Below are 115343 nucleotides of genomic sequence, written 5' to 3' on the forward strand. Positions count from 1 at the left end.
CCGGTAACGAACCGGACAGACTGGGCGTAATCCCGATGGGTCAGCGGTATGCCGGCATAGGCGGCGCAGCCAGAGGCCGCGGTAATACCCGGCACTACCTGGAAGCGCACCCCTGCCTCCGCCAGGGTTTCAATCTCTTCCCCACCCCGGCCGAAAATGAACGGATCACCGCCCTTCAGGCGAACCACTCTGCGGCCCTGCCTGGCCAGATCCACCAAGCGCTGGTTAATCTGATCCTGGGGCAAGGTGTGATTGGCCCGTTGCTTCCCGACGTGGATCATCTCCGCCGATTCGGGAATCAAAGCCAGTATTTCCGGTGAGACCAGGCGGTCGTAGAGTACGACCTCCGCCGAGGTGATCAGCCGCCAGGCCTTGAGAGTCAGCAGTTCAGGGTCACCAGGGCCGGCCCCGACAAGGGCCACCTCACCTGCGGATGTGTTCGGATTCGAGGTAACCGGATTAACCCTGTACCGGGCCGGTGCAGGGCGTGCACCAACGCCCTTTCCTGGTGCGCTTTCTGGCTGATCACTCATTGGATTCGGCCAATGCCTCCCATGTACGGTTTCAGAACTTCCGGAACCAGGATGCTGCCATCGACCTGCTGATAGTTCTCCATAACCGCAATAAGGGCACGGCCAACAGCAAGACCGGAACCGTTCAGGGTATGAACAGGTTCAGGCTTCCCGGTTTCCGGATTTCGCCAACGTGCACGCATGCGTCGTGCCTGAAAATCGCGGGTATTGGAACAGGAGGAGATCTCACGGAACTTGTCCTGCCCCGGCAGCCAGACTTCCAGGTCGTAGGTCCTGGCGGCGGAAAAGCCCATATCGCCGCCACAGAGAGCGACGACGCGATAAGGCAGCTCCAGCAACTGAAGCACCTTCTCGGCGTGGCCGGTCAGCGTTTCCAGAGCGGCCTCGGAATCCTGCGGGCGCACCACCTGCACCAGCTCGACCTTGTCGAACTGGTGCTGGCGGATCATGCCGCGGGTGTCACGGCCGTAGGAACCGGCTTCACTGCGGAAACACGGGGTATGGCAGACCATCTTCAGTGGCAGCTCTCTGGCGTCCAGAATGCTGTCAGACACCAGGTTTGTGGCCGGCACTTCGGCGGTCGGGATCAGGTAAAGTGGTTTTTCCCCTTCTGTCTTGAAGAGGTCTTCCTCGAATTTCGGCAGCTGGCCAGTGCCATAGAGCGTATCGGCATTCACCAGATAGGGAACATAGGTCTCCAGGTAACCGTGCTCGCCGGTGTGCAGATCCAGCATGAACTGGGCCAGGGCGCGATGAAGACGGGCCACAGGGCCGCGCATCACCGCAAACCGGGAATGGGCAAGACGGGTTGCGGTCTCGAAGTCGAGGCCGTTCAGGCCCTCACCCAGGGCGACGTGGTCTTTGGGCTCGAACTCGAAGTGCTTCGGGGTGCCCCAGGTCCGAACCTCAACATTATCCGCTTCGCTCTCGCCGGCGGGAACGTCTTCATCCGGAAGATTGGGAATGCCGGCCAGGAAGGCGTTCAGCTCTTCCTGAAGTGCGCGCAGCTCATCTTCCGCCCCGGATTTCTGCGTCTTCAGGTTTTCCACTTCGTCCAGCAACGGCTGGATATCCTCACCGGCGGCCTTGGCCTTACCGATCAATCTGGACCGTTTGTTCTGCTCGCCCTGCAGAGTTTCCGTACGTACCTGCATGGCACGACGGCGCTCTTCAAGCTGATCGAAGGTGGCAGTATCGAATTCGAAATTCCTGATGGCCAGCCGACGGGCGATCTCTTCTGTCTGGGCACGGACATGTTTGGGATCGAGCATGATTATCCTGAGTCTTCCGGTTAGCGATGTAATGATTGACTGGCCATTATACCCGCACTGGCGCTGCTGGCTACCGCAGTGAAAGGCTCAGCGGTAGCGTTTACGGGGACTTTCAGTGTTGCGGGAATCAAGCCGCTGGCGTTTCTCAGCCAGCTTGATTTCCAGGCCGCGATTGACAGGCTCGTAATACCGGCGCTGATGGATGGCTTCGGGAAGGTAGCACTCCCCGGCTGCAAACCCCTCGGGTTCATCGTGGGCATACCGGTAGGAATCACCGTGGCCCATGCTTTTCAGAAGCTTGGTGGGTGCGTTCCGAAGGTGAACCGGCACCTCATAGTCCGGGTCCTGCCTTATGTCTGCCATGCACTGGTTAAAGGCCGTGTATACGGCATTACTCTTGGGCGCCAGCGCCAGGTAGGTAACGGCCTGGGCAAGAGCCAGTTCACCCTCCGGTGAGCCGAGCCTCTCCTGGGTATCCCAGGCGTCCAGGCTCAATTGCAAGGCGCGGGGGTCGGCATTGCCGATGTCTTCGCTGGCAATACGAACCAGTCGCCGGGCCAGGTACAGCGGGTCACAGCCACCATCCAGCATCCGGCACAGCCAGTAAAGCGAACCGTCCGGGTCGGAACCGCGAACCGACTTATGCAGTGCCGAAATCTGATCGTAGAACACATCACCGCCCTTATCGAACCGGCGCAGGCTGGTCTGCATGACCTGCCCAAGCTGATCCGCCGTTATCCGGTCGTTTCCTGCCTCGTCCGGCTCGGCAAGATCGGCAGCCACCTCCAGAATATTCAGCGCGCGACGTGCATCTCCTCCGGAGGCTGAAGCCATCAGGGTTAACACATCGTCTTCGACCATCAGGCGGCCGCCAAACCCCTCCCCGGCTACCAGCGCACGTCGCAACAGCCGGAGAATATCCTCTTCCCCGAGATTCTTGAGTACGTAGACACGTGTGCGCGACAGCAGTGCGCTGTTCAGTTCAAAGGACGGGTTTTCGGTGGTGGCACCGACAAAAATGAAAGTGCCGTCTTCGATGTGCGGCAGGAAGGCATCCTGCTGGCTCTTGTTGAACCGGTGGACCTCGTCCACGAACAACAGAGTGTCCCGCCCCTGGGACTGCTTTCGGTTGCGGGCCCGCTCGACAACAGCGCGAATCTCCTTCACGCCGCTCAGAACGGCCGAAACTGTCTCGAAACTCAGGTCACCGACGTTGGCTAGCAGTTGGGCAAAGGTGGTTTTACCAACACCGGGAGGCCCCCAGAGGATCATCGAGTGGAGTTGCCCCTGCTCCACCGCACGCCTGAGGGGCCTGCCGGGACCGACCAGGTGGGCCTGGCCGACATAGTCGTCCAGGGTTGCCGGCCGCATTCTCGCGGCGAGAGGCCGGAAACCTCCGGCTTCCATGAACAGGTTGTCCTGCATCAGGCCCCGTCCCGGATAATATCGACGCCCTCCGGGTATTCGAGGGTAAAGGCGCTGGCTTCAACCGGCTCATTCAGCCTGACCCGGTCAAAGCTCAGGATGCTGATCTGGGACAGGGAATCCTGCATTCGCATTTCCTGCAACTCCCCCTTGAAAAAGGTCAGCCTCAGGGAGGTGAACAGGGAATCCGGGCTTCGTGGCGCCAGGGTAAACTCGCGGGTATGGTCACCAATCTGGCGACCGGACACCCGGTAGGTTTCTTTCAGGTTGGCCACTTCACCGCTGAGCAAAAGGGCCGGCGTGGATTGCACCCGGTCATCCAGTTTATGGATGGTTACCTGCTCCAGGTCCGGATCGTAGACTTCAACAGTTTCGCCGTTGCTCACGATGTATTGGGAAAGTGGGGCACTGGTTTCCCAGTAGAACAGGCCCGGACGCTTGGCTTTCAGGGACCCGCGGGTTTCCTGCACCTTGTTGCCGTTTCCGCTGACCACGATCTGGATAAAATCCGCCTGGTAGGATTCGTAGCTTTCCAGCAGGGAGGCCAGTTCATCGGCCCCGGCGCTGGAATTGGTTTCGTCAGCCACGGCAGCACTGGCGAAGAAGCCGATAAACGCCAGCGTTAGCAGGCGGTTCAGGAATGACTGTCGCATTACAACTTACTCCTGATCTCTTGGTGGAGGCGGAGCCAGAACTTCACGGGCGCCATTATGGCCCGCCGCGCTCACTACGCCCGATGCTTCCATGGCATCAACCAGGTTTGCGGCCCGGTTGTAACCGATCTTGAATTTCCGCTGCACGGATGAAATCGAGACACGGCGACCTTCGGTAACGAAGGCAACGGCCTCGTCAAACAGGGCATCTCCCTCATTGTCGCCACCTTCGGACAGGTTCGGCACCCCCGGCAGGCTCTCGCCCTCGGCACCGCTCAGCACATCGTCCACATACACAGGTTCACCCCGGGCCTTCCAGGCGCTGACCACACGGTGAACCTCGTCATCATCCACAAACGCCCCGTGCACCCGTACCGGCAACCCGGAGCCCGGAGGCAGGTAAAGCATGTCACCGTGGCCCAGCAGTTGTTCAGCGCCGCCCTGATCCAGCACGGTCCGGGAATCGATCTTGGAGGAGACCTGGAAGGACATCCGGGTTGGAATGTTGGCCTTGATCAGGCCGGTGATCACGTCAACGGACGGGCGCTGTGTCGCCAGGATAAGGTGAATACCGGCCGCCCGTGCCTTTTGCGCAATCCGGGCAATCAGCTCCTCAACCTTTTTACCAACAATCATCATCATGTCGGCAAATTCGTCGATCACCACCACAATGAACGGCAGCGTTTCGAGTTCCGGCCGTTCCTGCTCGTCATTGGCAAGGTATTCGTCCGGCTTCCAGAACGGATCCGGAAGCGGCTCACCCGCCGCCACCGCATCCTTTACCTTGCGGTTGTAACCGGCGAGGTTACGAACCCCGAGGCTGGCCATCAGCTTGTACCGCCGCTCCATTTCGGCAACGCACCAGCGCAGGGCATTGGCCGCTTCCTTCATGTCGGTGACCACCGGCGCCAGCAAGTGGGGAATGCCATCGTAGATGCTGAGCTCAAGCATCTTCGGGTCAACCATGATGAAGCGGACATCTTCGGGGCCGGCCTTGAGCAGCATGCTCAGCAGCATGGCGTTAACGCCAACGGATTTACCGGAACCGGTGGTGCCGGCTACCAGCAGGTGCGGCATCTTTGCCAGGTTGGCCACCATGGGATTGCCGCCGATGTCGTTACCCAGCGCCAGGGTCAGCGGTGAGCTGGACTCCTGGAATACCCGCGCGCCCAACACTTCACTGAGACGGACCATTTCCCGCTCTTCATTGGGAATCTCGATACCAACCACGGATTTGCCGGGAATAACCTCAACAACCCGAACACTCAGCACCGCCAGTGACCGGGCCAGATCCTTGGCAAGGTTAGAGATTTTGCTGACCTTTACCCCGGCCGCAGGCTTGATTTCAAATCGGGTGATAACGGGGCCGGGGTTAACCTCGACCACTTCCACGGAAACCCCGAAGTCCGCCAGTTTCTCTTCCAGCAATCGGGACATATGCTCGAGGGATTCTTCCGAATAGCCCTTCTCCTGATGCTCCTCGGGGGGATCAAGCAGGGAAATGGGCGGGATCGGGCTTTCAATATCTTCCAGCAACGATGGCTGCTTGTTGCTCTTGCCGTTTAACCGGGACGGCTGTTCGTCTTTCTTGAACGGTGAAATCTTCAGTGAGCGGCCTGCCGGCTGAAGGGGCGCTGCGTTTTGCGACTTTTCAGGCTTGATGGCACTGGCAGGCGCCTCGTCCCGCGAACTGAAGCTCTCGAGCCGCGCCGGCTCCGGTTCAACAGCCGCAGACAGTCCGTCCAGACCCGGTTCAAGGCGGTCCCCGGAGGAGTTCGCAGTTGCCCTGGGCTTTTTCGGTTTTTTCGGACCGAAACCAGGGATGTGCTGCCACCATCGCCGGCCCGTTGCCTTGTCTTTAGTCCCGGTTTTTTCGGTCGGGGGTATTCGATCCCTGATAACCGGTGGTTCCGCCTTCGGTGAAGGTCCTGGTGCAGGCCCTTCTTGGGAATCCGGCCTGGCCGGTGTGTGGCCACCGCTGAACAAACCCTTGATCGCCAATCCGGTTTTCAGGGTCAGGCTACCTACCTGATCCATCAGCCAGAACCAGGACAACCCCGTAGTGACGGTCAGGGCAAACAGGAAAATAGCAATCAGAAGCAGAGTGGTTGCCGGAAGGTTGAAGAAGCGCACCATGGCATCCGCCACCGTCGTTCCAAGCACTCCGCCGGACGATACGCCAAGACCGAACACCGAGTACAGCGACAAAAGGCTGGTTGCCGAGAGCAGAATCAGAAGAAACCCGCCGAAACGCATCAGAAACAGCGGCCAGTGCAGATCCAGGGAATCATTGCGACGGCGGATAAGCATCAGGGCGTAACCAGCAATCATCAGGGGGAACAGGTAAGCCACCTGGCCGAAAAAATCCATGAACAGACTGGCCAGCCAGGCGCCGGTGCGACCGGCGTAGTTCTGGACGCTGGTGTCGTGGCCGATGCTGGCCCAGCCCGGGTCTGAAGGGCTGAAGGTCACCAGTGCCATGGACAGGTAGATGCACAGAGAGATTAACGCAATCACAGCGCCTTCACGGGCGCCCTGTGCAGCCAGTCTGCGAAAGCGCAGCTGCTTCTCTGTCAGTTCCTGTTCCTGTGATGCTCTCTTCGCTTTCGCAGATTCGGCCATGAATGCTCAGACGTTGCTGGTGCTTGCGTTCCGAAGCGCCTGAAAGCCCCTTGCAAGGTCGGTTTTCAGGTCTTCAACTGCTTCAATCCCAACGGAAATACGAATCAGGTTTTCCGTGATGCCGGCACGCTCCTTGTCCTCCGGCGACAATCGCCCGTGAGTCGTGGTAGCCGGGTGAGTAATAGTGGTTTTGACATCACCCAGGTTCGCGGTGATGGAAATCATCCGGGTGGCGTCAATGAATTCCCACGCCTCTTCTCGGGCGCCTTTGAGCCGGAAAGACAACACCCCTCCGAAACCCTTCTGCTGTTTTTTTGCCAGGTCGTGCTGGGGGTGGCTCTCAAGACCGGCATAGAACACACATTCCACCGCCGGTTGTTGCTCCAGCCACAGGGCCAACTCTAACGCATTGTCGCAATGGGCGCGCATACGAATCGGTAAGGTTTCCAGGCCCTTCTGGAAAACCCAGGCGTTGAAAGGGCTCATGGTAGGGCCCGCGGACCGCAGGAAGCCATAGACCTCTTCCATCATTTTTTCAGAGCCCACCACGACGCCACCGACGCACCGGCCCTGGCCGTCCAGATATTTGGTGGCGGAATGGATCACGATATCCGCCCCCTGCTCCAATGGCCTCTGGAGGACCGGAGTGCAGAAGCAGTTATCCACCACGAACAGCGCATCGCTGTCGCAGGCCAGTTGAGCCAGCCTGGCCATATCCGCCACTTCGCACAACGGATTGGACGGAGTCTCTATGAACAGCATACGGGTTTCCGGACGAACCGATGCTCGCCATTCTTCCATGTCCGTCAGGCTGACAAACGAGGTTTCCACCCCAAACCTTGCCATGTACTTCTGGAACAGCACATTGGTGGTGCCGAATACGCCCCGAGAGCAGACAACATGATCGCCGCTGTGCAGCAGCGCCATGCAGGTGCTCAGGATTGCGGCCATGCCGGAGGCGGTTGCCACCGCCCGCTCGCCCCCTTCCATGGCCGCAATCCGGGCCTCGAAGGCCTGAACCGTCGGATTGGTGAAGCGGGAGTAGATGTTGCCCGGCTCATCTCCGCCAAAGCGGGCGGCCGCCTGGGCGGCGCTGCCGTAGACAAAACTGGACGTGGGGAAAATAGCGTCGCTGTGCTCGAGCTGGCCGGTGCGGATCTGCCCCGCCCTCACCGCCAGGGTATCAACGGACATACCCTCAAGATCCGATTCCGGAATCCAGACAGTTTCTTCGCGGCGTAAGGTCATCAACGTCTCCTGCCAGGTACGGCTGTTTCAGTCTTCGTCGTTGTACAGGTCAATAATACCGTTATCACTGGATGTGGCTCCGGTATTCTCGAAACGTTTGCCATCGTTGCGCAGTTCTTCCAGCCGGTTAAGGTAGGCCGCATCAACATCTCCGGTCACATATTTACCGGTGAAGACCGAGCACTCCCAGCCCTCAATATCGTCATTCACATCACTGACGCAGGTTACCAGATCATCCAGGTCCTGATAGAGCAGCCAGTCTGCACCAATCAGCTCCCGGATTTCTTCAACGGTGCAGTCGTGGGCTATCAGCTCGCTGGCAGAGGGCATGTCGATCCCGTACACATTCGGGTAGCGAACAGGGGGGGCCGCCGACGCAAAATAGACTTTGCGGGCACCCGCATCCCGCGCCATCTGGACAATCTCCTTACAGGTGGTCCCGCGCACGATCGAGTCGTCCACCAGCATCACATTCTTGCCCCGGAACTCCAGATCGATCGGGTTCAGCTTCTGGCGAACGGACTTCTTCCGCATTTTCTGACCAGGCATGATGAACGTCCGGCCGATGTAGCGGTTCTTGATAAAGCCTTCCCGGAATTTGACCCCAAGGCGGTGGGCCATCTGCATGGCGGAGGTCCGGCTGGTGTCCGGAATCGGTATCACCACATCGATATCATGGTCGGGACATTCCCGCAGGACTTTCTCGGCCAGGGTCTCCCCCATCCGCAGGCGCGCCTTGTAGACCGACACCTTGTCAAGGATGGAGTCCGGGCGGGCAAAATACACATGCTCGAAAATACACGGGAAAAGATGGGGGTCTTCGGCGCACTGACGGGTGTACAGGGTACCGTCGGTTTCGATATAGACGGCCTCGCCCGGCGCAATATCACGAACCAGGGTATAACCCGCGGCACTCAGAGCCACGCTTTCCGAAGCGATCATGTATTCCTTCCGGCCATCCTCAGTGGTACGCTCGCCGTAGCAGGCCGGCCGGATTCCGTTCGGGTCCCGGAAGCCGACAATGCCGTAACCGGTGATCATGGCAATCACGGCATAGGCACCCCGGCAGCGCTTGTGCACGGCGCTTACCGCTGAAAAAATTTCGTCCTTGGTGGGATCGAGCTTACCCAGCTTCTGCAGTTCATGGGCGAACACGTTCAACAGCACTTCCGAATCCGAATTGGTGTTGATGTGGCGAAGATCGGTCCGGAACAGGTCCTTGCTGAGATCATCGGCATTGGTCAGGTTGCCGTTATGGGCCAGGGTAATGCCGTAGGGACTGTTTACATAGAACGGCTGGGCTTCGGCGGAACTGGAACTGCCGGCTGTCGGGTAACGCACATGCCCGATACCCACGTTACCCACCAGGCGGCGCATATGCCGGGTGTGGAACACGTCCCGCACCAGTCCGTTATCCTTGCGAAGGTAAAAACGATCATCCTGAAAAGTAACAATGCCCGCCGCGTCCTGGCCCCGGTGCTGAAGTACAGTCAACGCATCATAGAGCGACTGGTTGACGTTGGAAGTACTGACGATGCCGACAATGCCACACATGGATAAGGGGTTCTCCGAGTGTTAAAACTGAATGTTAGCGGGACGCAGAGGCTGGTTCCACGCCTTCCTGCAGTGTAACGGGTTCCGGGGCTCGCGCACCCTCGGGCGCAGGCCCCAGAAAACGCGCAAATTCATCGCCCAGGGTCCGCCGGGACCAGTCTTCAACCACCGCAAGGCGGTCAATGATAATGGACGTTCGCCACCAGGTATCCTGTGCCAGCGGGGTGTATCGGGTAAAGGCAATGGCGACAATCACGACGACAACACCTCGCAAGAGCCCAAACCCCATGCCAAGCACCCGGTCCGTGGCTGAAAGCCCTGTGACCCTGACCAGGTGACCAATCATGTTGTTAATGATGGCTCCGACAATGAGCGTTCCAAAGAAGAGTATGGCGAAGGCGGCAATGAGCCTGACCAGGGGTGTTTCTACCGTGCTTTCCAGCAGGCCTTGCATTTGAGGATGGAAGGTTCTGGCAAGGATGAACGCACCAACCCAGGTCACCAGAGACAGGGCTTCTTTTACGAAACCCCGCTTCAGACTGATGAGCGTGGAAACTGTAATCAGGGCGATAATGACCCAGTCAATCCAGATCAGCGCTTCCATGGAAAACCCGGTGGAGAAAAGGAAGCGCGAATTCTATCAGGAAACCCCGGTTCGCCAAACCGCCTGACCCACATAAAACCGGCTGAGCGTGGCTATTTTCCGCCGGACGTAACCAGGCTGTTCACGCCAAACGCCTCATCCACGGCTCGCTTTGCTGCTTCGGCTTCCGACCTGGTGGCAAACGGACCGCTGAAAACCCGGGTAAGCGTGGTATCACCACGGACAACGGCCTGGAGATGAGAGCCATAGCCCTTCTCCCGAACCTTGTCCCGCAACCGGCGGGCATTGTCTTCATTGCCAAAACTTCCCAACTGGACCACCCAGGCACCCTCAAGGGAGCGCTCATACTCGGCCGTTTCCGGCTCAGCGGGCGCGGCATCGGAGCCTTGTTCAAGAATTCGGTACGCGGGCGAGTCCTCGCCCTCCCCTGCGCCGGATTCAGGCACATCAGGTGCCTTCTCCCTGAGCTCATAGGAAGGCGCCGGTGGCACCTCGGTTTCAGGCGCCTCAACCTCAGGGAAAGGGGGTTCTTCCGGGATTTTGATGGTTGTGGAACTACGCTCCGGGTGAGGCTCGTCAAAAAGCATGGGAACAAAGATAACCGCCAGGGAAACGAGCACCAACGCCCCGATTATTCTCTGTTTCAATCCATCCACTTTGCCAGGCTCCCATCTGTTGTGACCGCGCTGTTGTGACCGCGCTGTTGTGACTGCGCCGCAAGAGACGCCTACCCGCAGATACTAACCGCCCGGCAGCCGGAACTCAAAGGCAGCCCCGCTGCCATGGACAAAGTTTAAGGCACTCAGGTCGGCCCCGGGGCCCGCTTTTGTAAACCACAGCGAAGCAGAATTTCCCGAGCCTGCGCGGCGGTATGGAACGAACCGAAAACAACCACCAGATCATCCGCTGAGGCATTCGACAATGCGGTATTCAGTGCCTGCAGGACGGTTTCGGAGGCGCTCACAGCCGTCAGCCCGACGGCCCACAGCCTGTCTTTCAGGACTGCCCCGGAAAGCCCCCTGGGAGCATCAAGCCCCGCCAGGTACCAGTGATCCACTACTCCGGCCATGGCTCTGCCAACGCCTTCAACATCCTTGTCGGCCAGCGCCGCATAAACGGCGTGAACCTCTTTACCCGGCGTTTTCAGGCTCTCCAACTGGCCAGACAGCCAGCGCGCAGCATGGGGATTGTGGCCCACATCAACCAAGATATCCGGATGTTTCCCAAGCAACTCGAATCGACCAGGGACACTCAGGACCGAAAGGGTCTGTTCGATCACTGAAATATCCAGCTCCGGCTCAAGATTGCGGATGGCCACGACTGCCGCAGCGACACTTTTCAGCGGCAGCGGCCCGGCCGGCAAGCGAATCAACTGCCCCCCGTATTCCAGGGCCGGACCGGGGTTCGACCCCCTGTGCCCTTGCCGCGGTGACAGGTGATAATCGCGCTCCAGCAGTGCCAGATCCACTTTCTGTGCCGCAACCTGCTGAAGCACGGAACGGGGCGGATCATTGTCGGCATAAACGGCCGGGATACCCGGCCTCAGCACGCCGGCCTTTTCAAATCCGATAACCTCCCGGTTATCGCCAAGAAAGGCGACGTGATCGATGTCCACCGATGTCAGTATGGCGAAATCGGCATCCAGGACATTCACTGCATCCAGCCGCCCGCCCAGGCCAACCTCCAGAATCCAGTGATCCACGCCCGCATTGGCGAAGGCCACGAACGCCGCCAGTGTACCAAATTCGAAATAGGTCAAAGAGACCTTTCCCCGGGCGGCCTCGACCACCTCAAACGCCTTCACCAGTTCTTCATCCGGGATATCGGTGCCGTCCAGGCGAACACGCTCGTTATAGCTCTGGAGGTGAGGCGAAGTGTAGGCGCCGGTGCGGCGCCCCGCGGCCCGCAACAGGGCCTCCACTGCCGCAACCGCACTGCCCTTGCCGTTGGTGCCGGCCACAGTGATGATGCGAGCTCCCGGTTTGCGACGGAAGATTCGGCGAAGCACGATCAGGACCCGGTCCAGCCCAAGGTCAATTTCGGTTGGGTGCATCGCTTCGAGGTAGGCAAGCCACTGGTCGACCGTGGCACCAGCCCCCGGAGAAACCGGAGGCCGGACAGAGCGGTTACTCGGTGGGGGCATCGATTTCTGGCTTCTCGGACACATCAAACTCGATAGGTTCTTCAGTGCCCGGACGTTCCTGACCCGTGAACTTGGCCAGTACGTGGGCAATCCGCTCCCGCATCTGGTGGCGGTGAAGGATCATATCAATCGCCCCGTGCTCCAGCAGGAACTCACTGCGCTGGAACCCTTCGGGGAGCTTCTCACGAACCGTCTGCTCGATGACCCGTGGCCCGGCAAAACCGATCAGCGCATTTGGCTCGGCGATGTTCAGGTCGCCCAGCATCGCCAGACTGGCGGAAACGCCGCCAAAGACCGGGTCTGTCATGACCGAAATATAGGGAATTCCTTCCTGTTTCATGCGCTCCAGAACAGCTGCGGTTTTCGACATCTGCATCAATGACAGAATCGCTTCCTGCATTCGCGCGCCGCCGCTGGCCGAGAAACAGACGAGGGGAATACGGTGCTCCAGAGCAATGTTGGCGGCCTGAACGAATTTCTCGCCGACCACCTGACCCATGGAACCGCCGAGGAATTTGAACTCGAAGGAGCAGGCAACGAGTGGAACGCCCAGAGTTGTCCCCCTCATCGCTATCAGGGCGTCCTTCTCCCCTGTCGCCTTCTGGGCCTGGGACAGACGGTCCTTGTAGCGCTTGGTGTCCTTGAACTTCAGGCGATCCCATGGCTCAAGCTCAGCCGAAATCTCTTCCCGGCCGTCCTCGTCAAGGAATATATCCAGGCGCCGACGGGCACTAACCCTGAGGTGGTGGTTACATTTCGGGCAAACATCGAGATTCTTCTCAAGCTCCGGCTTGTAGAGAAAGGCGCCGCACTTGGGGCATTTCTTCCACAGCCCCTCCGGCACACCGGTTCTCTGCTTGGATTCCGAGCGGATCTTGCTCGGCATGATCTTGTCCAGCCAGTTACTCATGGTTTCATCCTGTCCTTTGATGCCTGTTTGCCCTCACCCCTGATTCAATCAGGAGGCCAGGCTGTCCAGCGCTTCACGCATCGGGTGGAGCAGATCCGTCAATGCTCGTTTGAGCTGGCCGGTATCTGCCTGATTCCTGGCTATTGTATCGACCAGGACACTGCCAACAATTACACCATCGGATACCCGGCCGACTGCAGCAGCCGTTTCCGCATCCCGGATACCGAAGCCGACGCCCACGGGAAGCGCTGTCAGTTCGTGAATGTGGTTCACTTTTGCGGCAACCTCTTCCACGTTGATTGTGGCAGAGCCTGTCACACCCTTGATTGAAACATAGTACACATAACCGGAAGAGTGCTCGCTGATTGCACGAATCCGGTCATCGGTCGTGGTCGGTGCCAGCAAAAAGATGGCGTCCAGATTGTGCTCGGTAAACAAAGGAGCCACCTCGCCGGCCTCTTCCGGCGGCAGATCGACCGTCAGGATGCCATCCACACCCGCGTCTTTGGCCGCATCCGCGAATGTTTCATAGCCCATCGCCTCCATGGGGTTCAGATACCCCATCAGCACCACCGGTGTGCTGTCGTTGGTCTTTCGGAACTCCTTGACCATGCCGATAACCTGCCGGAGGGAGGTTCCATGGACCAGCGCCCGCTCGCAGGCCAGCTGGATGACCGGACCGTCTGCCATCGGATCCGAGAATGGCACCCCCAGTTCAATAATATCAGCGCCGGCCGCCACCAGGGTGTGCATCAGATCCACCGTCACATCGGGGTGCGGGTCTCCGGCGGTAATGTAGGGGATAAGTGCCTTGCGACCTTGTCCTTTAAGGGTATTGAGAACCCCTTCGATTCGGCTCATGCCTGCTCCTGTTGATTCTTCAGATCTCGATGCCTTCAAGCCTGGCAACTGTGTTTATGTCCTTGTCGCCGCGACCGGAGACATTGATGACCACGGTCTGGTCTTTGTCCATGGTTGCCGCCATTTTGATAGCGTAAGCCACCGCGTGCGCGGTCTCCAGGGCAGGCATGATGCCTTCAACGCGGGTCAATTTGCGGAAACCTTCCATAGCTTCATCGTCGGTGACCGATACATAGTGGGCCCGGCCAATGTCCTTCAGCCAGCTGTGCTCCGGCCCGACACCCGGGTAGTCCAGGCCGGCACTGACAGAATGAGTGTCGGCAATCTGGCCATTCTCATCTTCCATCAGGTAGGTCCGGTTACCGTGCAGCACGCCCGGCCGACCGGCGCAGAGAGGTGCCGCGTGTTTTCCGGTTTCAATGCCCAGGCCACCGGCTTCAACCCCGTACAGCTCCACGGATTCATCCGCGAGGAACGGATAGAACAGACCTATGGCATTTGATCCTCCGCCGACACAGGCCACCAGTGCATCTGGCAATTTGCCGGTCTTCTCAAGGCACTGACGACGGGCTTCACGACCGATTACCGACTGGAAATCCCGAACCAGCATCGGATACGGGTGTGGCCCCGCCACAGTGCCAATGATGTAAAAGGTGTCATCAACGTGCGCCACCCAGTCCCGCATGGCATCGTTCATGGCATCCTTCAGCGTTTTAGAGCCACTCTGCACGGCATGGACCCGAGCGCCCAGCAGCTTCATACGGAAGACGTTCAGAGACTGGCGCTGAACGTCCTCGGCACCCATGAACACATGACACTCAAGCCCCAGACGGGCGCAGACCGTTGCCGTCGCAACACCGTGCTGGCCGGCACCGGTCTCTGCAATAATCCGTTTCTTCCCCAGGAAACTGGCGAGCAGTGCCTGGCCAATCGTGTTGTTCACCTTGTGGGCGCCGGTGTGGCAAAGATCTTCACGCTTGAGCCAGATCTGCGCACCGCCGGTCTCCCGGGTCAGGCGCTCGGCAAAGTAAAGAGGCGTGGGCCGGCCCACGTAATCCGCCAGTTCCTTGTCGAACCGCGCCTGAAATTCCGGGTCTTTCCTGAGGCGGTTATATTCTTTCTCGAGTGTCATCAGGGAATCCATCAGAGTCTCGGAAACAAACCGCCCACCGAAGGCCCCGAAGTGACCCCGCGCGTCCGGCAGTGCGCTCAGCATTTCTTCAGTCAGTTTTACAGACACGGTGAACCTCTTTGATAAAATGAGAAATTTTCTGGATATCCTTGATGCCTTTGCCTTGTTCAACACCGCCGCTGACATCCACCGCCCACGGTTTCACCTGGTTTACCGCGGCAAATACGTTAGCAGATGACAACCCGCCGGCCAATATGAGCGGCAGTGGCCGGTCCTCCGGTATCAGCGCCCAGTTGAAGCCCTTCCCGGTACCGCCGTATTTTTCCGGATCCCAGGCATCGACCAGCAAACCGGCAGAGTCCCGGAACTCTTCAAACGCACGCTCGATCTGACCGGCTTTCCGAACCCGGACGGCCTTGATCCAGCGGCGCCCGAAGCCTGAGCAGAAAACGGCAGTTTCGTCGCCATGAAACTGCAGAAGATCCAGCGGAACCTTGTCGAGCACCGTCTCGACGTCCTGCCGGGAGGGATTCACAAACAGGCCGACAGCGGACACGAACGCAGGGATGCGGCGAACCAGAGCTGCGGCCTGATCCGCATTGACTGACCGGGGGCTTGGCCCATAGAAGACAAACCCCAGAGCGTCTGCACCGCATTCAACCGCCGCATCCACGTCCTCAGGACGAGTCAGGCCGCATATTTTTACGCGTGCGTTCATTGGCTCGGTACCCGTTGCTTGGGATGGATATGTGTGGGCATAAGAGGGCGGTTTTCCGCCCGACTGAACCACGGCCTCAGAAAACCGGGACCACACTCGGCAGCAGGCAAACCGAACTCACCAGGATAACCCACATCAACCAGATACAGACCGTGGGGAGGCGCGGTAACACCGGCCACTGTCCGGTCTCTGGCGGCCAGTATCTCATGAATCCACTCTACTGGCTGCTTCCCTGAACCCACCGCCATCAATGCCCCGGCAATATTCCGCACCATGTGGTGCAAAAATGCGTTGGCCTGCACATCAATTACGACAAAATCACGCTTTCGGGTTACCGAGATCCTTTCCAGGAAACGGATCGGCGTTCGGGACTGGCAGCCGGCTGCACGGAAGGAGGAGAAATCGTGCTCACCTGCCAGCGCCTGCGCTGCCTCATGCATTCGCCCGGCATCGAGAGGACGGAATGTCCAGCTCACCTGCCCCCGCTGGATACCGGGCCGCACCGGATGGTTGTAGATGATGTAGCGGTAACGGCGGTACGTGGCTGAGAAACGGGCATGGAAATCGCCCTCGCCATTTCCGGCCCAGTGTACGGAAATATCCTCGGGCAATGCGGTGTTGATGCCCATCACCCAGGACCGGAGGTTCCGCACCGAAGGGGTATCGAAATGGGCAATCTGGTAACTCGCGTGGACACCGGCATCAGTGCGCCCCGCACAAACCAGATCCACGGGGTGATCGGCGACCCTTGCCACCGCTTTGGCAAGTTCGGCTTCGACCGACCGGACACCGGATTTCTGGAGCTGCCAGCCGTGGAACCTGCGGCCATCATACTCAAACGCAAGCACGACTCGCCCTGCCCCGATGGCGTTATCTGTGGTGAGTTGCCGGGTTTCAAGAAACAAGTGCGAATCCGGAAAGTATGTTTCTGTAAAAACAAAGCGCCGGCATGATGCCGGGAATCAACCCGGCGACCGGCGCTTGCTGCCTGTCAGGCCCGATTATAACGGATCAGGACAGGTTTTTAAGGAGATCCTGTGCCTCCGCTTTCTGGTCTTCACTGCCTTCCAGGGCGACTTCTTCAAGGATGTCCCTGGCGCCATCAGCGTCACCCATCTCGATGTAGGCCCGCGCAAGATCAAGCTTGGTGGCAGCCTCATCGGTACCGGCAAGGAAATCGAAGTCATCGTCATCCCCGAGGTCGTTCTCATCGATATCGGCAACGGACGAACGGAAGGACTCCCCGGCCACCTCATCGGATGCAACGGGTACATCCAGATCTTCATCTGAAATTTCATCGACATCAGCGGGGAGGATCCGGTCATCAAGGTCATTAAGGTCATCAAGGCCATCTGCAACGCCCTGCCGCTCAAGCTCCTCGGCCCCCTCAACGGCCTTTTCAGGACCGGCTTCTTCGGCATCGCCCAGAACATCGCCCTCTGCAAGGGTGTCCTCAAGGCCCAGTTCCTCATCCAGGGAAGCAGGCTCTTCCTCGTCGTGATTCGCCGAATCCGCGGAATCAGAGAACTCCTCCATCAGCGCCAGGTCTTCATCGGACACATCCAGTTCAAGGTCATCCAGCGAGGCTTCTTCCATTCCGCTTCCGTCCAGCTCGTCTTCTTCACCGGCGACCTTGTCGAGCTCGGCATCAAGTTCATCAAGAAAGGACTCGTCCAGAGAATCGATAGCAACGTCGGAGTCTTCCCCGGACAGACTGACTTCATCGGCCGCTTCACCAGACTCCCTCGCTGGCGTTTCTTCCCCCAGATCACTCTCGTCGAGCTCCAGACCCAGTTCTTCTTCGATCTCATCGGGCTTTGTTTCTGTGTCAGAGAGTTCATCAAGATCCATCTCGAACTCCGAGGACATATCCCACTCACCGGACTCCCCGGGCTCAGGAGTTTCTTCGGTAGCCGTCTTTTCTTCTGCGGACTCAAGTTCAATACCCGACAGGTCGTATTCGATCAGATCATCCTTGCCTTCTTCTTTCGGGCCGTCCGACCCAGAAGTTTCCGGTTCTTCAAACTCATTCAGATCAAAGTCTGATAGATCGGAATCGAAGTCACCGAATTCGTTCTCGGCAGGCTCTTCCTGCTCCGAATCGAACCGATCCGCCAGGAGCTCTTCAGATACAGGTTTGTCTTCACCATCAACCGAATCGTCATCCGCCGCCTTTCCGGAATGGTAAGAGGCCGCGAAGGAATCTGAGCGAAGCTGTGATTCAAGGTCATCGATGCTTGGCATGGATTCCGCTTCCTCCAGTCTCGCCCGCAACTCATTTGCTGTCGTCAGGGCTTCTTCGTCATCCAGCGCCGCGATTTCACCAAACTGCTTTTCAAAGGATTCACGATCCTGGGTGTCGGCATATACGCCCAACAGCTTCAGACGCAAATCAGTGCGGCTTGGCTCGCGGGAGATTGCGGTTTCCAGCGTTTGTGCTGCCTGGTCGTGACGACCATAGGCAATGTAGGTGTCTGCTTCCTCGAGGGTGTTACTGGCAACGGATTCCTGATCGTCCTCATCCAGATTCAGATCAAAGGAATCTGTACCTTCCTCCGTTTCGCTATTCAGCTGTTCGTAAAACGCCTTTTCCCGGTTCGCATTGCGACGGGCAAGGAGCAGGAGCAGCAACAGGAGAACGATCAGGCCACCGCCAAGGGCAATCTGGTACATTGGGTTGTTGGTGATCGCATCAATCACATTAGCCGGAAAGCCCCTCTCTGCGACAGGAGCCTGGGGTGCCGGCTTTGGTTCGGGCTCTGCCACCTGCGAAGGCTGAGAGGCCGAAGGAGCTGGCCCGGCAACGTCTTCGCCCATGTCTTCGGAAGTCGCGTCGACGCCAGCCTCCGCCATGACCTGCTCATCAGATGGTAAGGCAACATCGGCAGCCGCATCTTCCGGTGCATCTTCAGCCCCCGCCAGCTCAGCGGTTTCAGGTGCGGGTTCGGCCTGTTCACCGGGCACGGCAGGTTCACCCTCTCCGGTGACCTTCTCATCCACAACAGCGGTCTCTTCCGGAGGTGTCACGCCCCCAGTCACCGCCGCAGTAGCGGCAGCCTCGCTCTCACCAGAGACAGTCTGCTCCTGAGAGGCTGCCCCGGTTGCCTGTTGAATCTCGGCAAGCTGGGTATTTTTCAGTTCAAGCAGACGCTGGAGTGTCTGAACCTGATCCTGAAGATCCTTTACCCGGCTGTTCAGTTCTGTATTTTCGCGTCGTGCGCTTTCCAGCTCTTCCATCGCAACAGCGGTGCCGGCATCAACGCCACCAGGCAGTTGGCCATCCCCGCCGGCGGAGCCACCTTCGGAAGCATCACCACCGGATTCCCCGGCGACAACCAGCTTCAGCTCATCACCACCTGCCGCCGGCTCCGGAGATACAGGTTGTTGCTGCCGGCTCGCAGTTGCATCAATGGTACGCCGGGGCGACTGAAATTCCTGATTCTGCTGGCTGACAATGCGAATTGCCTGAGCACGCGTCCGGCTCTGTATCTGGTCAATGGAGGGGACACGGAGCACTTCGCCGCGCTTCAGGCGATTGATGTTATTGTTGATGAATGCACCCGGATTCAGGTCCTGTATTGCAAGCATGACCTGCTGCATGGAAACGCTGTCATTGGGGCGTACGCGGGAAGCAATGGTCCACAAGGTATCGGATGGCCCGGTTGGCCCGAAGGTATCCGCCTGATAACCCGCGTCCAGTGACCGCTCGGCCTGCGACTGACGGCGCAAGGACTCCTGGCTGCGGGTTGCTGAGGGTTGCCGGGCCGTTTCAGTGGAAGCCGCCGGGGGTACATTAACCTGCTCCTGTACCCCCGAGTCCTCTGCGTACACCGGCGGATCAACAAGAACGGCGTATTCACGCATCAACCGGCCGCTCGGCCAGGTCATTTCCAGCAGGAAATTGAGGTACGGTTCCCTCAGGGGCTCGCGCGAGGAAACGTTAACGGCAAGACTGCCATCGTTACGGGTAACCACCTGGAACCGGAGCTTGCTCAGAAACTGGTTGCGATCCAGCCCCACCCGTTCGTATGCCTGTTCCGAAGCAATGTTGACGAATACGTCCCCTGGATTAACGCCTCGGCTCTGGGGCAGAACAATCTCCGCATCCAGTGGCTCGTTCAGATAGGACTGAAGTTCAATTTCACCCAGCCCAAGGGCCTGTGCGACGCCGGATCCGAGCCCTCCCACCAGAGCCAGGGCAACCGCAAGCTTGCGTACCTTCATGCTTTTTCCTTTCCAGTCTCCGTTATTCGTTACTGCTTGTTTCAAACAGAATCGGACGAGGTTGGATGACTTCCATCTGGATAGTTCTCGTTATTATGTGTTCTTTTTAATAGTCAGCCCGGCAAGTATTGTTGATAAAACCTCTTTTATCAATCAATCAGCCGCAATCCTTGCACCATTTTTTATCAATCGCGCGGAACTGCCTAGCGCTCCTGAAAATAACAGGGGCGGAGGCTGAAATCAGCCTCCGCCCCCTTACCGGTTTACTGAAACCGGACACAGTTGGCATTTATTGCCTCTGCGTAACAATTCTTAACGCTCCTGAAGGATCCGGAGCATACGACGCAGCGGTTCGGCAGCACCCCAGAGCAGCTGATCACCTACGGTGAACGCGGAAATATACTCCGGCCCCATGGCCAGCTTGCGGATGCGGCCAATCGGCACGCTCAGGGTACCGGTAACCTTCGCCGGAGTCAGTTCCTCAATAGTTGCATCGCGGTCATTGGGGATAACCTTTACCCAGTCATTGGCCTTCGCCAGGATCGACTCAATTTCTGAAACCGGCAGGTCCTTCTTCAGCTTGATGGTCAGTGCCTGACTGTGGGAGCGCATGGCGCCAATCCGCACGCAGATACCATCAATTGGAATCGGGTTGTCCGAACGACCAAGAATCTTGTTAGTCTCTACACCGGCTTTCCACTCTTCCTTGCTCATACCGTTATCGAGCTGCCTGTCGATAAACGGAATCAGGCTACCGGCCAGCGGTACCTGGAAGTGCTCGGTGGGAAACCCATCGGAGCGCATGGTTTCGGTCACCTTCCGGTCAATCTCGAGAATCGCGGAAGACGGGTTATCCAGCTCGGCTTTCACACTGCTGTTGAGCACACCCATCTGGTTCAGCAATTCACGCATGTTCTGCGCACCGGAGCCAGAGGCCGCCTGATAGGTCATGGGCGTTACCCACTCGATCAGGTCCCGCTCAAGCAGACCGCCAAGGGCCAGCATCATCAGGCTGACGGTGCAGTTACCCCCAATGTAATCCCTGACCCCCTTGGCCAGCGCGGCATCAATAACATCGCGGTTGACCGGATCCAGGACAATAACCGAGTGGTCAGCCATCCGGAGCGTGGATGCGGCATCAATCCAGTAGCCTTCCCAGCCCGCGTCGCGGAGCTTCTGGTAAACCGCACCGGTGTAATCGCCACCCTGGCAGGTCACGATCACATCCAGGGTTTTCAGAATCTCAACGTCGAACGCATCCTGGAGTGCAGGAACGCCCCCCTTGCCTACATCCGGTGCGGGCTTGCCCGCCTGGGATGTGGTGAAAAACACCGGTTCGATATCGGCGAAATCGTTTTCTTCACGCATGCGCTGCATGAGGACCGAGCCCACCATGCCACGCCAACCTACAAGTCCAACTCGCTTCATGTGCGATCTTCAGACCTCGTTTTATGCCCGCCCGAAGCCTTTATCGCTGGCAGGGACAGGATGGATGATCCCGCGGCAACTGCATCCCGCTACCGTCGGGTCTCAAAAAACTGGACAGAAACCGCTCTTTAAAGCGCAGCCAGAACAGCCTCACCCATTTCCCGGGTGGAGACCCTGGCCGCGCCTTCAGACATGATGTCTGCCGTTCGCAGCCCCTGATCCAGAACCTTGCTGACCGCCGCCTCAATGGCTTCAGCCGCTTTTTCCTCATTAAGACTGTACCGCAACATCATGGCAGCACTAAGGATAGTGGCCAGCGGATTGGCAATACCCTTGCCGGCAATATCCGGCGCAGAGCCATGACAGGGTTCGTACATACCCTGCTTTTCCGAATTCAGCGACGCCGATGGCAACATGCCAATGGAGCCGGTAAGCATAGCCGCTTCGTCCGAAAGAATATCACCAAACATGTTGCCAGTCACAATCACATCGAACTGCTTGGGTGCGCGCACCAGCTGCATGGCGGCGTTATCCACGTACATGTGGGACAACTCCACGTCCGGGTATTCCCGGCGCAGATCGTTCATGATTTCCCGCCACAAAACAGTCACTTCCAGCACATTCGCCTTGTCAACGGAACACAGCTTCCTGCCACGCTGCTGAGCCGCCTCAAAAGCAACCCGGCCTATACGACGAATTTCCGATTCTGTATAGGCGTAGGTGTTGTAGCCCTGACGCTCTCCGCTTTCCAGTTCGCGAACGCCGCGCGGCTGGCCAAAATAGATGCCTCCAGTCAGCTCCCGGACGATCAGGATGTCCAGGCCGGATACCACTTCCGGCTTCAGCGACGACGCCGAGGCCAGTTGCGGATACAGGATGGCCGGGCGCAGGTTGGCAAACAGCTCAAGATTTGATCGCAACCCCAGCAATCCCTTCTCGGGGCGCCTGGCCATCGGGAGGCTGTCCCACTGGGGACCGCCAACGGCACCCAGCAGGATGGCATCGGCTTTGGTCGCTTTTTCCAGCGTTTCATCCGGAAGCGGGCTATCCGTTGCATCGATTGCCGCGCCGCCGACCAGGCCGGACTCGAAGCCCAGGCCAAGATCGAACTGGTCATTGACTTTATGAAGCACCTTTTCGGCCTCAGCCACGATTTCCGGCCCGATACCGTCGCCGGGAAGCATCAACACTGTTCTGGACATGGTTTTTCCTTGCAAGAGTCTTCTATTGGATTCCGCCACCGGCGCCAAACAGCCAGGGCGCGGTTTTACGACGACTGTCTTCATACGATTTGATGGCATCCGCATCTTCCAGCGTGACACCGATATCGTCCAGGCCGTTAAGCAGACAATGACGGCGGAAGTCATCCACCTCGAAACCGAACGTCTCACCCGAAGGCGTGCTCACTGTCCTGGCCTCAAGATCCACAGACAGTTGATAGCCTTCGCCCTGCTCCACTTCCTGAAAGAGGCGATCAACTATTTCCTCAGGAAGGACAATCGGTAACAGACCATTCTTAAAGCAGTTATTATAGAAAATATCGGCAAAACTCGGGGCAATAATCACCCGGAAACCGAAATCTTCCAGCGCCCAGGGCGCGTGTTCGCGGCTGGAACCGCAGCCAAAGTTGCGGCGCGCCAAGAGGACACTCGCGTTCTTGTACCTGTCCTGGTTCAGAACAAAATCCGGATTGATCGGGCGTTTGGCACAATCCTGATCCGGCTTGCCTTCATCCAGGTACCGCAGCTCATCAAACAGATTCGGCCCGAAGCCGGTGCGCTTGATGGACTTCAGAAACTGCTTGGGAATAATCATGTCCGTATCCACATTGGAACGGTCCATGGGGGCGACAACGCCCTGGTGTTGGGTAAATGCGCGCATGGTTCTCTCCTGCGGATCAGTTCATCAACTCACGGACATCAACAAAATGGCCAGTCACCGCAGCGGCTGCCGCCATGGCCGGGCTCACCAGGTGAGTTCGTCCGCCAAAGCCCTGACGACCTTCAAAGTTCCGGTTTGAGGTGGAGGCACAGTGCTCGCCCTGGCCCAGCTTGTCAGCGTTCATTGCCAGGCACATGGAGCAACCCGGGTCACGCCATTCCAGCCCGGCTTCAATGAAAATCCTGTCCAGACCTTCCTGCTCCGCCTGGACTTTCACCAGCCCGGAACCCGGTACCACCATCGCCTGCTTCAACGTCGGCGACACTTTCCGCCCTTTCACCACAGCCGCTGCCTCACGCAGATCCTCGATCCGGCTGTTGGTGCAGGAGCCAATAAACACACGGTCCAGCTGGATATCCGTGATCGGCATATTCGGCTTCAAACCCATGTATTTAAGGGCCCGCACGATGCCTTCGCGCTTGATCGGGTCTTCTTCTTTTTCGGGATCCGGCACTCTGCCTTCAACGCCGACAACCATCTCCGGAGAGGTACCCCAGCTCACCTGGGGCTGGATTTCCGAGCCTTCCAGCTCAACGACCTTATCGAACACCGCGTCATCATCGCTGTGCAGGGTGCGCCAGTAGTCAACCGCCGCGTCCCATTGCTCGTCCTTCGGCGCAAACGGACGGCCACGCACGTAATCAATGGTGGTGTCGTCAACAGCCACCATGCCAACCCGGGCACCCGCCTCAATCGACATGTTGCAAATGGTCATCCGGCCTTCCATGCTCAAACCACGGATAACCTCGCCACCAAACTCGATGGCATGGCCGGTACCACCAGCGGTGCCGATCTTGCCGATGATGGCCAGAACAACATCCTTGCCGGTCACGCCCGGCCCAAGCTTGCCATTTACCTTCACCAGCATATTCTTCATTTTCTGCTGAACCAGGCACTGGGTAGCCAGCACATGTTCAACTTCACTGGTGCCGATACCATGGGCCAGACAGCCAAAGGCACCATGGGTGGAGGTGTGGGAATCGCCACAGACAATACTCATGCCCGGTAAAGTCGCACCCTGCTCTGGTCCAATCACGTGGACAATGCCCTGGCGCTGGTCCTTGATCTTGAACTCAAGGATTCCAAACTCATCGCAGTTCTTGTCAAGGGTTTCCACCTGTATCCGGGATACGGGATCCACAATGCCCTCCACGCCCCGGGCACGGTCGGTGGTGGGCACGTTGTGGTCCGGAGTCGCAATATTGGCATCAATCCGCCACGGCTTCCGCCCGGCCAGACGCAGCCCTTCAAAGGCTTGAGGCGAGGTAACTTCGTGCAGTAACTGACGATCAATATAAATCAGCGCGGAGCCGTCGTCCCGCTGCTTGACGAGATGATCGTCCCACAATTTGTCGTATAAGGTCTTGCCCGCCATGGTTCTCTCTCACTCTCTGGGGGTTTCTGGTTATCACGTTCGATTGCTCTATGTTACCGTTTACTCATAGATAACCTCAATTCATGTTTTTCATCCATCGCATTCCAATTGGTTATTCTTTAGAATTTGGGTGAAGGTCCCGGGTTGGGCCAGCACTTTCAAAACACGCCTACAAGCACATCCCTGTGGGCTCGTTTCGGGCCATCCCTACAGGGGGGCGTGTTTTGGGAGACTCTCCCCTCCATATGCCTTCCACCAATAGCCGAAAATCTGGATTAAGAGGCATGGACTCAAACGCACTGAAGGCTTTCCTGACAATCGTAGATCAGGGCTCATTCTCAGAGGCAGCCGAAACCCTGCACCTGACACAGCCGGCGATCTCCAAACGCCTCGCGGCCCTGGAAAACCAGCTCGGCACCACTCTCATTGACCGCAGCCACCGCCAGATCCGCCTGACCGATGCCGGCAGCCGTCTACTCCCCCATGCCCGCCGGATCCTGGACGAAATCCACAATGCCCGGATTGCCCTTTCCCCGGATTCGGGACAGGTGGAAGGCGAGCTTCAGATCATTGCCAGCCACCACATCGGTCTTCACCACCTGCCTAACTGGCTGCGGCGGTTCAAACGGGAATACCCTCAGGTATCCATTAACCTGCAATTCATGGAATCCGATGCGGCTTATGAACAGATGAGCAAACGAAATGCGGAACTGGCATTTGTCACCCTGAGCGACAGCATGGCGCCCAGCTTTACGGTATTCGCGCAGTGGCCGGACCCGATGGTATTTGTGACAGGAGCTGAGCATCCGCTCGCTTCACTGAGTCAACCGGCGCTTTCAGACCTCGCAGATCACCCTGCGCTGCTGCCGGACACAACAACGGCGACTTATCGGGTGGTCAGCCGCTTGTTCCTCGAAGCCAACCTCCACCTGAACCCGCAGATGCCAACCAATTACCTGGAAACGCTGAAAATGATGACCAGTGTCGGCCTTGGCTGGAGTGTTCTGCCCTCGCGGATGGTCGATGACAGTCTCCGCGTGCTGGAGGTAGGCCGCCCGGTCTCCCGGGTCCTGGGTGGAATCGGCCTCACCGGCCGGCAGCTGGGCAATGCTTCGAAGGCCCTTCTGGCGATTATTCAGAAAGAGGAAGATGCCTGACTTTCAGACTTCGCCTTGAACCGGCGGCGGCCGAAGGCCACGCCAGCTAATCACGACTGCAATGGCCATGGCCGCCGCACCGCCCCAGAACGCCGCTGAGGTACTGAAACCATCCGCCAGGAATCCGGACAACCAGGCGCCCAGCGCGCCCCCGGCACCAAACGTCAGCCCACTGTATAGCGCCTGCCCCTGGCCGTGATGGTGCTGCCCGAAGAAACCCTGGATGTACTGAACCGAAATGGCGTGAAGCGCCCCGTAAGACGCCGCATGCAGCAACTGCGCAAACAGAAGAATCGCCAGGACATCCGTCATCTCGGCTATCAGGATCCAGCGAATCATTGTCAGTGTGAGTGCGCCGATAGCAATCTGCCGAAAGGCAAAGTTCCGGGTCAGCCGGTGCATAACCAGAAACAGAGCAATTTCCGCAAAAACGCCCAGGGACCACAGCAGCCCGATCGAGAGCTTGCTGTAACCATATTGCGCCAGGTGAATGCTGAAGAAGGTGTAATAGGCACCATGGGACACCTGGAGCAGAAAATTCATCAGGAAAAACGTCACCACCGCCGGGTGGCTGACAATCGCTTTCAGACTGCCCTTCGGTGCCGGCGGTTTCCGCTCCCCCTGCTCGGACGGCACCAGAAACGCAGACACCGCAATCCCGGCGAACACCGGCAACAACAACCCGGGCAGGTTCCGGATCGGAACCAGCTCCAGCAAACCACCCACCAGCGCCACCGCCCCGATAAACCCGACCGAGCCCCAGAGGCGGACCTTGCCGTACTTCTCCCGGTTCTTGCCCAGGGTGCGAAGCGTGATCACCTCATACAGGGGCAGAATCGCGTTCCAGAAAAAGGTGAACGCCAGCATCACCAGGAGCAGCCCGTAGAACCCTGGCTCCAGGAACACCCCGGCAAAAAACAACGAACCGGTAATCGCCCCGAACCGAACCAGCCGCACCCGCTGGCCAGTCCTGTCCCCGAGCCAGCCCCAGACACTGGGTGCAACAATCTTGGTCAGCTGAATCGTCGCCATCAAGGTGGCAATCTGAAGGTAGGAAAACCCCTGGCCCTCCAGGTAGAGGGACCAATAAGGCAGGAGTCCGCCTAAAAGGGCAAAAAACCAGAAATATAGATTGGAAAGTCGAAAGTAAATGGCAAAACCTCTTCCAGACTATCGAAAAGCCAGGCCGGAGCCGAGGGTGTGGGCCGTTCAAAAATGTGGAGCGCCATGGATGGCGCGACCAAGCCCTACAGGGACGTATTTACGGGCGTGTTTTGAACGGCCCACACCCCCGGATTCGCTACACCATCAGTTAGATCCTAGAGCTGGCCAATAACGGGCGTAGCGACCGAAACATCCCCATTCTGCCCCCGATGCCGCAAATAATGATCCATCAGAACAATGGCCATCATCGCCTCGGCAATCGGCGTCGCCCGAATCCCGACACAGGGATCGTGCCGCCCGGTCGTAATCACCTCAACCGGATTGCCGTGCACATCAATGCTCCGGCCTGGCAAACGCAGACTCGATGTGGGCTTCAGGGCAATACTCGCCACAATCGGCTGACCGGAAGAAATACCACCCAGCACACCACCGGCGTTGTTGGAAAGGAACCCCTCAGGGGTCATCTCATCCCGATGCGAGGTGCCCTTCTGCGCGACGCAATCAAAGCCGGCACCAATCTCCACACCCTTCACCGCATTGATACTCATCAGGGCATGGGCCAGATCCGCATCCAGGCGATCAAAGACCGGCTCACCCAGGCCGGGAGGCACGCCCTCGGCGACCACGTTAATCCGGGCGCCGATGGAATCGCCTTCCTTGCGGAGGGCGTCCATGTAGGCCTCCATCTCGGCGACCTTGTCCGGATCCGGGCAGAAAAACGGGTTCTGGTGCACCTGATCCCAGTCCAGTTTCTCGGCCCTGATCGGCCCCAGCTGAGACAGGTAACCGCGAATACGGATACCCAGTCGCTGCTCGAGATACTTGCGCGCCACCGCACCGGCGGCCACCCGCATCGCGGTTTCCCGGGCTGAGGAGCGGCCACCGCCCCGGTAGTCCCGCACACCGTACTTGTGCATATAGGTGTAATCGGCATGGGCGGGACGGAACTGCCCGGATATCTTCGAGTAATCCTTCGAACGTTGATCGGTATTTTCAATTAACAGCCCGATTGGCGTGCCGGTGGTTTTGCCCTCGAAAACCCCGGAGAGAATTTTTACCTCGTCCGCTTCCCGGCGCTGGGTCGTGTGGCGGGATGTGCCCGGCTTGCGGCGATCCAGATCGCGCTGCATGTCGGCTTCGGAGAGCTCAAGCCCCGGAGGACAGCCGTCAATAATGCAACCCAGAGCGACACCATGGCTCTCGCCGAATGACGTGACGGTAAACAGTTTTCCGAAAGAATTTCCTGACATAAATCAATATCTTATTAAGGCTTCATAAGAAGCAGGGTTAACGTAAAGCCTGCCATTGGCGCAGGTCCTGCTCGTTAATTACAAACACCCCATCACCGCCGTTCTCGAAATCCAGCCAGGTAAACGGCAGATCCGGGCAGGCATCGTCCAGGGCCACCCAACTGTTGCCAACCTCGACAACCAGAAGGCCGCCCGGCGTAAGATGATCCGCGGCGCCGGCGATAATCCGGTGGGCAATATCCAGCCCGTCCTGCCCGGCGGCCAGACCCAGCTCCGGCTCATGGCGGTATTCCTCCGGCATGCTGGCGAGGTCTCCGGCGTCCACATAGGGCGGATTGCTCACAATGACATCATAACGCCCGCCGATGTTTGCAAAGACATCCGATTGTACGGTGCGAACCCTGTCCCGGACTCCGTGAAGCTCGATGTTCGATTCAGCCACCTTCAGGGCATCGGCACAAATATCGGAAAGATCCACCTCCGCCTCGGTGAAAACGGACGCCGCAGCAATACCAATACAACCGCTGCCGGTGCAAAGATCAAGAATGCGCTCAACCGGCTTGCCACCCAGCCAGGGCTGAAAGCCGCTCTCAATCAGCTCAGCAATCGGTGAACGGGGCACCAGCACCCGCTTATCAACGTGAAACGGCATGCCCATGAACCAGGCTTCGCCCAAAAGGTAAGCCAGGGGGACGCGCTCATCCACACGCCGCCGAATCCGCTCCAGAATCAACTCCCGCTCTTGCCGGGTAAGCCGGGCATCCAGGAACAGGGTGTTGTTTTCCAACGGCAGATGCAGGCTGCGCATAACCAGATGAACCGCCTCATCCCAGACATTGTCGGTGCCATGGCCGAAATACAGGGGCGAGGCAGCAAACTGTGAGGAGGCGTAGCGAAGGTAATCGCGAACGCTGTGGAGATCATCGATAGGGCTGGTCACAAACGTAAATCCTGTGCGAGAGCGTGTCAGCGCCGGATTATACGCTGTTTATCCACCTGACTGCAGCCTTGCGAATACAGCCCCGGAGAATCCCCTCAGATGGCCAGCAGGCCGGAACTGCTGCGACTGCTCTCAAACCGATCCAGAGCCGCTGCCATACGCTCCCTGCCAAGCTGAATCAGTTCCGGAGCCTTGTGGTAATCGTAGCTCCGGCAGGCATTTTTCGGGACGTTTACCAGCAGGTCCGGCGGATAGCCGGCAATCTTGTACTGCACCAACGCACTCTGCATGGTCTCTATGGTGAGGTTCATCACGTCGAACTTGCCAATTCCCAGCTTGTCCCAGTCAATGGTTTCATGGTCTTCATGGGCTTTCCTGTCAGCCGCCTTTTTTTCGACCTGTTTCTGGTGCTCTTTTTTCTGCACGTCCCTGGAAATCCTGTCTTCCGGGCTATCCCCGTTGTCCGGTTTGCGCGCAGCCAGGGATTTCAGGGCATCCCAGTCGAACCAGCGGGAGGCTTTCTCGCGAATGGTGTCCATCCACTCGTCCGTGTCGGTACTCTCGCCCGCCGCTGCGAAAGCGGCATCGGGGATACGCCGCCTGCGGTCATCTTCGCCGCTCAGGTTGACCGCGACAATCATATCGGCCTGGGAGGAAATTGTCGGGATAATCGGCAACGGATTGAGCAGGGCTCCGTCCACCAGAACCCTGCCGTTAAGCACAAGCGGGGTCACCACGCTGGGAATGGCGACCGACGCGCGAATCGCCTGATCCAACGGGCCCTCCTGGAACCAGATTTCCTTATGGGCGAGCAAATCCGTTGCCACGGCGGTATAGGCGACGGGCAGATTCTCGATTCGGGTTTCCCCCAACATTTCCCGCACAACCGAAAAGATTTTTTCGCCCCGGATGGCTCCGACAGAATTAAAGGTCACATCAAGCAGTTTAAGTACATCGAACTGACCGAGCCCGGTTACCCAGTCCTTGTAGTCCTGCATCTTTCCCGCTGCATACATACCGCCAATCAATGCCCCCATGGAGCAACCGGAGATGGCAACAATCTCGTAACCACGCTCTGCCAGTATTTCGATGGCGCCGATGTGAGCGTAGCCTCTCGCCCCGCCGCTACCCAGAGTGAGGGCAACCGTTGTCCGGGGCTTGTGCCTGCGCCCCACCGCCTCCGGATTTGCCCGCACATCGGTAGCCGGCACATCTGAACTGTGTAAAACCCTGGAGACATTGTCCCGGGGCACGTCCTCCGAGGGCGGGCCTTTCCGGCGCCGATCATCGTCCTTTGAGTTGCCCATTGTGCTTACCTCGAGATCATTACCACTTCTACCCGGTTACCCTGTCGGTCCGGCTCGCTGAATACCACGGCAGGACCCGCCACGATGATTTCCTGTTGGTCACGGGGAACACCGGTCTTTGAGAGAACCTCCGAAAGCGATTCCGCAGCCTTGCGTGCGCGCTCCATCGCATCATTGAAAGATTCATCGGCCTCCAATGCAGAATAGCCCACCAGCGCAATGATCGTACCCTCAACCCGGGCCAGATCGGTTACACGCTGCCGATCTCCTGCCTGCCAGTTAAAACGGTAGGTTACTCCCCCTTGCCACGGGACGATAACCGGCCCTTCAACCCGCCTGGCCAGATTCCCGAACCCGGGAATGGAAGCGCCGGGCGCCACGCGCAGATGCTCAACCCAGGCGTATTCCCGCAAATTGCCCCGGGTAACGGTGTAAACCAGTGTCAGCCACCGGGTTCCATCCTCAGAGACAGTGCCCGCTACCAGGTAGTCCTGGGTAGCATCCCCTCCGTACAGAACCGCCTGATTGAATATCTGGTTTGCCCAGACATTGCTCCTGCCGCAACGTACGCCGGAGCACTCAAACAGAATCTGGGCATTTCTCTTGCCCAGTAGCCGCAAATAATGGGCCCTGGCCTGTTCCCGGTTTGAGTCGCGGGCAATCTGGTACAGACGCCCCTCCCCGCTTACGGGAAGCCTTGCCAGGCTGTCAGAGCGGATCTCATTATTCACTTCCCGCACCGCACTGAAAAGAACCAGGTGGCCGGAGGATTCGATGTTAACCGTGGTCTCCAGGGTTGACTGCGGGAAGGCTTCCGGACTATCTCCGGTCGCAGCCATAACAAGACCTGGCAGGGCCAGCGCACCAAAAGTGGCTGCAAGAAAACGGGTGAACAGTAGTTTCAGCAAGCGATTACTCATTTTCCAGAAATTGTCTGACGGCATCTGCCACGTAACCGGTTTCCCCATCAAGATGGCAGTGGTGTCCACCCGGCACGTTCGATACCTGAAGATTCGGAATGACGCTGGTGCGTTCATCCAGATCCTTTCTGTACGACAGCAGCCCCTGATCGGCTCTGACAAAGAGCACCCGGCTTTCCAGGGCACTCAGGGACGCCATCACCTGCTCTTCCGTCATCATCAGCGGTGACGGGTGCCGAAGACGCGGGTCGGTCCGCCACACGAGCCCGTTTTCCTCCGGCTTCATGTTCCTGGGAATGAGCGTCAATGCGGCTTCCGGACTCAGCGGGCTCAACCCACCCTCCCTCGCTTTCGCTGCGGTTTCGATATCCGGGTACACCACTTGCCGGCCAGATCCCGCAATACGCTTCTTGATGGCCTTTCTCATCTGGGGAACGGTTTCGCTGACCGGCCGACTGATCGCACCAAGGCTGTCAATCATCACCAGGTTGCGTACCCGTTCAGGAAAGGCTGCGGCGTAGAGGGCGCCGACAATGCCCCCCAGGGAATGGCCAACCAGATTGATTCGCCCGTCGGAGGTTTCCTGAAAATAACGCTCCACAAGTTCAGCGAGGTCCGCCACGTAATCCATCAAAAGGTAGTCCTGCCCCTCCGGCCGGTGACCGGAATGACCGTGGCCGGCCATATCCAGTGCGTAGACAGGACCAAGGCCTGTCAGTTCCGGAGCCAGCTTTACAAAGGTAAGACTGTTATCGAGCCAACCATGCAGCATCAGTACCGGGGTGTTTTCGTGAACACCCTCACCCGCTTGCCAGCTAAGCCCGGCAAGCGCTATATGCCGGAGTTTCCACTCGGATTCACGGAAGTCCCGCGCACCCTTTTTACCCAACTTGTCTTTGTCCAGTTTGTCCTGGCTTCCGGTCACGTCGTCTCCCGACAGTGTGTCGAGAGCCCCCGGAGGTATCACAATATCGTTCATGCAGGCTTCGCCTTCACAGGGTGTGTGTTGGCCGATCAGAACTCAGCGAGCCTGCCAGATAGGATTCGATCTTGGTGCGTGCGGTTTCATCATCACCGTTGAACTGAACCCCGATTCCCGCAGCGCGGTTGCCCTGGGCACCCTTCGGCGTAATCCAGACAACCTTGCCGGCCACGGGAATTTTCTCAGGCTCGTCCATCAGGTTCAGGAGCAGGAACACCTCATCCCCCAACTGGTACTGTTTCTGGGTCGGGATAAACAGACCGCCCTGGCGAATGTATGGCATGTAGGCCGCATACAATACAGCCTTGTCCTTTATCGTCAGGGTGAGAATACCACTGCGCGCACCGAATCCGGGCCCCATAACTGACACCTTTTCTGCAAGATCGTTTGTAACATTTGGCGGGATACAAAAACCCCTTTCATTCCGGAATCATAGCAGTTGTTGGGCCGGAAGGCGCAACCCTAGTGCTGCCGGGCCGGACGCCTGACCGGCATCAGCTTTTGCCAGGCTATCAGCAGCCGGCTGGCTTCGAGTTCCGGGCTGGCATTGTAAACACCGGCCGCTCTCGATTCCTTTACCATATCCAGCAATTCGTGGGCTCGCCAGGGCGAATTCGTTTTTGCCAGGAATCGGAGCATATCGGCCGCATCGGGGTCCTGTGGTGTGCCCCCGGCGATAAGCCGGGCCAGATCCGCCGCCCAGGTTTCAAACAACCAGAGCGTATTTTCCAGGCCCAGGGCCTTGAACGCCCTGGCGGCCTCCCCTACCGGAATTCGTGACTTCATGAATTCCCTGAACCGCTCCAGGGCCGAATCCCGCAGGCCAATGAAATCCCCGGTTGCATAGTCAAAAGCCAGTCTGGGCGCGTTGCCAGACAGCATAAGGGCCCTGGCCAGCAAATCGGCAGATGGTCTCGCGTCTTCGGAAAGTTCCCGGACCCGGTTGGTCAGCCAATGGTTCGCATCCTCGTTACCGGGCACCGGGAGGGGCAGTGTCTGGCAGCGGGAGCGAATGGTGGGAATGACCGGGCGGCCGCTCTCCTGCAAAAGGATCAGGGTGACATCGGGTAACGGCTCTTCCAGCGTTTTGAGTAACGCATTCGCCGCGTTGATGTTCAGTTGATCCGCGCGATCAATGATGGCCACCTTGTGATGCCCCACCTGGGGCGACGCGACTGCAAAGGACGAGAGCGCCCTGATCTGATCCACCTTGACCATACGGGATTTCTCCGGACCATAGACACGGACATCCGGGTGACTGGAAGCCGCGAAAAGCTCGCACTGCTTGCAGTGACCACAGGCAATCGGCTGGCCAGAATCCCTGTTCAGCGGCGTGTCACAAAGCAGCAACCCGGCCACGGCCTCCGCCCAGGCGCGCTTGCCGACACCCCGCTCCCCGGCGAGAATCAGGGCGTGGGGGAGCCTGTCCCCGGCCACCTGGCTCTGTACCGTTCGCCAGGCACGCTTGAGCCAGGGCATGTCTTGGGCAATATCAGTCACGGCGCCTTCCTGTCCGGGAGTTGGATCTGCGTAATTGTCGCTTCATGGTGGCGAGTAGCCGGTGCATTCGTGCCAACTGCCCGTCCCCCTCATCCTCTGTGCCTGCGCTATAGTAATGGCTGTTGACCATCCGGGCAAAAAGCCTGGCGGAATCCGCCGCCGCAGGTTCCGCCTCTGCCAGTCTCTTGGCCAGCACAGACGGCGTCTCGCCATGGCGGACCGGCACGCCGGCGCCCGCGCACAACCGGTGCCAGGTATCCACAACCCGCCGGAAGGCGCTCCGCTTTTCCCCGCGGCGCATCTGCAACGCCGATATCAGCCCCGCGACCAGTAATCCGGCCCCGACAATGCCTGCCGTCAGGTACCCCAGCTCGCGCATACCAAAGCCGCCCGGCAACCGGGACATCAAGTCCATCTGGCTCTGGCCCTGATAACCAACAACCCAACGTTGCCACTGATAGTTGATGCGGTCCAGTTGCAGGCTCGCCCACTGAACCAAGGCAACGTTTGCATACCGCTGGGGCGAGGCCCAATCGTTTTCGAGGAACGACCCTTCTTGGGCAACCGCTTCTCTGAGGCCGGATTCGATCCGCTCAGGTGCAATTGCCGCGGTGGGGTCGACCCTTACCCAGCCCCGGCCACCCAGATAGGCTTCAACCCAGGCATGGGCATCGTATTGGCGTACGATCAGGTAATCCCCCCCGGCACCGGGCTCACCGCCCTGATAGCCAATCACCACGCGGGCCGGTATGCCCGCGGCCCGCAACACGAAGGTCGTCGCGCCCGCGTAATGGGCACAGAAGCCCCGCTTTTCATCGAACAGCAGGGTATCAATGCCGTTGTCCGGCATGGCAGGCGGCCTTAAAGTGTAAAAATAGGCCTGCTCCCGAAACCGTGCCATCAGTGAACGGATGATCTGCTCGTCGCTCATGTTTCGGCGGAGCTCCCCGGCCAGCTCACGGGCCCTTGGGTTGCCTTCCCCGGGCAGTTGAAGATACCGACGAAGCTCAGCCCTTTCGATCTGCTCACCTGGGCCGGCGGTATCTTCCAGGGCCAACCGGTAACGGACCGGGCTGTCAGCCGGCCGACGGAAGCGGAACAGGTCGGCCGATTCCTCAACCACGTTGTCGGACACTGCCCGGGAATTTTCAAGGGCAAAGGCCCAGCGCTGGTCGGTGGGTTCCAGCAATACGTCGTATTCTTCAGGTTTGAGCGGGCCAACGCCGCCATCGACGGCAACCCGGCCAAGCGCACGGAAGTCTTCGGTTTGCCCCTGCCTCCAGGTTTCGCCGTCCAGGTAATCCAGGGTAAGACCACGCCAGTAGCGATCACGATACGGCGGAATCTCACCGCCGAAGGTCACCCGGAATGCCCGCTCACCGCTTTGTGCCAGACTGGAAATATCGCCTGGCCGCATGGTGTCGCTGATGCCGGTCCGGGCTTCACCCGAAACCAGGGGGACGCTCCACAACGGTGACATCCGGGGGAAGAACACGAACAGCAGAACCACAACAGGCAAAGTCTTCAGGAACAAGGCGCCCAGCCTCCGCCATCCGGATGTCATTCCTCCTGGCAGCTCCGGTGCATTGAGAACCTGCAATCCCACGAAAAGCAACGCAATACCGGTGAAGTTCGCCAGAGTCCAGAGAATCTCCTGATGAAACAGGAAGTTGACCGTGGCAAGGTAAACGAGAATAAAAAACAGCACATAGAAATCCCGCACTGACCGGCTTTCCAGCCATTTCAGGCCTACGGCAAGCACAAAGAAGGATGCAGCCGTGTCTACCGTAAAGCGCCCTTGTACGGTAGCCACATAGACGCCAGTCAGCACCAGCATGATTCCGGTTCTGAGCCAGCGGCCCGGTAATCTGACCCGGCCATACTGGGCCAGCCATCGCCAACTGGCCAGTACCGCGCAGGCCGCGATGAGCCACAGGGGAAGTCGGTCCCACTGGGGTGTCAACAACAGCGCAAAACTGCCAATCAGCCACAGCAGGGCTCTCGATGGCAGGCTGGTTGCCAGTGCACTGTGCGCTTCGCCCGCGCCGTTTCCCCTCAGACGATCCAGAAGGCTCAAACCCGCCCCTCCGTGATAACCCGCGACAATGTCCGTGAAGAGCGTTTCCGGGTGCCATGAGGTTCGGACATTGCGTCCCTGGGCCGTTCTTCACCCCAGGTTGCAAGCACCCTGAGGCACCGGGCCACATGCGCGGGCCCGGAATCCGGCTCAATAACCTGGCCCGGAAGATTCAGGCCAAACCGGGCCCCGCTTTTGCCACGCTCATTGACCAGAAAGGCCAGATAGCTTAGCCGCAACTCATGATCTGCCCCCGGATAGGCATTGAAATCCAGCCAGTGCGGACTTCCCTGCTCGCCCTCCCAGTCTACCACAACCAGCTGCCCGGTTCGTGCAAACCGCTTCCACAAAACCCGCTGGCTCAGATCCCCCTCCCGCCAGGGCCGGATATCAGCATGATCGTTACCATCAACGGATCGCAACTGCGCCGACGCCTCGCCACCCTCAACCGTACTGAACGCCTCCGGCGCGGGCACCGGCCTGGGGAAGACAACACCGGCGGACACCGGCCGGATCCAGGACCAGGCCTTCAGCAAGCCAAACGGAAACCGGGTTTCTATACGGATCCTGTCCGGGCGAAGGTATCCCCGGTGCGCGGAATGCACCAGCAGGCTGACGTCCAGCACCTGCCCGGAGTGGACATGCACCGGGGCATGGCCCGATTCCGCACAGGAAAGCAGGATGGCAATGGCATCGTCCCGGCCCGCCCTGAGCCGGAACCGGAAGGGAATGTCATCGCCGGCAAAGCCTTCCCCTGGCTGCACCAGAGTCACTTCAAGACCAGAGAGGTTCCGATGGGTCTGGTGCATGGCACCAACAAACACAGCACCCAGAAGGAACGTGCTCAGATAAACCAGGCTGTTCTGATAATTGATGCCGGTTAACAGCATGATGACCAACAAGAGGCCAAACACGACGCCAGCGCCGGTGGGCAGGATAAAGATGTTTTTATGACTGAAGAACTGAAGATCAGACCGCGGAATCCTTCGGTTGACCCAGCGGTGCCAGCGGTTTCTGAACAGGTTTTTCATAGTGTCACCGCGGCCACTCATTGCCGGAAACATTCATGGTATCTGACCATGATTTTGCCGTTATTGATAACAGTACCGAAAAATCACCGATTCTGATCACAATCCCGGATTTTGCAGCTTGAATTCTTGTCCGACAAACCGAATAATCCCTTCAGGGAGAGTGTTTTTTACACAACAAGAGGCAACATCATGAAACGCCGACAATTGCTCGCCACCGCCATAAGCGGGCTGATCGTGTCTTCACCCTCCTTTGGTGGGGTTCAGGCCATGACATCCGATGAGATGGTGGAAACCTACGTCAAGGATTCCGCGGTTATTGTGGTGCCGAAGGCGCGTCAGAAATCCGAGGCGGACCGCCAGCGCATCATCCGCTCCCTCACGATCTCCCCCGGCGAGCCGGTTCTCAGCGAATCCGAGGAAGAGGCCTATCGGCAAGCCTTGCAGCGTTACATGGATGAAGACAAAACCGATGCACTGGAAAGTGCCGAGGAAGAATTCCTGCGCCGCGCCCTGCTGCTTCCACAGGAAGAACTGGCAAGGGCCCAGCCACCGGCCGAGTTTACCCCGACTCTGCCGCCTCTGATTTTCGGGCAACAGGCCCAGATCCCGGAGGAACCCTTTACCCAGACCTTTCTAAATGATCAACTGGGGATCGGGTTTGATGGCCAGAATCTGAATTTCAGCATCGGCAATCCGCCGGGCATTGACCAGATCCGGGTCCCCCAGGCAATCAACGAAGGGCCCATTACGCTGACGCCAAGGCCGGGTGGCGGGTTTGATCTTTCCATTGCGGTACCGGATCAGTAACGCCCGGTTCCGCTGGTCCTGAAACAAAACAGCAGCCATCATTGACTGGCTGCTTTTTTGTTGACCTGACGTTTTTAGAAAACCAATAAAAACGCCCCGCGGAGCGGGGCGTCATTTCACCAACGTTGGTCTCAGGTCAGATTAGTGACCGTAGATGGCCATCCTGGTGTTCTGAACATTCAGGTTGTCGATAGTGAAAGAACCAATGCTGGTTCCACCGACAAGAACGCTCGCGACGTTCACGTCCATGATTACGTCGTTGACATCAATCCGCAGCACGTCGGTCTTACCCGATGCGCCCAGACCGTTTCCTTTGTATACGTCCATGTTGACGTTTGCAAAGCCCATGTTGAGTTTCTCTTCTTTGGTGTCTCCGGCAACGCCACTGCCATCAAGATCCACATCCGAGAGATCAACCACACCGTCGCCATTGTAATCGAAGTTGGCGCCAGCACCGGTCACGGACAGGCCACGCACACCCACCGCCAGGAAAGGAACGTCAAATTCCATGTTGTTCACGGTAAAGGCGGTGTCGATGTTCAGGGAACCGTCACCGGTTCCGCCGAGAGTCGTTGCGGCATCTTCAGTATCAACCCGGATATCCAATTTGCCCACCATACCCCAGGCGCTCATTCCGGAGATCAGGGTAGTGCTCTCACCGGCAGTGCCCTCGAGGTTCATCGAGGAGGCAGTGAAGCCCCAGTCAATCGGCAGACCACTGATTGTCTTAACCGAAATAACGGCATCACCGTCGGAAGCCAGGTCGATGTTGATGGCCAAATCATCCAGAAGCTGGCTCGCTGCGAGGTCAGGAGTTCCATCACCGTTGGTATCAAAGATAGGGTTCGCACCGGTGACCAGCCCAGCACCGCCGAGCTCGATGTCGTTAACGGTGAAGGAACCGCCACCGATCTCGCCGGCAGCACCGCTGTCAGTATCGGTGTACCTGAACTGGCCAATGCTTACCTGGGTTTCCAGCTCGATGGTCACACCGGCCTGGCCGGTGACGTTACCCATCATGGTGTCATTCAGTGCCGTCAGTTCCGCCTGTGCGGCGAACGGAGCGGCGGCTACGGCTGTAGCAAGTGCAATTTTCTTCAGGCCTTTCATCTTTATCTCCTTATAAACTCATCGTTATTCTTGTGTGAGTCTGTATTTTTTGAAGCAGGATCTTCGATCCCACAAATCCATTTAAGATTGTTTTACAGTCCGAATCCGTGATTGCACTCACATTTCTCAAGCACACTGAAACAAACCGTTACAAAACGGATTTGCGTCACGTTTTGCCCGGGCCCTGATCTTCATTCCCGGCGTCTCGGCCATCATAGAAAAGCTCGTAGGGCTTTTTCTGGGTGCTGGGCTGGCCAAAACTCAGATCGCCCTGATCAAAACGATACGGCACAACCTGCAGACCCGAGAGCCCCAGACGATGCTCATGCTCGATAGCCAGAACCCGGGTATCCTCACCCTCTTCCACGGTGCCCGCATAGACGATTACGGTTGCGAGAATCTTTCCGTGCCGGGCCAGGGACTTTAAAGCCGCCCTGAACATAAGCACCTTCATCGTTGCGGCAGCTTTCTCCCCACTCTCACCCAGCCGGACCCGTTTAACCTCGCCATCGTTCATCATCATCCATGCGGCGGGGATGACCACGCCACTCTGCTTAAGCTCGCCCCCCACCTCTTCACGGGCAACGGCCGTCAAAGCCTGGATATGCTTGGCAGCCAGTTCGGCGTATTTGCTGATTTCATCCTGGGTTAGGCGGCCGTCGGCAAGAGCGTTGCGGTCCGGTATGCCTTTATCAACGTCACCTTGCGCCAGAACAGCGGGTGAAACGGCTGCCAGGATCAGCAGAGTGGATAGAAAAAGCGATGTCACATGCCCCATGATCATTGTTGTCCTTATCGTCCATTGTTTGCCAGGTAAGAGCAGGCGTTAGTGCGGTAAGATACCGAAAAGTCAGCCACCACCCTTCTATTCCATTTTCATTAGATCAGTGGCCCGGCGATTTCGACAACGCCCGTTTTGTGTCCTGTTTATCATTTTTCAAAATTCTTCGGAGGTACTTTGAGCCCGGCCACGACCCGCCAGCTTTCCCGGGATGAATACATCATCCTGCTTCAACAGGCTTCGGGGAAGAGTGATTTTGTCCATGTCGGCACCGTGGGTGAAGGCCCGGGGCGTGGGACCTGGAGTGGATTTTCGTACGGCGCTGTCCAAAACCGGGTTCTGTATCCGGGCGACACAGACAGTGACGGGATTGCACGGTTGGCCGAAGAAATGGAAACGGAAGCGGGCAACTATGCGGGCTATTCGGTTGACCTTGACTGCCTCGCCGGTGGGTGGATTGGCTTTCTGAGTTACGAACTGGGTTATGTCCGGGAGCCGCGACTTGCGCCCATCTGCCCCACGCCACCCGTGCCGTTGCTCGCCGCAGGGCTTTACCTGTGGCTGGCCAGCCATAACCGGCAAACCGGGGACTATTGCCTCTGGATACATCCGGAGTGTCCCGATAGCCTGGTCACTCAGATCAACGCATGGCTTTCGCTTTCGTTTCATACTGAAAGCCAGCCGTGCTCCTGGAAAGTCACGGAACCCTTCAAATCCAGGCAGGCGCCCGAAGTTTTCAAGGCAAGCGTCCAGGCCATCCGGGATTACATCCATGCCGGCGACTGCTATCAGGCCAACCTGTCGCAGGAGTTTGTCGGAAAGTTCACTGGTGACCCCTGGTGCGCCTTTCAGGCACTGGCAAAAGCCAACCCCACGCCCTATAGCGCTTTCGTCCGTGCCGGAGCGCACTCCGTGCTGTCCATCTCACCGGAACGGTTCCTTGAAATCAAGGGTCGCACGGTAACGACAAGCCCCATCAAAGGCACCCGCCCCCGCGGGAAGACAACCCATGAGGATGCCTCTCTTGCCGCCGAACTTCAGACCTCGGAAAAGGATATGGCTGAAAACCTGATGATCGTCGATCTGCTGCGCAATGATCTCAGCCTGAACGCCAGAACCGGCAGCGTGAAAGTCGGCAAGCTGTTTGCCCTGGAGTCCTACCGGAACGTCCACCATCTGGTCAGCCACATCCGGGCAGAACTGGCCGAAGGCGTAACCCCCATGAAGGCCCTGTTCGATGCCTTCCCGGGGGGGTCCATCACCGGCGCACCCAAAATCCGGGCCATGGAAATCATCCGGGAGCTGGAACCCCACTGGCGCGGCCCCTACTGTGGCTCGATCTTCTACCGGGGACTGGATGGCACCCTGGACAGCAACATCGCCATACGCACCATGCTGTGCGACGGCCAGGGCACCATCCGTTGCTGGGGCGGTGGCGGTATCGTGGCGGATTCCGATCCGGAGGCCGAGTATCAGGAAACCCTGGCAAAAGTCGGGCCTTTGATGCGGTTCCTAGAAGAGTTGGTGATCAAGTAGTGAACATGGGGTCAGATGAAAATGGGGTCAGATGAAAATTTCATCTGACCCCATTTTCATCTGACCCCATGTTCATCTGACCCCGAATTCTGATCATGCGTTGCGAATAGTGCTGGCCTTGAGGAATTCCTGCTTCAGGTCGTCAAAGTTGTGCACCGCCGGGAACTGCGGAAACTCATCAATGACGTTCCGGGGCGCGTGGAACAGGATGCCGGCCTCGGCCTGGCCCAGCATGGTGGTGTCGTTGTAGGAGTCGCCGGCGGCGATGACGCGGTAATTCAGCAGTTGGAAGGCCCTGACAGACTGGCGCTTGGGATCGCGCTGGCGTAACAGGTAGTTTGTAATCTGCCCGTTACCCGCCACTTCGAGTTTGTGGCAAAGCAATGCCGGGTAGCCCAGCTTCTTCATCAGCGGCATGGCGAATTCGTAGAAGGTGTCCGACAGAATCACCACCTGAAAACGCTCACGCAGCCAGTCCAGAAATTCCCGGGCACCGGGCAGCGGGTCCAGCTCACCGATCACTTCCTGGATCTGCGGCAAGCCATAGCCGTGCTGGTCCAGCAGTTTCAGGCGCTGCTTCATCAGGACATCGTAATCCGGAATGTCGCGGGTGGTGGCCTTGAGCTCATCAATGCCGGTTTTTTCGGCGAACGCGATCCAGATTTCCGGGATCAATACTCCTTCAAGGTCAAGGCATGCGAGTTCCACAACGGTCTCCTGATTGATTGGTCGAGGCAGCAGCGGTAAATCCACCGGCCGGGATACGGAGCGTATGATAAGAAAAACCGGGCGGGAATGCATCGTACAAGTGCAAGCCAAGCCCTGATGAACGGCGGAATAACCATATAGATGGTCATTCCTTCAGGCTATGAGGCGTTTAATGGTAGCCTTTTCACACATGTAGATTAGGTGATTCCGGCATATGACCGATATTCAAACTTTGCGGGAGGAGCTCGAAGGCCAGAGCCCCCGTTCGATTCTCAAGGCCGCCCTGAAACAATACGACAACATCGCGATTTCCTTCAGCGGTGCGGAAGATGTGGTACTGATTGAGATGGCGCACAAGCTTACCGGCAATCTGCGGGTATTCACCCTGGATACCGGGCGCCTGCATCCGGAAACCTACGAGTTTGTGGAGCGCGTTCGTAAACACTATGGCATAGAGATCGAGGTTCTGTTTCCGGACGCGGAGGAAGTTCAGGACATGGTCAACAAGAAGGGCCTGTTCAGCTTTTACCAGGATGGCCACGGGGAATGTTGTGGTATCCGCAAGGTAAATCCGCTGCGTCGCAAGCTGGCCACGGTCGATGCCTGGATAACCGGCCAGCGCAAGGACCAGAGCCCGGGTACCCGCAACGACGTGCCGGTTGTTCAGGAAGATACCGCGTTCTCAACCGATGAGAAAACCCTGGTGAAGTTCAATCCGCTGGCGAACTGGACGTCAAAAGAGGTCTGGGACTACATCCGGATGTCCGAGGCGCCCTATAACGAGCTGCATGAAAAAGGGTTCATCAGCATTGGCTGCCAGCCGTGCACCCGCCCTGTCCTGCCCGGGCAGCATGAGCGCGAAGGTCGCTGGTGGTGGGAAGAGGCCACCCGGAAAGAGTGCGGCCTTCATGCCGACAACCTGATCGCCCGGGACTGACCGGGCGGCGAGCCACCCGCGCTTCACCGGCTAATAAGTGGGTAGTTCGATCTCCCTGAACAACGCCTCAATTTCTGACCGGCTTCCCTGATGAGCGACCGCTTCGTCTACCTTCTCCTTGGCGAGATGGGGTGCAAAGCGCTGGATGAAGTCGTACATGTAGCCCCGCAGGAAAGTGCCCTTGCGGAACCCGATTCTCGTTACGCTGGGGCGGAAGAGTTTCCGGGCGTCCAGGGCGACCAGATCGGTATCGGTTTTCGGGTCGAATGCCATACTGGCGATGATCCCAACACCGAGCCCGAGCCGCACATACGTCTTGATAACGTCCGCATCCGCCGCGGTGAACACCACCCTGGGCGTCAGCCCCTGGGACTGGAACGCTTCGTCAAGTTTTGAACGGCCGGTAAAGCCGAATACGTAGGTAACCAACGGGTATTCCGCCAGCTCGGCCAGCGTCAGTTCCGGCAAGGTCGCAAGCGGGTGATCCCTGGGCACGATGACACTGCGATTCCACCGGTAGCAGGGCATCATGATCAGGTCGTTAAACAACTCCATGCCCTCTGTCGCAATCGCAAAGTCAACGGCGCCGTTCGCGGCCATTTCCGAGATCTGCATGGGCGTTCCCTGATGCATGTGCAGGGAAACCTCCGGATACTCCGCAATGAAACCACTGATCACCGGCGGAAGCGCGTAACGGGCCTGCGTGTGAGTGGTGGCAATACTCAGGTCACCCTTGCGCTGGTTACTGAATTCCTGGGCAATTTTCTTGATGCCCTCCACCCGCCGGAGGATCTCTCCCGCCTCCCGGATGATAATCTCGCCACCCGGGGTAATCCGGGTCAGGTGTTTACCGCTGCGGGCGAAAACTTCCAGGCCCAGCTCATCCTCCAGCAGACGGATCTGCTTGGAGATGCCCGGCTGGGAGGTGAAGAGGCTTTGAGCGGTTGCGGACACATTCAGGTCATGATGCGCAACTTCCCAGATATAACGCAACTGTTGAAGTTTCATTGAGTCTGTTGCTCCCTGGTGATCGAAGGACCCTAAAGAAGAATACGCATAAAAACACCGTTTTTCATTCTTTTTTAATATAGAGAACTCTTTTCACACAGTTTAGACCAAAATTGCATTTCCGCAGCCCCTGATAAAACCCCGGCAGTGAACAAGAGTAATTCAGAGAGGTTAAGAGTGACTAACCGTGATCGAGTGTTTCCATGGCCCTTGACTTGGTCGTGACAAAGGACACAATCCCTAACCGATAGGCGCCACCTTTCAGGGAAATCATGCTGCTGACCACTAAATTCCTCAGGCCCACCTCAGAGCCCCGCGCGGTAAAACGCGAGCGGTTGAGTGCGCTCCTTGAGCCTGATGGCCCGAAGCGTCTGAATCTGGTGATTGCACCGGCAGGGTTCGGGAAAACCACCCTGGTGGCTCAATGGTGCTCGCGCTCTTCATCGCCGGCCGCATGGCTTTCCCTGGACGAGCACGATGATGAGCCGAGGCGCTTCTGGCAGTATGTTACCGGCGCCTTCGAGTATGCCGGCCTGACCGGTGCCGGTGAGCTGCGCAAGCAACTGGCCCACGGCACCGACGAGGCCTTCACCGAAGCGATTACCGGGCTAATCAACACCCTGGCACGGGATGCCAGCCCCTGGACCCTGGTACTGGACGATTTTCATTTTATCCGAGAACCTGCCATACACCGCCAATTCGCTTATTTTGTCGATTACCTGCCACCGGGCGTCGCCGTAACCCTTGCTTCCCGGACCGAACCGCCGCTGCCTCTGGCACGGTGGCGGGTAAGCCGCTGGGCTCAGGACATACATCCCGGACTCCTGGCGTTTTCAGAAGAGGAATGCCGGCAATTTTTTCAGGGCACCATGGGCCTGGACATTTCCGAGGAAGACGTCCAGGCCATTTGCCGAAAGACTGAAGGCTGGGTTGCCGCCATGCAGCTGTCGGCGTTGTCCGGCAAAGGAAGCTCAGCAGGAACCCGTCAGATTGATCTGGACGAGCGTCATATCAGTGACTATGTATTGAGCGAGGTACTGGACCAGCAGCCTGCGGAACTGGCGGATTTTCTGCTGGAAACCGCCTGCTGCCCGCGTCTGTGCGCCTCATTATGTGATTCCATCCGCGGCTCCGGGGACAGCCAGGAAATCCTGGAGAAGTTGCTCAGCCAGAACCTGTTCCTGATCCCCCTCGACACCCGGAACGAGTGGTTTCGTTATCACGATCTGTTCCGGGATGCCCTGCTCTTTCGTTTTCGTCATAGCCAACCCGAGAAGGCAGAGCAATTGTGGCAGAGAGCCGTAGACTGGTTGCTGGCCCACGGCCATGTTCAGGAAGGCATTGCCCAGATCGTTCGTCACGCAGACTGGCACAGGCTGGCCCGGGTACTGGCTGAGCATGGCAACAACCTGATTCATGGCGGATATCATTTACCGGTTCTGAACTGGCTCGACGCCCTCCCCCAGGATCTGGTCACCGACAATCCACAACTTCAGATGCTGCGGATCTGGGGGCTGTTCTTCGCCAACCGTGTGGACACACTGGCGCCCTTGCTGAGCTCCCTGGAAGATCTCCTGGACCGGCATGTGGCAGACTCCCACCCTGATGCCGAAGGCGCGCTCGGGCTCCAGAGCGAGATCTCACTGATGCGCTCATACCTGGCCCGCAGCCGCAGCGATGACAAAAGCGCCACCGATCTCACACGGCAGGTCCTGAAAGACATCGACCATACCCGCATCCCCCTGAAATCGGTGACCTATTACGGTCTGGGCCTGGACTACTATGGCAAGGGCGAGCTCACCGACGCCGAAGACGCCCTGCAGTCCGCCGTCCGCTACGGCCAGGTGGAACAAAAGCCGAGCACAGTTCTCTCCAGCGGCGGACTACTGGCATGGATTCAGTACAACCGTGGCGATATCGACCTGGCGCTGGATACCTGCACCGATATCCGTCAGTGGGTGGACCGGCACTATGCGGACCCCAGCCAGCCCAGGCTGATTTCCTGCTGGCAGAACAGCACCTTGTGCGAAATTCACCGGGAGCGGGGCCATCCCCAGCTTGCGGCCAGCCACCTTCAACCCTTGCTTGAACACGTGGAACGGGGCACTGAAGCCGGGCAGCACGTGGTCATACAGTACGTCCGCGGCCACCTTGCCTTCAGCGAGGGCAAACTCCAGGAGGCCATCGAGGCGCTGGAGGACGCCGCCCAGACCGCCCGGAAACGCCGCGAACAGATTCTTTTCGAGCCCCCGGCCAGTTCCGCCCTGCTGGCACGGTGCTACCTGGCCGCCGGTCTCCCGGACAAAGCCCGGGGCTGTCTCGATTCAAGGGCGGATGCCGAGTTCACCAACCCCCTGAACCTTGAACAGAACAGGATCAGTGAGGCGCGGGTAATGCTGGCCCTGGATCAGCCTGAACGGGCCCAGGAAATTCTCAGCGCCCTCCTTCAGCCAGCCGAGCGTAACGCCCACAACCGTCATCTGGTAGAGATCCTGCTGGTTTATGGCGAGGCCCTGGCACTTCAGCGCCGCACCGAAGAGTCCCGACAAATGCTCACCCGGGCAATCGGCCGGGCCGCCGAAGCCGGGTTTATGCGGTTGCTGGCAGAAGAAAGCCCGCACCTCCGTTCACTCCTGCTGTCTTTGCCCGCGCTGAACGCACCGGGTAGCTGGAACAGCGGCGTGCGGACCATGCTCCTGAAGCAGGAAGAGATGGCGGGCGCGGCCACAGCAACCCGGGCGACTGAAACCGTCACGTCGCCGGAACGCTCAGCCAAAACACCGGAAACCCTTCCAGAGCCCCTCAGCCAGCGTGAGCTGGAAGTGCTTGCACTGATTCACCAGGGCCATGCTAACAAGGAGATTGCTTCCCGGATGAGTGTGGCTCCGGCCACCGTCAAGGCCCATATCCGCAACCTTTACGGCAAACTGGGCGTGGGCCGGCGAACCGAAGCGCTGGCCCGGGCGCGGGAACTCGGGCTCCTGGATAACTGACAGCAGCGCTCAGGAAATGGGAGCAGTGTCACATTTTTCGGCAACTTTCCAAGCCCGTTACGCCCTTTGGACGATCCGTTTACGCCCCCTGCTCACCTATCATTTGCTCAACGGTGAGGGAAACCCCGCCAGGAATTCTGAAACTTCAGGCCTTCAGATTTCTTGCTCCGCGTTATTTCGACGCCTGGGTTCGAAAGGACCCCTTTGATAAGAGCCAACCCGATTGGGCTGGCTCTTTTTTTTTGGTGGGCTATGCACCTGACCGCATCGTACGCGAAAGAACGGTGCCGGGAAGGATCAGCGCTCGATGATCCGCCGGAACGGCGGCAAGGCATCCAGCAGCAGCTGGCCGTAGCGCCTGGCGATGATCCGGCGATCCAGAATGGTGACCCGACCGGTATCCTGCTCGGTCCTGAGCAAGCGCCCGACCGCCTGAACCAGCTTGATCGAGGCATCGGGCACCGTGATCTCCATAAACGGATTGCCACCGCGCCGGGTCACCCATTCCGCAAGGCCTGCCTCTATCGGATCATCCGGCACAGAGAACGGCAGCCTGGTGATGACCACGTGGTGGAGGTATTTACCCGGCAGGTCGATACCCTCGGCAAAACTGGCAACCCCGAAGAGCACACTGGGCCGCCCCGCATCTACACGGCTGCAATGCTGCCGGAGTACCTCACCCTTGGCCATGTCGTCCTGGGTGATAATCAGCTCCGGATAGTCAGGCGCCAGTGCATCACGCACCTGGATCATCTGGCGTCGGGAAGTGAACAGCACCAGCGTCGCCTTTTCGCCCGCCCACAGATCGGGCAGGCGCTTGACCAGCTCATCGGTAAACCCGTCATCCGTCGGCAGGGCAGACATTGCCGGCACTTCTACCGTGGCCATTTCGGCATAACGGAAAGAACTGGGAACCACCAGGAAGCGGCTGCCCTGGGGCAGTCCCGCCCGGGCGTTGAGGCGGTCAAACCGGCCAAGCGCGGTCAGCGTTGCGCTGGTCAACACGGCCCCATAGGCCCGGGACCAGAGCCGGGAATACAGGAGGTTGTCTGCGAGCACCGGAGAGCTGTAAAGAGTGATATCTTCAGCATGATCCCATCGCTGCCGAACCGCCCAGCGCGCAGGAGGCGGGCTACCTCCTTCCTCACACCAGGCCGCCCAAAGCCTCAACTGATCTTCAGCACGGCTATGGAAAGAGCCGATCACCGGATACCATGACTCGGCAGTCTCACGGTCCAGTTCGTGTTCCTTGCGCTCATCAAAGGCGCCCTGCAACTCATCTGCCAGCACCCCAAGCTGACGCACCAGGTTCGCGGTGGCAATCCGGGTCTCAGCCGACAGAGCCACCAGGGCTTCGGGGAGCTCACCCTCCGGGTAACGCCACTGGGCCGTTCGGCGCTCTTCATTGAATTCCCAGCCGGTATTCTGCTCCGCTTCCTCATAAACCCTGGCCAGAACAAGATCGACATCCCGGGACGCAGAGCCAATGCGGTCGAGACTTCTGGCAGCCTGGCTGCCGCCAGGCAGGTAAGGCTGCATTTTGACCAGCGCCTGGGAGAGCTGCTTCAGCCACTGGCGTGTGGCGCTCAGGGGAACCGAGGCGGCAAAATGATTCAGCGCCTTGTCCGGAAGGTGATGGGCCTCGTCAAAAATGTACAATGCGTTTTCAGGCTCAGGCAAAATGGCACCGCCACCGAGCGCCAGGTCCGCCAGCACCAGATCATGGTTCGCCACCAGGATATCGGCATCATCCAGATCTTTCCGGGCGTCGAAAAACGCGCAGCTGTCGAAGTAGCTGCAGTGGCGGTTGGTGCACTGCCGGTGATCGGTTGTAACCTGGCGCCAGACATCGTCCGGAATCTGCTCCGGCCAGTGGTCCCGGTCGCCATCCCAGTTTCTTGAACCATAACTGGCGAGCATCTCCTCGAAGAAAGCCCGTGTACCCGGCGCTTCGGACTTGGGGCCATCCAGCAGGAACAGCGGCATGGTGTCGCTGTCGCCATTGCCCTCGTCATGCAGGCGCGCCTCCAGCCTGGACATGCAAAGATACCGGCCCCGCCCCTTGGCGAGGGCCCAGTTGAAATCCATCCTGCTGTGCTTTTTGAGGTCCGGGAGGTCCTTCAGAACAATCTGGTCCTGCAATGCAACGGTGGCCGTGGAGATAACCAGGGTTTTGCCCAGGGCTTTGGCCACGGGAATCGCCGCTATAAGATAAGCCAGGGTCTTGCCGGTACCGGTCCCCGCCTCGACAACGCACGCCGAAGCCGGCGAGGTTCTCTGGCCATCATTCTCGGTGATCTCGCCCATGTATTTTGCAATTTCGGCGATCATCAACCGCTGGCCGTAGCGGGCACGGATATCCTTCCCTGTCAGTACGTCGCGGTAGCCCTGCTGAATCTCTTGCTTGGTGTCGTCGGTCAGCGCCATTATCGGGGGCTCACCCAGTCCCGGACCACACCAACCCGGAAGCGTTGACCGTTAAGGCTAAGTACAACGCCCTCCCCGGTGATGTCTTCCACCCGCAGACCGGCAAACGAATCACCGATTCGCAGATAGGCATTATTAATCATGACGCGGCGGGACGCCGGGGACGATGAGTAGATATGGCTGTTAAAGGTCAAATCCGGGACACTCTTCTGAAACGACAGGGGCAACTCTACCAGATGGGGCACCCTGCCCGCCTGCTCAGGCGCCGGCAAGGGCGGAAAAGTCTGTGATGGATTGGATGAGGGTACAATAATGGTTGGCCGCTCCCGGGGCACAGGAGCCGCGGCGGCCTCGGCCTTCGGCAGGTTCACAGGTGGTGCCGGTTCCGGTGCCACCGGTGGCGCTTTAACCTGTTCGACCGGCTGATCTGTTCGCTGGAAGCCGGGCCAGAAAACAAACGCCAGCACGCCGGCGTTGAGCGTCAGGGCGACCGCGACCCAGACCACCGGCGATGCCCGTTTCTTCTTTGGCCGGTGTATCAGTTGCACCTGCTGGCCCAGGTCAGGCACCCGCCCCTGGCGGCGCTCCGTTTCGGATTTTCTCAATGCGTCAAGAATATAGGACATAGTTACTCCCGGTTTCCCGACAGGTTACCCGACACTGAGGGCTGAAGCCGGGGAACAGGCGCCTCAAGGTCGTTATTCATCTGGATGATGGTCATGGCGCCGGCAATTCCGTCAACAGTAAGGCCCCGGAGGGACTGGTACCAGCGAACCTGTTCTTCGGCACTCATCCGCTTGATCTGATCGCTTTCCGGACGGCCGGCACTGAGCGCCTCCGCCAGCTCCATCATCCGGGCGCCAATCCATAACTGCTGGCCGTTCCCGGTACTGTAGAAGCCGTCGCCGGTGAGATATTCCGGAAGGCGCCACAATACCCGGTATTCCCCAAACCAGTAAGGCTCGATACTGGCGAACGATAACTCCAGGTTACCGGACGGCAACGCAACTTCGACCGTATCGCCATCAAGGTGTCGAACCACCACGTAACCGTCGTTGCCGGCCTGATCCTGAAGCCGCAACATCGCCGGGCGATCCAGAAACTCAAGGCTCTGGCGACTGCCCTGGCGCTCCAGACACGCCAACCCGTTTTCTCTGGCAAAATCACAGGCCACTGGCGCATCGGCGGGCTGATAACTACGGCCCCAGATCCCGAACAACACCCGGAAGGCGTCGACTGAATCCAGCAACTGACCAGGAACGTCCAGTTCCGCAAGGGCCTGGGCCTCAATAACTTCGGTGTTGTTCGCGGAACCCGCCGCTTCCGGCATTTCTGCCTCAGCCATTTTGCCTTGCTCATCCGCAACCCGTTCAATTGCACCTTGCAATGGCGCCCGCGGGGGCTGCTCAGTGAGAACCGGCTCGCCCGGGGCCCAGCGCTCAAACAACCAGGCGGTTCCGATAATGGCAACAAGCACGGATGCCGCAACGATCAGGTACCGGGATCTGTCTGGTGAGCCACCTTGCCGCGATGGCCCGGGACCAACGGAATGGCCACGAACCTCTTTTGCTGCGTGCCGAATGTGAACAACGGAAATTTCATGCTCGCCTTCCGCGTAGGCCCCAAGCAACGCCCTGTCACTGATCAGATTGATCAGCCGGGGAATACCCTGACTTTCCCGGTACAGTCTCCGAACGGACCGGGGCGAGAAAATATCCCCACGCATGCCGGCCACGCTGAGTCGATAGCGAAGGTAAGCCGGCAGCTCGTCCTTGCCAATGGCATCCAGGTGATAACGCGCGGTTACCCGCTGGTTCAGTTGCCGCAGTTCCGGAAGGGCAAGTATCTCCTGCAGCTCCGGCTGGCCAAGCAGGACAATCTGCAGCAGTTTTTTCTCGGCGGTTTCCAGATTGGTCAGAAGCCTGAGCTGTTCAAGTACCTCCGCGGACAGATTCTGGGCTTCGTCGATCATCAACACCTTGTGACGGCCCGCCGCGTGCGCCTTCAGCAGGTCCTGGTTGATAAGGTCCACCAGTTCCTTGATCGTGGCACCGATGGGTTGGGCAATCTCAAGCTCGTCGCAGATGGAGGACAGCAACTCCCGCGCAGAGAGCCGGGGGTTGAGAATCAGCGCTATATCGACATTGTCCGGAGCGTTTTCAATAAAGCAGCGGGATACCGTGGTCTTCCCGGTTCCTACTTCACCGGTAATCACAATGAAGCCGCCCTGGCCCTGAACACCGTACATCAGGTGCGCCAAAGCTTCCTTGTGGCGAGCACTGAGATAGAGGTAACGGGGGTCTGGGGCGATAGAAAACGGCGGTTCGCGAAAGCCGAAAAAGTCGTAATACATATCAGGACGTACCGGAATCCGCGATATCAACCAACCTGAGCCCGGCAGTGCGCCGGTTCTGCTGTTTCAGTCGACGCACGCACCGCTCAAGGGTTTTGGAGATCCGGGCGTGGGAGCGAATCATGGAAATCCTGGGCCAGGTGGCCCGCTCGCCGGCAAGAATCATTTCCCTTACGTAGGCGGGATCCGGATTAGCCAGCATGCGGCGATAGTCCCTGAACGAATAGGTTGGCGCGATGGTAACGTCTCCCGAGTACCGCTGAGCCATAATCGTGTACAACTGACCGGACACCTGCCGCAGGAGTTCCGGCCTTACCCGTTTGCGCAGGTAATCGAATGCCCCCTGGCCGTGGAACTGGATTTCCGATTTCAGCAGATGCATCGGGAGACTGCCCAAAGAGAGTTTTTCGTCTCTGCTTCTCTGTGCGAGGAACGGCACAACATGGGGGTTGGCCTGGCTCACAATTGTGTAGTTAACGTCGTAGAGATGCATCAGGCGGTCAATCGGAAGATCGCTGACCACCGAGCCGTCCACGAACTTGAGGCGCGGCATGTAAGGCAGGGTATTGCCGTAGATGTCTTTTTTCATCAGGGTGACCGGCGGAAAAATACCCGGAACCGCCGCGCTGGCCAGAGCCGCACTCCACACCATCAGGTAGGGCGATGTATAGCCACACAACAATCGCGCCTTTTGATGCGCCTGCACCGGTGACACACTTACATTAATGGAGCGACCAGTGCGCTGGTAGGCTTCTTCGAAGGTGTATTCACCAATATTCGCCCGCAGGCAGCCGCGCAACTGTTCCTGATCCATGAGGCCGTCGCCTCGAGCGGCACTGAGCAGGCCCCGCCACTTCCAGGCCTTGAGATTGTGGTTTTCCGGCACCAGCATTTCCGGTATTTCCGCGTCGGTATGCACGCCGAGAATACAGGCAATGATGGCGCCGATACTGGAACCGGCGATCACCTGGGGCAAAAGGCCTTTCTCCCAGAGCGCCTTGATCACCCCGAAATGGAACATGCCAAGGGTGGCGCCGCCACTGAGCAGCAATGCCGGCCGGCCGTAGCTTGTCAGGGTGTCCCGGAAAAACTGGAGCTTGTCCGCCACGGGAAAACCAGGCACCGAGTGGTCGCAGAGGAAATCCAGCGCTTCGCACACCTGGGCAATGTATTCCTCGATCAGATGCTTGGTGCCAACCCGGGACCGGGTATAGAGCGCAGGGTTCCCCATGTTACCAAGGTCGTGGTGCAACCCCTCCCGAAGCGCCCGCTTCAGACGCTCAACGTCATTCTGCTGGCGGTACTGCTTAAGGTTGCTCAGGCGATCATAAATGAGCTCGTAGTGGTACAAACCAGAGGCAAAATCCTCTTTCCATTCGGCATTACCCTCCAGGAAATCCAGTTCCAGCGCCGCCGCCTTCCAGACTTCATAGTTTGGCGCCTCCGCCAGCATCTTCCGGAACTTGGCTATTCTCGGACCCTCTAGCACCGCTGACCTCCTTTCAACCCCGTTGACACTCAGAAATCATCCAGCATCAGATTTTCATCATTGCCGCTGGCAAAGGGGTCATTGACCACTTTTCCATCGTTTATCAGGAATTCACGTCGTTGTAAAAACGCGTTCCGGAAAAAAATATAGCGGTCGCCGGAAATGAAACTCTCCGCCGGAATCAGATCAGCCCGCTTATCGACGATCTGGAGAGCCCGGGCATAATTAGCCTCACGGCTTCCCACGGCATCCCAGGCCGATGGCAGCACAAAACCGTCGGATACAAACCCGGTGAAGTGCCGGGGTGTGGAAGGCCCCAGAACCGGCAGCATGAGATAGGGCCCCGGTCCGACACCCCAGTAGCCCAGGGTCTGGCCGAAATCCTCCGGCCTTTCCGGGAGGTCGAAAGCCGTGGCCACGTCAATCAGACCCAGCAGGCCGAAGGTTGTGTTAAACGTGAAACGCCCGACCGCCACCACCGCGGACTCCCCTTTCAACTGGAGCAGGCTGTTGGTGAAGTTCCGGAGTTCGGTGAGGTTATTGAAGAAATTGGTGATACCCCGGTCAATCAGACTCGGGGTCAAGGTGCGGTAGGCCTGTGCCACCGGCTTCAGAAACCACCGGTCAGCAGTTTCGTTGAAGGCAAACACCTTGCGGTTCCAGTTCTCCCACGGGTCCTTGGGGTCAACCGGCGCTGAGCCTTCCGCCGCCGGCTCCTGCATTGCCTGGGCTGCGGCCTGACTGACGGGAAAAAGCACCGCCATAGCAAGCCCTGTTACGATGGCGATCAACCAACGTCGGATAAAAAGATGTTTCATTTTCGGCTCATGGGTTGTCTAATTCGTCTCGGCTCGCCGAAAATACCGGCGCTTTATTTATCGTTATTAACCCGCTGTTACGGAGGAACCCGATGCCAGTCCCGGGAAATCTTGTAAGCACGATTACCATGCCGCTCCGCTGGGGAGATATGGATGCATACGGTCACGCCAACAATACAGTCTACTTCCGTTTTTTCGAGGAAGCGCGGATCGTATGGCTGGCGTCACTGAAACTCGGTGGTCCTGACGAGCCAACCGGCCCGATTATTATAAAGACCAGTGCAACCTTTCTAAAGGAATTGAGTCACCCGGCAACGATAGAGGTGAAAACATACGCTGACAAAGCAGGCAACACCAGCCTCGACACCTATCACGTGCTGACAGATGTCGATACCGGCGCCATTTATGGGGAAGGTTATGCCAAGATTGTCTGGTTCGACCGGGCAACACGTTCATCGGCCCCGCTGCCAGAGACCCTGCGAGCGCTGGCGACCGGTTAACCCGGCAAAAAACTATCGGCGGCGCACCAGCACGCTGCCGATCGAATACCCTGCCCCAAACGAACAGATCACGCCCAGATCACCACTGGCCAGGTCTCCCTTATGCTTGTGGAAGGCGATGATGGAACCTGCGGAGCTGGTATTGGCGTACTCGTCCAGAATCACCGGCGCCTCATCTTCGGTGGCATCACGACCCAGCACCTTGCGGGCAATCAACTGATTCATATTGAGGTTCGCCTGGTGCAGCCACATTCGCCGCAGATCGTCCGGAGCAATCGAGAGGCTCCGAAGCTGGTTCAGGATGGTCTCAGCCACCAGTGGTGAAACCTCCTTGAACACCTTTCGACCCTGCTGCACAAACAGCTTGTCAGGCTTGCCAATACCGGATTCGTCTGCCCGGTTCAGGAAGCCAAAATTGTTCCGGATGTTGTTGGAGAATTTCGTCTTCAGGCGGGTGCCGAGAATCTCGAACCCCTGTCCGGCGCGGGCATGCTCCTCCCGCTCCACAAAAATCGCCGTGCAGGCGTCACCGAAAATGAAGTGGCTGTCCCGGTCCCGGAAGTTCAGGTGGCCGGAGCAGATCTCCGGGCTCACCACGAGCACGGACCGGGCGCTGCCGTTTTCCACGGAATTCACGGCAGCCTGCAGGCCAAAGGTTGCCGAACTGCAGGCAACGTTCATGTCATAGGCAAAACCGTCAATCCCCAAGGCTTCCTGAACTTCGATGGAAACCGCCGGGTAAGCGCGCTGCATATTCGAGCAGGCGACAATGACGGCATCCACGTCCTGTACGGATTTGCCCGCCTGTTCCAGCGCCTCGCCGCAAGCGGCGACGGCCATATCGCACTGAACCGAGGGCTCTTCGTTACTGCGCTCCGGGATGTAAGGCGCCATGCGCTCCGGATCAAGGATGCCGTCCTTGTCGATGACATGGCGGCGCTTGATACCGGAGGCTTTTTCTATGAAGGCGGAAGAGGATGGCTGCAATGGGACAACCTCGCCCCGGGCAATGGCGCCTGCATTCTCTGCATTAAACAGTTCGACATACTGGTTAAAGGCTTCCACCAGTTCGTCGTTATCAATGGTTGCTGGCGGTGTGTACAGACCGGTTCCGCTAATAACGGCTTTAATCACGCTAACCCCACGTCATGATTGTGAAAACAGGATGTCAGGAAAATCCTCTGTTGGAAATACTAACACAGTCTCCCGGTTTTGCCCGCCGGCAATCAGTCAACGTCACCGGATTGGTACGTGGCCTGCCTGCCCTTAAATCCGGGTCTTCTCCCACTGCCGGTCCATCCGTTTTACCGATACCGTCATCACCGTGCCCAATTGCTGGGCAAAGAACGACACCCGGAACTCCTCGAGCATCCACCGGTAAAGCATCAGTTCCGGATCCCGCACACCCTGGCGCTGCTGTTGGTCACGCTTTACCGCATAGCGGGACCAGAGTGGCTCGATGGTATGCAGGAATTCGCGCTCCCGGCCCGTTTCCCGGGGCATTTTTTCAAGCCGGATCAGGGCTGCCTCGAAGTAACGACCGAATTCCGCCAGCCACTCCGATGGCGTTTCCACCAGAAACCCCGGATAAACAAGGTGCTGAAGCTGAAACTTCAGGTCCGCCATACTGTTGGCGAGTGCCAGGTTAATTTTGCCTTTCAACTGCCTTGCCACTTCCTGATAACCGGACATGGCCTGATATAGCCGCTCGCCGGCCTGCTCCAGGGCCGGAATAAAATCACCCCGGTGGGCGTCAAAAATCCGGTCAAAATCTTCCGCCGTCCTCGGAATGCCCTCCGACAGGAAGTGCTGCATGGCTGTCGCCAACAGGAGATCGTCCAGCAAGACTCTGGATTGGCCCACCGGTGCAAACATCAGGGCAGACTGCCTGAAATGCGGCAGTTTGCGTTCCAGATCATCGAGCGTCTTGCCGAACCGGTTGAGGATCAGCCGGGTGATCGCTTTTCGGGTCGAATCTTCCGCCGTCAGCCGGTCCAGACAACGTAACTGGCGCACCTTCTTGCCCAGATCTTCCAGCGCAGGGTAAACGGTTACCTGCATCCCGCCTTTTTCAGCCTGAACCTGTTCTGGCAGTGCTCCGAACTGCCAGTCGATGTACTCGGCCGCCGTTTGCTTTGACGAGTCATCACTGGTGGCCGAGGCCAGCGCCTGCTCGGCCCGGCCTTCCAAATGGTGTTGCAGATCAGAGATTGCACGACTTTCCGCGATGGTGCGGCCGCCATCCCCCATAACCTGAAGGTTCATCCGCAAATACTTCGGCAATTCTGATTCGGACCAGGCCTCCGGGGCAATCCGCACCCCGGTCATGCGGCTTAGTTGCTCGCCCAGTTGGAGCGTTAATGGCTCGTTGGAGGGCTGAAGGTTTTCGAGGGCGGCATCCACGAAATCGGGCACCGGCACAAAGTTCCGCCGCAAAGCCTTGGGCAGGGACTTCACCAGGGCGATGCACTTTTCCCGCAGCAGCCCCGGCACCAGCCATTCCAGCCGGCGGGACGGGATCTGTTTAAGTGCCATCAGGGGTACTTGCAGGGTCACACCATCCTTTTCACTGGTTGGTTCGAACTCGTAACTCAACGGATAACGGACACCCTCCCACTCCAGATAATCCGGGTACAGATCCGCTGCCTGGGCATCCACGGGGCGCTGGAGAATGTCCGCTTCGGTCAGCTCCATGTCTTTGCACTGTTCCGCTTGCAGGCCCTTCCACCAGCTCTCGAAATGCCGGCCGCTGATGATGTCCTCAGGCAAACGTTCGTTGTAGAACGCCACCAGCACCTCGTCATCCACCAGCAGGTCCCGCCGCCGGGTTTTCTTCTCAAGATTCTCAACCGTGTCGAGCATTTCCCGGTTACGGGCGATGAACGGCGCTTTTGACCGGTAATCCCCTTCCACCAGGGCGCGACGGATAAACAGATTCCGGCATTGCGCCGGATCCACTTTGGCATACGGGACCCGCCGTTTGGCGATAATATCCAGGCCATAAAGTGTGACCTTCTCATAGCCCATCACCTGGGCCCGCCTCTGTTCCCAGTGGGGTTCGAAATAGTGGTGTTTGACAATATGCCCGGCGAGGGGCTCAATCCACTCTGACTCAATGGAGGCCACCACACGGGCAAACACTCGACTGGTTTCAACGATTTCCGCGGCGACAATCCATTTGGGACCGGTCTTCGACACCTTGGAACCTGGAAAAATCAGGACTTTCCGATTACGCGTTGCCAGGTATTCCTTCTTTTCCACCTTCACCGCCACCTGGCCAAGCAATCCCGCCAATATGGCCTTGTGCACGGCCTCGTAACTGGCGGCATCCTTGTTGATCATCAACTTCTGTTGACGGCAGATCACCGTCAGCTGGCGATGAATATCCCGCCATTCCCGCATTCGCATCCAGCTCAGGAAGCTCTTCTGGCAGACTTTCTTGAGCTGGTTCTGCGACAACTCCTGGCGCTGATCCTCATAGAAGTTCCAGACATTCAACAACGTCAGAAAATCCGATTCCTTGTCATTAAACGGCGCATGGGCCTGATCCGCTGCCTGCTGTTTGTCCTGGGGGCGTTCCCGTGGGTCCTGAATGCTCAGCCCGGCAATGATCACCAGGGTTTCCGCCAGGCTGCCAAGCTCAGCGGCGGTAACCAGCATCCTGGCCAGGCGCGGGTCCAGGGGCAGCCGGGCCATCGTCCGACCAAGCCGGGTGACGCGGCGCTTGTCGTCCACCGCCCCAAGCTCTTCCAGTAGCTTGTAGCCATCGTTGACCTGGCGCTTGTCGGGCGCTTCCAGAAACGGGAACGTTCGAATTTCCCCGAGACCGGAGGTGACCATCTGAAGGATGACGGACGCCAGGTTGGTGCGCAGGATTTCCGGATCGGTGTATTCCGGCCGGTTTATGAAATCGGTTTCATCGTAAAGCCGGAAACAGATTCCGGGTGCCACGCGACCGCAGCGGCCGGCTCTCTGGTTGGCACTGGCCTGGGAAACGGGTTCTACCGGCAGCCGCTGGATCTTGGAGCGAACGCTGTAACGGCTGATCCGGGCCACCCCGGTGTCGATAACGTAACGAATGCCCGGCACCGTCAGCGAGGTTTCCGCCACGTTGGTCGAAAGCACAATACGCCGGCCTCTGTGAGGCTGGAACACCCGGTTCTGCTCGGCATTGCTCAGGCGGGAATACAGCGGCAGCACTTCGGTATGCTTCAGATCGACATGGCGCAGAACCTTGCTCAGATTCCTGATTTCCCGCTCGCCGGGCAGGAACACCAGCACATCACCCGGCGGTTGCTTCTTACTGCGCTCGTGCTGCTCGATTTCCTCCAGGGCATTCAGAACCCCGTCGGTCCAGCCCTGATCCCGGTCATCTTCATCGCCCGTCAGCGGCCGGTAACGGATATCCACCGGATAGGTCCGACCGCTTACCTCGATCACCGGGGCCTTGTCGAAGAACTCGCTGAACCGGTCCACCTCAATGGTTGCCGAGGTAATGATGACTTTCAGGTCCGGACGCCTGGGCAGGAGCTGGCGCAGATAGCCAAGCAGGAAGTCGATGTTCAGGCTGCGTTCGTGGGCCTCGTCGATAATGAGGGTATCGTAGCGATCCAGAAACCGGTCGTGCTGGACCTCCGCCAGCAGGATGCCATCAGTCATCACCTTGACCCTGGATTGCTCCGAGGTGTTATCGGTGAATCGAACCTGATAGCCGATCTGCTGGCCGGTCTGTTCACCGATTTCCTCGGCAATCCGGGCGGCCACACTGCGGGCGGCAATACGGCGGGGCTGGGTGTGGCCAATCAGCCCCCGGATGCCCCGACCGATGTTCAGGCAGATTTTCGGGATCTGGGTGGTTTTACCGGAACCGGTTTCACCGGCAATAATCACCACCTGGTGGTTTTCGATGGCCTCCCGGATATCATCCACCCGCTCGGACACCGGCAACCCATCGGGGAAACTCAGGGTATTGTACTGGGCCTGGCGCAGCCTCACTTTTTCAGTATCAGAGACAGCCACTTAGGTGTTGTTGGCCTCGTCCCGCAGTTCGCGCCGCAGAATCTTGCCCACATTGGTTTTGGGCAGTTCATCGCGGAATTCAACGTACTTGGGTACCTTGTAGGCCGTCAGACGCTCGCGACAGAACTCCCTGAGCTCGTTCTCGGTCACGCCCTCGGCAGTCGGCACCAGATAAACCTTGACCGCCTCACCACTCCTGGCATCGGGAATACCGACGGCGGCACACTCAACCACCTTCGGATGACTGCTCACCACATCTTCGATCTCGTTCGGGAAGACGTTGAAGCCCGAGACGATGATCATGTCTTTCTTGCGGTCAACGATGCGGATGTAACCGTCTTCCTGGATCAGGGCAATATCGCCGGTGCGCAGGTAACCGTCCTCGGTAAAGGATTTCCGGGTGTCTTCCGGGCGCTGCCAGTAACCACGCATTACCTGCGGACCTTTCACGCACAGCTCTCCAGGCTCTCCCAGGGGCGTTTCATTACCTTCTTCGTCGAGCGTTTTAACAACAGTCGACGGGATCGGCAGGCCGATGGTACCAATCTGAATGGCACTGTGGGGGTTGAAGGTGACCACCGGGGAAGTTTCGGTCATGCCGAAACCCTCGCAAATCTCACAACCCGTGACTCTTTCCCACATCTTGGCCGTGTCGCTGGTCAGGGCCATGCCGCCGGAAGAGGTCAGCTTCAGGCTGCTGAAGTCCAGGCCCTGGAATTCCTCGTTGTTACACAACGCAACGAACAGCGTGTTCAAACCGAGGAACGCCGTGAATTTGTGGTTCTTCAGTTCCTTCACGAAGCCCGGGATGTCTCTCGGGTTCGGGATCAACACGTTATGGGCACCCGCCTCAAGCATGATGCCGCAGTTCAGGGTGAAGGAATAAATGTGGTACAGCGGCAGCGGCGCAATGACCACTTCCTGCCCCTCGACCACCATGTCTTCCATCATCGGGCGGGTCTGCAGCAGGTTAGCCACCAGGTTGCCGTGGGTCAGCATGGCACCCTTGGCCACACCAGTCGTGCCACCGGTATACTGCAGCACAGCAATGTCGTCCTGCTTGCATTCAACCGGCGTGAATTTCTCACGGGCGCCGGCACCGAGTACTGCCGGCAGCTTGTGCGCCTGGGGCAGATTGAACGCCGGTACCATCTTTTTGACATGCTTGACGACCGCGTTTAGCAGGGTGCGCCGGATCGGCGAGTGCATGTCGGCAATTTCGGTAACGATGACGTGCTCAATGCCGGTATTGGGCAGCACCTTCTCGGCATTTCCGGCCATATTGGCCAACACCACCAGGGCCTTGGCACCAGAATCGTTGAACTGGTGCTCCATTTCCCGCGTGGTATACAGGGGGTTGGTATTCACCACAATCAGGCCGGCCCGCATGGCGCCAAAAACAACAACCGGGTACTGGTTGACATTGGGCATCTGCACGGCCATACGGTCACCGGGCTTCAGATCTGTCTTGTTTTGCAGCCAGGCGGCGAAATTGCGGCTCTGAGTGTCGAGGTCACGGTAAGTGAGAGTTGCGCCAAGAGCACTGAATGCGGGACGGTCGGCAAACTTTTTGACCGCCTGCTCAAACACCTCCACCATGCTTCTGTACTTGTTCAGGTCCACCTCGCGGGGCACGCCGGCTGGGTATTTATCCCGATAGAACTGCTCAAAATCCATCACCATCTCCTGTCTGGCGCTTTTGTTTGCAACGATTCACGAATGTCAGCCTGAACAGAAAATCAACCCGACAAAAGTATCAGCCTCAAAAAAGTGGAGAGAGAATAGCAGTTTTGTAACCGATGAGGTAGTTTTCGAGGCTCTTACCCGAACAGCTGTACTTATATGACATCCGTGCGGAGCGCACCATGAGCGATACCCTTAATACTCTTGAAAATATTACTTATGACGAGCTGAACGAGGGCGATACCGCCACCTTCACACGCACCCTTTCGGAAGACGAGCTGGTGCTGTTTGCGGCGGTGTCCGGTGATGTCAATCCGGTACACCTGGACTCCGAATTTGCAGCCTGCTCCATGTTCAGGGAACGGATTGCCCATGGCATGTGGAGTGGCTCGCTGATTTCAGCGGCACTGGCAACCGTTATGCCTGGCCCCGGCACCATTTACCTGGAGCAGAGCCTGTCCTTCAAACGCCCGGTTAAACTGGACGACACCCTCACCGTCAAACTGAAAGTCCTTCGCAAGGAACCGAAAAACCGGGTGGTGGTTGAGTGCGATGTGCGCAACCAGAACAATAAGCAAGTGGTCTTCGGAGAGGCGAAAGTGATCGCGCCAACGGAAAAAGTGTCACTGCACAAACCCCGGCTGCCCAAAATCACCATCGAAAGCTGAGTGGCCCGAAACGGGCAGCCAGGGGCTGCCCCTGAACCCCCTTTTCAGCCCGGCAGGAAATCAATCGGGAAACGAACCGTGCGGGTCCCGACCTTGTCGGCGCCAAAATTGAACAACCTGACCCTCATGGCAATGCGCTGCTCCAGGGACGGATGCCCCAATTCAGAACTGACCACTTCGCAGGCGGAAACGGAACCGTCCGGCTCAATGACCAACTCCAGCAACACCTGGCCTTCAAGCGTTGGGTCCTGCCGCAACTCCCGCCGGTACAGGGAATAGAGCGCGGATTTCTGGGCGTCAAATACCCTGCGAATATTGCTCATGGCCCGTTCACCGACAGGGGGGCCGGGATCAACCGGCTGCGCCGCCACGGCACGGGTTTTTTCTACGGGCGCTTCAACTTTCCTGACTTCATGCCCGGCCACATTCACCGAAGTTTCCGGGGCCACAGCGTCTGTAACCCCGCCACTGCCACTGAACACATTCCCAGGATCCCCGGGGGAAACGGTGCGAGCCATGCTGTCGGAATCTGTATTCACCACAAATTGCCTGGCCGGCGCCGGTTCAGGCTCCCTGAGGGAGGCCAGCCGGTCCTTCATCGCCAGCAACCCGGACCGGGACGCCTTCTCCCTCGCCTGCTCGGTGGTTTGCCGGATTTTGGCCTGGCGGGCAAGGGCAGGCTCCGGCCGGGGCTCGGGTTTCGGTTCAGCCTTCACCGGCTCAGGGGGCGCCTTTTCCGGTTCTTTTTTCCGAGCCTCGGGCTCCGGCTCTGGTTTGACAGGCTCTGGTTTGACGGGCTCGGGTGTCACCACGGGTTTTGGCCGTTCCACAAGGCGCGCCAGCCTGGGTGGAATCCGTTCAGCCTCGCTGCGTTGAATCTCCGGGAGGTCCAGTGTCGGAATCAACAGTGCCGGAGGCAGAAGCAGCGCCAGCATCACCCCGACAATGGCACCAAACCGGAGATTCTCACCAGTATCCCGGGCCCATGGCAGCCCAGCGGAATGCCCCGCTGGAGACAAGGTATCAGCCATTGCGAACCTCCCCTTCCACCGCAAGCCGCACCTGCCGGTATTGCTCATCAATACATGTCTGCATCACTTTCCGGAGCAGCCGATAATTGGTATTGCGACCGGCCATGATGGTCACTTCCAGTCCCTCGGTGGGGATCTCGGCCCAGCGGTTACGTCGCCAGGTGAGCTCCTCCGACAAACCGGAAATACGGGCATCGCCCGTTTCGATTCCCTCCAACCGGGCCACTTCCTTTCCCTGTACCAGAATGGCGTTGCCGGTTACCTGCACCGTGAGATTCTCTGCGGCTTCCTGCTGTGCGGTCGATTTTGGCAACGGCACGTCGGCGGTGTTCTGCATGACTTTCACGTCGGAGGAATTCACCATCAGAAAGAAGACCAGAATGGTGAAGATATCCATCAGCGACACCAGGTTCAGGCCACCGGGCCTGTGCATGCGGCCATAGTGCCGCTGAATCCTGCGGGCCTTTTGGGAGCTTCTCACGCGCCCTCCCCGGATTCTTCCTGGCCAGTGGCCGCCAACTGGCGATTATCCGGTGCATCCATCAGGGAAACATCCGGGAACAGCTCGGCCTCCACCACACTGGCCGCCACCACGGCCGGGTATGAGCGAACCGTATCCATGACGGTGACCAGCGTCTGGTAATCAATATCGGGACCGACTTCCAGCACCACATCGGTCTTCTCCGGCACCCGGGCTTTCACCTGGCGAAGGACATCACCAAGCGCTTCAAAATCCTGGGCACCCTGCTTTTTCGGAAGCACACGAATCAGCCCCCGGTCGCTGTCCGAGATTTCGATGCCCGCCGGAATCAGTGTGACCACCAGGCGAAGCTCATCGGCTTCCGGAGCTTCGCCGGCCTCCATTCCGGGAAAGTTCAGTTCAATCATGCGGACCTGGCTGAACACCATGCCCAGCAGCAAAACCGGCACCAGAACGATCATGAGGTTCAGAAAGGCGGTTATGTCCAGATCCGGCGATGTACTCAGCCTGCGGTGTCGGCGTCTCATGGCATCAACTCAGGCTGCGGATGGTTGGGCACTTGGGTTCGAAACAGGACCAGAAACAATGTTCAGCAGTTTCACACCCGCCATTTCAAAACTGTCCACGATTTCGTTGGTGCGGGTCTGCAGCACGGCATGGAACATCAGCAGCGGTATCGCCGACATCAATCCGAATGCGGTGGTATTCATGGCAACCGAAATGCTGCCGGACAGCAGGCTGGCCTTCTGGGAAGGGTCTGCGGCTGCCACTGCGGTAAACGCCGCAATCAGACCGATGATCGTACCCAAAAGCCCCAGAAGGGTGGCGATGTTGGCCAGAGTCGCCAGGTACTGGGTGCGCTTTTCCAGCCGGGGAAGGACTTCCAACAGGCCCTCCTCCATGGCGTATTCGATATCTTCCCGCCGGCTGTTGCTCAGCAGCCGGCCGATGCCTGCGCCCATGATGGAGGCAATGGCGCTGTCCGAGTTGCTGGCCGCTTTCATGGCCCGCGGGTAGTCACGCTTCTGCAGCAATGGCAGGATGCTCTGTTCGAAGGCCGCCCGGTTACGCCGCCTCACCCCGGAGAGGTAGAAAAATCGTTCCAGGGTAATGGCCAGGCCCAGCGCCAACACAACGGCAATGGGGTACATGAAGGGACCGCCTTCCTGAAAAAAACGTACGATGGTATCCAGCATGGTTGTTCTCCCGTTATTACTGCACAGTCCCGGCTGAGTCCCCGAGGGGGCTCAGGATCAGAGGGTTAAGGTTTTCACGAAACAGGCGATGCCTTTCCAAAGTCACCGGGGCTACCGGCCGCATCAGTTCCGGCGCGGTATCATCCAGCTTAGCCCTGGGGTGTTTTGGCAGGCTCGGCACCTGCCAGGGCAATATGTAAAGTACCCGTGGCTCATCCTCGCCAAGGCTGGCCGATATGCCGTCAACGCTCAGACGAACCGGGCCTTCCGCACTTGCCGGTGCACTGGCCGAAGCCAGCACGATCAGCCCGGCAACAACGACTGACTGCACACCTGTTGCGGTTATCTGCCAGTAATGGCGCATCTATTGCAGCCTCCGTTCCAGATCGGCAATCCATCCGGTGACGAGCGTGTCGTCTTCTTCCGTCAGTACCCGATAGCGGTTGTAGTGAGTCAGCGCCCGGTCGAGTTCCAACAGATACAGTTCAGCAATCACCGCCAGGTTGTAATGCAGCTCGGCAACCTCCGGCGAGTTCGAAATACCGGCCTCCAGCAGCTTTGCCGCTTCGGCAAAGCGGTGTTGATCCTTCATCACCAATGCCAGGTTATTGACGACCACCGCATTGCCCGGGTCCAGCTCAACGGCTTTCTGCCACGCCTCGGCAGCGGCATTCCTGCGGCCCTGCTCCAGAGCCAACTGCCCCTCCCTTGCGAAGCGTTTTGCCAACTCCGGGTTCGTCTGTGCGGGTTCCGGCTCCTGAACGGTCTGCCCGGCGCAGCCGACCAGCAGAACCAGCAGAAGACTCCAGGCCAACGTGTTCTTCAACCAGTTATTACACACCGTCACCCGCCTCCATATTCCAGCTCAACCATTTCACCTTGCGTTCGTAACGCCCCGGATGCAGATCGGCCAGAACGCCCAGGCTGCGACCAATCCATGCGTCGTATCCCCGGGAGGTGATCCGCCGGTGGTTCTCGGTGTGCAGCCGAATGGCCTTCTCTTCAAACGGATAGGCTTCCTCTTCCAGCAGCATCTGGTATTGCATGGTCTCCAGCTCGTTCAGATCAGCCGGCACTGACGACGCCATAAGGTCCCGGGCCAGCCCCCGGTACAGTTCCGCACGACGGTAAAGCGACTCGGACAGCACCGCCTCAGCGCCGAGCGCCTCGGCATCCAGGAATCGTTGACGCGCGGCTTCCAGTGCGCTCCGTTTGCGTTCCAGTGATTCTTCCAGGGGATGGGTCAGTTCAATACGGATGAAAGCGGCTGCGGCACGGGCCCCGAGAACCATTGAGGCACGAGAAGCCCACTCAAGGGTCTCCGGGCTGTGCCAGGGGCTTTCCAGCTCCGCGCTAACCAGTGCTTCCCGCCAGTCATCCCCCTCAACGCCGGATTCCATCAGGCGGTGACGCATGGTCTGAAGTTGCAGGTGGCCCGGACCATCCTCAGCAACGACACCCGTGGCCAGATAGGCTCGGTAAAGCGCGTTGCGTTCAACAACATTGCCAGCCTCGTGGAGCAATGCCGCGGCTCTGAGTCGCAGCGGCCAGGGGTCGGGTTGGCCTGCCGCCATCTGAAGGAGCTCTGAGGCAGCCAGCGCTGGCTGCCCGGACGCAATCCAGGCGTGCACCAGCTTTTCAGCGACGCCCGACACCAGCTCATGCCCAGGGAAATCCGACCGGAAACGCTCAAGATCTTCAATTGCCCCGGACCAGTCCGAGGCTTTGAGAAGGGTGTTGGCGGCATCGTAGCGGCCCTTGATGGCCAGGTCTGATCCCGGCAGAACAGAACCGACGCGGCGGAAGTGCCGGACCGCATCTTCGGTCTTGCCATTGGCTGCGGCCCGCTCGCCCTGACGGTATACAACCGTGGCGAGCTGCTTTCGGACACTCTCTGCCTGATCACCGGGAAGATCCCCGAGGTCGCCGTGTTCAGCGAGGTCCAGAGCCTGCTTCCACGCCCTTTCCGCAAGACCGTATTCGTCCTGCTGCTGCCGGGCTTTTGCGGTTACCTGCCATGCTGCATAACGTTCCCGGGAGGTCGCTTCCGCATCGGTGATCACGCTTGCGCTGTAATCCAGGGCGCGCTGGTGCTTGCCCGCGGCGAGCCAGCGGGCTGCCAGATCCGCCATCAGGCCGGCTTTTCTGGCATCAGCGGAAAACCGTCCTGCAAATTGATCCGCCTCGGCAGAAACTTCCTCAAGCCCGGGGTTGAATCCCGGGCTGGTGCGCCGGCCATTGAGGCCATCACGTAGCAACGTAATGGCCGCCCACCCGGCATCAGCCGCCTCGCTGTAATTCGCCACCTCATAAGCAGCGCGCCTGAAGTTCGCCAGTGCCTGGAGGAACTCTCCTGCCTGGAGCCGGGCGTCGCCCGCCAGCCGAAGGATTTCACCGATCCGGACTGACCGCCGGGCAAGCCCCTCGTAATAATCCGCAGCCGAAACAAACGCCGCCCCGGCGGCGGTTACATCGCCAGCGTCAGCCGAATTTGTTCCCCGGTTATACTGAAAGTCCGCCAGCAGCCGGCTGAAGCTTTGCCATTTTTCCTGCTCGGCCCGGTTGAGGCGATCATAGCCGGCGTCGGACCCGAAACGTGCAACGAACCCTGCCCTCGCCTCACGGATCCGCTCGGGCTGAGCCGCGCGCTGCCAGACATCAACGACCTGCAACATGAAGGCGGGAACCTTGGCGTGATCCGGCGCGTAGCGAATAAATGCCTGGCTGACAGCAACGCTGGCCTCTGTCTGCCCTTGGACAGCGTAATAATCCGCGAGCCGGTCAAACAGAAGGTGCGTCCAGGGACGCATCCGGGTGTCGCCCAGCCAGGAAATCAGCGTGTCGAGGCCGCGCTTTCTCGCGGCCATCAAGGCAAGCACGCGGAAGGTGTCATCAATCGTGTCGACACTGGATTCGCTGACGCCTTCCAGGCTTTGGGCGTCTGGCAGAAACTCGTCCAGAACCGTGACGAAGGTGTGGGCTGCCCGGTCCCAGGCCCCGGCACCCTGCTTGAATTGACTCCACCCCAGCATATACCTGGCCTTGGTGCTGAATTCTCCGTTTTCGCCGGATTCAACCAGATGTCGATAGCCAGTTTCTGCCTCTGCATAGCGACCGGAAGCAAAGGCGGATTCCGCAATCCGGAATCTGGCCTCTGGCGCCAGCGCTGAATCAGGATAAAGCCCGACCAGTTGTTTCAGGCGCTGGATGGATTCCTCATCGTGGCCTGTCAACGCATGGGCCTTGGCCATCTGATACAGCAGCTCATCAAGCCGCCCGCCAAAAGAGCCACGTTCCAGAATTGATTCGTAGCTACGAATGGCCTCACGGTAGACCTCCTGTTCCTCAGACACAGAGAAGTCGATGTCCTCACCGGATTTGTCGCGAATGTTACTCAGACGGTTCAGGGCATCGATCCTTACCTCAGGCTCACCGGAGCTCAGGAACAGGCGATGGTAGCGACGCACCACTTCCGATGGCGAAATAGCGGGCATGGGGCGGGATTCGAATTTCAGGAAAACGGGACGCATGTCACCAATGGTTTCGCCATCGCGCCCGAGCTCGACCCGGAAGGACTCCTGGGCTGTCGCGGGTGAGCCGAGACAAAGTGCAGTGAAAAAGAAGGTTGCAACCAGTCGTATCACGGGCGACCCTCCCCGGCCCTGTCTGCGGGCAGATCAGCGTTGGCAAGGTTCTGTAGGGCAAGGTATTCGTACAAGTGGGCGATCTGTTGTTCGGTTTTATCGAGGGCGAACACCATCTGCTGATCCCGGCTGGCAACGTAATCGAGGGCCAGTTTGTCCAAGGCCTTCTCGGCTTCCAGTCTCAGACGTTTAACGGAGGAGGCCAGCGCGTCATTCCTGCTCTTCAGCGCGAGAGCCTGAGCGCGCAGTTCCCGCAGCACCGCCGGTTGCCCGGATGCCTGGCGGTCAAGGCCGGCCAGCCGGTCCCGGGTATCCTCCAGGGTTTGCGCCAGGCTGGAGAGCCGGTTTTTCTGAGCGGAATCCACCGCTTCAGCCGACAAACGCTCGATCCGGGCCCTGAGACCAGCCCCCTGCCTGGATAGCCCCTCGGTGTCTTCACTGGCAGTTCGTGGCTGAATGTTGCCGATCTGCTCGGCCAGCACGCTGTCGAAAACCTCCAGATCCCTCTGGTAACCCACAAGCCTCGCGGCCAGAGCGGCCAGAGTGGCGACCCTTCCCCCGGCATGCTGGGCGGCCGGCTGCTCCATAAAACCCAGCAAATAGGCCACGCGTGGCTGGGCCAGTGTGCGGCTGTCGGCCAGGAACCAGTTAACTCCGGTTTCCCTGGCATCTTCTACCAATGTCTTGTAAGCCCCCTGGTCCCGGATTTTTTCAGCCAGTTTGCGCAGGGTCACCCGCTCACTTTCAAAGGCTGCGTTGGCCGCCAGGTAGGCTTCTCCGGCCTGGCCGAGGTAGCCAGAGAGATCATACCCCCGGCCCATGGCAATCCAGGCATCCGCAACACCCGGGTAAGCCAATGGGTATTTCTTGGCCCGGTGCCAGCTCTGCATGGCGGCCCGGTGGTTACCCCGCTGCGAGAGTGCAAGGCCGTGAAGGTAGAGCGCCCTCGGTGTGCTGAAGCTGTCCAACGCTACTTTTTCCAGAAAACTGATCGCTTTCTCGTATTCCCCATGCTGGTATGCAAGGTAGCCGGCCCGAGCGAGCAGGCGGTTGCGAAGCTGTTCACGGCGGGCGGAGTTCCCATCGCCCTCAAGCATGGCCAGAGCGACCCTCAGAGCGACCAGCGCGCGGGCAGGATTCAGGTCCTCCCTGGCATAACCGGTAGCCAGGTTAAGGTAACCTACAGCCGCCCAGTAGCCTTCTTTCATTCCGGCGAGGACGCGCCCTGCATCGTCTGTCCGGCCGTTCAAACGGGCCTCCTCGGCATCCTGATAAAGCGCTTGCTGGCGCTTGTCGCCCAAGTCCACGCCCACCCCACTGGCCTGCCTGAATGCATCCAGGCCGTCTCGAAGGTCAGCCGGCAATACCGGTGCGGCCGAAACCGTCAGCGGGCTGATGACCAGAAGTGACAAGGACATGAACAGGAGCCGGAAGGTCATGGCAGGCTACTTCCACTCAACAAACGAAACCCGGGGTTCATAGTCCGGTGCACGCGCCTCCAGACTCATCTGTAACCGGAGGGTACCGGGGCGTTTCCGAAAACGGTGTATTGATTCACGGCGAACAAAATCATCATTGGCGGAGCGGGCCGTTATAACCGTTTTCAGCTCGTGGTCGCCGTTCCTGAGATTGCCGGTAAACAGCTGCTGAACGCCACCGCGCTCCAGTGAGGCGCGTTCTCTTTCGGTATAAAGATGGGAAGCGACCGGCTGGCCGTTTACGAACAGCTCCACCGAATCAAGATCAAGCGCATTTCGGCTTTGAAGTGTCAGAAAAACTGCCAGCCGGGTATTGGCGGGATGCAGCAGTTTCTGCTCAAGGGCAAAGACGCTGGCAGAGTGCCCCGAAACCTCTACGCTCAACTCCTCTATTTCCTCATCCAGCGACGCCGCCGCCATTGTCGGAGCAGGCAACAGCAATAACAGAAATAGCCAGCCGGTAAGCGTTCTGTGTTCATGAATCCGGCGCTTTTGTGCTTGTTGTATGCCGAACATAAGCCTCCCGCCTTTGTAACCTACGCAAACTTCTGTAACAGATCGGCAGAAAGCGTAACACCTGGTAACCGCCAAGAACGGTATCCAGATCACCAAATGGAAAACGCGGAACCAACAAAGGGAAGATCGGGTGTCGAGTTATTTGACGGAAGCAGAGATGGTCAGGACAGGCGAGGCCAAAAACCGGAATCCGAATAACGCCAACTAAATGATTTCATGACGCATAATTTAACTGGCCCCATAATTGCTGAGTGGGAGGCGACGGAAAAGCCTGACCGGCAACTCCGTTTGAAATGCCGAGCTTTGCCGATGCCCTCAACCGCATCGGCTTTTTTAATTTGGGGTCAGATGAAAATGGGGTCAGATGAAAATTTCATCTGACCCCATTTTCATCTGACCCTATTTTTATTTGCTCAGTTGTTTCATGGCCGATTCGAGGCCCTCAACAGTGAGCGGGTACATGTGGTCGTTAACCAGCTGCCGGGTCATGCCCAGTGAGCCGCCGGTGCCCCAGTAGCTCTCGGGCAATGGGTTGAGCCAGACCACCTTGCGGAAGTGATCGGAAATGCGCTGGAACCAGGTCGCACCCGCTTCCTCATTCCAGTGCTCGATCGAGCCGCCCGGGTGGGAAATCTCATAGGGCGCCATGGTGGCGTCACCCACAAAGATGACTTTGTAGTCCGGCGTGTATTTGTGAAGGATGTCCCAGGTACTCATGGTCTCGTTCATCCGGCGGATGTTGTTCTTCCACACGCTCTCGTAGATAAAGTTGTGGAAGTAAAAATATTCCATGTGCTTGAATTCGAGACGCGCGGCAGAGAACAACTCCTCACAGACGCGGATGTGCGGGTCCATGGAGCCGCCCACGTCGAAGAAGATCAGCACCTTCACCGCGTTGTGCCGCTCCGGCACCATTTTCAGGTCCAGGTAACCGGCATTGCGGGCGGTGGAGCGGATGGTGTCGTCCATATCCAGCTGGTCCGCCGCACCCTGGCGGGCAAACTTCCTCAACCGCCGCAACGCCACCTTGATGTTGCGGATGCCCAGGGTAATGCTGTCGTCCAGATCCTTGTATTCACGCTTTTCCCAGACTTTTACTGCGCGGCCATGGCGGCCGTTCTTCTGGCCGATCCGGAAACCTTCGGGGTTGTAGCCATTGGCACCGAAGGGCGAGGTTCCGCCAGTGCCGATCCACTTGTTACCACCGGCATGGCGTCCCTGTTGCTCTTCCATGCGCTTCTTGAACGTCTCGATCAGTTCCTCAAGACCGCCGAGGGAATCGATTTTGGCCTTCTCTTCCTCAGACAGGTGCTTTTCGAACTCGGCCCGCAGCCAGTCATCCGGAATCAGCGCTTCGAGCAGGTCATCCAGGTTCTGGATGCCCTCGAAATACGCCTGGAAAGCCCTATCAAATTTGTCGAAGTGACGCTCATCCTTGACCAGGCAAAGACGCGCCAGATAATAGAACTCTTCCATGTCGGCAAAGGCGAGCCGGTGCTGCAGGGCTTCCAGCAAATCCAGAAATTCCCGCAGGCTGGCAGGTACCTTTGCGCGCCGGACTTCAAGAAAAAAATCAATCAACATAAAACGTGACTCTTGCTGAGTATCAGCTGCGGCGACGGGCCATAAAGGCGAGCTTCTGCAACAGGTGCACATCCTGCTCGTTTTTCACCAGAGCACCGTACAGAGGCGGCAACGCCGAGCTGGCATCTTTCTCCCGCAATATTTTTGCCGAAAGCTCATCCGCCATCAGCAGCTTCAGCCAGTCAATCAGCTCCGAGGTGGAGGGTTTTTTCTTGAGCCCCGGCACCTTGCGTACATCGAAAAACACTTCCAGGGCATCACGAACGATGTCCTGCTGCAAGCCCGGGAAATGGACATCCACGATAGCCTGCATGGTGTCATGGTCCGGGAAACTGATGTAGTGAAAGAAACACCGGCGCAGAAATGCATCGGGCAGTTCTTTTTCATTGTTGCTGGTGATGACAATGATCGGCCGGTGCTTTGCTTTTACCAATTCCCGGGTCTCATAGACAAAGAACTCCATCCGGTCGAGTTCCAGCAGGAGGTCGTTGGGAAATTCGATGTCCGCCTTGTCGATTTCGTCGATCAGCAGAACCACCTGCTCGTTGGCTTCAAAGGCCTCCCAGAGCTTGCCCTTGACGATGTAATTGCCGATCTCCTTGACCTTCTCATCGCCCAACTGGGAGTCCCGCAGGCGTGAAACCGCATCGTATTCGTAAAGCCCCTGCTGGGCCTTGGTGGTGGATTTGATGTGCCACGGGATCAGCTTCACGCCAAGGCCTGCGGCCATTTCTTCCGCCAGCAGGGTTTTTCCGGTGCCGGGCTCGCCCTTGATCAACAGCGGACGCTGAAGTGTGATAGCGGCGTTGACGGCCATCTGCAGGTCATCGGTGGCTACATAGTTCTCGGTACCGGTAAACTTCATGGTCTGGTTCCTGTTGGTTACTTTTTCTGGTCTTTCTGATCAGGTTTCTTCTTCGAATCGTCATCGGGCAATCCGGATTCGTCCTGATTATAATCCGGTAAATCGTCAAATTCGGACAGATCGAAATCCTCTAGCCCGAACTCTTCCTCATCATCTTCTGGTGCATCGGCGTCAGACGGATCGGCGACATCCTCCAGTTCCGGAATATTCTCGTCCGTATCTGCAGCCTCTTGCTCAACTGGCGTATCCGCGACCGGGATATCTTCTTCCAGGTCTTCCGGGGATTCCACACCTGCTTCTGCCAGGGATGCGTCTTTCGCCTTCATGACCGCTTCGTGCTCATCGATCACCGCGTCCAGTTCGGACATATCGTCCTCTGCCGCTTCCTCGGTAACTTCAGGAATCTCCTCCTCGGCCTCAAGACTGCCCTCGGGTTCCGGCGGGGCTGTTTCCACTGGCTCAGGCACAGGCTGTGGTTTCGGTTCGTCCTCGATATCCTCCAGAGTTTCACGCTCTGAGGCCGCTTTCGCCTGGACCTGTTGGTACTTCTTACGCTGGCGGAGTGCAAACCAGACCAGGCCCGCAATCACGATCAGACCACCGCCGGCTGCTCCGTACATCCACAAAGGTAAGAAAAAAGTGGTGTCAGCGTCTTCTGGCCCGGCGGCCTCCGGCGCGGGCACTTCGGCAACCGGTTCCGCCGGCCCTTCTACCTGGCGTACGTCAATCGGTGAGGCAATCTGCGGTTCTGGCTCAGCTTCCACCGGCGCTGGTTCCGGGCCAGGCTGTTCCGTGACCGGTTCGGGCCCTGTTGCCTCAGGTTTCAACGACTCTGACGGCTGATCAGCCAGCTCCGCAGGTGCAACTCCCTCAGGCACCGTATATCCGACCGTGGCGCTGAACTTGCGGCTGAAGGTCTGGCCGTCGGCAACCACATCGAAAGTGTAGGCGCCTGCGGCTGGCAAACGAGTCACCGTATCCCGATAGGTGCCATCCTCCGGTGGCTGCTCACCGGACAGGACCTTGATTCCGCTCCGGCCATCTTCCGAGGTGATGCTCAGGCTGACCTCGATCACACCCAGAAAATCCGGATTGGTGATTTTTTCCTGCTCCTCGAAAAAGCCAACGCGAATGCTGAGCGGCTTTTCCGGAAAAAAGGTGGGCGGCAAGGGGTTGACCACCATCCTGAGATCGCTGACCACCGTCACCCGGCTGCCCTCACCCAGCTCTCCGTTGAGTCGCCACTCCCCGGCGAGCGGGTTATTCACCGTAACCAGATCGTACCCGGATTCTCTTGCCCAACGGACGTTGTCCGGAGAATCCGCCAGGCTGACTGTGCCACCATCCGGGCCAATCAGTTCAAGCTCACGGGTGGCCGTAGTTTCTTTTTCACCCCAGAAGATCAGAGCGGTAAATTCACGAACACCGTCGTCAACGGTAAAGCCGTCGCCCTCAATCGGAATCTGTTCCTGGGGAACCGCCGCGTTCAGGGCCTCCAGAAAAGCAAGGTTCAGGGCGTCCGCGCTTTCAGCAATCTGATAGCGACCGCCGGATTTCGTGGCCAGCGCTCGCAGAAAATCCGTATCAGCGGCTTCAGAAAGCGCGACCGGGTGAAACGTAGCGCCCCTGGCAACCAGATAGGGAACAATCTTTTCCAGGATGCGCTGCTCCTCGGCAGAATTTGCAGCAGAATCGGCGGAAATATCCACCTTGCCATCGGTCAGCAGGATAAAGTGGGTTCTGCTCAGATCACCGTCGGTGTAGTAACCATCGCTGGCGACCTCAATGGCCTTGCCCAGATTGGTTCTCAGGGCAACGGAATTAATCTGTTCCGAGCGCTCGATGGCCATATCCCGCCACTGATCATTCACCTCACGGTGCGGAACCAGCATGTTCACATACTGTCCGAAGGTCCAGACACCGGCCGTCGCACCCTCTGGCAAGAGCCGGGCAAGCAGTCGTACGGCAGGCTGGCGCAGGTTTGTCGGATCAGTGTCCTTCATGGAGCCGGAGATATCGACAACAATCCGCACATCCGATTGTCCGGGCAACTGAACATCATCAGCCTCCTGCGCCGTTGCCGGCAGGGGCAGGCTGAATGCGAGAACCAGTGCAAACAGGTTAAGCAATCTCGGTTTAATCGCTCTCAAGGCATCCATCCGTTCTTGTTATTGGTTGATGTTACCGGCGAACCAGACGATAACGAACCAGGTCCAGCACCCAGACCAGCAGCATCACCAAACCTGCCAAACCCAGGTTGAACAGCGCCCGGCCGGAGGCGTCGGCGTCTCCCAGAATCATTTCATAGCCGCCAAACAACCAGGCCGGAATCCACCAGCCGGCAAGATCCGGGGATTCCACCGGGGTGAGCAGCAGGGCAACCAGCGCTGCGAGTATCAGGGTTCTCAGTCCGTACAGGGGAAGGAAGCGAATCAGACTCTTCATCATGTAAAAGAACACGACGAAGGCAATGGCGTAGGCGGCCCAGAAAATCCCGTAGGCCATTTGTGCATCGGTATCGATCATTACAGAATCCAGTGAATGATGTGTTCTTGCCAGTCCTCTTCCGGCACCCCGGCCTCTGAAACAGCCCGGTGACGGATGGAAACGCCCGCTTCGTGCACCGAATCCGGATCCCCGCTTCGCAGCGGATGCCAGTCCGCCAGTGGCCGGCTTTCGGCCAGGGTTCGGTAGGCACAGGTATAGGGTAACCAATGGTAGTCCGTGACGGTGCCCGGTGTCAGCATTGTGCAACCCGGAACCTTTTTCAGCCGCTCGCCATAAACGGTGCAGCGGCAGGTCTCTTCATCCATGTAACGGCACACCAGGTCCGTGTGATAAACCTCGCCGGTGTCTTCGTCTTCCAGCTTGTTCAGACAGCATTTTCCGCAGCCGTCACACAGGGATTCCCATTCCCCGGGTGTCATTTCGTCCAGGCGCTTGCGCTGCCAGAACGCCACCTGGGCAATCATGGGTTGCGCTGCTCCGGCTTCTTCCGGAAGTCCACCACGTAACCTTCCCTCTCCTCGGGCATCTGCAGGAAAAAATCTTTCTCCCCTATGGCCTCAAGAACCTGCTTGCCGGTTGTCCTTGCCAGCTTGCGGTCTGGCGTCATTACCAGATCCATGGAATGGACAGGCTGCCCGAAAATACCCCTCAGGCTCTCCGGAAGCGCCTCCCATTCCTGGCCACGGCGGACAAAAATGTAGGTGTCGCTCTTTTTGCTACTACGGAATACAGAGACAAATTGCCGTTCTTTCATGACCTCAGTAATTCCTCGATATCAGCGCGAACCGGAGCCAGAATCCGCGCCCGCCAGCCCTGAAAAAATTCATGTTGCGCCAGTTCGCGCTGCTGCACCACTTTCTCTAACCGCTTTCTTGGCGCGAGTAATTCCATCGGAATATCAGCATCTTCTGCCGCTTTTCTGAATAACCGCTTTAACTGCTTGAAAAACCCCTGCTGATCCCTCGACAACGGCGGAGCGATGCGCTCAAGACCGGAATTATCCGCCGTTGCTCCCTTGCCAACAAGTTCGATCAGGGTGTCGCCGTAACGCCGCACCGCGCCGGAAGGCACGCCCTGGATATTTGCAAGCTCGCTCTGGGAGCCCGGCATGTTCTCGGCGATGGCGATCAAAAGAGCATCCGACAGCACCCGGTTGCGCGGCCGGTCCTGTTTCTGGCATTCCAGTTCCCGCCAGCGAACCAGTTCCCGGAGCACGCCCTGCTGCTGCGGAGTGAGTGTCCAGCCGCCCCGGAGCTTCAGGTAATGTCTGTCCGGGTCTTCCTGCCCTGCCAATTCGTTGGCAAAACGGGTGGATTCCTCCGCCAGCGCAGCCTCAAGGCCCCGCTCCCGCAACAAGCCGGTTACCCATTCATACATGGGTTCCAGAAACCGGATGTCATCAATGGCATAACGCTGCTGAGCGTCGCTCAAAGGCCGGGCAAGCCAGTCGGATCGGGTGGCGGATTTGTCGAGGGGTTCGCCGAACAGGGTTTCCACCAGCCTGGCGTAGCCCAGGGAGAACCCGGCACCGGCCATGGCGGCGCCAATCTGCAGGTCTACCACACCGGCGGGCTCAAGGTTCAGCCACTGGCGGAACAGCTCCAGATCTTCACTCATGGCATACAGAAGTTTGGGCGTTTCCGGGTTGGTCAGCACCTCGCGGAAACGGCGGGATTGTTCGGCAACGGCCGGGTCCACAAGACAAAACCCGCTCTCCAGCCCGAGCTGAACCAGGCCCGGAATCGGATAAAAGGTGTTTACCCGTTCAAATTCGGTATCCAGTGCCAGTGGCTTGCCGGGCGCCCGATCAAGCCACTGATCCAGCGCCTCCGGCTCCCGTATCCAGTGAATGCTGGCGGGGGCTGGAGGAACATCAACAGCGGCAGCGGCCTGGGCAGAAATATCCATAGAAATGCCTGGTCAGATTTATTCGGAGAGAGGTTTACGGCCTCGGAAAGCGTGGGTCAGGGTAAAGCCGTCCACGTAACCCAGCTCACCGCCCACCGGAATGCCGTGGGCGAGCCGGGTAATCAGAATTCCCTGGCCATCGAGCCGGTCCGCAATGTAATGGGCTGTAGCTTCGCCTTCCGCCGTCGGGTTGGTCGCCAGAATCAGTTCGGTAACGCCTTCATCCCGGGTCCGCTTCAACAGCCGTTCGATGCCTATGTCCCCGGGCCCCACGCCATCAATGGGCGACAGGTGTCCCATCAGCACGAAATAGCCCCCCCGGTAGTCACCGGCCTGCTCAATGGCCAGAAGGTCTGACGGACTTTCGACCACACACAGCGTTTCAGTGCGTCGCCGGGGGTTGTCGCAGATGCCGCAGATTTCGGCATCAGCGAAATTCTGACAACTTTCACATCGCCGCACACCATTCATGGCCTGGTTCAGCGCCTCCGAGAGGCGGGTGCCGCCGGAACGACCCCGCTCCAGCAGGTGGAAGGCCATGCGCTGGGCGGTTTTTTGCCCGACACCGGGCAGGCAACGAAGGGATTCGACGAGTTCGTCAACCAGGGGGCTGAACGCCATGAAATGTCCTCAGACTGCGGCAGGATAAAATTCAGAATGGCATCTTGAAACCGGGGGGCAGGCCCATGCCCGACATCATACCAGACATCTTATCCTTCTGATTGGCCTCAACCCGGCGCACGGCGTCATTTACAGCGGCAGCCAGGAGATCCTCCAGAATGTCTTTTTCCTCAGACATCAGCGACGGATCAATGTCCACCTTGCGAACATCGTGGCGACCGTTCATGGTTACTTTCACAAGCCCTGCACCGGCTTCACCTATGACTTCCGCCCTGGCGATTTCCTCCTGAGCCTTCTGCATCTCTTCCTGCATTTTCTGGGCTTTTTTCATCAGGTCGCCCATATTATTCATCATGCCTCATCTCCTGCTTGCCTCTTTGTCTCTGCGTCTCTGCCGGCCGGATACTTTCTTCGACTACCCGGGCCTCGAATCGTTCAACAATAGACTGCACGACCGGATCCTTGCGAATGGACGCTTCCGCCGCTTCCTGGCGGGCCTTTCGCTGTCGTTCCTCATAGGCCGCCGGTGTATGCGGCCCCGGATGGCCCTGCTCTATACGTAACTGAATGGCGTCGCCAAAGCGGTTTCTCAAGGCGGCCAGGATCTTTTCCCCGTGCCGGCTGTTCAGCAGCCGGGCGTGACCTTCGTCGATGGTCAGTGTGATGGCGTCACCATCCCGGGCCATAGCCCCGTGGCTGGCCAGGTTGCCGGCCATACCGACAATGCCAAGTTCAGAGAAATCCCGGTGCCAGACAAATTCACCTGCAGGTTCGCGAGCAACGCCTTCCGGCTCTGGCTCAGGTGCTGGCTCTGGTTCTGGTTCTGGTTCCGGTTCTGGCTCTGGTTCCGGCTCGGGCTCATCCCGTGGCTTGGGCGTTGCAGTTTGGCCACCGGAACTTGTCGCAGGCGGTTCCCGGCGATCAGCGCCCGGGCGGAACGCCAGCATCCTGAGCAGGGTCATCTCGAACCCCATACGGGCATCCGGCGTAATGGCCAGATCCTTGCGGCCAATCAGGGCAGACTGGTAGAACAGTTGGGCATCCTCGGCACTGAGCCTGCGGGCCAGGGACTGCACCTGCTCCGCATCGCCCAGGGCGTTATCCGCGCTGCCGGGCACCACCTGCTCCATGGTAACCCGATGGAACAGCGACAGCAGATCAGCCAGGATCACACTGTAATCCGGTGCAAAATCGGAAATCCGGCTGATTTCCGCCAGCAAGGCCGGGCCATCCCCCTCAACCAGCGTACTCACGATACGTTCAATATCACGCTGATCAATGGTGCCCAGCATATTGCTGACATCACTGGCCGCCAGCTTCTGGTTACCAAAAGCGATGGCCTGGTCGGTCAGGCTCAGGGCGTCCCTCATACTGCCATCCGCGGCACGGGCCAGAAGCCAGAGCGCCGGTTCCTCGAACGGAATCTCCTCCACGCCCAGCACGTGCCTCAGGTGGCCGGCAATGTGTTCCGGTGTCATCCGCTTGAGGTTGAACTGCAGGCACCGGGAAAGCACGGTTACCGGCAGCTTCTGGGGATCTGTCGTGGCCAGCAGGAACTTGACGTGTTCCGGCGGTTCCTCAAGGGTTTTCAGGAAGGCATTGAACGACTGGTTGGTCAGCATGTGCACCTCGTCTATGAGGTACACCTTGTAGCGGCCGCGGCTTGGCGAGTACTGGACATTGTCCGTCAGTTCCCGCATATCGTCCACGCCGGTACGGGAGGCGGCGTCAATTTCGATCAGGTCGACAAACCGGCCTTCCTGAATTTCCCGGCAACTGGAGCATTTCCCACAGGGAGTCGGGGTAACGCCAGTTTCACAGTTGAGGCATCGGGCCAAAAGACGGCCGATGGTGGTCTTGCCCACGCCTCGGGTACCGGTGAACAGGTAAGCGTGGTGCAGACGCTGGCTTTCCAGGGCGTGAATCAACGCCTGGAGCACGTGTTCCTGGCCCACCATGTCCTCAAAGGTGCGTGGGCGCCATTTACGGGCAAGTACCTGGTAGCTCATGTTCCGTCAACTGCAGTGAAAAACGGGCTTAACCTTAGCATGGACCGGTTGTGAGAAGAAGCAAACTTCATCCCGGAAACAGGCAGCAAAGGTTAGGAGTAGCGAGGAAAAATCAGAGTAATAACAACGTTAACAACAACAGGAAGGGAAAACTGGGGGTGACTCCATCAGCGACACCCCGGCACACAATTCCACCGCTTCGGCTGCTCCCTTCCGGGCCTGACCGGGTTCACGGTTTCATGTTGCGGAGGCACCAATGGAGCCACCATAACGGCGCTTCAGGACAATTCCCTGAACGCGGCGCGCATATTAGCAAAAGGGTTTGCCGACCACAATGAGAAATCCGCACCCGCGCCACATACCCGATTTCACAAGGGCAATGGCACCTCATCCTGGCGAAACCAGCAGGCCAGGCTGTATCGGGTGCGATTCGCGGGAAGCACCTCGTGGGGAATCTCTTCACTCATGAACAGCGCCATGCGACCGGCCTCGGGCAACACAGTGCCGCATGCCTGGTATTCAATATCCCCGCTGAACACCTGAAGCGCGCCACCGTCGGCCTCCTGCCAGTCTTCGTTAAGATAGAGCACCAGGCTGACCACCCGGGACGCCCGGCCCCGGAAACTGTCCAGGTGCTTTTTATAGAAGTCACCGGGGTGATAGGTGGCGTAGTGGGTTTCAAACCGCTTCAGGCCGAGGAACAGGCGTTGATTCAAGCCCTGGCGGATAGCATCAAAGAAGCCAAACAGGGCGGCCTGGGGCACAGTGATCCCCTGCAACCAGGCAATCCTGTCACGGCGAACAGACCGGTCGCGCACCAGATCGTTGCCCCGGCCGATACCCGCCTTTTTCATGGCATCCGTGCGGTCCAGAATTTCCACTTCCTGCTGTAACGCCGCCAACAGGTCGCTGCCCAGCCGGGCCCGCACATCCAGTGCCATCCAGCCCTGATCGCTCAGCCCCAGCGCCAGCTCATCCAGCCAGATTTCAGAAACCGCGCCTGGCCGATCATGCAACGGACCCACTGGCTGAATACCGCCACCGCCAACAGCGACTTGCACAGCGCTGGCAGGAGCGATCAGCGGGTCATGAATGGGGGTGACAACGGGTGCTCCCATCGGCGGGCCTCATGCAGAATTTGCTCGTATTTTAGGCGCAATTCTCGCCGGAGCGGCAGTTTTAATTTACTCTCTGTGTAGGCAAATACACTTAATCAGGTTTGATCAGTACCTAACCATGTCAGAAAGCAGTAACAGGCCACCGATATCACTCTCTCCGGGCCAGTGGTCCTTCACGCGCTGGAAAACCATCGGGCAACTGGAAGCCCTTGAGGTACACCACCCCCTGTTTCAGGCCACCATTGTCCTGCAGGGCGCGCACCTGGCCGGTTTTGCGCCCCAGGGTGAAGCGGACTGGCTTTGGATGAGTCCCAACACCCGATTTGAACCGGGCCGGGCCATCCGGGGCGGCATCCCGGTTTGCTGGCCATGGTTTGGCAATCCTGGCAAGAACGCGCCGGAGGTCCGCAAACGGATTCATACCGAAAGCGCCCATGGTTTTGCCCGCACAGCCCTATGGAAGCTGGAGGATGTTCGCGAGAGCGCCCATGAGGTGGAAATCAGCCTGTCCCTGGATGCCAATGAAGATTTCAATGCTGTCTGGACCGGTCACGCCCTGGCCCTGATCACGTTCAGTTTCTCGGTCCGCGGCTGCCAGCTGGCACTGACCACCACAAACCTCGGGAACGATCCCCTCGCCTTCAGCCAGGCGCTGCACAGCTACTTCCCCACCAGCGACATTACCCGCACCCGGGTGCTGGGGCTTGGCGGCAGCCAGTACATCGACACCCTGAATAACTGGGAATACCGGAACCAGGAAGGCCCGGTCTATTTCGAAGGCGAAACCGACCGGATCTATGAGAGCGGTGAACCGGTGACTATCGTGACACCCAGAGCCGGCCGCAAGCTTTCCGCTGTTGGCAGCGACTCAACGGTGGTCTGGAACCCCGGCCCCGCCAAGGCCGCCAGGCTGTCGGACTTTCCGGCCACGGCCTGGCAATCGATGCTGTGCGTCGAAACCGCCAATGCCGGCGGGGATTACCGGGTGCTTAATAGAGGACAAAGCCACACATTGGGCGTTTTTATCGGAAGAAAAGCATGAGCCTGGCATCGTTTCTGAAGTCCAGACTGGTTCCAGCGGAACTGGACGACCACATCAACCGAATCCGCAAACCCATCGGAACCCTCGGGTACGACCCCTGGGGCTACAATAACGAAACCATGAAGTATGGCCTGTCGATCACCAAACGGGTTTATGAGAAGTACTTCCGGGTAGAAGCTCATGGGGTGGAAAATATACCCGCGGAAGGCCCCGTACTCATCATTGCCAATCACGGCGGCCAGCTACCGATTGACGGACTGCTGGTTGGTTACGCCCTCGCGACCCGAAAGGAAAATCCCCGCATCCCCCGGGCCATGATCGAACGCTTCTTCCCCACCGTGCCCTGGCTGGGCAATCTGCTCAACGAAGTGGGCGCGGTACTCGGAGACCCGGTCAACTGCGCCAAGATGCTCGCCAACGACGAAGCCGTCATCGTTTTCCCCGAAGGCGTGCGCGGTTCCGGCAAGCTCTACCAGGATCGCTACCAGCTCAAACGCTTCGGCAACGGCTTCATGCACCTGGCCATGAAGTACAAGGCGCCCATCGTGCCGGTAGGTGTGGTGGGCTGCGAGGAAACCATCCCGGCCATCGCCAACATCAAGCCCCTGGCCAAAGCCCTCGGCATCCCCTACGCCCCCGTTGCCCTGCCCGTGGTATTTCCGGCCAAGGTGCACCTGAATTTTGGAGCACCCATGGTTTTTGGCGACCTGGAAATTCCGGAAGAACAGGTCACTGAACGGGTGGAACAGGTCAAGGCCGAGATCAGCCGGCTGATCGACAAGGGACTGAGCGAACGGAAAAGGCTTTTCTGATGACCGAACAACGCAGACCCCACATCCTGATAACCGGTGCCGCCGGCGCCCTCGCCCAGCAGGTGATCAAACAGCTAAGGCACACCTGCGACCTGGTGGCGGTGGATTTCCGGGAACAGGTCTACCTGGGCGACGACATCCCCAGTTACTGCATCGATCTTAACAAACGCGTTTTCGAAGACCTGTTCCGGCGCTACCGGTTTGACGGCGTAATCCACATGGGCCGCATCATGTCCAGCCAGCTCACCCGTATGCGACGCTACAATGCGAATGTGCTCGGCACCCAGAAACTGCTGGACCTGAGCCACAAATACGGCATCAAGCGCGTGGTGGTGCTGTCTACGTTTCATGTCTACGGAGCGGTGGCCTACAACCCTGCGCTTATTGATGAGTCCGCACCGCTGAAAAGTGCCGGCCTGAGTGCCGATCTGGTGGATTCCGTGGAGCTGGAAAATCTGGCCAACATTTACCTTTGGCGTTACCCGGAACTGAACATCACCATTCTGCGGCCCTGCAACATCGTTGGCCCCGGTGTGCGCAATACCATCAGCACGCTGCTGGCGAGTGAGCGGGCACCGGTGCTGGCCGGCTTCTCCCCGATGATGCAGTTCATCCATATTGACGATATGGCAGACGCCATCGTCCTGGCCTATAAAAAACCGACACGGGGCGTGTACAACGTTGCCCCACAGGACTGGGTAGCTTACCAGCACGCACTCAAACTGTGTGGCTGCAAGCGCGTCCCGGTGCCTTCAATTCCACCTGCTTTGCCGAAATTCATCCTCGGTACCCTGAAGCTGAAAAGCTTTCCGTCCTATCTGCTGGCTTTCTTCAAATACCCGGTGGTGATTGACGGGCGGGCGTTTGCCAGGGAATTCAGCTTCAAACCCAAACGGCCACTGAAGGAGATTTTCCGGTTCTACCGGGACAACAAGAGGCCCGTTTAGTGCGCTCTGCGGTTTGTTGAGGTTACCCTGGGCGCGAAACGCGGCTATGCTCTTACAGGGGTTCATCTTTTGGGACTGGGGTTCATCTTTCTCAGCACCTTTTTCGGCAACCTTTCGGGGCAATAGGGCATGTTCAGTAACATGGACGTACTCAGCTACTCGCTGGCGGCAATTACCTTCGGGCTACTGGGAATATTGGTAGCCGCGCACCACTTGCGTCGTGGCGTGGACAGGGCACTTGCTTTCGCAGCGGCCACCTCGGCCCTATGGGCGCTTGCCATCGTTAGCCAGAGTCTCTGGGGGCACCCGGGCTTCAACGTCCGCTACCTGACCGAACTGGTCCGGGACGCCGCCTGGGTTTACCTGCTGTTTGCCCTGCTTAAAGACGGGCTCCGGGAAAACAGACTCACCGGCAAGGTGAAACAAATCCTCCGCGCCAGCGCTGTCATTCTGCTTGTTCTGTTAATCGGCACCGGTGTGATCGAGCATTTCGGAAGCGTCGACATCTCCACCGGCAAAGTCAAACTGCTTGGCCAGATTGGCCTTTCCCTGCTGGGCCTTTCGCTTGTGGAGCAGATCTGGAGAAACTCCCCCAACTTTGGCCGCTCCAGCATCAAATATGTCTGCATTGGCGTTGCCAGCATTCTCGGTTTTGATTTCTTCATGTATACCGATGCCCTGCTGTTTGGGCAGGTAGCGGATTCCTTCTGGAACGCCCGCGGGTTCGTTAATGCCCTGCTTACCCCCCTGCTCGCGGTCAACCTCATCAACACACGCAAACAACCTGTCAATTTCCAGCTGTCCCGTTCAGCGGTATTTCACGCCGGAACCCTGGTATTCGCAGGTGGTTATCTGTTGTTCCTGGCCATGGGTGGTTACTATGTTCAGGCACTCGGCGGTGAATGGGGCGATGCACTCCAGGTCCTGTTTTTCACGATCTCACTGGTCTTCCTGACAACACTCATGCTGTCGCGACGAATCCGCGCCAGCATGATGGTGCGGATCAGCCAGAACTTTTTCGGCTACAAATACGATTACCGGGAAGAATGGCTGAAAATGACCCGGGAGCTGGCAGACCTCAGCAACGATCCGCCACTCCCTGAACGTGTAATCCGAATTCTGGCGGGCCTGGTCGAAAGCAATGGCGGTGCAATCTGGCTGAAAGGAGAAGGGCAAGACTATGTCCTGCAAGCTGTCGTCAACCTGTCCACCCCCAGGCACACCCTTATTGACAGTGATGCGGAGCTGGTCCGTTTTTTCTCAAACCGCGAATGGATTGTCGATTTGCATGAATACCAATCAGACCCGGTCGCCTACAACCTCATGGAAATACCGGATGCCATAGCAAAAACCCCCGACGGATGGCTGATCATTCCGCTGTATCTGGGCAACGATCTCTACGGAATGGCACTGATCGGTATCCCTTATACCCGTGTGGGCCTGAATTGGGAGAACTTTGACCTGATCAAGGTGGTTGCCCGCCAGACCTGCAACCTGCTCGCCCAGGCCGATGCGCAAAACCGGCTCTCCCGGGCGATGCAGTTCGAGGCGGTAAGCAAGGCCTCCGCCTTTATGGTTCACGACCTCAAAACAGTGATTGCCCAGCTGTCGCTTCTGGTGAAGAACGCGCCAAAGCACCGGAATAACCCCGCCTTTATTGATGACATGATCAACACCACCGACCATGCCGTGCGGAAAATGTCGAGCCTGGTGGATCACATTCGCAGACCTGGCGGCGATAATGAGGACCCGTTAAAGCCGGTAAATCTTACGAAGCTGGTAACAGAGCTTATCGAGCATCATCAACATCAGGCGCCAGCCCCGCATCTGGAAGGAGAAAGTCCGGATGTCATCATCAAGGCCGACCTTGAGCAGCTCCGTAGCGTTCTCGGCCACCTCATTCAAAACGCCCAGGACGCCACCCCGCGGAATGGCGAAATCACAATTGCCCTGAAAATCGCAAGAGGCAACGCGGTCCTGTTCATTCAGGATACGGGAACAGGCATGACCAAAGAATTTATCTCAAGTCAGTTATTCAAGCCATTCGAAAGCACCAAGGGGCTGACCGGCATGGGCATCGGCGCGTATCAGGCCCGCGAATACATCCGGAAAATCGGAGGCAACATTGATGTCACCAGTGAACCGGATATCGGCACTTGTTTTTCCATCCGGATCCCGCTCGCGAACGAAAAACCCACAACACAGGATGTCAAGGCATCGCAGCCAGTTTCCGTTTCCCAGGACCCCATGCAAAGCGCCAATTAATTGTCGTCACTGAACAGGAACGGAAACCAGCATTGCAAAGTGCCAATATTCAGCCGAGAATCAGTAGTGAGGCAGTATCTTTAAAGGGACTTGTTGCCGTTGTGATCAAACGACTCTTGATTGTAGAAGATGACCCCGGTCTCCAGAGCCAGATGCGTTGGTGTTTCAGCGGAGACCTGGAAGTATCCCTGGCGTCGGACCGGGAGACGGCTCTGGCCTGCCTGCGGCGGGAGGAGCCGGAGGTGGTAACCCTTGATCTGGGGCTTCCACCGGACCCGGGTGGCGCCACAGAAGGCTTCAGACTGCTTGAGGACATTCTCCAGTTGGCGCCGATGACCAAGGTAATCGTCGTTACCGGTCGTGAAGACAAAGAAAACGCCGTGAAAGCCATTGGCATGGGCGCCAGCGACTTCTACCAGAAACCTCTGGATGCCGACATCCTTACCTTTGTAGTGAACCGTGCGTTCCGGCTGGCGGAGCTGGAAAGGGATAACCGGGAGCTCGCGCTCCAGCGTAATGGCACCAACATCAAGGGCATTGTTGCCGCCAGCCCCCAGATGCTAGCCGTTTGCCGGACCCTTGAGAAAGTCGCCCCTACCGATGTAACCACCCTGATCACCGGCGAAACCGGCACCGGCAAGGAACTGCTGGCGCGCGCCCTTCACGATCTGAGCCATCGTGGGGAAAAACCATTTGCCGCCATCAACTGTGCCGCCATCCCCGAAAACCTGCTCGAGAGCGAACTGTTCGGGTTCGAGAAAGGGTCGTTCACCGGTGCCACCCAAAGCAAGAAAGGTAAAATAGAAAGTGCCAACGGCGGCACCCTTTTCCTGGACGAGATTGGCGACATGCCCCTGGCCCTGCAGGCAAAGCTGCTGCGGTTCCTGCAGGAACGGGTGATCGACCGGGTTGGCTCGGTAAAACCGGTATCGGTGGACGTGCGTGTGGTGTGCGCCACCCACCAGGACGTTCAGGAGCTCATTAAGCAGGGCACTTTCCGCGAGGACCTATACTACCGCATCAGCGAAATCACCCTGGACGTACCTGCCCTGAGGGATCGGGAAGGGGATGCCCTTGTGGTCGCGCAGTCGTTGCTGCAATCCCTGGGCAAACAAATGGACCGCCCCAACCTCGCCTTTACTGAAGACGCCATCAAGGCCATCAAGGGCCACCCCTGGCCGGGCAATGTTCGGGAGATGATCAACAAGGTGAAACGGGCCATCATTATGGCGGATGGAAAACGGGTGACCGCTGCCGACTTGCAGCTCAGCTGCGACGAGGAAGGCCCGGAGAGCCAGCTCAACCTGCGACAAGTGCGTGAAAACGCCGAACGGGCGGCCATTTTACAGGCGCTTCAGTCCTGCGGCTTCAATATGGCACAGGCCTCGCGCCTGTTGGGCATCACCCGGCCAACGCTTTACAACCTGACCGACAAATACCGGATAAAAGCCTCATCGGAATCGTCAAGCGCCTGATCAGAAAACAGGGAATCCAATACCAAACCCAACAGGGGAAAGGAACAGGGCCATGAAACCAGTGTCAGCAGTACGTGCCACCCTTCTTTCAGTTGCCATTTCGCTGGCCCTCACCGGTTGCAGCAATGACAACAACAATGAAATGAGCCAGGAAGAGATCCAGTATATCAGCCGCCTGGACCAGTCGCGTTTTTTCCAGCGCCAGGGTGAGCTCAAGGCCAGTACGCTGGAGGCGCGCAGTGCGATTGAATTGCAGCCAGATCGCATAGAGCCTTACCTTGTCATCATTAATAATCTGCTCACCGCCGGTGATGCCCGCAATGCCGAACGGCAACTGGATCAACTTCTCTCGAACGTTGGTGAACAGTCTATCAGCCAACAGAATCTCAACGAAGCAGCCCTGATCCGGGCCCAGGCCAGGCTGATGCAACAGAAACATGAAGAAGCACTGGTTGCCCTGGAGAACTTGCAGGACCCGGACAGGGCCCAGCAGCTAAAAGCCGCCCTTATCAAGGGGGACATCCACCTGGCGGCAGGCCGGCCGGATGCCGCCAGGGAGGCCTATTCCACCGCCCGGGACATCGATCCCGACGCAGCTGAGCCACTGATCGGGCTGTCGAAAGTGGCCTATACCCAGAATAAATCCGGGCAGGGTGACAAATACATTACCCAGGCTGAAGAGCTGAACCCGGACAACGTGGAGCTCTGGCTCTGGAAAGCGAGGCTCGCCCACGCCGCCGGACAATGGGCTGACGCCGAGCAAGCTTACGCCAACGCACTGGAAACCATCGGCCAGTACGACATTATGACTTACCAGAAGTTCGAAACCATGACAGCGCTGATCGATGTCCTGCGGGAGCAGGGAAAATCCGCTGAAGCCTTTGTCTACGAGGAAATTCTCGCCAAATCAGCGCCTGGCACCATCAGGAGTAACCTGATAGCGGCACAGGAAGCGTTCAACAATGGCGAATTGAATAACGCCGCACGCTATCTTGAGGAAGTACTGGCCCAGGCACCGGGCCAGGAACAGGCCGCACTGATGCTGGGCCTTATTCGCTATCGCCAGGGGCGTCCGGAAGAAGCAGAAGCCCTGCTGGCGCCGGTTGCCACTATGGAAGACTCCGAACAGGCAAGGAAACTGCTTGCGGCCACCCGCCTCCAAATGCGCAACCCGGAAGGCGCCAGGGAAATTCTTGCCAATCTCAAAGACCAGGATTCAGACCCGGAAACCCTGGCGCTGGTGGGCATCGCCTCGCTGGTCAGCGGCGACAGCGAGAGCGGTGAACAGTTCATCGAAAAATCCCTGGATCTGGCCCCCGACAACAACAGCCTGCGGCTGCGATATGCAACCTATCTGGTGCGCACCGGCAAGACCGGCAGGGCCATTGAACAGGCCAACCGGGTACTGGAGAAGGATCCGGAATCGGAGCGGGCAAGGTTGCTGGTCGTCCAGGCCCATGTCTCCGCCAACGACAACGATGCAGCCATCGCCGCGGCTTCCGACTGGGTAAAGGAGCAACCCAAAAGTGTTGCCGCACTGGTTACTCGCGGCAATATCGCCGCCAACGCAGGGAATATCGAGGAAGCCAGGCGGTATTACCAGAGAGCGGTAGAGACGGATAGCGAGAACCCTGCCGGGCTTAACGCCCTTGGCAATCTCGCACGGTTGCGCGGTGAGACAGATCAGGCAAAAGACTACTACCGCCGTGCCATTGAACGGTTCCCGGACAATCGTCAGGCACTGCAGGGGATCTCCTCGGTTATGCCGCGTGAAGAACTGAAAGCGCTGATGGAGCGGGTCCGGGAGAAACAGCCGGGCGCGTATGGCCCCAGGCTGATATTGCTGGAATCGGCGCTGATTGACAACGACACCCAACGGGCCGATGAACTGACCGCGGGCCTGCTTGAACGGGAAGAAGAATCCAGCCCCGCCCCGGCAGAATCACTGGTTGCCTCCGTGTACCACGGTATTGCCACTCAGCTGGCCCAGCGGGACCGCCTGGAACAGGCCGCCGATGTGCTCCGCCGGGGCCGCATACTCTTCCCTGATAACGAAGAGATCGGTATCCAGGCGGCTGTTGTTGAGTTCACCCAGGGAAATGCCAAAGAAGCCCGGAACATCCTGAGAGACGTTAAACAACAACATCCCGAATCCGCGACTCCTTTCCGTATTGAAGCCCGCTATTTTGAAAGGCAGGAAAAGTACCAGGAAGCCGCCGAGCTCTATCAGCTTGCCCTTGAACGGGAACAAACCGCCGAGCTTGAATTAGCCTACGCCCGCTCTCTGGCCCGGTCGGGACAAAGCACTAAGGCGATCAAATCCCTCGAAAATGCGCGCCAGGCGTTTCCACGCAACCCTCAGGTGCTTATGAGCCTGGCCGTGCTGTATCAAGAAAACGAGGCACCGGACAAGGCGATACCCCCCTATGAAGAACTGCTTGAGGTAACCCCTCAAAACGTGGTGGCCCTCAACAACCTGGCGTGGATTTATCACCAGCAAGGCGACAACCGCGCCATGGAACTGGCCAGGAAAGCCTTCGAGCTGAACTCCGACAACGCCGCCATTGCCGACACCTACGGCTGGATCCTGTTCGAGGCGGGGCAAACAGAGGAAAGCCTGCCGGTGCTTGAAAAAGCCCACGAACTACAGCCTGATTCAGAGGAAATTGCGATGCACCTGGTTGAGGCCTATCGCGCCAATGGTCGCGATGCGGACGCAAAACGGGTGCTGGAGAAGTATGGTGACCGGGGGTAGCCTGGCTCACATGGCGGTTGCGCGATTGCGTATTGCCTGATCGCGCTACTCGTGGCTACTCGTAAAAGTGTCGTAAAAGTGCCGATCAATCTGGCTAACAATCACCGGCAGGGTATTTTTAACCAGGCCACCCACTGCGACTTCGCCATCACATTCCTCGCACGCCACACCGAAAATAACCAGGGACGCGTCCGTGCGCGCGCTGAACAGGCTCAAAACCTGGGCGAGCTTTGCGCGCAACTGGTCCGTCTCCCACAAACCGGAAACATAATATCCATAAGCCAGGTGGACTCGCTTGCCGGAAGAAAAGCTTCGCAGAGTCACACCCTGAAGAGGAATACCTGAAGGCGACGTTACTTTGAAGAACCGCTCTGGCATCCAGTCATCACGGTCGTAAATGCGGTTCCAGTACTGCACAAGCTCCGCCCTGTGGCGCTGATTCTCGTAACTGTACACACCCACAAACAACTGCTGCTCGGGTCCCGCCTCACCGGTAACGGTCTTGCGATCAAACAGGGTCTGGGCGAAGACCAGGTCCGGGTTCCGCATTTGCGGCCGCCAGCCGCTCAGCCGGTTTCCGAATAGCGGAGCGTAGCGTTCTTCGTTCAGGCTGAAGTCAAACGCATCCGGCGACGGCTTTATCTGCCCTGCCGACGATGGAAGCAGGACCCACATAATAACAGGCAGCACCGAAGCCACCAGAACGCCAATCCAAAGCCGCCGGTGGCTTTTTTTACCGGTGGCATCCGGTGCGGGTTCGCCCGGCAACCTCTGCTCTGCTTGGCTCAGCTCCAGCTTGCGCCCAATGAAAAATAAAGGCACCAGAGCAGCCGCAAACACCCACCAACCGAAGTTATCGTGATTCCGAATCAGGCTGGTTTGCATGTTCGTCTCATAACCCATGTAGATAATCACGAACACACGAATCCAGTTGGCCAACAGCGAAAACAGGACAGCTATCAGGAAAAACAGGACACGGGAACGCAGGCGCCGGAAGTTCAGCTCACCGTAAAGTGCCGCCAGTGACTGCCCTACCAGCAGGTAGCGCAAACCAGAACACCCATGGGCCACTTCAAAGGCACCCACACCGATGAGATAAACAAATACTCCCTCAACCTCAAACTCAATGTCGAACAGGCCCAATAACAACTGATTGATCTCGACCGTAATCAGTTGAAGCGTCCAGGACAGGTAATCCCAGACCGGCACCGCGAAGATAAGCACGCCGACAGGAATAATGAACGCCTTCACCTGCCGCCAACCCAGCAGGATGGCAAGCGCACCCAGTAACAGGGGAACAACCGTTATCTCCTGCAGTGCCTGCAGGCGCATTATATCGCCCAGGCCATACGCCATTAACGCCAGGGCAAACGGCACCAGCCATAACGGGTAAAAACCGGAAACAGGTGATTCCCGTTTTATCGTCCTTACTACCAGTACAACGGAAACCAGCAAAAGCAACCAACCGTGGGAGTAGGATTCGTCAAACTTGAACCAGCGGCTGACAATACCCTCAACGGTGGGCCAGATAAGCAGGAAAAGGGCACCGAACAGTACAAGGAACGGAGATACCGCCCGGATCAAACCGCGAAAACGAATCCTTTCAATCGTCATACGCCTACATCCCTTACCCGCTGGCCGCATTGTGCCTGCACACAGTGGTTTTCACCACGACAGTCACAATCCTACCCTACGAATGAAGGCTCTCGCCACAAACGGTGGACTGGCCGCCTGGATGCCGTACAAAGCCTTGAGCAGTGGGCTGCGAACCACCTGAAAGGTGGAGAAGTGCACGGCTTCCCCATGAAAATGGGACTTATAGAACTGCTTTTTCCCGGTTCCGGCCAGCAAGTCATAAGCATTCGTAGCCCGGTGGCTGAACGCAGCTTCAATGGCGAATCCCAGGTGAAGATAACCCAGGGACACCTTTGTGTTGAACTCTTCGTCATACCCAGCCTGCAGATTATACCGGCAGCCGCGAACCAGTAGATCGTACAGCACAGAAACACAACGTCCGTTGAAAAGGACCAGGCTCATAGCCGGCTCACCATCACACAGGTGCAGCCTCTGCAGGAGCAGGCGATGAAATCTCAGCGCCTCCCTGTCGAACGCCGGTTTCCCCCAGCGATTCCGGTGAAACCCATTCAGGCGCTCAAAAAAGTCCTCGTCACGACCCTCATCGTAACCAAGAAAAACCAGCTCCCCCTGCTTTTTCAGATATGCCCTGCGGTTAAAGGCTTTAAGCCGGGTATGCTTTCCAAGCCCGTCCAACCAGTCACCAAAGCGGCCAACAGTATTGATTCGGATGCCTGTATCATCGGTGCGGTGAATGGTCCGGTAACCTCTTCGCTCATCAAAGCCCCCGGCTCTGAGGTTTTCCAACCGATCATCGGGCACATCAGAACAAACCAGCTCATCCCAGCCCAGTTCCTCCAGCGCCGGAATAATCGCCGCTGTGACATCACTCTCATAACCCCGGCGGGCAATGATTCCGCAATACTCCGTACGCACCGTTGGTGCAAGCCGCCAGGCGTTCCCAAGCATATAAAGGCGGGCCACACGAATCCCCGCTGGCGTCACCAGAACCCGGCGGCAGAAAGGCCCAATGCCAACCAGTTTGCCCTGCTGATCAACCACACCCAGCAGCACCAGTTCCATACCCAGAACCTGGGACCAGGTTTCCCACCAGCTATACAGCCAGGGCCAGCTCATAAACAGAGGGTTGGCATCAGATGCTTCAAGGCACATCCGCCATTCCTCCGCCATGGCGGCAAAGCCTGCTTCGGAAACCGGTTGGACACTCAGCATGGTGCACGCTCCACGGACGACATACCTTGCACGGTTTCCGTGGTATAAAAATCACTGGCGGCCTGGAGGAACTCGCCATCGGAGTCACCGGCCATAATAAACCAGGCAGACGATCCAGCAGAGTGCTCCGCTCCCGGTTCATAGATATAGAAACGTGGCCGGCCCCGGAGCTGAACGAACCCTTCAGCCAGAAACGATTCCGCCAGTTCCGGATCCGAGGTAACCGAAAACACCTGATTTGCATGGGGCCAGTGCCGGACCGCTGCCCCCACAAGGGCACGCTTCAGTGGCTGGTTCCGGGCCGGACCGCAATAATCGACAATACGCAAAGTGCCCCGGCTGAAGCGGGTAACCAGTGTTGCCACCAGCTCATCATCCTGCCAGGCACAAACGAACCCGTACCGGCCCAACGGATGCCTCTGATAACGCCAGTCAAGGTAGGCAAAGTCTCTTTGAACAACCCTTCCATAGCCCGGTGCACAACGCTCCCAGAGCGCATCAACCCGTGCGCTTTCAGGAAGCCTTGAGCGCACATGAATGCGCAGCCCGGCAGCACCGGATACAGGGGAAAAGGCCATCCGCAATCTGTTCAGCCACTGGAGACCGCTCAACAACCAGCTACGAAGCCCGTTGCGCTGGCGGAGCATCCTGTAGCTTCTAACCGAGTCGTCAGGCACCCAGCCAAGGTGACGGAGTACTTTACTGGCCTGATTACTGATTCCAAAAGCCATAATCACAGGCGCCTTGCCATGCAGCTCGTGCTTGATGACACTGCCCAACCCCTGCCCACGCCACTGCTCAGCGAGGTAAAAATCACAGCTCCATAAAACCCTTATCGCTTCTCCCCGGTCGGTTACGCGCGCGGCCATCACGCCGTTGAATCCGACTACTGCGTCCTTGTCGTCAACCAGCACAACCGGCGTGAAGGGCAAACCAAAAGGATTGGACTCAAACTGCCACTGCCACAGTTCCGCCTTGTAGGGCACGTCCCCGAACAGCCTCAGCACACCTTCCCGGTATTTCGTCTGCCAGGGCACACATCGGGGCATCCTGCTACCCGCAGGCACCGCACTTAGCTTCGTACCCCGTGTCATCTTCGGGGCACCGCAACGCGATACAGCGCTCGCCAGACAACCGGATCCAGCGGCGCATAACGGAGTGCCCCGGCAATGGCGCCGACGGCCTTGCCACGCTCACCGGCACTGGCAAAGTACCTTGCCTTGCGACAATTGAAACGGGCCAGTCCCCAGCGGCGTTCGCCCGGAGACAGAACCTCACCATACCGCGCCAGGAATTCCTGGATAATCCGCTCGTTCGCGGCAAACCGCCTGCGCTTATCGGATGAAATCTGATCCGCCATCACCCGGTACGAGGCAACAATGCCGGGCTCATACTGGTAACAGTACCGGGCGGAAAACCTCAGCCACAGCTCATAGTCATCAGCAACACCCACCGAGGTGTCGAAACCACCCATCTCATCAAAGCACCGCCGCCTCACCAGCGCCGTGGTAATACTCACGCTGTTGTCAGCCAACAGATACCGCGTGATCCGGCCGGAATAACGCTTCATGTTCTCAAAGCTGATAACCTTCCCCTGCTCATCAATCGTGGCCTCATCACCATGGACGATATCAACCCCGGGATTTGCCTGGAGAACAGCCAGCTGCTTCTCCAGTTTGTCTGGCGCCCAGACATCGTCAGAATCAAGAAACGCGATACAATCCCCCGTCGCCTGCTTAAGGGCGAGATTACGGGCATGGCTCTGGCCCTGGTTTTTCTGGTAGACATAACGAACTCGCCGGTCAGCCAGAAAGGGCGCCAGGACATCACGGGTATTGTCGTCGGAGCCATCGTCCACAATGATCAGTTGAAGGTCCCCGAAGGTCTGAGACAGAACACTTGTCACTGCGTCCGGCAGGAACCGGGCCCTGTTGTAGGTGGGCGTCACCACGCTAACGGTCGCCATTGCAACCCCCCGATGCCATTCCCGACACCGTCTACTTCAGCAGAACAGCGGCAAGGCTGCGCCAGGAAGCACGACGCAGAGGGAGCAGCCGAAGTGCCTTTACCATCTCTGCCAGTGCCTGGCTCCTGAAGCCATGACTTGCCAGGTAGCGAGCCTTCCTGCTGTGAAAAGCAGCAAACCCCGAATCGAACTCCTGCTCTGACATGGCATCCGGAAATTCCTGCCTGAAATCGGTAATGATCTGCCAGTTGGAATCAAAACGCCGGGTCTTGTCCGAAGAAATCTGATCGTCCATTACCCGATAGTAGGCAAGGAACTCGGGAACATAAAGAAACCGGAACCTGGCTGAAAACCGAAGCCACAAATCATAATCATCGGCAACCCGACGTTTACCGCTCATTGCACCGAGTTCGTCAAAACACTGGCGCCGGGCCATTGCCGTATTCATGCTCACGCAGTTATCACAAATCATATACCTGGCTATATGGCCCGAATATCGCCTCATATTCTTTCGGGAAACTTCCTGACCCTTCTCATCAATAACGATGATATCCCCATAGATCACATCGTAATCCGGATGCTGCCTGAAAAGGCTAACCTGATGCTCCAGCTTCTCAGCGGGCCAGTAATTATCAGAATCCAGGAAGCACACCAAGTCGCCCTTTGCCTCGGAGAGGGCAAGATTACGGGCAACGCTCTGCCCCTGATTCTGCTGGCGGAAATAGCGGACCCGGGAATCCGCCAGCGCGGGCTTCAGCAGATCCCGGGTGTTGTCTGTTGAACCGTCGTCCACGATCAGCAACTCGAAACTCGCGTAGGTCTGGGCCAGAACACTATTAACGGCCTGCTCTATAAAATCAGCCCGGTTATAGGTTGGGGTGATAATGCTCACGAGAGGATTGGTAAGCGTGCTCATTTTTTCACTCCGGAACCAATTTGGAGTCCCTGTTCTTTCAGCCAGGCCTGAAACATCAAAATGCCCCACAACTCAGAACTATAGTCTTCCCTGCCGGAAAGGTGTTCATTCCAAACCTGCCGGACCATGTCAGGCTTGAAGTAACCCTGCTCACGCAGTCGGTTCGGTTCCAGTATCTCTTCCGCCCATTCCCGCAAAGACCCTCTCAGCCAGGCCGAGACAGGAACCGCAAAGCCCTGTTTCGGCCGGTCAATCAATTCCCTCGGCACATGGCGGTAAAGGACCGACCGAAGTACCTGCTTGCCGACATTGCCCTGCATATTAAGAGACGCGGGCAACCCCATGGCAAACGACACTACCCGGTGATCCAGCATGGGAATGCGGGTTTCCAGGCTGCAGGCCATGGCGGCACGGTCCACCTTGGTCAGGATATCGTCTGGCAGATACCAGTTCAGGTCCCGCCACATCAGCGTTTTCAGGTCATTGTCCGGCACCCGGTCCGGAAGCGGACCTGTTAGCCCATAACTGCCCTCGCCCGGTTCCACCAACGCTATGGCCGGGTCTGGCCAGATAGAAACAGACTGGCGATAGAAATCTGACAGGCTTTGTGAAGAGGCAACAGCCTTGGCTCGCGCCAGGCGTAACCGGATTGCTTCCAAACTGCGCCCCCTCTGGGAAGGCACCAGGTTACGAATGGCCCAGGCAGTCAATTCAGGCGGCAGCTGACCGGAGAGTGCTTTCAGGCGGGAGCCAAACGAGCGGCGACGCTGCCACCCACGCAATATGCCCGGATAGCGGGTGTACCCGCAGAACAGCTCGTCACCACCATCTCCGGAAAGTGCCACGGTAACATGCCTGCGAGTCATCTCGCTGACCAGATACGTGGGCAACTGGGACGAATCCGCAAACGGCTCATCGTAAACCTGCGGCAAACGCGGCACCAGATCTCTTGCGTCCTGCTCTGTCACATACAGCTCAGTATGGTCCGTACCCAGGTGCCCTGCCACTGCAGCCGCATGCACGGCCTCGTTAAACCCGTCCTCGCGGAAACCGATACTGAACGTCTTGACCGGGGTCGAAGCCTGCTTCTGCATCAGGGCCACGACTGTTGAGGAATCCACCCCGCCCGAAAGAAAAGCCCCCAGCGGCACATCAGACACCATCTGCTCACCGATCACTTTGGCGAGCAGTGCTTCCAGATGATCTGAAGCCGTCTCTCCTGTCCAATCGTGAGACTCAACAAACTGATCCTCAAGACGCCAATAACGAGAGGGTTCCGGCAGCTGCCCCGGCTCAAGGCGCGCAAGGTCAATGGCAACAAACGAAGCAGGCAGAAGCTTGAAAATACCGGAGTAAATGGTGTGGGGCGCAGGAATCAGGTTATGACGGACCAGCAAAGGCAAGGCGCCCCGATTAATTTCGCCCTGCCATTGAGGGTGTTGTTGCAGCGCCTTGAGCTCCGAGCCAAAGACCAGGCTACTGCCCTGCCACCCGTAGTACAGCGGTTTTTCCCCCATACGATCCCGGGCCAGGTACAGCCGCTGTTCCTGCCGGTCAAACAATGCAAAGGCGAACATGCCGGCGAATCGCCCGAGTGCAGCCTCCACGGTCCAGGCCTCGAAGGCGGCAAGCATTACCTCCGTATCCGAATGGCCACGGAAATGAGCCCCATCAGCCAGCAGCTCCTCACTCAACGCCTGAAAATTATAGATTTCACCATTGAAAGCGATCACAAACCGGCCCGAAGCCGACACCATGGGTTGAGCACCAAGGGGTGACAAATCCAGAATGGATAAACGACGGTGGGACAGGCCAACGGACAAGGCATCGTTGAGCCACACTCCAGCGGCATCAGGCCCGCGATGGACAATAGCGTCACCCATTTGCCTGAGAGTTGTCTCGCAGGAATCCCTGTTGATGTTACGGCCAGTTCCGGTAAAACCTGCAAAACCGCACATTCTTTAATTCCTTCCCAGCCTGCGAGACAGATACTCACCAATGTAATCCCGTTCTTCCCTGTTCAACACCAGAAACCAGAACCCGGCAAGCCAGCCTAAACCGCCAAACACCACACCGGCCAAAATCCCGGAGTAAGAATCGTATACCCACACATGACCAATGCTGAGCAGGATCACCGCCATGATTGCGGCAGGAGCCACCCCAGGCAGAACGGCCGATAACAAATACTGGCGTACTGGCAGATCGAGATGCTTACAGGTGTACCGCAGATACATCGGCACAAAAATAAGCCCTGGCACCACCGACGCAAAGGCGACCCCCTCAAGGCCAAAAGGATGCACCAAAATCAGGCTAAGGGTGATATTCAACAGCGCAGCCAAGGGCGTAAGCTTCGCGAATATACCGTGCCTGTCAATTGCGGTGAGATAACGGCTGGCAAACGGATTGATGAACGGGAAAACGGTGAAGAACACCAGAAAGACAATAATCAGTTCCGCTTTTTCACCAAACTCCGGATCGAGCCAGATGGAAATGAATGGCACCCCCAGAATAAGCACACCAGTGCTCATGGCCAAAAGGATGCTCACCACGTAGCGTGACGACATGAGAAACACCCGGCGGATGGTTTCGTTCTCCTCTGTGACACTCAATCCACTGAACAGGGGCATGAAGGCATGGGTGAGTGTCCACCCGAGACCCCGTATGTGCTGGGTCAGGTTGGCGGGAATACTGTAAAAAGGCACCACCGCCGGACCCATAATCAGCCCAATCACGAGTACATCCGTGGCGTTCTCCACACGTGTCGCAATACCCTGAATGAAGGACTTGAAACCAAAAACAATCAACTCCCGAAGCCTGGCCCCTGAAAAATTGGCGGGCCGGGCACGAATGGCGCCATAAGCCGGCCTGGAAAGAATCCACATGAATAACAGGTATTTGACAGACAGACCAAGGGCGTTAATGCCGGCCAGTAACACAAGCCCGTTTTCCGGCGATATATAGAGGTATAAAAGTGTTGAACCGACAATTGAATTGAAAATAGTAATGTTGTTTTTAAGATAATACTTCTGAAACCCTTCAAGATAGCTCTCTGCCACATATCCCGGAAACGAAATCAGCAAGTATGCACCGATTAGAATCAGAAACAGGGCGTACTTCTGATGAGGTTCACCCTGTGGCGCCAAAGACCCCGAAAACCAGACCCCCCAGAATAAGAAAAAGAGAAATAGCAGCACCCCGACCACCGCCATGAACGCAATGGCGGACATGTAAACCGACTGCAAAGCAGTTTCATCCTTCTCTGCCAGATGCCGGGAAGCAAAACGGCTTATTGCCGGGCGCAGTCCAAGGTCCAGAATCCCCATATACCCGACAACGGCCCCGACCATTTCCCAGAGCCCGTAATCGTATTTGCCAAGGTTATATACAAAGATCGGGGTCATCACGAAAGTGATCGCCAGTTTGACGAGCATGACGAGAACGTTAGACCCTGTATTGACCAAAAGGGTACGGATCACCCCGCTGCTCCCCGGCTCTCAAGCACACGCTCAAATACTTGCTTCAACTTAAAAGCGGTAATGCTGACATCAAAACGCTCAGCCGCCGTTTTTCGATATTTATCGAATTCCGCCTTAACCTCCGACTGCGCCGATTCAAATCTCTCCAACTGTTCCAGTAAGCCGTCTACCGAACCAACACTGAAAACCAGCGTGGGGGAATCCGCCACAACCTCATTCATGCCGATACAGTTAGTGGCAATCAACGGGCGCCCGGATACCATCACTTCCATGGGCAAAAGCGGGCAAGCTTCCCATTTTGAAGGCATAACCACGGCATCCACACCCCGAATCGCCGCTGCCATGGAATCGGTTGCCGGGAAGAAATGGAAAAAGCCGCCCAGGCCCCGGCGTTCAATATCGGCCTGCTCTTCCCGGATGAATCCGCCCCAACCAAAACAACAAACGTGTAAAGGCCGGTCGGGACGAGACTCATTCCAGCGCTCAAGCGCACTGACCAAAAGGCCAAACCCTTTCTGGGCCATGAAACGGCCAAAGAATCCCACAACCAGGGCATTTTCGGGAATCGAAGCCTCGGCTCGCAGATCCCTTGAGTCATCCCCTAGGAATGCAAGTGTTCTTATACCATTCATAACCGCGACAACCTTTCCCTTTGCGGAAAGAGCAGGGAAAGTCGCACGGAAATTCTCCGCCGCGTCCTCACCAACCGGGTTTACCAGATTTGCCATGGCGAACAACCGGCCCATGACAAATTTCTTTAGCTGGCCAAGCCGGCCCCTGAACTGAGCGGGCATGAAGACATCGTGGGTGGTAATCACGTGAGGAATGCGTAAAAGCCACAAGGGCAATGCTGCTATCAGCCCCGCGGTAAATCCATGGGAGTGAACCAGATCCGGCCGTTTCGTGACAACCTCCCGGATAAGAGCCACCAGCAAGGCGATCAGGCGCTCGGAAGTCTGGGAACTGACACTGACATTTTCCAGGGGCGCTACCAGAGATTGCAGCGCGTCAGACCCGGGCGACACCAGCCTGAAAGAATGGTTCTTTAACGCCTCATCACCATAGACATAATAGAAGTAGGTTCTGATTCCCCCACCAGGATGCCGGGCAAATACAACGACTTGCATCAAAATTCCTTTTCTGGAGGCACCATCAGCGCCTTCCAGGCAGATCGACCAGATTACTGAAACGGTTTTTGGTGGACCCTGGCATTGCCGGGGCTTCGGCACCACCCGGAACAACCAGGCTCAGTTGGGTTAACCGATGAAAAACAACCACGGCGCCGGCAAACAGGTACCAATAATACTGAGACAGACCCCAATAATTTGAACTGTATACCACGTACATCCAGAACACCGCGGTCATCGCCTTGTTCAGATTCACATAAAAAGGATCAAATTCATGATCAATGGTAAGTTTATTATTCTCTGACAACCCTTTGTATACCTTGAACAGAAACCGAAGAAAGAGGAATGCGCCAATAAGCCCGAGCTCGATCAGCAGCTCGGCATACAGATTGTGGGAAGCCTGGCGCTTGCCCAATATATGTGTTTTTGCCTCCGGTGTAGTGCCCAGCCCATGCCCCACAAGCGGCCGCTGGAATCCCAGCTTGAACTCCGTCAACATCCCCTGGATGCGTCCATCCGCTGATACCGCGTTGGATGTCTCCGACTCCCCCACTAATGACAGATAGCGATCCTTTTGCTGGTCTGTCATTACCTGCCATCCCGCCATGGCCACCAGAATTGCAACAACAATCAGGCTGAACTTGTGGCTCGACTCCTTGAACACAAAAAAAGCGACCACCAACAGGGCAAGGAAGGCGCCCCGCGATTGAGTGAGAATCAGCGCATAAAGCATTGGCGGCATCAACAACAGATAAAGAAGCCTGGCCTTAAATCCGGATGTCCAGAGAAGATAATGAAGAAAGGGTATTGCGGTAACAATCACAAAGCCCAACTCATTCGGATTAATCACATCCGATGGTGCACCTGCCAACCTTTGGGAGAACTCCCCACTGCCAAGGTAGGTCCCGCTGCCCCAGTATCCTTCGGTTAGATTCAAAAATAAGGGTTCAAACACCCGGATTAACTGGCAACCAATAAAAACCAGCAGAAAGATCTTCAGCCGATGGTTTGAATCCACTAACAGGACGGTAAAGAAAAAGAACGTGATCGCTTTTATAAAGTCACTGAGATTATTCTTAACCACACTCCCCGGCCACTCTACCAGCGGCAATGAAACGGCAAGGTAGATCAACAACGCCAGCAACGAAGAAACAATCGGATCTTTTGACCAGCCTTTGAATTTTTCTCGCTGCATAAAGAGGCTGACAGCAATTATCAGCGCCAATAACAGGGTTGGCCTCAGTAACCCGTAACCAGGAATACGCTGCGAGAGATGCAGAAAAAAATCGATGAGATAATAAATAAACAGGCCAAAGGTAAACGAACTGGCCTGAACCCGTGCCGACACTCCGTGCCCGTTATGCTGATTTGCCGACCCCAGTCTTAATGCCCCGCTACTCATAACGCGTTTCTCTCTGGGCCTTGCGCAATTTCATCCCTAACAATTCAACACCTGACACTGCCTTCAGGAACTGAAATTGATCGGATGAGCTGGCGTGACGTCGCATAGCGTATCTCTGCTGGTGCTCCTTGCTATCAGCAAAGGCCACCGCGGCACATGAAAAGCCTGCTTCACGAATCAATTCAACCTGCTCCGCAACAAAGTCATCCGGAGTGCCATTCGGGTAGCAAAATGAACGAACTGACTTACCCAGGTGCTGCTCCAGCGCCTGGCTACACCCCAAAATTTCATAACGGGCCTGCGCCATGGTTACCCTTGCCAGTGATGGATGAGTGACCGTATGCCCTCCGATTTCAAGCCCTTCGGCCTGCATTTCTTTTAGCTGCTCCCAGGTCACCGCCCGGTATCCCTCCGGAGCGGACACTGGCAAATCGACGTTCCAGGTCCTGGCCATCGCGGCAAGGCATTCTGATTTTTCCGCATTATCAACCTTGAGCAAAACCTGGTTAATGTGCCAGAAAGACTGCTCAAACGCGATTGCCTTTAACGGAGTCTTAACACTAACCAAACCGAAATCGAAACTGTTTTCGGATTCCGGAGACCGTTCCAGCAGGTAACGCAGTTGATCCGGCCACAGCCACAGGTCGCCATTCACAAAATCGGTGGTTACGTAAAAGGTCGCCGGGGCTTTGTACTTTTTCAGTATTGGCCAGGCCACTGAATAGAAATCTTCGTAGCCGTCATCAACGGTTATCGCAATGCTGTTTTGGGGCAGCGTCTTACCCTCGTGCAGCGCCAACGCAATGCGTGACACGGTTACCGGATTAAAGTGTTTGGAGATGTAACGCACCTGCTGTTCAAACTCATCGGCACCAACATGTCCGGGATGCGGTACCTGAGAGAAGCGATGATACATCAGAATACGGGGGCGACTCGCAGTGATAGTGCGTGCCACGGCATAGCCACCAAATTCACCGGCCAGTTTAATCAATCCCGAAATATTCACCGAACCTCCACATCAGGCGCGCCCAGCCGGCTCGACAAGACTCTGGAATACAGGGCTGCATGGGAGTCAATCATCGTTTTCAGGCCATGCCTGCGGTGGGCTTTCCGGTGGCCGCACTCGCCCATTTGTTGTGCGGAACCATCTTCATTGCGCAGTATACATACCAGGTAAGCAGCAAGTTGCTTGATGTCCCCCCGGGGGAACAAGTATCCGGAAACGCCGTGCTCTACCGCTTCACTATTGCCCCCGACATTCGAAGCGACCACGGGCAACCGGGCCTGCATGTATTCAACGATTGCATTGGAGTAACCCTCTGATTCGGAGCAAAGCAAACCGGCGTCCATTGCGCGGAGGATATTCCTGACGTCAGAACGTTCTCCCAGAAAGTGCACATAGTCCGCGACGCCAAGAGAAACAGCTAACTCGCGGTATGGTTCCTGGTTTCCCCCACCAATCAGGACCAAATGGCTATCCGGCACTGAATTGCGAACCGTGCCGATAGCGTTGATGGCATCGCCGATGCGCTTTATCTCCCGCAGATTGGCCACCAGCACGACAAATCGACCATCCACAGGCAACCCAAGACCGCTGAGGATCGAGGATCGTTCTTCAGGCGTCAGGGGCGATAACTCGTCAGTTGACGCAGAATAGCCGTTATAGATGACCGAAATTCTGGCAGCCGGAACCCCCTCCTTTTCCGCTGTAACCTGTTTAACTGCCGCACTGTTGGCAACAACGCCACTGACAAAACGGGCAGTCCGCCTTAACACCCAGAGGTACTTTGGCGTGTACCAATACCCCATATCCCTGCGGGAGATTAACGTAGGTATGCCCACAAGTGAAAACACCGGCGGGCAGATAACCGATGAATCGTTGAAAAACACGTGACACAGGGCGAAGCCCTCTCGCTTTTTTCGCTGCGCAAATCGAAACATGGCCAGCCACGTCTTTAGACTGAACAACCTGGAGGTCCCCAACACCTCTGTCTTGCAGGGCATCTTCCCTGCCTCAACATAACTTGAGGGCCGAAGCACCAGAAGCTCAGGCTGGAACTGACCGGCAGGCAGGTTTGAGAGCAGTTGCAATAGCTGCCCCTCTGTCCCGGCATGGGAGCTGGTAAACTGGTCAATCACAAACAGAATACGAACTGGACCTTCCTTTTCCATAGTACCCGCCTTTTCCATAGCACCTGCCTTTTCCATAGTACATGACCCAACCGCTCAATGTGCTTTTTCTGCACCAAATACAACGCTCATAGAGCGCACGGGGTCACCAAGGCCGGCTTTGAGCAAATGGACAATCGCGGTCGAATAGCGCTTTTGTTGCCAATAGACCTGCCCAATCCTGAAATACAACAGCGCACGCCGTTTCCGGATGGTAGACCGCCGATAAGGATATCGTGCCGCCGCACGACGGAGAATTTCAAACCCGGTTTGCCAGCGCCTTTCCAGGCCCAGGTTACTGATAGATGCGCCATGTTTTCTATAATAGAAAACCGTCCCTTTCATAAAGGCAAACGGCGCAGCTTCTGCAATTCGAACCACCATGTCATGATCCTGGCTGGCACGGAAACCTTCTTCAAAAAATCCAACCTGATCGTAAACCGATTTACGCACCATAGCGCCGCCCGGCAAGGCCATGTAGCAATCCAGAAGCAAGCGGTTCGGATCTCCGGGCTCCACATGCTCGTCGCCTGGAATGGGGAATAACTCCCGACCATCTTCTGAAATTGCCATGGCTTGCCCGTAAACCATGCCGACTTCAGTGTTATTTTCCAAAAACTCAACCTGCCTGCTCACTTTTTCCGGGTGGAGCAGGTCGTCGCTATCAAGTATCGCAATATAACTACCGTTAGCCGCCCGCAAACCAACATTCAGTGCCGCGGACTGCCCACGGTTACTGTGATTTTCATGGGTTAACAACGTCAGTTTACCGGCAGCCTCATATTCCTGCAGGATCTCGAAAGTGCCATCGGAGGAGCCATCATCCACAACGATGTACTCAATATTCCCATAGGACTGGTTGAGCACTGATTCGACGGCTTCGCAAATAAACCCGGCCCGGTTATAGGCGGGCGTGATAACTGTCACCAAGGGTTGCATACCACCACCTGTTTGATTCGGAAAAGCATAAGCTGGGTAAGCCGATTCAACTGGCTGACAGCCCAAGCCCGAAACTCCTCCCAGGAAACACGCCAGAGACCAGCACTCCAGGCCCACAGATACGCACCCGCCAACCATTATCCGGCCAAAGCTTGGACACAAGGTAAACAATTCTCGCCATGATCGCCATCACAGCCTATATTGGCGCCCGGAATGATCCGTAACTTAACGAATGCCACTCTTATGAGTCTGGATATCTGAGACGGCCAAAATCAAACCAAAACAATCAGTGCCCCGTCTGGGCAATCCGCTAATCTTCTGAGCCCCTGCAAGCAGTGTTCGGGTCAGGGGTCGACCACCGGGTAGCCTATAGCGTCAGCGGTTTCGAGAATCACGCGTTTCAGGGCCGGGTCAGACAGCAGACGATGGACCAGTGGGTGGCGGGGCATGAAGGCCGTGCTACGCTCCCACAAGGTAATTGCAGGCTCATTGGCATGCATGGACGAGGGATAGATGATCCCATGCGCCCGGGGGTACGCCTCATATAGCCGCTGAGCCCAACGCTGGGCCCGGGGTCGTGGCCCGGTGTTGATCGCCATGCTGGCGCCGATCTGGGTTGCGAAGGAACCGCGTAAATCCAGCAAGGTCAGTGGCGCGGTGAGAGCAAAAGCACTCAGAACAGGTACCCCGTCCTTTCGATTGATCTTCCGGGTTCCCTGGAAGAACTCAGCCAGGCAAGTAGGAATGGCCCGGGGGCCGATGGCGCCGTAGAGGACTCCTCGCTCACCATTACCCGGCTGGCCAACTTTGTTTCGCAAATGGTGGTCGAAACGGGACGACGTGGGACCGAAATACCGGAAGGTATTCCATGACACCGGATACGGCCCTTCGGTGCGAAATACCCGAAAGATCTTCTCCCCGGCCTCCAGATTGACGGTTTGAGGCGGGATGCTTTTCAGTGCGTCGACATCTGGCGGCTCTGGAAACTTTGCCATCAGATATCCCTGATCAGGCTCAGGACAGGCTCAGCCGGGTACCCGGCGATCAGCCAGTCACGGGGAGACAGGTTTTCTTCCAGTTCGGAGCTCCATAGGTCGTTGTTCACCTGCGTCATGAACTGCTGAACTGTGACCGGGTGTGCCTGGGGGCTGAGGGTCTGGAGTACCAGCCGCAGATGGGGGATTACGGAGCTCTCGACAAACTGCCAGCGCGGAAACCACGCTTTGCTCCGGGCCCCTTTGAAACTGTACAGCCCCGGGTTGCCCGGGTTGGTGAGTTGCCGCACCCTGGCAGCTGAGATACCTAGCAGCTCGGCCACAGCTGAGGCGTACAGCGAGTCACGCTGTAACTGCTTGAATTCCAGTTGGAGCCGCATGACCGCGAGGCGCCGGGACCTCGCCAAGGCGCCGGGGGATGTGTCATCAAGGCCGTAGGCGCCGCCCTCCCGGAGAATCTCAATCTCAGCGGCCGTGAGGCCATTGGCCTGATCGTGAACCGCTGCTTCGTTCCCGGACCGGAGATCGGTCGCCAGCGCATGGAGCATCTTCTCAATGTCCGCCTTATTGATGCCCGCATTCCCCAGAGCCTGCAGGTCCTGCGAGTTGACGTTGATAGTGGTATCTGGCTCGGCGGTCATGGTATTAACCTCATACACTGTATGCATGTGTTAATTATAGGCCGCACCCCACAAATAAAAAAGGTCCTCTTCATCATGAAATGCAGTGCCAAGTGCCAAGTGCCAAGCAGGGATATACCACACGTACCTACACCGAGAGGCGCAAATCGTGGAACGAGCAAGCATCTTTAAAAGCAACAAGAGTCAGGCATTGCGGCTCCCAAACCCCGTAGCCTACCCGGACACCGTGAAACAAGTGGGTATTGTTATCCAGGGGTTGGCGGTTGTTACGAACAACACGAAACAGTTTAAAAACGTGCCGGCGATACGCCTGGCAAACTGGGTAAATCATTCAATTCAATTATTCCGGTGGACAAGGAGGTCACGCTCACCGGGCTGACGGTTAATCTGAAACGGGTGTTATTTAAAGGTGTCAGGGGGGCAAGTTTTTTCCAGCGGTTTGACGTGTCTGAATACTCCCCGTTTACCGCCCCCCGCAAACCCATATTTTCCAGGGAAACATCGATGTCGGCCTCGAAATCTCCATTATTGATGATGACAAGAACCAGCTCGTTGTTCCTGTTGCTGCGAAATGCGACCACTTTGACAAGCTTATTGTCTGATACGGCATCAATCCGCAATAAACCCGGGGTAATCCAGCGGGCAAAGTGGCCAATGGCATATCCGATTCCACTTATATGAACTTCCGATGTTTTCTGGTCGATGAGTACAATATGGCTGGATTCACTGAAAAAATCGATGCCTCTCTGACTGAAATGTGCATCATGACTTTGCCTGTCCCACATGTCATACATCGCAAAATAAGCTGATGCATTGGCATAAACCAGTTCATCATGAATATGGTTGGCACGAGCCCGCAGGTTTTCCGGAGAACCGAACGGATAATCAGCGCGGCCCGGGCCCTCGGAGGTCTCTGTCATCCACACCGGGATGTCATAACGGGCGGCGAGTTCATAAATTCGCTGGCGAACCCGTACCTCCTCGTGATCCGGCAGCCCTCTCCCTGATGTCTGCAAAATACGCCGGACACTGGAATAAGCAGAATCATACGGATAAGCGTGATAGGCCAGCGCACCGATATGGGAGCGCGCGTCCTCATCGGCAAGGATGGACTCGATTGTATCGATGGACTTGGCAACGGTCTCTTCCGCGGGAACAATGAACCTCGTGCGTGCGAACCCCTCCGCACGCAACCGCTCACCAGCGGACTTGATAATATCGACTACTTCCTGCTTAGAGCCACCACGCAGTTCCCGGTTACCGCTCAGAGGTTCATTAAACAGGGTAATCAGCCGGGGGGCGGCCCCGGTTATTTCCTGCCAGTGCGAAACACCGGCCGCCACATATTCCGCGACTTCCTGAAGATAGCGGCTGTAATCCCTTTCGCGCAGTTCCTCCATCCAGCGCAATTCCCGTCGCATGTCTATCTTGAGGCCAAGCGAATAATTACTGAAGCCATAGGCTCTTGCAGGACGTACAAGCAGATCGTGCATCGCGTTCGATGTTTCCCACTGAAAACCATCCTTGTTGACAAGCATGGGGTCGTTGTTGTCATTGGCCGGCTCCAGCCACAACTCCAGGCTGCCAAGCGTTAGCCCCACGTCGTGGTAGACCGCCTTGATGGCCTGATGCCTCAACGTTGCCCCCAGCATGTCACGCGGCCCGTTTGGGGTCAGCATAATCCCGGCAAGGGTTGTCGCGCCAAATCCGGCCATTTCCTGGTATTCGATGGCGTTGTCTATTCGCACGGTGACAGGCACATCCATTTTCCCGGAACCGGTTTCCAAAGAAGCGGCGAAGCAGGCACCGGAAATCAGGAAGGACGCGATGATTACGAACCGAAGGAAGCCTGAAAATTTCATCCGGCCCGATTTTTCGGGACAGGCATGACTGTCATTTTCATTATTCTGCCTTTTGGGCTCAATCAACATGTCAGTACGCACCAGGCTGGCATGGCGGAGAATTTTTCTGCTTCTGAGACACGTGTCCGAGTAGTATAATCCCCGTGGGTTTCACGTAGGAAACTTTGACATCGATGACAGGCGGGTTAATGGGCTTCATGAGATGGGCAAGGCATTTGTTGCTATTCACAGTGGCATTCGCTCTGGTTTACGCCTTTTGCCAACGGCTACCCGACAAACCACTTATGCAGGCGCTCTCGATTGGCACCGCTTACACAAGCCTTCTCTACTTCGCTGTTACCCTGTCTATCGGGCCGGCGAACCTGATACGCTCCAGGCGCAATCCGCTGTCAAGCCTTCTGCGGCGGGATCTTGGCATCTGGTCCGGTATACTGGCCCTCGCGCACACCATCACAGGATTGCAGGTCCATTTCAAGGGCAGGCTTATCCAATATTTTATCTACCCGCCAGATGAGTCGCACGTCCTTCCCTTCAGAACCGATCCGTTCGGGCTGACCAATTATATCGGGTTGATTAGCGCACTTATAATGATTGCGCTCCTTTGCCTGTCCAATAATCGCTCTATCCGTATACTGGGTGCGTCTTCCTGGAAAAAATGGCAGCGCTCAGCGTATTTTCTGGTGCTGGCCATACCGATTCACGGTCTGATCTATCAGTTGCTTGAAAAACGCATCGGCATCTATACCCTGCTGTTGCTGGCAACCACGCTAGTCGTCATCACCATGCAAGCGTCGGGCTTTATACAGCACCGGAAACTCAAGGCCTCGCGCCAGTAAACTGAGGGGATCGGCGCTGCCGGTTCTCAGCGCCGCCGATAGATAACGATACGGTTGTAAATGACTGCCAGCACAAAGCCGGCGATGGCGCCGCTCAGCGCACCGTAGAAGGCCCCGACCACCGCACCGGACCAGGTGACGCTATAACCCGGGAAGAAGTTTGCCAGCAGGCCCAGTGTCGGCCCAACATGTTCCGACCCTCCTGTCGGTCCCAGGATGATCAGCCAGGCGGTTGCCACAAACAACATCAAGCCACCGACGGTTCCGAAGGTCACTGCCATCACAGACGCCCGTAAACGGGCAATAGCCTGACCAATGGCTTTCCATTCATCCTCTGAAAAATGCTCTTTATTCATAATAACGGTACCTCTATCCCTGTCTGAACATTAGCCGATTGATCCACCCAGCGCACCCAGGCGCCGGAGAAGTTTGGCAAGGTGTATCGATACGGTGACATTGATGGCCACAGCGATGATGAATCCGATAAGATAGCCGAATACCGCGCCCCAAAGAGCGCCTATTAACGAACCGGCCCAGGTGACATCATAGCCGGGGAAATAATTGCCCAGCAATGCCAGGGTCGCCCCGACATCTTCGCCTCCTTTCAAAAGCAGGCCTGCGGTCGCCAAAAATACCACGAAGCCGAGCATCGTACCGAGGGCTCCGCCCAGGGCGACCGGATCGTATTTTGCGAAGGCGTCGTTGAGAATTTCTATCGGAGACGCTTCCCGCACCCGCTGCGGTACGAGACGTTCACCACTCGCACCCTGACCCTTCTCAACATGGGCTTCCTCGTGATACTCCTCTTCCACATTGACGTCCCACACATCATGATTCGCGCCGAGGATGTTTTCCGCCGCATACATGGCAGTGACCATTGAGTGATCCTGATTGTTGTAGCGATGCTGGCCGTTGCGCCCAATCAGGTGCAGGTTTGGGATCTTGTCAATGTATTCACGAATGCTATCGATGTTTTCCTTGTAACCATGGTCATAAACCGGATAGGCCTTGGGCATTCGTATTACAACACCATCTATGACCTTATCAGCATCAATCAGACCCAACCGGGCGGTTTCCTTCTTGCCCAGCTCGATGAGCGCGTCGTCATCTGCGGTCCATAACTCATCACCTTCCTGGACGAAGTACTCCAGACCAATACAACTGGTTGACTTGTCCGGAATCATGTGTGGGCTCCAGTTGCCGAAATTCTGGATGCGACCCACCTGCACGTCCGGCGAGTGGATGTAAATCCAGTTATCCGGGAAGAGTTCCGGAGAATCGACTATCAACCCCACCGTGAGAAAATCACGATACCTGAGGCGGTTGGCTGCCTCCAGCGCTTCCGCCGGCGGCGCAGGATCCATAACGTTGAGCAGGTCCTTAATGGGCATGGTTGAGATAACATGCTCGGCATCGAAGCGTTCCTCATTGCCCTTGCCATCGGCCACCGTCACGCCAATAACTTTTTCGCCATCGCGGTGTATTTTTTTCACCTGGTGTTCCAGGCGAACCGGGTGCCCCCTTTCGTCCAGAATTTCGGTCACACGCTCCCACATCTGGCCAGGACCGAGCCTGGGGTAGTAGAACTCCTCAATCAGTGTCGTAATCTGATTTTTGCCGGTCAGAAGCTTAGGAGCGAGCATCGATAGCGCAGCTTTGCCCAGGTCCAGATTCTTGATGCGCTGGGCCGCCCAGTCAGCCCCTATTTCAGTACACTTCATCCCCCACACTTTTTCGGTGTAAGTTTTGAAGAACATTGTAAACAGCCGCTTACCGAAGCGGTTGGTTACCCACTGCTCAAGATTTTTTTCTTCCCGGGAGGGAAATGCCTGCGCTTTAAGATAACTCAGCCCGACCAGAACGGACTCCGTTAATCCAACATTGAGCAACGCATTTTTTGGCTTCAACGGATAATCGAAGAACTTGCCTTGGTAATAAATACGCGACAGACGCGGTCGTACCAGGAATTCGTCCGAAAGAATATCCATCCACCAGTTATGAACCCTGTCCACCTTGGTGAAAAACCGGTGACCACCAATGTCGAAACGATAGCCCTTGTAATCGACCGTGCGTGAAATCCCGCCCACCTGCTGGTCCATTTCAAAGACTATCGGCTCGACCCCGGCCCGTGACAACTCCAGAGCGGCGGTCAACCCGGCCGGACCACCGCCGATGATTGCACAGCGAATTTTGCTATCTGTTGAGTCCATTATTTCTGTTGAGTCCATCATTTTATCTTCCCGGATTAAATAGCTTCTCTGTTTCCAACATATAACTGATCATCTCCTCACTAGCGCCAGGGTAAACACCGGTCCGGAGGCCGCCGCCCGTATGTCAGTTGTAGTTCATGTGATTCTATCCTACCATCTGCACGGAATGTTAATGCTGGCGACATGTTTCCGCCTTGCCTGGGATCATACCGATGGATGCTGCGCAGAGCTATGAGAAGGTTTTCAATACTCACTGATGGCTGGCAGGATAGGCTTCCGTCCAAACACCAATCCTTGATACAGGCCAGATCTGAATGTCCAGGGTTCTCTTCTCCGTAGGCGTCATCCAGGTTTTTATTATTCTGACCGGAATGATACGGGCCAAAGTCCTGTCCATCGTCCTCGGTCCGGCAGGCTTCGGGATTATTGCGACAATCGACCAGATCGTTCTTACCGTGGTAACAGTGGGCGGTTTCGGCATTCCGTTTTTCTCGCTGAAATTCATGTCATGGGCGCATAGTGAGGGAAACCTGCGTTTCCAGACCGTGTTTTCCAGCTTTCTTTCAGGGCTATTCCTGCTCTCGATATTGACCACCACTCTGGTTATCGGTATCACCCTGTGGCATCCAGCCATCTTTGGTGCCGAACTTGTTCCTTACAAGTCGTTCATTCTTGTGGCGCTGCTGAATGTCCCCGCCTTGATGCTGGGTATCTTTTTCGTTCACACACTGGCGGCAGCCCAGATGCCATTGGTAAGTTCAACCCTGAACCTTACAGTAACATTCGGCCTCGCGTTTGCGGCGAGCAGTGGCGCATGGCTTCTGGGTATGGATGGCATTTATATAAGTGTGGCCGTTGCCGGCGTTGTGACTACACTCGGATCAATTTTTTATATCAAGAAGAAACTGTCGTTACGTGTTAGTGATCCTTCAGCGGGCATCCTCAAGGAGTTACGACGAAACCCCGAAATCATCCCCTTTTCCCTGTATGGTCATGTCGCATTATCTGCCTACGCAATCACGATGCTGGTAGCGCGCTACGAGGTTTTTTCGACCATGGGCGAGGCCCAGGCTGGCTTTCTGCAGGCTCTGTTCGGGATTTCGCTTGCGTTGGGCGCAATATCGGGCCCGATAAATATTCTCTATCTGGCACCCATTCTGAACCGTAACATTTCGAACGAAGAAAAATTTGACAAAGCCCACGAATTCCTGAGTTTGATGATCGTCATCATCCTTGCGCTTTCCCTTCCCTTTTTACTATTCCCCAATCTGGCCCTGACATTATTGTATTCATCAGAATTCAGACCTGCATCTGGTTATATCTACCTGTTTGTTTTCTGGCAAAGCATGTATGTCATAGTCAATGTCTACCGGCAACTTCTGGTAGGACTCAATGATGTGAAATTTTTTTCCATCAGCACATTGGCCTCCTATGTTGCGGCCGTTCTGGCTACACCATCCCTGGTTGAGATGTTCGGGCTTCCCGGTGCCGCATTCGCATTGTCCTTAAGCGTGTTATTAAACGGTTTGGTAATCCCACTCAGGCTGGCAGCCAAATTTCACTCAGGCATTCCCTTCAGCCTTTGGGTGCGGATTATTTTCTGCCTTGGCGTTACCATAATAACAGGACTGGTATTCTCGAATGTTGAAGAGTTCTCTGTTACGGGCTTTTTGGCGAGAGTGTTGTATGTCGCATTGCTGGCGCCCCTTCTCTGGAAATTACTGCCGGAGGAACAAAAAAGGATGGCCATCGATACAATCACCCGAATGAGGGCCTGAGAAACGGTTGGCAATGAATAAACGATCAGAAAAAGCGAAGCCTGCGTTGACCGTCAGGCATTTATCGAACTATTTGATCAGTTTTCCAAAATTGCTGTCAGTCGCGCCAGAACTTCATCAATGATTTCTTCCGGTACTCGCTCAACCTTCTTTGCCCCCCGCCCCTGAAGATCAAGGGATCTCACCGCATTTACCAAAACCACACCCTGGGTTTCGGTTCCGGCTCCAGTCAGCGGCACCGCAAAACCCTGGAACCGGGCAAAATTGCCACCCTGCGTTACAGGTGCAACAAGAACCGTTCCGAGCCTGTTAAACTCAACAGGCGAGATAACCAGACAGGGGCGATAATCACCTTGCTGCTCTCGTCCCACGGTAGGGTTAAGGCTTACGCGAACAATATCTCCACGTTGGAACGCAGGGCGCCTCAAAGTGCCTCCTGGCCAACTGCCGGGGCTTTATCCCAGTCACGCAACTCATCAGGGTAAGGGGCGTTTTCGTCGCACTGAGCTACCAGCTCGCTAAGCTTGTACTTTGGCCTGACTTTGCAGGGCTTGATAACGATCTGATCGCCCTGCACATCAATTTCAACGCTATCACCTTCGTTCAAGTGCAGTTTTTCACGAATGGCTGCTGGCAGGATTGCCCCGGCACTGTTGCCAATTTTCCGGATGGTGGTTCTCATCTCGACCTCGAATGTTATAACGCCGTCTGAACATCCTAGCTCAAATCAGGCCAGCGTTACAACACTGTTATAACGTCTAGCCCACAGGTTTAATGCCAAACCCTATTGAACCCATCATGGGTCACTTTAACCCGTGAATAGATAACCTTGAATACTTTATCCAGGTCCTGAATCGCCGCGCGTGACCCTGGCCGCGTGACATAGTCCCCGAGTCGAAATACAATCCTTTTACCCGCCTGATTATAGAAAGACACCCTGACCGCGACTCAATCAAGGACGAAATCAGAATGACATCACGACTGCGACGGCATTGCTCAAATCCATTTCTCGCGAATCGACCATGGCAGCCTGCCATCGCGCAATGGATAGAGCATCCCGCAGCGGTTCCGTTGGCCATTCTGGCCCTTACGGTTTTTTACCTTGTTACGTTGGTGAAAGGGCAGAACTGGAGTGGCGATTTCAGCCTCTATATTCTTCATGCCCAAAGCCTGGTGGAAGGCAGGCATTATCTTGATACCGGTTACCTGTTGAATCCGGTTTCAAAATTCGTCGGACCCTATGGTTACCCCCCTGTTTTCCCATTTCTACTTGCTCCGGTATATGCCTTTTTCGGTCTCGATCTGGAGGCGCTGAAATGGGTTGGCATTCTCTCCTTCGGCTTGTCGTTATGGCTGGCGGCCAAGATATTTGAGATCCGCCTTGGGCGACGCTTTGTTTTTTTCCTTGTGCTTGTTGTCGGCCTCAATCCCTACATATGGGGTTTCACCAACCTTATCCGCGCCGATTTCACCTTCATGGTGTTCTGTTATCTCTCGCTGTTCCTGATGCTGCTTTTCCTCGCCGGCGACCAGGGCAAGCTTCAGACTCCCGGCAGACAAATAACAGCAGGCCTCCTGATTGGTCTCTCCATGTACCTGGCATACGGCGCCCGTGAGATCGGCATTGTCTTGCCACTGACCCTGTTGACCTACGACATTGTATGCCGGCGACGGATCTCGTTGCTGAGCATCGTCGCCCTGGGGATTTTCGCTCTGTTTGCCTGGTTGCAGAGCCTCTGGTTTTCAGCCTCGTTTATCCCAGAGTATTTCGAGGAGAACCTGAAACACCTGACAGACCAGCAATCCTCACCCGCCAAACTGAATCACCTGAGCTTTGTGGATCTTGATCCACGAAATATCCTGGACCGGATTATCGGGTACCGGTGGGCCTTACAGGGGTTCTGGCCCCCCTCCTCCAGCGCCTTCATCAACACATTGAATGGGCTGCTGTTCAATCTGTTCAGCCTGCTCGCAATTGGTGGCTATATTCTGGCGCTGCTCCGCAGGATAACCGTCGTGGAAATCTTCCTTGCCGGGTATATCGCGGTGCTGCTGCTTTTCGGCGCGCCTCCGACCATGCGTTACCTGATCCCCATATTCCCTTTTTTCCTGTATTACGGATTTCTCTTTTGCCAGGAGATGATTTTTCCTCTCCT

96 protein-coding genes, 1 other RNA gene and 1 pseudogene (2 of these 98 running past the window's edge) are annotated in these 115343 nt (G+C 57.4%); 16 read left to right on the top strand and 82 right to left on the bottom strand.

The window, feature by feature from the left end:
* The 20 genes and pseudogenes from cobA to leuC all read right to left on the bottom strand — a co-directional run.
* Positions 1-428: pseudogene (cobA, locus tag QPL96_RS05815) on the bottom strand (uroporphyrinogen-III C-methyltransferase) (its annotated part extends 319 nt beyond the left edge of the window); the annotation flags it as partial.
* A gap of 101 nt (positions 429-529) precedes the next feature.
* The gene (serS, locus tag QPL96_RS05820) at positions 530-1804 is read right to left on the bottom strand and encodes a serine--tRNA ligase (protein WP_303286222.1); all 1275 of its coding nucleotides are present in this window, start codon (positions 1802-1804) and stop codon (positions 530-532) included.
* An 87-nt stretch (positions 1805-1891) separates the two neighbouring features.
* Complete coding sequence (locus QPL96_RS05825; RefSeq protein ID WP_303286224.1) at positions 1892-3229, bottom strand: replication-associated recombination protein A; 1338 nt, start codon at positions 3227-3229, stop codon at positions 1892-1894.
* Positions 3229-3882 (bottom strand): outer membrane lipoprotein chaperone LolA, encoded by a 654-nt coding sequence (lolA, locus tag QPL96_RS05830; RefSeq protein WP_303286226.1) that lies wholly within the window; start codon positions 3880-3882, stop codon positions 3229-3231. The genes QPL96_RS05825 and lolA overlap by 1 nt, the downstream gene beginning before the upstream one ends.
* 6 nt (positions 3883-3888) lie before the next feature.
* Positions 3889-6504 (bottom strand): DNA translocase FtsK, encoded by a 2616-nt coding sequence (locus QPL96_RS05835; protein ID WP_303286227.1) that lies wholly within the window; start codon positions 6502-6504, stop codon positions 3889-3891.
* Between the two features lie 6 nt (positions 6505-6510).
* Positions 6511-7752, bottom strand: coding sequence for an O-succinylhomoserine sulfhydrylase (locus tag QPL96_RS05840; RefSeq protein WP_303286228.1), 1242 nt, complete (start codon positions 7750-7752; stop codon positions 6511-6513).
* Positions 7753-7779: 27 nt separating this feature from the next.
* Positions 7780-9306: an amidophosphoribosyltransferase gene (gene purF, locus QPL96_RS05845; protein WP_303286230.1), complete on the bottom strand. Its 1527-nt coding sequence runs from the start codon at positions 9304-9306 to the stop codon at positions 7780-7782.
* 34 nt (positions 9307-9340) lie between these two features.
* Positions 9341-9910 (bottom strand): CvpA family protein, encoded by a 570-nt coding sequence (locus QPL96_RS05850; RefSeq protein WP_303286232.1) that lies wholly within the window; start codon positions 9908-9910, stop codon positions 9341-9343.
* Positions 9911-10002: 92 nt separating this feature from the next.
* A complete protein-coding gene (locus QPL96_RS05855) occupies positions 10003-10566 on the bottom strand; it encodes an SPOR domain-containing protein (RefSeq protein WP_303286233.1) in 564 nt (187 codons plus the stop codon).
* A 146-nt stretch (positions 10567-10712) separates the two neighbouring features.
* The gene (gene folC / locus QPL96_RS05860) at positions 10713-12053 is read right to left on the bottom strand and encodes a bifunctional tetrahydrofolate synthase/dihydrofolate synthase (RefSeq protein ID WP_303286235.1); all 1341 of its coding nucleotides are present in this window, start codon (positions 12051-12053) and stop codon (positions 10713-10715) included.
* Positions 12037-12963 carry an acetyl-CoA carboxylase, carboxyltransferase subunit beta gene (gene accD / locus QPL96_RS05865; protein ID WP_303286237.1) on the bottom strand — a complete coding sequence of 309 codons (927 nt, stop codon included), beginning with the start codon at positions 12961-12963 and terminating at the stop codon, positions 12037-12039. Before accD ends, folC begins: the two co-directional genes overlap by 17 nt.
* A gap of 48 nt (positions 12964-13011) precedes the next feature.
* The gene (gene trpA / locus QPL96_RS05870) at positions 13012-13824 is read right to left on the bottom strand and encodes a tryptophan synthase subunit alpha (protein WP_303286239.1); all 813 of its coding nucleotides are present in this window, start codon (positions 13822-13824) and stop codon (positions 13012-13014) included.
* Positions 13825-13843: 19 nt separating this feature from the next.
* Complete coding sequence (trpB, locus tag QPL96_RS05875) at positions 13844-15040, bottom strand: tryptophan synthase subunit beta (protein ID WP_303286469.1); 1197 nt, start codon at positions 15038-15040, stop codon at positions 13844-13846.
* A 4-nt stretch (positions 15041-15044) separates the two neighbouring features.
* The gene (locus tag QPL96_RS05880; RefSeq protein WP_303286240.1) at positions 15045-15674 is read right to left on the bottom strand and encodes a phosphoribosylanthranilate isomerase; all 630 of its coding nucleotides are present in this window, start codon (positions 15672-15674) and stop codon (positions 15045-15047) included.
* Complete coding sequence (gene truA, locus QPL96_RS05885) at positions 15671-16579, bottom strand: tRNA pseudouridine(38-40) synthase TruA (protein ID WP_303286242.1); 909 nt, start codon at positions 16577-16579, stop codon at positions 15671-15673. The genes QPL96_RS05880 and truA overlap by 4 nt, the downstream gene beginning before the upstream one ends.
* A 106-nt stretch (positions 16580-16685) precedes the next feature.
* A complete protein-coding gene (locus QPL96_RS05890; RefSeq protein WP_303286244.1) occupies positions 16686-19898 on the bottom strand; it encodes a FimV/HubP family polar landmark protein in 3213 nt (1070 codons plus the stop codon).
* Positions 19899-20210: 312 nt separating this feature from the next.
* A complete protein-coding gene (gene asd, locus QPL96_RS05895) occupies positions 20211-21326 on the bottom strand; it encodes an aspartate-semialdehyde dehydrogenase (RefSeq protein ID WP_303286246.1) in 1116 nt (371 codons plus the stop codon).
* 128 nt (positions 21327-21454) lie between these two features.
* Positions 21455-22528 carry a 3-isopropylmalate dehydrogenase gene (gene leuB / locus QPL96_RS05900; protein ID WP_303286248.1) on the bottom strand — a complete coding sequence of 358 codons (1074 nt, stop codon included), beginning with the start codon at positions 22526-22528 and terminating at the stop codon, positions 21455-21457.
* 22 nt (positions 22529-22550) lie between these two features.
* Positions 22551-23207, bottom strand: a complete 657-nt coding sequence (gene leuD / locus QPL96_RS05905; RefSeq protein WP_303286249.1) for a 3-isopropylmalate dehydratase small subunit — start codon at positions 23205-23207, stop codon at positions 22551-22553.
* 16 nt (positions 23208-23223) lie between these two features.
* Positions 23224-24642 carry a 3-isopropylmalate dehydratase large subunit gene (leuC, locus tag QPL96_RS05910; RefSeq protein ID WP_303286251.1) on the bottom strand — a complete coding sequence of 473 codons (1419 nt, stop codon included), beginning with the start codon at positions 24640-24642 and terminating at the stop codon, positions 23224-23226.
* Positions 24643-24926: 284 nt separating this feature from the next.
* On the opposite strand from leuC, the gene QPL96_RS05915 reads away from it, so the two are divergent.
* A complete protein-coding gene (locus tag QPL96_RS05915; RefSeq protein ID WP_303286253.1) occupies positions 24927-25799 on the top strand; it encodes a LysR family transcriptional regulator in 873 nt (290 codons plus the stop codon).
* A 3-nt stretch (positions 25800-25802) separates the two neighbouring features.
* On the opposite strand, the gene QPL96_RS05920 is transcribed toward QPL96_RS05915, so the two are convergent.
* The 10 genes from QPL96_RS05920 to QPL96_RS05965 form a co-directional block, all read right to left on the bottom strand.
* Complete coding sequence (locus QPL96_RS05920; protein ID WP_303286471.1) at positions 25803-26951, bottom strand: MFS transporter; 1149 nt, start codon at positions 26949-26951, stop codon at positions 25803-25805.
* Positions 26952-27118: 167 nt separating this feature from the next.
* Positions 27119-28213, bottom strand: coding sequence for a chorismate synthase (aroC, locus tag QPL96_RS05925; RefSeq protein ID WP_303286254.1), 1095 nt, complete (start codon positions 28211-28213; stop codon positions 27119-27121).
* 37 nt (positions 28214-28250) lie between these two features.
* Positions 28251-29153 carry a 50S ribosomal protein L3 N(5)-glutamine methyltransferase gene (gene prmB / locus QPL96_RS05930; RefSeq protein ID WP_303286255.1) on the bottom strand — a complete coding sequence of 301 codons (903 nt, stop codon included), beginning with the start codon at positions 29151-29153 and terminating at the stop codon, positions 28251-28253.
* 95 nt (positions 29154-29248) lie between these two features.
* A complete protein-coding gene (locus QPL96_RS05935; protein ID WP_303286258.1) occupies positions 29249-30460 on the bottom strand; it encodes a patatin-like phospholipase family protein in 1212 nt (403 codons plus the stop codon).
* A gap of 5 nt (positions 30461-30465) precedes the next feature.
* Positions 30466-31368 carry a DUF4892 domain-containing protein gene (locus tag QPL96_RS05940; RefSeq protein WP_303286260.1) on the bottom strand — a complete coding sequence of 301 codons (903 nt, stop codon included), beginning with the start codon at positions 31366-31368 and terminating at the stop codon, positions 30466-30468.
* A 4-nt stretch (positions 31369-31372) separates the two neighbouring features.
* Positions 31373-32359, bottom strand: coding sequence for an alpha/beta fold hydrolase (locus QPL96_RS05945; RefSeq protein WP_303286261.1), 987 nt, complete (start codon positions 32357-32359; stop codon positions 31373-31375).
* Positions 32360-32372: 13 nt separating this feature from the next.
* Entirely contained in the window at positions 32373-32723 is a 351-nt protein-coding gene (locus QPL96_RS05950) for a PilZ domain-containing protein (RefSeq protein ID WP_303286263.1), read from the bottom strand.
* 101 nt (positions 32724-32824) lie between these two features.
* Complete coding sequence (holB, locus tag QPL96_RS05955) at positions 32825-33862, bottom strand: DNA polymerase III subunit delta' (protein ID WP_303286265.1); 1038 nt, start codon at positions 33860-33862, stop codon at positions 32825-32827.
* On the bottom strand, positions 33855-35930 hold the full coding sequence (locus tag QPL96_RS05960) for a transglutaminaseTgpA domain-containing protein (protein WP_303286473.1): 2076 nt from the start codon (positions 35928-35930) through the stop codon (positions 33855-33857). The genes holB and QPL96_RS05960 overlap by 8 nt, the downstream gene beginning before the upstream one ends.
* Before the next feature lie 5 nt (positions 35931-35935).
* Positions 35936-36970 carry a DUF58 domain-containing protein gene (locus tag QPL96_RS05965; RefSeq protein WP_303286266.1) on the bottom strand — a complete coding sequence of 345 codons (1035 nt, stop codon included), beginning with the start codon at positions 36968-36970 and terminating at the stop codon, positions 35936-35938.
* A gap of 189 nt (positions 36971-37159) precedes the next feature.
* On the opposite strand from QPL96_RS05965, the gene QPL96_RS05970 reads away from it, so the two are divergent.
* Positions 37160-37777 carry a hypothetical protein gene (locus tag QPL96_RS05970; protein ID WP_303286268.1) on the top strand — a complete coding sequence of 206 codons (618 nt, stop codon included), beginning with the start codon at positions 37160-37162 and terminating at the stop codon, positions 37775-37777.
* 141 nt (positions 37778-37918) lie between these two features.
* Here QPL96_RS05970 and QPL96_RS05975 read toward each other — a convergent pair whose 3' ends face one another.
* Together QPL96_RS05975 and QPL96_RS05980 are read right to left on the bottom strand one after the other, a co-directional pair.
* Positions 37919-38887 carry a DUF6160 family protein gene (locus QPL96_RS05975; RefSeq protein WP_303286269.1) on the bottom strand — a complete coding sequence of 323 codons (969 nt, stop codon included), beginning with the start codon at positions 38885-38887 and terminating at the stop codon, positions 37919-37921.
* 166 nt (positions 38888-39053) lie between these two features.
* Positions 39054-39671 (bottom strand): hypothetical protein, encoded by a 618-nt coding sequence (locus QPL96_RS05980; RefSeq protein WP_303286270.1) that lies wholly within the window; start codon positions 39669-39671, stop codon positions 39054-39056.
* 174 nt (positions 39672-39845) lie between these two features.
* Here QPL96_RS05980 and pabB point away from each other — a divergent pair, with 174 nt between their 5' ends.
* Complete coding sequence (gene pabB, locus QPL96_RS05985; protein WP_303286272.1) at positions 39846-41204, top strand: aminodeoxychorismate synthase component I; 1359 nt, start codon at positions 39846-39848, stop codon at positions 41202-41204.
* Positions 41205-41297: 93 nt separating this feature from the next.
* Here pabB and thrH read toward each other — a convergent pair whose 3' ends face one another.
* The gene (thrH, locus tag QPL96_RS05990) at positions 41298-41912 is read right to left on the bottom strand and encodes a bifunctional phosphoserine phosphatase/homoserine phosphotransferase ThrH (protein WP_303286273.1); all 615 of its coding nucleotides are present in this window, start codon (positions 41910-41912) and stop codon (positions 41298-41300) included.
* A gap of 214 nt (positions 41913-42126) precedes the next feature.
* Here thrH and QPL96_RS05995 point away from each other — a divergent pair, with 214 nt between their 5' ends.
* Positions 42127-42849, top strand: coding sequence for a phosphoadenylyl-sulfate reductase (locus tag QPL96_RS05995; protein WP_303286274.1), 723 nt, complete (start codon positions 42127-42129; stop codon positions 42847-42849).
* Between the two features lie 30 nt (positions 42850-42879).
* Here the strand turns inward: QPL96_RS05995 and cysB are convergent, their stop codons facing one another.
* Entirely contained in the window at positions 42880-43857 is a 978-nt protein-coding gene (gene cysB / locus QPL96_RS06000; protein WP_303286276.1) for an HTH-type transcriptional regulator CysB, read from the bottom strand.
* Between the two features lie 272 nt (positions 43858-44129).
* On the opposite strand from cysB, the gene QPL96_RS06005 reads away from it, so the two are divergent.
* Complete coding sequence (locus QPL96_RS06005; RefSeq protein WP_303286277.1) at positions 44130-46850, top strand: LuxR C-terminal-related transcriptional regulator; 2721 nt, start codon at positions 44130-44132, stop codon at positions 46848-46850.
* Between the two features lie 297 nt (positions 46851-47147).
* Here QPL96_RS06005 and dinG read toward each other — a convergent pair whose 3' ends face one another.
* The 5 genes from dinG to QPL96_RS06030 are packed head-to-tail and all read right to left on the bottom strand — an operon-like array spanning position 47148 to position 53937.
* A complete protein-coding gene (dinG, locus tag QPL96_RS06010) occupies positions 47148-49277 on the bottom strand; it encodes an ATP-dependent DNA helicase DinG (RefSeq protein WP_303286278.1) in 2130 nt (709 codons plus the stop codon).
* Positions 49277-49903: a general secretion pathway protein GspB gene (locus QPL96_RS06015; protein ID WP_303286279.1), complete on the bottom strand. Its 627-nt coding sequence runs from the start codon at positions 49901-49903 to the stop codon at positions 49277-49279. The genes dinG and QPL96_RS06015 overlap by 1 nt, the downstream gene beginning before the upstream one ends.
* Positions 49904-49905: 2 nt before the next feature.
* Positions 49906-51630 carry an AAA family ATPase gene (locus QPL96_RS06020; RefSeq protein ID WP_303286280.1) on the bottom strand — a complete coding sequence of 575 codons (1725 nt, stop codon included), beginning with the start codon at positions 51628-51630 and terminating at the stop codon, positions 49906-49908.
* Position 51631: 1 nt separating this feature from the next.
* Complete coding sequence (locus QPL96_RS06025; RefSeq protein WP_303286282.1) at positions 51632-53119, bottom strand: DUF3336 domain-containing protein; 1488 nt, start codon at positions 53117-53119, stop codon at positions 51632-51634.
* Between the two features lie 29 nt (positions 53120-53148).
* On the bottom strand, positions 53149-53937 hold the full coding sequence (locus QPL96_RS06030; protein ID WP_303286284.1) for a VacJ family lipoprotein: 789 nt from the start codon (positions 53935-53937) through the stop codon (positions 53149-53151).
* A gap of 92 nt (positions 53938-54029) precedes the next feature.
* Here QPL96_RS06030 and QPL96_RS06035 point away from each other — a divergent pair, with 92 nt between their 5' ends.
* Entirely contained in the window at positions 54030-54437 is a 408-nt protein-coding gene (locus QPL96_RS06035; protein ID WP_303286286.1) for a thioesterase family protein, read from the top strand.
* A gap of 12 nt (positions 54438-54449) precedes the next feature.
* Here QPL96_RS06035 and QPL96_RS06040 read toward each other — a convergent pair whose 3' ends face one another.
* The 3 genes from QPL96_RS06040 to QPL96_RS06050 all read right to left on the bottom strand — a co-directional run bounded on the left by QPL96_RS06040 (position 54450) and on the right by QPL96_RS06050 (position 61133).
* Positions 54450-55571 carry a beta-ketoacyl-ACP synthase III gene (locus QPL96_RS06040; protein WP_303286287.1) on the bottom strand — a complete coding sequence of 374 codons (1122 nt, stop codon included), beginning with the start codon at positions 55569-55571 and terminating at the stop codon, positions 54450-54452.
* A gap of 132 nt (positions 55572-55703) precedes the next feature.
* A complete protein-coding gene (gene hrpA, locus QPL96_RS06045) occupies positions 55704-59456 on the bottom strand; it encodes an ATP-dependent RNA helicase HrpA (protein ID WP_303286288.1) in 3753 nt (1250 codons plus the stop codon).
* Positions 59457-61133 carry an AMP-binding protein gene (locus QPL96_RS06050; protein WP_303286289.1) on the bottom strand — a complete coding sequence of 559 codons (1677 nt, stop codon included), beginning with the start codon at positions 61131-61133 and terminating at the stop codon, positions 59457-59459.
* Between the two features lie 188 nt (positions 61134-61321).
* Between QPL96_RS06050 and QPL96_RS06055 the strand changes: the two genes are divergently transcribed.
* The gene (locus QPL96_RS06055; RefSeq protein ID WP_303286291.1) at positions 61322-61807 is read left to right on the top strand and encodes a MaoC/PaaZ C-terminal domain-containing protein; all 486 of its coding nucleotides are present in this window, start codon (positions 61322-61324) and stop codon (positions 61805-61807) included.
* 44 nt (positions 61808-61851) lie between these two features.
* Here the strand turns inward: QPL96_RS06055 and QPL96_RS06060 are convergent, their stop codons facing one another.
* From QPL96_RS06060 to QPL96_RS06160, 21 genes are all read right to left on the bottom strand, one after another.
* A complete protein-coding gene (locus tag QPL96_RS06060) occupies positions 61852-62838 on the bottom strand; it encodes an AgmX/PglI C-terminal domain-containing protein (protein ID WP_303286293.1) in 987 nt (328 codons plus the stop codon).
* A complete protein-coding gene (locus QPL96_RS06065) occupies positions 62831-63319 on the bottom strand; it encodes a biopolymer transporter ExbD (protein WP_303286295.1) in 489 nt (162 codons plus the stop codon). Before QPL96_RS06065 ends, QPL96_RS06060 begins: the two co-directional genes overlap by 8 nt.
* The gene (locus QPL96_RS06070) at positions 63316-63846 is read right to left on the bottom strand and encodes a biopolymer transporter ExbD (RefSeq protein ID WP_303286296.1); all 531 of its coding nucleotides are present in this window, start codon (positions 63844-63846) and stop codon (positions 63316-63318) included. The genes QPL96_RS06065 and QPL96_RS06070 overlap by 4 nt, the downstream gene beginning before the upstream one ends.
* Positions 63847-63855: 9 nt before the next feature.
* The gene (locus QPL96_RS06075; protein WP_303286298.1) at positions 63856-64515 is read right to left on the bottom strand and encodes a MotA/TolQ/ExbB proton channel family protein; all 660 of its coding nucleotides are present in this window, start codon (positions 64513-64515) and stop codon (positions 63856-63858) included.
* 16 nt (positions 64516-64531) lie between these two features.
* Positions 64532-64879 (bottom strand): hypothetical protein, encoded by a 348-nt coding sequence (locus QPL96_RS06080; protein ID WP_303286300.1) that lies wholly within the window; start codon positions 64877-64879, stop codon positions 64532-64534.
* Complete coding sequence (locus QPL96_RS06085; protein WP_303286303.1) at positions 64880-65341, bottom strand: tetratricopeptide repeat protein; 462 nt, start codon at positions 65339-65341, stop codon at positions 64880-64882.
* A gap of 7 nt (positions 65342-65348) precedes the next feature.
* Complete coding sequence (locus QPL96_RS06090) at positions 65349-68159, bottom strand: tetratricopeptide repeat protein (protein WP_303286305.1); 2811 nt, start codon at positions 68157-68159, stop codon at positions 65349-65351.
* The gene (locus tag QPL96_RS06095) at positions 68156-69598 is read right to left on the bottom strand and encodes a hypothetical protein (protein WP_303286307.1); all 1443 of its coding nucleotides are present in this window, start codon (positions 69596-69598) and stop codon (positions 68156-68158) included. The genes QPL96_RS06090 and QPL96_RS06095 overlap by 4 nt, the downstream gene beginning before the upstream one ends.
* 6 nt (positions 69599-69604) lie before the next feature.
* Entirely contained in the window at positions 69605-70153 is a 549-nt protein-coding gene (locus QPL96_RS06100; RefSeq protein ID WP_368388906.1) for an AraC family transcriptional regulator, read from the bottom strand.
* Positions 70154-70558: 405 nt separating this feature from the next.
* Positions 70559-71737 (bottom strand): VWA domain-containing protein, encoded by a 1179-nt coding sequence (locus QPL96_RS06105; protein WP_303286309.1) that lies wholly within the window; start codon positions 71735-71737, stop codon positions 70559-70561.
* A 22-nt stretch (positions 71738-71759) separates the two neighbouring features.
* Positions 71760-72602: a MoxR family ATPase gene (locus QPL96_RS06110; RefSeq protein ID WP_303286311.1), complete on the bottom strand. Its 843-nt coding sequence runs from the start codon at positions 72600-72602 to the stop codon at positions 71760-71762.
* Positions 72603-72619: 17 nt separating this feature from the next.
* Complete coding sequence (locus QPL96_RS06115) at positions 72620-74761, bottom strand: VWA domain-containing protein (RefSeq protein WP_303286312.1); 2142 nt, start codon at positions 74759-74761, stop codon at positions 72620-72622.
* Between the two features lie 22 nt (positions 74762-74783).
* Positions 74784-75128: a hypothetical protein gene (locus QPL96_RS06120; protein WP_303286313.1), complete on the bottom strand. Its 345-nt coding sequence runs from the start codon at positions 75126-75128 to the stop codon at positions 74784-74786.
* Positions 75128-75574, bottom strand: a complete 447-nt coding sequence (locus QPL96_RS06125) for a YcgN family cysteine cluster protein (RefSeq protein WP_117617270.1) — start codon at positions 75572-75574, stop codon at positions 75128-75130. The genes QPL96_RS06120 and QPL96_RS06125 overlap by 1 nt, the downstream gene beginning before the upstream one ends.
* Positions 75571-75864 (bottom strand): YcgL domain-containing protein, encoded by a 294-nt coding sequence (locus QPL96_RS06130; RefSeq protein WP_303286315.1) that lies wholly within the window; start codon positions 75862-75864, stop codon positions 75571-75573. Before QPL96_RS06130 ends, QPL96_RS06125 begins: the two co-directional genes overlap by 4 nt.
* Entirely contained in the window at positions 75861-77018 is a 1158-nt protein-coding gene (locus QPL96_RS06135; protein WP_303286316.1) for an HRDC domain-containing protein, read from the bottom strand. Before QPL96_RS06135 ends, QPL96_RS06130 begins: the two co-directional genes overlap by 4 nt.
* Positions 77019-77036: 18 nt before the next feature.
* Positions 77037-77639 carry a recombination mediator RecR gene (gene recR, locus QPL96_RS06140; RefSeq protein ID WP_303286317.1) on the bottom strand — a complete coding sequence of 201 codons (603 nt, stop codon included), beginning with the start codon at positions 77637-77639 and terminating at the stop codon, positions 77037-77039.
* 31 nt (positions 77640-77670) lie between these two features.
* Positions 77671-77994 carry a YbaB/EbfC family nucleoid-associated protein gene (locus QPL96_RS06145; RefSeq protein ID WP_303286318.1) on the bottom strand — a complete coding sequence of 108 codons (324 nt, stop codon included), beginning with the start codon at positions 77992-77994 and terminating at the stop codon, positions 77671-77673.
* Positions 77984-79648, bottom strand: coding sequence for a DNA polymerase III subunit gamma/tau (gene dnaX, locus QPL96_RS06150; protein ID WP_303286319.1), 1665 nt, complete (start codon positions 79646-79648; stop codon positions 77984-77986). Before dnaX ends, QPL96_RS06145 begins: the two co-directional genes overlap by 11 nt.
* Before the next feature lie 162 nt (positions 79649-79810).
* An RNA gene (ffs, locus tag QPL96_RS06155) (signal recognition particle sRNA small type) lies at positions 79811-79907 on the bottom strand.
* Positions 79908-80016: 109 nt separating this feature from the next.
* Positions 80017-80766 (bottom strand): 2OG-Fe(II) oxygenase, encoded by a 750-nt coding sequence (locus QPL96_RS06160; protein WP_303286320.1) that lies wholly within the window; start codon positions 80764-80766, stop codon positions 80017-80019.
* A 118-nt stretch (positions 80767-80884) separates the two neighbouring features.
* Between QPL96_RS06160 and QPL96_RS06165 the strand changes: the two genes are divergently transcribed.
* The 6 genes from QPL96_RS06165 (at position 80885) to QPL96_RS06190 (ending at position 90062) form a co-directional block, all read left to right on the top strand.
* Positions 80885-81808, top strand: coding sequence for a D-hexose-6-phosphate mutarotase (locus tag QPL96_RS06165; RefSeq protein ID WP_303286321.1), 924 nt, complete (start codon positions 80885-80887; stop codon positions 81806-81808).
* Positions 81805-82620 carry a lysophospholipid acyltransferase family protein gene (locus tag QPL96_RS06170; RefSeq protein ID WP_303286322.1) on the top strand — a complete coding sequence of 272 codons (816 nt, stop codon included), beginning with the start codon at positions 81805-81807 and terminating at the stop codon, positions 82618-82620. Before QPL96_RS06165 ends, QPL96_RS06170 begins: the two co-directional genes overlap by 4 nt.
* Positions 82620-83567 carry an SDR family oxidoreductase gene (locus QPL96_RS06175; RefSeq protein WP_303286323.1) on the top strand — a complete coding sequence of 316 codons (948 nt, stop codon included), beginning with the start codon at positions 82620-82622 and terminating at the stop codon, positions 83565-83567. The genes QPL96_RS06170 and QPL96_RS06175 overlap by 1 nt, the downstream gene beginning before the upstream one ends.
* Before the next feature lie 129 nt (positions 83568-83696).
* Entirely contained in the window at positions 83697-85832 is a 2136-nt protein-coding gene (gene prsK / locus QPL96_RS06180) for an XrtA/PEP-CTERM system histidine kinase PrsK (protein WP_303286325.1), read from the top strand.
* 101 nt (positions 85833-85933) lie between these two features.
* Positions 85934-87307, top strand: coding sequence for a PEP-CTERM-box response regulator transcription factor (prsR, locus tag QPL96_RS06185; protein WP_303286326.1), 1374 nt, complete (start codon positions 85934-85936; stop codon positions 87305-87307).
* A 52-nt stretch (positions 87308-87359) separates the two neighbouring features.
* Positions 87360-90062 (top strand): tetratricopeptide repeat protein, encoded by a 2703-nt coding sequence (locus tag QPL96_RS06190; RefSeq protein WP_303286328.1) that lies wholly within the window; start codon positions 87360-87362, stop codon positions 90060-90062.
* A 45-nt stretch (positions 90063-90107) separates the two neighbouring features.
* Here QPL96_RS06190 and xrt read toward each other — a convergent pair whose 3' ends face one another.
* The 15 genes from xrt to QPL96_RS06265 all read right to left on the bottom strand — a co-directional run bounded on the left by xrt (position 90108) and on the right by QPL96_RS06265 (position 108432).
* Positions 90108-91676, bottom strand: a complete 1569-nt coding sequence (gene xrt / locus QPL96_RS06195; protein WP_303286330.1) for an exosortase — start codon at positions 91674-91676, stop codon at positions 90108-90110.
* Positions 91677-91739: 63 nt separating this feature from the next.
* Complete coding sequence (locus QPL96_RS06200; RefSeq protein ID WP_303286332.1) at positions 91740-92870, bottom strand: GNAT family N-acetyltransferase; 1131 nt, start codon at positions 92868-92870, stop codon at positions 91740-91742.
* Complete coding sequence (locus tag QPL96_RS06205; protein ID WP_303286334.1) at positions 92864-93907, bottom strand: hypothetical protein; 1044 nt, start codon at positions 93905-93907, stop codon at positions 92864-92866. Before QPL96_RS06205 ends, QPL96_RS06200 begins: the two co-directional genes overlap by 7 nt.
* A 53-nt stretch (positions 93908-93960) precedes the next feature.
* On the bottom strand, positions 93961-94836 hold the full coding sequence (locus tag QPL96_RS06210; protein ID WP_303286335.1) for a glycosyltransferase: 876 nt from the start codon (positions 94834-94836) through the stop codon (positions 93961-93963).
* 31 nt (positions 94837-94867) lie between these two features.
* Positions 94868-95752 (bottom strand): glycosyltransferase, encoded by an 885-nt coding sequence (locus QPL96_RS06215; RefSeq protein ID WP_303286337.1) that lies wholly within the window; start codon positions 95750-95752, stop codon positions 94868-94870.
* The gene (asnB, locus tag QPL96_RS06220) at positions 95749-97710 is read right to left on the bottom strand and encodes an asparagine synthase (glutamine-hydrolyzing) (protein WP_303286339.1); all 1962 of its coding nucleotides are present in this window, start codon (positions 97708-97710) and stop codon (positions 95749-95751) included. Before asnB ends, QPL96_RS06215 begins: the two co-directional genes overlap by 4 nt.
* Positions 97711-97713: 3 nt before the next feature.
* Complete coding sequence (locus QPL96_RS06225; protein ID WP_303286341.1) at positions 97714-99228, bottom strand: oligosaccharide flippase family protein; 1515 nt, start codon at positions 99226-99228, stop codon at positions 97714-97716.
* Positions 99225-100355, bottom strand: coding sequence for a glycosyltransferase family 4 protein (locus QPL96_RS06230; RefSeq protein WP_303286342.1), 1131 nt, complete (start codon positions 100353-100355; stop codon positions 99225-99227). The genes QPL96_RS06225 and QPL96_RS06230 overlap by 4 nt, the downstream gene beginning before the upstream one ends.
* Positions 100356-100380: 25 nt before the next feature.
* The gene (locus QPL96_RS06235) at positions 100381-101757 is read right to left on the bottom strand and encodes an O-antigen ligase (RefSeq protein WP_303286344.1); all 1377 of its coding nucleotides are present in this window, start codon (positions 101755-101757) and stop codon (positions 100381-100383) included.
* Positions 101750-102763 carry a polysaccharide deacetylase family protein gene (locus QPL96_RS06240; RefSeq protein ID WP_303286345.1) on the bottom strand — a complete coding sequence of 338 codons (1014 nt, stop codon included), beginning with the start codon at positions 102761-102763 and terminating at the stop codon, positions 101750-101752. Before QPL96_RS06240 ends, QPL96_RS06235 begins: the two co-directional genes overlap by 8 nt.
* Positions 102760-103929 carry a glycosyltransferase gene (locus QPL96_RS06245; protein ID WP_303286346.1) on the bottom strand — a complete coding sequence of 390 codons (1170 nt, stop codon included), beginning with the start codon at positions 103927-103929 and terminating at the stop codon, positions 102760-102762. Before QPL96_RS06245 ends, QPL96_RS06240 begins: the two co-directional genes overlap by 4 nt.
* 54 nt (positions 103930-103983) lie before the next feature.
* Entirely contained in the window at positions 103984-104865 is an 882-nt protein-coding gene (locus QPL96_RS06250; protein ID WP_303286348.1) for a glycosyltransferase, read from the bottom strand.
* Positions 104866-105209: 344 nt separating this feature from the next.
* Positions 105210-105860, bottom strand: coding sequence for an RES family NAD+ phosphorylase (locus QPL96_RS06255; RefSeq protein ID WP_303286350.1), 651 nt, complete (start codon positions 105858-105860; stop codon positions 105210-105212).
* Positions 105860-106501 carry a hypothetical protein gene (locus tag QPL96_RS06260; protein WP_117617296.1) on the bottom strand — a complete coding sequence of 214 codons (642 nt, stop codon included), beginning with the start codon at positions 106499-106501 and terminating at the stop codon, positions 105860-105862. Before QPL96_RS06260 ends, QPL96_RS06255 begins: the two co-directional genes overlap by 1 nt.
* Positions 106502-106788: 287 nt before the next feature.
* Positions 106789-108432, bottom strand: coding sequence for a hypothetical protein (locus QPL96_RS06265; protein ID WP_303286353.1), 1644 nt, complete (start codon positions 108430-108432; stop codon positions 106789-106791).
* Between the two features lie 95 nt (positions 108433-108527).
* Here QPL96_RS06265 and QPL96_RS06270 point away from each other — a divergent pair, with 95 nt between their 5' ends.
* Complete coding sequence (locus QPL96_RS06270) at positions 108528-109199, top strand: hypothetical protein (protein ID WP_303286355.1); 672 nt, start codon at positions 108528-108530, stop codon at positions 109197-109199.
* A gap of 26 nt (positions 109200-109225) precedes the next feature.
* Here the strand turns inward: QPL96_RS06270 and QPL96_RS06275 are convergent, their stop codons facing one another.
* A complete protein-coding gene (locus QPL96_RS06275; RefSeq protein WP_303286357.1) occupies positions 109226-109555 on the bottom strand; it encodes a hypothetical protein in 330 nt (109 codons plus the stop codon).
* A gap of 30 nt (positions 109556-109585) precedes the next feature.
* The gene (locus QPL96_RS06280; RefSeq protein WP_303286359.1) at positions 109586-111427 is read right to left on the bottom strand and encodes an NAD(P)/FAD-dependent oxidoreductase; all 1842 of its coding nucleotides are present in this window, start codon (positions 111425-111427) and stop codon (positions 109586-109588) included.
* 296 nt (positions 111428-111723) lie between these two features.
* Here QPL96_RS06280 and QPL96_RS06285 point away from each other — a divergent pair, with 296 nt between their 5' ends.
* On the top strand, positions 111724-113187 hold the full coding sequence (locus QPL96_RS06285) for a hypothetical protein (RefSeq protein ID WP_303286361.1): 1464 nt from the start codon (positions 111724-111726) through the stop codon (positions 113185-113187).
* A 77-nt stretch (positions 113188-113264) separates the two neighbouring features.
* Here the strand turns inward: QPL96_RS06285 and QPL96_RS06290 are convergent, their stop codons facing one another.
* Together QPL96_RS06290 and QPL96_RS06295 are read right to left on the bottom strand one after the other, a co-directional pair.
* Complete coding sequence (locus QPL96_RS06290; protein WP_303286363.1) at positions 113265-113615, bottom strand: type II toxin-antitoxin system ChpB family toxin; 351 nt, start codon at positions 113613-113615, stop codon at positions 113265-113267.
* The gene (locus tag QPL96_RS06295) at positions 113612-113869 is read right to left on the bottom strand and encodes an AbrB/MazE/SpoVT family DNA-binding domain-containing protein (protein WP_303286365.1); all 258 of its coding nucleotides are present in this window, start codon (positions 113867-113869) and stop codon (positions 113612-113614) included. The genes QPL96_RS06290 and QPL96_RS06295 overlap by 4 nt, the downstream gene beginning before the upstream one ends.
* 287 nt (positions 113870-114156) lie before the next feature.
* On the opposite strand from QPL96_RS06295, the gene QPL96_RS06300 reads away from it, so the two are divergent.
* Positions 114157-115343 carry the 5' portion of a hypothetical protein gene (locus tag QPL96_RS06300; RefSeq protein ID WP_303286366.1) on the top strand. The gene runs 436 nt beyond the window's last position, so the window shows 1187 of its 1623 coding nt (coding positions 1-1187); the start codon lies at positions 114157-114159; its stop codon lies beyond the right edge, outside the window.

The sequence above is a fragment of the Marinobacter sp. SS8-8 genome (genome assembly GCF_030540945.1).
In the GTDB taxonomy this organism is placed as follows: Bacteria; Pseudomonadota; Gammaproteobacteria; order Pseudomonadales; family Oleiphilaceae; genus Marinobacter.

Coding starts and splice junctions, on each gene's coding strand:
- serS (WP_303286222.1), bottom strand. CDS start 1,804: ATGCTCGATCCCAAACATGTCCGTGCCCAGACAGAAGAGATCGCCCGT.
- QPL96_RS05825 (WP_303286224.1), bottom strand. CDS start 3,229: ATGCAGGACAACCTGTTCATGGAAGCCGGAGGTTTCCGGCCTCTCGCC.
- lolA (WP_303286226.1), bottom strand. CDS start 3,882: ATGCGACAGTCATTCCTGAACCGCCTGCTAACGCTGGCGTTTATCGGC.
- QPL96_RS05835 (WP_303286227.1), bottom strand. CDS start 6,504: ATGGCCGAATCTGCGAAAGCGAAGAGAGCATCACAGGAACAGGAACTG.
- QPL96_RS05840 (WP_303286228.1), bottom strand. CDS start 7,752: ATGACCTTACGCCGCGAAGAAACTGTCTGGATTCCGGAATCGGATCTT.
- purF (WP_303286230.1), bottom strand. CDS start 9,306: ATGTGTGGCATTGTCGGCATCGTCAGTACTTCCAACGTCAACCAGTCG.
- QPL96_RS05850 (WP_303286232.1), bottom strand. CDS start 9,910: ATGGAAGCGCTGATCTGGATTGACTGGGTCATTATCGCCCTGATTACA.
- folC (WP_303286235.1), bottom strand. CDS start 12,053: ATGCCCCCACCGAGTAACCGCTCTGTCCGGCCTCCGGTTTCTCCGGGG.
- accD (WP_303286237.1), bottom strand. CDS start 12,963: ATGAGTAACTGGCTGGACAAGATCATGCCGAGCAAGATCCGCTCGGAA.
- trpA (WP_303286239.1), bottom strand. CDS start 13,824: ATGAGCCGAATCGAAGGGGTTCTCAATACCCTTAAAGGACAAGGTCGC.
- trpB (WP_303286469.1), bottom strand. CDS start 15,040: ATGCTGAGCGCACTGCCGGACGCGCGGGGTCACTTCGGGGCCTTCGGT.
- QPL96_RS05880 (WP_303286240.1), bottom strand. CDS start 15,674: ATGAACGCACGCGTAAAAATATGCGGCCTGACTCGTCCTGAGGACGTG.
- QPL96_RS05890 (WP_303286244.1), bottom strand. CDS start 19,898: ATGAAGGTACGCAAGCTTGCGGTTGCCCTGGCTCTGGTGGGAGGGCTC.
- asd (WP_303286246.1), bottom strand. CDS start 21,326: ATGAAGCGAGTTGGACTTGTAGGTTGGCGTGGCATGGTGGGCTCGGTC.
- leuB (WP_303286248.1), bottom strand. CDS start 22,528: ATGTCCAGAACAGTGTTGATGCTTCCCGGCGACGGTATCGGGCCGGAA.
- leuD (WP_303286249.1), bottom strand. CDS start 23,207: ATGCGCGCATTTACCCAACACCAGGGCGTTGTCGCCCCCATGGACCGT.
- leuC (WP_303286251.1), bottom strand. CDS start 24,642: ATGGCGGGCAAGACCTTATACGACAAATTGTGGGACGATCATCTCGTC.
- QPL96_RS05915 (WP_303286253.1), top strand. CDS start 24,927: ATGGACTCAAACGCACTGAAGGCTTTCCTGACAATCGTAGATCAGGGC.
- aroC (WP_303286254.1), bottom strand. CDS start 28,213: ATGTCAGGAAATTCTTTCGGAAAACTGTTTACCGTCACGTCATTCGGC.
- QPL96_RS05935 (WP_303286258.1), bottom strand. CDS start 30,460: ATGGGCAACTCAAAGGACGATGATCGGCGCCGGAAAGGCCCGCCCTCG.
- QPL96_RS05945 (WP_303286261.1), bottom strand. CDS start 32,359: ATGAACGATATTGTGATACCTCCGGGGGCTCTCGACACACTGTCGGGA.
- QPL96_RS05950 (WP_303286263.1), bottom strand. CDS start 32,723: ATGGGGCCCGGATTCGGTGCGCGCAGTGGTATTCTCACCCTGACGATA.
- QPL96_RS05965 (WP_303286266.1), bottom strand. CDS start 36,970: ATGAAAAACCTGTTCAGAAACCGCTGGCACCGCTGGGTCAACCGAAGG.
- QPL96_RS05970 (WP_303286268.1), top strand. CDS start 37,160: ATGAAACGCCGACAATTGCTCGCCACCGCCATAAGCGGGCTGATCGTG.
- QPL96_RS05975 (WP_303286269.1), bottom strand. CDS start 38,887: ATGAAAGGCCTGAAGAAAATTGCACTTGCTACAGCCGTAGCCGCCGCT.
- QPL96_RS05980 (WP_303286270.1), bottom strand. CDS start 39,671: ATGATCATGGGGCATGTGACATCGCTTTTTCTATCCACTCTGCTGATC.
- QPL96_RS05995 (WP_303286274.1), top strand. CDS start 42,127: ATGACCGATATTCAAACTTTGCGGGAGGAGCTCGAAGGCCAGAGCCCC.
- cysB (WP_303286276.1), bottom strand. CDS start 43,857: ATGAAACTTCAACAGTTGCGTTATATCTGGGAAGTTGCGCATCATGAC.
- QPL96_RS06005 (WP_303286277.1), top strand. CDS start 44,130: ATGCTGCTGACCACTAAATTCCTCAGGCCCACCTCAGAGCCCCGCGCG.
- dinG (WP_303286278.1), bottom strand. CDS start 49,277: ATGGCGCTGACCGACGACACCAAGCAAGAGATTCAGCAGGGCTACCGC.
- QPL96_RS06015 (WP_303286279.1), bottom strand. CDS start 49,903: ATGTCCTATATTCTTGACGCATTGAGAAAATCCGAAACGGAGCGCCGC.
- QPL96_RS06020 (WP_303286280.1), bottom strand. CDS start 51,630: ATGTATTACGACTTTTTCGGCTTTCGCGAACCGCCGTTTTCTATCGCC.
- QPL96_RS06030 (WP_303286284.1), bottom strand. CDS start 53,937: ATGAAACATCTTTTTATCCGACGTTGGTTGATCGCCATCGTAACAGGG.
- QPL96_RS06035 (WP_303286286.1), top strand. CDS start 54,030: ATGCCAGTCCCGGGAAATCTTGTAAGCACGATTACCATGCCGCTCCGC.
- QPL96_RS06050 (WP_303286289.1), bottom strand. CDS start 61,133: ATGGATTTTGAGCAGTTCTATCGGGATAAATACCCAGCCGGCGTGCCC.
- QPL96_RS06055 (WP_303286291.1), top strand. CDS start 61,322: ATGAGCGATACCCTTAATACTCTTGAAAATATTACTTATGACGAGCTG.
- QPL96_RS06060 (WP_303286293.1), bottom strand. CDS start 62,838: ATGGCTGATACCTTGTCTCCAGCGGGGCATTCCGCTGGGCTGCCATGG.
- QPL96_RS06070 (WP_303286296.1), bottom strand. CDS start 63,846: ATGAGACGCCGACACCGCAGGCTGAGTACATCGCCGGATCTGGACATA.
- QPL96_RS06075 (WP_303286298.1), bottom strand. CDS start 64,515: ATGCTGGATACCATCGTACGTTTTTTTCAGGAAGGCGGTCCCTTCATG.
- QPL96_RS06080 (WP_303286300.1), bottom strand. CDS start 64,879: ATGCGCCATTACTGGCAGATAACCGCAACAGGTGTGCAGTCAGTCGTT.
- QPL96_RS06095 (WP_303286307.1), bottom strand. CDS start 69,598: ATGACCTTCCGGCTCCTGTTCATGTCCTTGTCACTTCTGGTCATCAGC.
- QPL96_RS06100 (WP_368388906.1), bottom strand. CDS start 70,153: ATGTTCGGCATACAACAAGCACAAAAGCGCCGGATTCATGAACACAGA.
- QPL96_RS06105 (WP_303286309.1), bottom strand. CDS start 71,737: ATGTTGATTGATTTTTTTCTTGAAGTCCGGCGCGCAAAGGTACCTGCC.
- QPL96_RS06110 (WP_303286311.1), bottom strand. CDS start 72,602: ATGAAGTTTACCGGTACCGAGAACTATGTAGCCACCGATGACCTGCAG.
- QPL96_RS06115 (WP_303286312.1), bottom strand. CDS start 74,761: ATGGATGCCTTGAGAGCGATTAAACCGAGATTGCTTAACCTGTTTGCA.
- QPL96_RS06120 (WP_303286313.1), bottom strand. CDS start 75,128: ATGATCGATACCGATGCACAAATGGCCTACGGGATTTTCTGGGCCGCC.
- QPL96_RS06125 (WP_117617270.1), bottom strand. CDS start 75,574: ATGATTGCCCAGGTGGCGTTCTGGCAGCGCAAGCGCCTGGACGAAATG.
- QPL96_RS06130 (WP_303286315.1), bottom strand. CDS start 75,864: ATGAAAGAACGGCAATTTGTCTCTGTATTCCGTAGTAGCAAAAAGAGC.
- QPL96_RS06135 (WP_303286316.1), bottom strand. CDS start 77,018: ATGGATATTTCTGCCCAGGCCGCTGCCGCTGTTGATGTTCCTCCAGCC.
- recR (WP_303286317.1), bottom strand. CDS start 77,639: ATGGCGTTCAGCCCCCTGGTTGACGAACTCGTCGAATCCCTTCGTTGC.
- QPL96_RS06145 (WP_303286318.1), bottom strand. CDS start 77,994: ATGATGAATAATATGGGCGACCTGATGAAAAAAGCCCAGAAAATGCAG.
- dnaX (WP_303286319.1), bottom strand. CDS start 79,648: ATGAGCTACCAGGTACTTGCCCGTAAATGGCGCCCACGCACCTTTGAG.
- QPL96_RS06160 (WP_303286320.1), bottom strand. CDS start 80,766: ATGGGAGCACCCGTTGTCACCCCCATTCATGACCCGCTGATCGCTCCT.
- QPL96_RS06165 (WP_303286321.1), top strand. CDS start 80,885: ATGTCAGAAAGCAGTAACAGGCCACCGATATCACTCTCTCCGGGCCAG.
- QPL96_RS06170 (WP_303286322.1), top strand. CDS start 81,805: ATGAGCCTGGCATCGTTTCTGAAGTCCAGACTGGTTCCAGCGGAACTG.
- QPL96_RS06175 (WP_303286323.1), top strand. CDS start 82,620: ATGACCGAACAACGCAGACCCCACATCCTGATAACCGGTGCCGCCGGC.
- prsK (WP_303286325.1), top strand. CDS start 83,697: ATGTTCAGTAACATGGACGTACTCAGCTACTCGCTGGCGGCAATTACC.
- QPL96_RS06190 (WP_303286328.1), top strand. CDS start 87,360: ATGAAACCAGTGTCAGCAGTACGTGCCACCCTTCTTTCAGTTGCCATT.
- xrt (WP_303286330.1), bottom strand. CDS start 91,676: ATGACGATTGAAAGGATTCGTTTTCGCGGTTTGATCCGGGCGGTATCT.
- QPL96_RS06200 (WP_303286332.1), bottom strand. CDS start 92,870: ATGCTGAGTGTCCAACCGGTTTCCGAAGCAGGCTTTGCCGCCATGGCG.
- QPL96_RS06210 (WP_303286335.1), bottom strand. CDS start 94,836: ATGGCGACCGTTAGCGTGGTGACGCCCACCTACAACAGGGCCCGGTTC.
- QPL96_RS06215 (WP_303286337.1), bottom strand. CDS start 95,752: ATGAGCACGCTTACCAATCCTCTCGTGAGCATTATCACCCCAACCTAT.
- asnB (WP_303286339.1), bottom strand. CDS start 97,710: ATGTGCGGTTTTGCAGGTTTTACCGGAACTGGCCGTAACATCAACAGG.
- QPL96_RS06230 (WP_303286342.1), bottom strand. CDS start 100,355: ATGCAAGTCGTTGTATTTGCCCGGCATCCTGGTGGGGGAATCAGAACC.
- QPL96_RS06235 (WP_303286344.1), bottom strand. CDS start 101,757: ATGAGTAGCGGGGCATTAAGACTGGGGTCGGCAAATCAGCATAACGGG.
- QPL96_RS06245 (WP_303286346.1), bottom strand. CDS start 103,929: ATGGAAAAGGAAGGTCCAGTTCGTATTCTGTTTGTGATTGACCAGTTT.
- QPL96_RS06250 (WP_303286348.1), bottom strand. CDS start 104,865: ATGCAACCCTTGGTGACAGTTATCACGCCCGCCTATAACCGGGCCGGG.
- QPL96_RS06255 (WP_303286350.1), bottom strand. CDS start 105,860: ATGGCAAAGTTTCCAGAGCCGCCAGATGTCGACGCACTGAAAAGCATC.
- QPL96_RS06260 (WP_117617296.1), bottom strand. CDS start 106,501: ATGACCGCCGAGCCAGATACCACTATCAACGTCAACTCGCAGGACCTG.
- QPL96_RS06265 (WP_303286353.1), bottom strand. CDS start 108,432: ATGTTGATTGAGCCCAAAAGGCAGAATAATGAAAATGACAGTCATGCC.
- QPL96_RS06275 (WP_303286357.1), bottom strand. CDS start 109,555: ATGAATAAAGAGCATTTTTCAGAGGATGAATGGAAAGCCATTGGTCAG.
- QPL96_RS06280 (WP_303286359.1), bottom strand. CDS start 111,427: ATGGACTCAACAGAAATAATGGACTCAACAGATAGCAAAATTCGCTGT.
- QPL96_RS06285 (WP_303286361.1), top strand. CDS start 111,724: ATGTCCAGGGTTCTCTTCTCCGTAGGCGTCATCCAGGTTTTTATTATT.
- QPL96_RS06295 (WP_303286365.1), bottom strand. CDS start 113,869: ATGAGAACCACCATCCGGAAAATTGGCAACAGTGCCGGGGCAATCCTG.